The sequence below is a fragment of the Bradyrhizobium sp. HKCCYLRH1030 genome, assembly GCF_051168395.1.
Classification (GTDB): Bacteria; Pseudomonadota; Alphaproteobacteria; order Rhizobiales; family Xanthobacteraceae; genus Bradyrhizobium.
Genome location: NZ_JBNPUY010000001.1, coordinates 850,083 through 963,771, shown reverse-complemented (window position 1 = coordinate 963,771; position 113,689 = coordinate 850,083). Strand labels below are relative to the sequence as shown.

At 65.8% G+C, this 113,689-nt stretch carries 100 protein-coding genes and 3 pseudogenes (2 of these 103 only partly in view); 82 read left to right on the top strand and 21 right to left on the bottom strand.

The window, feature by feature from the left end; all coding sequences use genetic code 11:
* The 8 genes and pseudogenes from ACQR1E_RS04400 to ACQR1E_RS04365 all read left to right on the top strand — a co-directional run.
* Positions 1-1,357: the 3' portion of a CoA-acylating methylmalonate-semialdehyde dehydrogenase gene (locus ACQR1E_RS04400; RefSeq protein WP_434896725.1), read on the top strand. Its footprint begins 140 nt before the window's first position; the window shows 1,357 of its 1,497 coding nt (coding positions 141-1,497); its start codon lies off the left edge, out of view; the stop codon is at positions 1,355-1,357.
* A gap of 184 nt (positions 1,358-1,541) precedes the next feature.
* Complete coding sequence (locus tag ACQR1E_RS04395) at positions 1,542-2,687, top strand: acyl-CoA dehydrogenase family protein (protein WP_434862701.1); 1,146 nt, start codon at positions 1,542-1,544, stop codon at positions 2,685-2,687.
* Complete coding sequence (locus ACQR1E_RS04390) at positions 2,684-3,760, top strand: enoyl-CoA hydratase/isomerase family protein (RefSeq protein WP_315714437.1); 1,077 nt, start codon at positions 2,684-2,686, stop codon at positions 3,758-3,760. The genes ACQR1E_RS04395 and ACQR1E_RS04390 overlap by 4 nt, the downstream gene beginning before the upstream one ends.
* A 10-nt stretch (positions 3,761-3,770) precedes the next feature.
* Positions 3,771-4,679: pseudogene (mmsB, locus tag ACQR1E_RS04385) on the top strand (3-hydroxyisobutyrate dehydrogenase); the annotation flags it as partial.
* Positions 4,679-6,409 (top strand): AMP-binding protein, encoded by a 1,731-nt coding sequence (locus tag ACQR1E_RS04380; RefSeq protein ID WP_434896724.1) that lies wholly within the window; start codon positions 4,679-4,681, stop codon positions 6,407-6,409. The pseudogene mmsB and the gene ACQR1E_RS04380, both read left to right, overlap by 1 nt.
* 6 nt (positions 6,410-6,415) lie before the next feature.
* Complete coding sequence (locus tag ACQR1E_RS04375) at positions 6,416-6,892, top strand: MaoC family dehydratase (RefSeq protein ID WP_315827400.1); 477 nt, start codon at positions 6,416-6,418, stop codon at positions 6,890-6,892.
* Positions 6,893-7,024: 132 nt separating this feature from the next.
* Positions 7,025-7,942: an SDR family NAD(P)-dependent oxidoreductase gene (locus ACQR1E_RS04370; RefSeq protein ID WP_315749769.1), complete on the top strand. Its 918-nt coding sequence runs from the start codon at positions 7,025-7,027 to the stop codon at positions 7,940-7,942.
* A 96-nt stretch (positions 7,943-8,038) separates the two neighbouring features.
* Positions 8,039-9,283 carry an NAD(P)/FAD-dependent oxidoreductase gene (locus ACQR1E_RS04365; protein WP_315714432.1) on the top strand — a complete coding sequence of 415 codons (1,245 nt, stop codon included), beginning with the start codon at positions 8,039-8,041 and terminating at the stop codon, positions 9,281-9,283.
* Between the two features lie 427 nt (positions 9,284-9,710).
* On the opposite strand, the gene ACQR1E_RS04360 is transcribed toward ACQR1E_RS04365, so the two are convergent.
* The 3 genes from ACQR1E_RS04360 to ACQR1E_RS04350 all read right to left on the bottom strand — a co-directional run bounded on the left by ACQR1E_RS04360 (position 9,711) and on the right by ACQR1E_RS04350 (position 13,228).
* Positions 9,711-10,790: a D-TA family PLP-dependent enzyme gene (locus tag ACQR1E_RS04360; RefSeq protein WP_316164617.1), complete on the bottom strand. Its 1,080-nt coding sequence runs from the start codon at positions 10,788-10,790 to the stop codon at positions 9,711-9,713.
* A gap of 118 nt (positions 10,791-10,908) precedes the next feature.
* Complete coding sequence (locus tag ACQR1E_RS04355; RefSeq protein ID WP_316172000.1) at positions 10,909-12,720, bottom strand: ABC-F family ATP-binding cassette domain-containing protein; 1,812 nt, start codon at positions 12,718-12,720, stop codon at positions 10,909-10,911.
* 4 nt (positions 12,721-12,724) lie between these two features.
* On the bottom strand, positions 12,725-13,228 hold the full coding sequence (locus ACQR1E_RS04350; RefSeq protein WP_315714429.1) for a YaiI/YqxD family protein: 504 nt from the start codon (positions 13,226-13,228) through the stop codon (positions 12,725-12,727).
* Positions 13,229-13,353: 125 nt separating this feature from the next.
* On the opposite strand from ACQR1E_RS04350, the gene ACQR1E_RS04345 reads away from it, so the two are divergent.
* On the top strand, positions 13,354-14,154 hold the full coding sequence (locus ACQR1E_RS04345) for a hypothetical protein (RefSeq protein ID WP_315714428.1): 801 nt from the start codon (positions 13,354-13,356) through the stop codon (positions 14,152-14,154).
* 389 nt (positions 14,155-14,543) lie between these two features.
* On the opposite strand, the gene ACQR1E_RS04340 is transcribed toward ACQR1E_RS04345, so the two are convergent.
* Entirely contained in the window at positions 14,544-16,919 is a 2,376-nt protein-coding gene (locus ACQR1E_RS04340) for a xanthine dehydrogenase family protein molybdopterin-binding subunit (protein WP_434862989.1), read from the bottom strand.
* 200 nt (positions 16,920-17,119) lie between these two features.
* Between ACQR1E_RS04340 and ACQR1E_RS04335 the strand changes: the two genes are divergently transcribed.
* From ACQR1E_RS04335 to ACQR1E_RS04285, 11 genes are all read left to right on the top strand, one after another.
* Entirely contained in the window at positions 17,120-18,193 is a 1,074-nt protein-coding gene (locus tag ACQR1E_RS04335) for a Ppx/GppA phosphatase family protein (RefSeq protein WP_315714425.1), read from the top strand.
* Between the two features lie 108 nt (positions 18,194-18,301).
* Positions 18,302-18,997 (top strand): RlmE family RNA methyltransferase, encoded by a 696-nt coding sequence (locus ACQR1E_RS04330; protein WP_315714424.1) that lies wholly within the window; start codon positions 18,302-18,304, stop codon positions 18,995-18,997.
* Between the two features lie 102 nt (positions 18,998-19,099).
* Complete coding sequence (locus ACQR1E_RS04325; protein WP_315714423.1) at positions 19,100-19,378, top strand: DUF3551 domain-containing protein; 279 nt, start codon at positions 19,100-19,102, stop codon at positions 19,376-19,378.
* Positions 19,379-19,459: 81 nt separating this feature from the next.
* Positions 19,460-19,819: a hypothetical protein gene (locus ACQR1E_RS04320; protein WP_315714422.1), complete on the top strand. Its 360-nt coding sequence runs from the start codon at positions 19,460-19,462 to the stop codon at positions 19,817-19,819.
* A gap of 165 nt (positions 19,820-19,984) precedes the next feature.
* Positions 19,985-20,953, top strand: a complete 969-nt coding sequence (locus tag ACQR1E_RS04315) for a Bug family tripartite tricarboxylate transporter substrate binding protein (RefSeq protein ID WP_315714421.1) — start codon at positions 19,985-19,987, stop codon at positions 20,951-20,953.
* On the top strand, positions 20,950-21,444 hold the full coding sequence (locus ACQR1E_RS04310) for a tripartite tricarboxylate transporter TctB family protein (RefSeq protein WP_315714420.1): 495 nt from the start codon (positions 20,950-20,952) through the stop codon (positions 21,442-21,444). The genes ACQR1E_RS04315 and ACQR1E_RS04310 overlap by 4 nt, the downstream gene beginning before the upstream one ends.
* Entirely contained in the window at positions 21,444-22,943 is a 1,500-nt protein-coding gene (locus ACQR1E_RS04305; protein ID WP_315714419.1) for a tripartite tricarboxylate transporter permease, read from the top strand. The genes ACQR1E_RS04310 and ACQR1E_RS04305 overlap by 1 nt, the downstream gene beginning before the upstream one ends.
* 196 nt (positions 22,944-23,139) lie before the next feature.
* Entirely contained in the window at positions 23,140-24,615 is a 1,476-nt protein-coding gene (locus tag ACQR1E_RS04300; RefSeq protein ID WP_315749781.1) for an HlyD family secretion protein, read from the top strand.
* An 11-nt stretch (positions 24,616-24,626) separates the two neighbouring features.
* Entirely contained in the window at positions 24,627-25,829 is a 1,203-nt protein-coding gene (locus tag ACQR1E_RS04295) for a hypothetical protein (RefSeq protein ID WP_409999261.1), read from the top strand.
* Complete coding sequence (locus ACQR1E_RS04290) at positions 25,829-27,805, top strand: glycosyltransferase family 2 protein (protein WP_434896723.1); 1,977 nt, start codon at positions 25,829-25,831, stop codon at positions 27,803-27,805. Before ACQR1E_RS04295 ends, ACQR1E_RS04290 begins: the two co-directional genes overlap by 1 nt.
* A 324-nt stretch (positions 27,806-28,129) precedes the next feature.
* The gene (locus tag ACQR1E_RS04285; RefSeq protein WP_434896722.1) at positions 28,130-29,188 is read left to right on the top strand and encodes an acyltransferase family protein; all 1,059 of its coding nucleotides are present in this window, start codon (positions 28,130-28,132) and stop codon (positions 29,186-29,188) included.
* Here ACQR1E_RS04285 and ACQR1E_RS04280 read toward each other — a convergent pair.
* Positions 29,173-30,597 (bottom strand): O-antigen ligase domain-containing protein, encoded by a 1,425-nt coding sequence (locus tag ACQR1E_RS04280; RefSeq protein ID WP_434896721.1) that lies wholly within the window; start codon positions 30,595-30,597, stop codon positions 29,173-29,175. The two genes, ACQR1E_RS04285 and ACQR1E_RS04280, sit on opposite strands and share 16 nt — an antisense overlap.
* 113 nt (positions 30,598-30,710) lie before the next feature.
* Here ACQR1E_RS04280 and ACQR1E_RS04275 point away from each other — a divergent pair, with 113 nt between their 5' ends.
* A complete protein-coding gene (locus tag ACQR1E_RS04275; protein WP_316202145.1) occupies positions 30,711-31,904 on the top strand; it encodes a sialate O-acetylesterase in 1,194 nt (397 codons plus the stop codon).
* Between the two features lie 16 nt (positions 31,905-31,920).
* Here ACQR1E_RS04275 and ACQR1E_RS04270 read toward each other — a convergent pair whose 3' ends face one another.
* Entirely contained in the window at positions 31,921-33,408 is a 1,488-nt protein-coding gene (locus tag ACQR1E_RS04270) for an MDR family MFS transporter (protein WP_315749788.1), read from the bottom strand.
* A gap of 137 nt (positions 33,409-33,545) precedes the next feature.
* On the opposite strand from ACQR1E_RS04270, the gene ACQR1E_RS04265 reads away from it, so the two are divergent.
* The 7 genes from ACQR1E_RS04265 to ACQR1E_RS04235 all read left to right on the top strand — a co-directional run bounded on the left by ACQR1E_RS04265 (position 33,546) and on the right by ACQR1E_RS04235 (position 41,043).
* Positions 33,546-33,794: a hypothetical protein gene (locus tag ACQR1E_RS04265; RefSeq protein ID WP_434896720.1), complete on the top strand. Its 249-nt coding sequence runs from the start codon at positions 33,546-33,548 to the stop codon at positions 33,792-33,794.
* A gap of 261 nt (positions 33,795-34,055) precedes the next feature.
* Positions 34,056-35,543, top strand: coding sequence for an IMP dehydrogenase (gene guaB, locus ACQR1E_RS04260; protein ID WP_315827414.1), 1,488 nt, complete (start codon positions 34,056-34,058; stop codon positions 35,541-35,543).
* Positions 35,544-35,695: 152 nt separating this feature from the next.
* Positions 35,696-36,718, top strand: a complete 1,023-nt coding sequence (locus ACQR1E_RS04255; RefSeq protein WP_434896719.1) for an NADP-dependent oxidoreductase — start codon at positions 35,696-35,698, stop codon at positions 36,716-36,718.
* Positions 36,719-36,856: 138 nt separating this feature from the next.
* On the top strand, positions 36,857-37,198 hold the full coding sequence (locus ACQR1E_RS04250; RefSeq protein WP_316192687.1) for an MAPEG family protein: 342 nt from the start codon (positions 36,857-36,859) through the stop codon (positions 37,196-37,198).
* Positions 37,199-37,213: 15 nt separating this feature from the next.
* Positions 37,214-38,515 (top strand): RsmB/NOP family class I SAM-dependent RNA methyltransferase, encoded by a 1,302-nt coding sequence (locus ACQR1E_RS04245; protein WP_434896718.1) that lies wholly within the window; start codon positions 37,214-37,216, stop codon positions 38,513-38,515.
* A gap of 402 nt (positions 38,516-38,917) precedes the next feature.
* Positions 38,918-40,522: a glutamine-hydrolyzing GMP synthase gene (gene guaA, locus ACQR1E_RS04240; RefSeq protein WP_434896717.1), complete on the top strand. Its 1,605-nt coding sequence runs from the start codon at positions 38,918-38,920 to the stop codon at positions 40,520-40,522.
* 38 nt (positions 40,523-40,560) lie between these two features.
* The gene (locus ACQR1E_RS04235; RefSeq protein WP_434844404.1) at positions 40,561-41,043 is read left to right on the top strand and encodes a hypothetical protein; all 483 of its coding nucleotides are present in this window, start codon (positions 40,561-40,563) and stop codon (positions 41,041-41,043) included.
* Positions 41,044-41,257: 214 nt separating this feature from the next.
* On the opposite strand, the gene ACQR1E_RS04230 is transcribed toward ACQR1E_RS04235, so the two are convergent.
* On the bottom strand, positions 41,258-41,830 hold the full coding sequence (locus ACQR1E_RS04230; RefSeq protein WP_434888683.1) for a PadR family transcriptional regulator: 573 nt from the start codon (positions 41,828-41,830) through the stop codon (positions 41,258-41,260).
* 83 nt (positions 41,831-41,913) lie between these two features.
* On the opposite strand from ACQR1E_RS04230, the gene ACQR1E_RS04225 reads away from it, so the two are divergent.
* The 3 genes from ACQR1E_RS04225 to ACQR1E_RS04215 all read left to right on the top strand — a co-directional run bounded on the left by ACQR1E_RS04225 (position 41,914) and on the right by ACQR1E_RS04215 (position 43,457).
* The gene (locus tag ACQR1E_RS04225; RefSeq protein WP_434896716.1) at positions 41,914-42,339 is read left to right on the top strand and encodes a DUF6194 family protein; all 426 of its coding nucleotides are present in this window, start codon (positions 41,914-41,916) and stop codon (positions 42,337-42,339) included.
* 184 nt (positions 42,340-42,523) lie between these two features.
* A complete protein-coding gene (locus tag ACQR1E_RS04220; protein ID WP_434896715.1) occupies positions 42,524-42,742 on the top strand; it encodes a rubredoxin in 219 nt (72 codons plus the stop codon).
* 70 nt (positions 42,743-42,812) lie between these two features.
* Positions 42,813-43,457 (top strand): FMN-binding negative transcriptional regulator, encoded by a 645-nt coding sequence (locus tag ACQR1E_RS04215; protein WP_434896714.1) that lies wholly within the window; start codon positions 42,813-42,815, stop codon positions 43,455-43,457.
* Positions 43,458-43,578: 121 nt separating this feature from the next.
* Here ACQR1E_RS04215 and ACQR1E_RS04210 read toward each other — a convergent pair whose 3' ends face one another.
* Positions 43,579-45,111 (bottom strand): PLP-dependent aminotransferase family protein, encoded by a 1,533-nt coding sequence (locus tag ACQR1E_RS04210; RefSeq protein WP_434896713.1) that lies wholly within the window; start codon positions 45,109-45,111, stop codon positions 43,579-43,581.
* Between the two features lie 272 nt (positions 45,112-45,383).
* Positions 45,384-46,319 carry a LysR family transcriptional regulator gene (locus ACQR1E_RS04205; protein WP_315749806.1) on the bottom strand — a complete coding sequence of 312 codons (936 nt, stop codon included), beginning with the start codon at positions 46,317-46,319 and terminating at the stop codon, positions 45,384-45,386.
* 135 nt (positions 46,320-46,454) lie between these two features.
* Here ACQR1E_RS04205 and ACQR1E_RS04200 point away from each other — a divergent pair, with 135 nt between their 5' ends.
* The 8 genes and pseudogenes from ACQR1E_RS04200 (at position 46,455) to ACQR1E_RS04165 (ending at position 55,042) form a co-directional block, all read left to right on the top strand.
* Positions 46,455-47,765, top strand: a complete 1,311-nt coding sequence (locus tag ACQR1E_RS04200) for a cation:dicarboxylate symporter family transporter (protein ID WP_434896712.1) — start codon at positions 46,455-46,457, stop codon at positions 47,763-47,765.
* A gap of 5 nt (positions 47,766-47,770) precedes the next feature.
* Positions 47,771-48,802: a PdxA family dehydrogenase gene (locus ACQR1E_RS04195; protein WP_316194078.1), complete on the top strand. Its 1,032-nt coding sequence runs from the start codon at positions 47,771-47,773 to the stop codon at positions 48,800-48,802.
* A complete protein-coding gene (locus ACQR1E_RS04190) occupies positions 48,792-50,249 on the top strand; it encodes an MmgE/PrpD family protein (protein WP_434896711.1) in 1,458 nt (485 codons plus the stop codon). The genes ACQR1E_RS04195 and ACQR1E_RS04190 overlap by 11 nt, the downstream gene beginning before the upstream one ends.
* 17 nt (positions 50,250-50,266) lie before the next feature.
* Positions 50,267-51,703, top strand: coding sequence for an MmgE/PrpD family protein (locus tag ACQR1E_RS04185; protein WP_434896710.1), 1,437 nt, complete (start codon positions 50,267-50,269; stop codon positions 51,701-51,703).
* Between the two features lie 129 nt (positions 51,704-51,832).
* A pseudogene (locus ACQR1E_RS04180) lies at positions 51,833-51,985 on the top strand (MBL fold metallo-hydrolase); the annotation flags it as partial.
* Positions 51,982-52,851, top strand: a complete 870-nt coding sequence (locus ACQR1E_RS04175) for a transporter substrate-binding domain-containing protein (RefSeq protein ID WP_434896709.1) — start codon at positions 51,982-51,984, stop codon at positions 52,849-52,851. The pseudogene ACQR1E_RS04180 and the gene ACQR1E_RS04175, both read left to right, overlap by 4 nt.
* 265 nt (positions 52,852-53,116) lie before the next feature.
* Entirely contained in the window at positions 53,117-54,415 is a 1,299-nt protein-coding gene (locus ACQR1E_RS04170; protein ID WP_316202128.1) for an MFS transporter, read from the top strand.
* A gap of 93 nt (positions 54,416-54,508) precedes the next feature.
* Positions 54,509-55,042, top strand: coding sequence for a GlcG/HbpS family heme-binding protein (locus ACQR1E_RS04165; RefSeq protein ID WP_434896708.1), 534 nt, complete (start codon positions 54,509-54,511; stop codon positions 55,040-55,042).
* A gap of 66 nt (positions 55,043-55,108) precedes the next feature.
* Here ACQR1E_RS04165 and ACQR1E_RS04160 read toward each other — a convergent pair whose 3' ends face one another.
* Positions 55,109-56,080 (bottom strand): LysR substrate-binding domain-containing protein, encoded by a 972-nt coding sequence (locus ACQR1E_RS04160; RefSeq protein WP_315718515.1) that lies wholly within the window; start codon positions 56,078-56,080, stop codon positions 55,109-55,111.
* Positions 56,081-56,236: 156 nt separating this feature from the next.
* On the opposite strand from ACQR1E_RS04160, the gene ACQR1E_RS04155 reads away from it, so the two are divergent.
* The 11 genes from ACQR1E_RS04155 (at position 56,237) to ACQR1E_RS04105 (ending at position 69,932) form a co-directional block, all read left to right on the top strand.
* On the top strand, positions 56,237-57,691 hold the full coding sequence (locus tag ACQR1E_RS04155) for an aldehyde dehydrogenase family protein (RefSeq protein ID WP_434896707.1): 1,455 nt from the start codon (positions 56,237-56,239) through the stop codon (positions 57,689-57,691).
* Between the two features lie 30 nt (positions 57,692-57,721).
* The gene (locus tag ACQR1E_RS04150; RefSeq protein WP_434896706.1) at positions 57,722-59,512 is read left to right on the top strand and encodes a thiamine pyrophosphate-binding protein; all 1,791 of its coding nucleotides are present in this window, start codon (positions 57,722-57,724) and stop codon (positions 59,510-59,512) included.
* Positions 59,513-59,554: 42 nt separating this feature from the next.
* The gene (locus ACQR1E_RS04145) at positions 59,555-60,793 is read left to right on the top strand and encodes an ABC transporter substrate-binding protein (RefSeq protein WP_316170357.1); all 1,239 of its coding nucleotides are present in this window, start codon (positions 59,555-59,557) and stop codon (positions 60,791-60,793) included.
* 46 nt (positions 60,794-60,839) lie between these two features.
* Complete coding sequence (locus ACQR1E_RS04140; protein WP_434896705.1) at positions 60,840-61,709, top strand: branched-chain amino acid ABC transporter permease; 870 nt, start codon at positions 60,840-60,842, stop codon at positions 61,707-61,709.
* The gene (locus ACQR1E_RS04135; protein ID WP_434896704.1) at positions 61,706-64,285 is read left to right on the top strand and encodes a branched-chain amino acid ABC transporter ATP-binding protein/permease; all 2,580 of its coding nucleotides are present in this window, start codon (positions 61,706-61,708) and stop codon (positions 64,283-64,285) included. The genes ACQR1E_RS04140 and ACQR1E_RS04135 overlap by 4 nt, the downstream gene beginning before the upstream one ends.
* 70 nt (positions 64,286-64,355) lie before the next feature.
* Positions 64,356-64,778, top strand: coding sequence for a cupin domain-containing protein (locus ACQR1E_RS04130; protein WP_316173910.1), 423 nt, complete (start codon positions 64,356-64,358; stop codon positions 64,776-64,778).
* A 10-nt stretch (positions 64,779-64,788) separates the two neighbouring features.
* The gene (locus tag ACQR1E_RS04125; RefSeq protein ID WP_434896703.1) at positions 64,789-65,778 is read left to right on the top strand and encodes an NAD-dependent epimerase/dehydratase family protein; all 990 of its coding nucleotides are present in this window, start codon (positions 64,789-64,791) and stop codon (positions 65,776-65,778) included.
* Positions 65,775-66,485 carry an SDR family oxidoreductase gene (locus ACQR1E_RS04120; protein ID WP_434896702.1) on the top strand — a complete coding sequence of 237 codons (711 nt, stop codon included), beginning with the start codon at positions 65,775-65,777 and terminating at the stop codon, positions 66,483-66,485. The genes ACQR1E_RS04125 and ACQR1E_RS04120 overlap by 4 nt, the downstream gene beginning before the upstream one ends.
* Positions 66,486-66,487: 2 nt before the next feature.
* Complete coding sequence (locus tag ACQR1E_RS04115; protein ID WP_316225588.1) at positions 66,488-68,185, top strand: FAD-dependent oxidoreductase; 1,698 nt, start codon at positions 66,488-66,490, stop codon at positions 68,183-68,185.
* 831 nt (positions 68,186-69,016) lie between these two features.
* Positions 69,017-69,361: a hypothetical protein gene (locus tag ACQR1E_RS04110; protein ID WP_315718526.1), complete on the top strand. Its 345-nt coding sequence runs from the start codon at positions 69,017-69,019 to the stop codon at positions 69,359-69,361.
* 106 nt (positions 69,362-69,467) lie between these two features.
* Positions 69,468-69,932, top strand: coding sequence for an RbsD/FucU family protein (locus tag ACQR1E_RS04105; RefSeq protein WP_315718506.1), 465 nt, complete (start codon positions 69,468-69,470; stop codon positions 69,930-69,932).
* 266 nt (positions 69,933-70,198) lie between these two features.
* Here the strand turns inward: ACQR1E_RS04105 and ACQR1E_RS04100 are convergent, their stop codons facing one another.
* Both ACQR1E_RS04100 and ACQR1E_RS04095 read right to left on the bottom strand, forming a co-directional pair.
* Entirely contained in the window at positions 70,199-70,579 is a 381-nt protein-coding gene (locus ACQR1E_RS04100; RefSeq protein WP_315718505.1) for a hypothetical protein, read from the bottom strand.
* A 578-nt stretch (positions 70,580-71,157) separates the two neighbouring features.
* A complete protein-coding gene (locus ACQR1E_RS04095; protein WP_316194086.1) occupies positions 71,158-72,363 on the bottom strand; it encodes a M20/M25/M40 family metallo-hydrolase in 1,206 nt (401 codons plus the stop codon).
* Positions 72,364-72,506: 143 nt separating this feature from the next.
* On the opposite strand from ACQR1E_RS04095, the gene ACQR1E_RS04090 reads away from it, so the two are divergent.
* The 6 genes from ACQR1E_RS04090 to ACQR1E_RS04065 all read left to right on the top strand — a co-directional run bounded on the left by ACQR1E_RS04090 (position 72,507) and on the right by ACQR1E_RS04065 (position 77,135).
* Complete coding sequence (locus ACQR1E_RS04090) at positions 72,507-73,265, top strand: SDR family oxidoreductase (protein WP_315749833.1); 759 nt, start codon at positions 72,507-72,509, stop codon at positions 73,263-73,265.
* Positions 73,262-74,170, top strand: coding sequence for a sigma-70 family RNA polymerase sigma factor (locus tag ACQR1E_RS04085; protein ID WP_315827436.1), 909 nt, complete (start codon positions 73,262-73,264; stop codon positions 74,168-74,170). The genes ACQR1E_RS04090 and ACQR1E_RS04085 overlap by 4 nt, the downstream gene beginning before the upstream one ends.
* 81 nt (positions 74,171-74,251) lie before the next feature.
* Positions 74,252-74,818 (top strand): cytochrome b, encoded by a 567-nt coding sequence (locus ACQR1E_RS04080; protein ID WP_316164641.1) that lies wholly within the window; start codon positions 74,252-74,254, stop codon positions 74,816-74,818.
* A gap of 140 nt (positions 74,819-74,958) precedes the next feature.
* Positions 74,959-75,363, top strand: coding sequence for an OsmC family protein (locus ACQR1E_RS04075; RefSeq protein WP_315750037.1), 405 nt, complete (start codon positions 74,959-74,961; stop codon positions 75,361-75,363).
* Positions 75,360-76,061: a VIT1/CCC1 transporter family protein gene (locus tag ACQR1E_RS04070; RefSeq protein WP_315749836.1), complete on the top strand. Its 702-nt coding sequence runs from the start codon at positions 75,360-75,362 to the stop codon at positions 76,059-76,061. The genes ACQR1E_RS04075 and ACQR1E_RS04070 overlap by 4 nt, the downstream gene beginning before the upstream one ends.
* A 255-nt stretch (positions 76,062-76,316) precedes the next feature.
* Positions 76,317-77,135, top strand: coding sequence for an HlyD family efflux transporter periplasmic adaptor subunit (locus ACQR1E_RS04065; RefSeq protein WP_315749838.1), 819 nt, complete (start codon positions 76,317-76,319; stop codon positions 77,133-77,135).
* 926 nt (positions 77,136-78,061) lie between these two features.
* Here the strand turns inward: ACQR1E_RS04065 and ACQR1E_RS04060 are convergent.
* Both ACQR1E_RS04060 and ACQR1E_RS04055 read right to left on the bottom strand, forming a co-directional pair.
* Complete coding sequence (locus ACQR1E_RS04060; protein WP_316164642.1) at positions 78,062-79,642, bottom strand: endonuclease/exonuclease/phosphatase family protein; 1,581 nt, start codon at positions 79,640-79,642, stop codon at positions 78,062-78,064.
* 24 nt (positions 79,643-79,666) lie between these two features.
* Positions 79,667-80,404 carry a hypothetical protein gene (locus ACQR1E_RS04055; RefSeq protein ID WP_316194087.1) on the bottom strand — a complete coding sequence of 246 codons (738 nt, stop codon included), beginning with the start codon at positions 80,402-80,404 and terminating at the stop codon, positions 79,667-79,669.
* Positions 80,405-80,575: 171 nt separating this feature from the next.
* Between ACQR1E_RS04055 and ACQR1E_RS04050 the strand changes: the two genes are divergently transcribed.
* Positions 80,576-81,226 carry a hypothetical protein gene (locus ACQR1E_RS04050; protein WP_316164644.1) on the top strand — a complete coding sequence of 217 codons (651 nt, stop codon included), beginning with the start codon at positions 80,576-80,578 and terminating at the stop codon, positions 81,224-81,226.
* Between the two features lie 200 nt (positions 81,227-81,426).
* A pseudogene (locus ACQR1E_RS04045) lies at positions 81,427-81,797 on the top strand (hypothetical protein).
* A 737-nt stretch (positions 81,798-82,534) separates the two neighbouring features.
* Here the strand turns inward: ACQR1E_RS04045 and recQ are convergent.
* Positions 82,535-84,340 (bottom strand): DNA helicase RecQ, encoded by a 1,806-nt coding sequence (gene recQ / locus ACQR1E_RS04040; RefSeq protein WP_316194088.1) that lies wholly within the window; start codon positions 84,338-84,340, stop codon positions 82,535-82,537.
* Positions 84,341-84,803: 463 nt separating this feature from the next.
* On the opposite strand from recQ, the gene ACQR1E_RS04035 reads away from it, so the two are divergent.
* From ACQR1E_RS04035 to dhaK, 13 genes are all read left to right on the top strand, one after another.
* Positions 84,804-85,451: a 4'-phosphopantetheinyl transferase family protein gene (locus ACQR1E_RS04035; RefSeq protein ID WP_316194089.1), complete on the top strand. Its 648-nt coding sequence runs from the start codon at positions 84,804-84,806 to the stop codon at positions 85,449-85,451.
* A 332-nt stretch (positions 85,452-85,783) separates the two neighbouring features.
* Entirely contained in the window at positions 85,784-87,115 is a 1,332-nt protein-coding gene (locus ACQR1E_RS04030) for an ABC transporter substrate-binding protein (protein WP_315749849.1), read from the top strand.
* 124 nt (positions 87,116-87,239) lie between these two features.
* Positions 87,240-88,202: a carbohydrate ABC transporter permease gene (locus ACQR1E_RS04025; RefSeq protein WP_434896701.1), complete on the top strand. Its 963-nt coding sequence runs from the start codon at positions 87,240-87,242 to the stop codon at positions 88,200-88,202.
* On the top strand, positions 88,199-89,152 hold the full coding sequence (locus ACQR1E_RS04020) for a carbohydrate ABC transporter permease (protein WP_315712568.1): 954 nt from the start codon (positions 88,199-88,201) through the stop codon (positions 89,150-89,152). The genes ACQR1E_RS04025 and ACQR1E_RS04020 overlap by 4 nt, the downstream gene beginning before the upstream one ends.
* On the top strand, positions 89,149-89,367 hold the full coding sequence (locus ACQR1E_RS04015) for a hypothetical protein (protein WP_315827443.1): 219 nt from the start codon (positions 89,149-89,151) through the stop codon (positions 89,365-89,367). The genes ACQR1E_RS04020 and ACQR1E_RS04015 overlap by 4 nt, the downstream gene beginning before the upstream one ends.
* 4 nt (positions 89,368-89,371) lie before the next feature.
* The gene (locus ACQR1E_RS04010; protein WP_434896700.1) at positions 89,372-90,484 is read left to right on the top strand and encodes an ABC transporter ATP-binding protein; all 1,113 of its coding nucleotides are present in this window, start codon (positions 89,372-89,374) and stop codon (positions 90,482-90,484) included.
* Positions 90,477-91,487 (top strand): ABC transporter ATP-binding protein, encoded by a 1,011-nt coding sequence (locus ACQR1E_RS04005; protein ID WP_434896699.1) that lies wholly within the window; start codon positions 90,477-90,479, stop codon positions 91,485-91,487. Before ACQR1E_RS04010 ends, ACQR1E_RS04005 begins: the two co-directional genes overlap by 8 nt.
* Positions 91,488-91,490: 3 nt before the next feature.
* The gene (dhaL, locus tag ACQR1E_RS04000) at positions 91,491-92,102 is read left to right on the top strand and encodes a dihydroxyacetone kinase subunit DhaL (protein WP_315712561.1); all 612 of its coding nucleotides are present in this window, start codon (positions 91,491-91,493) and stop codon (positions 92,100-92,102) included.
* Complete coding sequence (gene dhaM, locus ACQR1E_RS03995) at positions 92,099-92,497, top strand: dihydroxyacetone kinase phosphoryl donor subunit DhaM (RefSeq protein WP_284416623.1); 399 nt, start codon at positions 92,099-92,101, stop codon at positions 92,495-92,497. The genes dhaL and dhaM overlap by 4 nt, the downstream gene beginning before the upstream one ends.
* A 12-nt stretch (positions 92,498-92,509) precedes the next feature.
* Entirely contained in the window at positions 92,510-92,812 is a 303-nt protein-coding gene (locus ACQR1E_RS03990) for an HPr family phosphocarrier protein (RefSeq protein ID WP_434896698.1), read from the top strand.
* 2 nt (positions 92,813-92,814) lie between these two features.
* Positions 92,815-94,434, top strand: coding sequence for a phosphoenolpyruvate--protein phosphotransferase (gene ptsP, locus ACQR1E_RS03985; RefSeq protein WP_434896697.1), 1,620 nt, complete (start codon positions 92,815-92,817; stop codon positions 94,432-94,434).
* The gene (locus ACQR1E_RS03980) at positions 94,431-94,883 is read left to right on the top strand and encodes a hypothetical protein (RefSeq protein WP_315712557.1); all 453 of its coding nucleotides are present in this window, start codon (positions 94,431-94,433) and stop codon (positions 94,881-94,883) included. The genes ptsP and ACQR1E_RS03980 overlap by 4 nt, the downstream gene beginning before the upstream one ends.
* On the top strand, positions 94,880-95,869 hold the full coding sequence (dhaK, locus tag ACQR1E_RS03975; protein WP_434896696.1) for a dihydroxyacetone kinase subunit DhaK: 990 nt from the start codon (positions 94,880-94,882) through the stop codon (positions 95,867-95,869). Before ACQR1E_RS03980 ends, dhaK begins: the two co-directional genes overlap by 4 nt.
* Positions 95,870-95,881: 12 nt before the next feature.
* Here the strand turns inward: dhaK and ACQR1E_RS03970 are convergent, their stop codons facing one another.
* Complete coding sequence (locus tag ACQR1E_RS03970) at positions 95,882-96,658, bottom strand: GntR family transcriptional regulator (protein WP_434896695.1); 777 nt, start codon at positions 96,656-96,658, stop codon at positions 95,882-95,884.
* A 66-nt stretch (positions 96,659-96,724) separates the two neighbouring features.
* Here ACQR1E_RS03970 and ACQR1E_RS03965 point away from each other — a divergent pair, with 66 nt between their 5' ends.
* The 6 genes from ACQR1E_RS03965 to ACQR1E_RS03940 are packed head-to-tail and all read left to right on the top strand — an operon-like array spanning position 96,725 to position 104,184.
* On the top strand, positions 96,725-98,044 hold the full coding sequence (locus ACQR1E_RS03965; protein ID WP_316173882.1) for a M20 family metallopeptidase: 1,320 nt from the start codon (positions 96,725-96,727) through the stop codon (positions 98,042-98,044).
* Complete coding sequence (locus tag ACQR1E_RS03960) at positions 98,044-99,594, top strand: ABC transporter substrate-binding protein (RefSeq protein WP_434896694.1); 1,551 nt, start codon at positions 98,044-98,046, stop codon at positions 99,592-99,594. Before ACQR1E_RS03965 ends, ACQR1E_RS03960 begins: the two co-directional genes overlap by 1 nt.
* A 16-nt stretch (positions 99,595-99,610) precedes the next feature.
* Complete coding sequence (locus ACQR1E_RS03955; protein ID WP_315712550.1) at positions 99,611-100,558, top strand: ABC transporter permease; 948 nt, start codon at positions 99,611-99,613, stop codon at positions 100,556-100,558.
* On the top strand, positions 100,551-101,381 hold the full coding sequence (locus ACQR1E_RS03950; protein WP_315712549.1) for an ABC transporter permease: 831 nt from the start codon (positions 100,551-100,553) through the stop codon (positions 101,379-101,381). The genes ACQR1E_RS03955 and ACQR1E_RS03950 overlap by 8 nt, the downstream gene beginning before the upstream one ends.
* On the top strand, positions 101,378-102,952 hold the full coding sequence (nikE, locus tag ACQR1E_RS03945; RefSeq protein WP_434896693.1) for a nickel ABC transporter ATP-binding protein NikE: 1,575 nt from the start codon (positions 101,378-101,380) through the stop codon (positions 102,950-102,952). The genes ACQR1E_RS03950 and nikE overlap by 4 nt, the downstream gene beginning before the upstream one ends.
* Before the next feature lie 17 nt (positions 102,953-102,969).
* Positions 102,970-104,184 carry a M20 family metallopeptidase gene (locus ACQR1E_RS03940; protein ID WP_315827452.1) on the top strand — a complete coding sequence of 405 codons (1,215 nt, stop codon included), beginning with the start codon at positions 102,970-102,972 and terminating at the stop codon, positions 104,182-104,184.
* 8 nt (positions 104,185-104,192) lie between these two features.
* Here the strand turns inward: ACQR1E_RS03940 and ACQR1E_RS03935 are convergent, their stop codons facing one another.
* The 4 genes from ACQR1E_RS03935 to ACQR1E_RS03920 all read right to left on the bottom strand — a co-directional run bounded on the left by ACQR1E_RS03935 (position 104,193) and on the right by ACQR1E_RS03920 (position 109,191).
* Positions 104,193-104,549, bottom strand: a complete 357-nt coding sequence (locus tag ACQR1E_RS03935) for a carboxymuconolactone decarboxylase family protein (RefSeq protein WP_315712545.1) — start codon at positions 104,547-104,549, stop codon at positions 104,193-104,195.
* A gap of 8 nt (positions 104,550-104,557) precedes the next feature.
* Positions 104,558-107,779 (bottom strand): efflux RND transporter permease subunit, encoded by a 3,222-nt coding sequence (locus tag ACQR1E_RS03930; protein ID WP_434896692.1) that lies wholly within the window; start codon positions 107,777-107,779, stop codon positions 104,558-104,560.
* Positions 107,776-108,765 carry an efflux RND transporter periplasmic adaptor subunit gene (locus ACQR1E_RS03925; protein ID WP_315712542.1) on the bottom strand — a complete coding sequence of 330 codons (990 nt, stop codon included), beginning with the start codon at positions 108,763-108,765 and terminating at the stop codon, positions 107,776-107,778. The genes ACQR1E_RS03930 and ACQR1E_RS03925 overlap by 4 nt, the downstream gene beginning before the upstream one ends.
* Positions 108,766-108,891: 126 nt before the next feature.
* Complete coding sequence (locus ACQR1E_RS03920; protein ID WP_315827472.1) at positions 108,892-109,191, bottom strand: ArsR/SmtB family transcription factor; 300 nt, start codon at positions 109,189-109,191, stop codon at positions 108,892-108,894.
* A gap of 120 nt (positions 109,192-109,311) precedes the next feature.
* On the opposite strand from ACQR1E_RS03920, the gene ACQR1E_RS03915 reads away from it, so the two are divergent.
* The 5 genes from ACQR1E_RS03915 (at position 109,312) to ACQR1E_RS03895 (ending at position 113,187) form a co-directional block, all read left to right on the top strand.
* Positions 109,312-110,598, top strand: a complete 1,287-nt coding sequence (locus ACQR1E_RS03915; RefSeq protein WP_434896691.1) for an NAD(P)/FAD-dependent oxidoreductase — start codon at positions 109,312-109,314, stop codon at positions 110,596-110,598.
* Entirely contained in the window at positions 110,595-111,035 is a 441-nt protein-coding gene (trxC, locus tag ACQR1E_RS03910) for a thioredoxin TrxC (RefSeq protein ID WP_315712540.1), read from the top strand. Before ACQR1E_RS03915 ends, trxC begins: the two co-directional genes overlap by 4 nt.
* 61 nt (positions 111,036-111,096) lie before the next feature.
* Complete coding sequence (locus ACQR1E_RS03905; RefSeq protein ID WP_315827454.1) at positions 111,097-111,300, top strand: YgaP family membrane protein; 204 nt, start codon at positions 111,097-111,099, stop codon at positions 111,298-111,300.
* A gap of 37 nt (positions 111,301-111,337) precedes the next feature.
* Positions 111,338-112,783, top strand: a complete 1,446-nt coding sequence (gene ccoG / locus ACQR1E_RS03900; protein ID WP_315712537.1) for a cytochrome c oxidase accessory protein CcoG — start codon at positions 111,338-111,340, stop codon at positions 112,781-112,783.
* A gap of 197 nt (positions 112,784-112,980) precedes the next feature.
* Positions 112,981-113,187, top strand: coding sequence for a hypothetical protein (locus ACQR1E_RS03895; protein ID WP_315712536.1), 207 nt, complete (start codon positions 112,981-112,983; stop codon positions 113,185-113,187).
* A gap of 22 nt (positions 113,188-113,209) precedes the next feature.
* On the opposite strand, the gene ACQR1E_RS03890 is transcribed toward ACQR1E_RS03895, so the two are convergent.
* Positions 113,210-113,689 carry the 3' portion of a TetR/AcrR family transcriptional regulator gene (locus ACQR1E_RS03890; RefSeq protein WP_315749866.1) on the bottom strand. 159 nt of this gene lie beyond the right edge of the window, so 480 of the gene's 639 nt are visible here — the last part of the coding sequence; its start codon lies beyond the right edge, outside the window; it ends in the stop codon at positions 113,210-113,212.

Below are 113,689 nucleotides of genomic sequence, written 5' to 3'. Positions count from 1 at the left end.
CGAGAACGCCAAGGCGGCGCAGCCGGCCTGGGCCGCCACCAATCCGCAGCGCCGCGCGCGCGTCATGATGAAGTTTCTGGAGCTCGCGCAGCGCGATTACGACCAGCTCGCCGAGCTGCTGGCCCGCGAGCACGGCAAGACCGTTCCAGATGCCAAGGGCGACATCCAGCGCGGCCTCGAGGTGGTTGAGTTCGCCTGCGGCATTCCGCATTTGATGAAGGGCGAGTACACCGAAGGTGCCGGTCCGGGCATCGACATCTATTCGATGCGCCAGCCGCTCGGTGTCGTTGCCGGCATCACGCCGTTCAATTTCCCGGCGATGATTCCGATGTGGAAGTTCGCTCCCGCCATCGCCTGCGGCAATGCCTTCATCCTGAAGCCGTCGGAGCGCGATCCGGGCGTGCCGATGAAGCTCGCCGAGCTGATGATCGAGGCCGGTCTGCCGCCGGGCATCCTCAACGTCGTCAACGGCGACAAGGAGGCGGTCGACGCCATCCTCGAGGATCCGGACATCATGGCGATCGGCTTCGTCGGCTCGTCGCCGATCGCGCAGTACATTTATGAGCGCGCCGCCGCCCACGGCAAGCGCTGCCAGTGTTTCGGCGGCGCCAAGAACCACGCCATCGTGATGCCCGACGCCGATCTCGACCAGGCCGTCGATGCGCTGATCGGCGCCGGCTACGGCTCGGCCGGCGAGCGCTGCATGGCGGTGTCGGTTGCGGTGCCCGTCGGCAAGACCACGGCCGACCGGCTGATGGAGAAGCTGATCCCGCGCGTGGAAAGCCTCAAGATCGGCACGTCAGTCGACCCATCGGCCGATTTCGGCCCGCTGGTCACCCGCGAGGCGGTCGAGCGCGTGAAGAACTACGTCGACATCGGCATCAAGGAGGGGGCGACGCTCGCCGTCGACGGTCGCGGCTTCAAGATGCAGGGCTATGAGAACGGCTTCTACATGGGAGGCTGTCTGTTCGACAACGTCACCAGGGACATGCGGATCTACAAGGAGGAGATCTTCGGGCCGGTGCTGTCGGTCGTTCGTGCCAAGGACTATGCCGAGGCGCTGGCGCTGCCGTCGGAGCATGATTACGGCAACGGTGTCGCGATCTTCACCCGCGACGGCGACGCCGCGCGCGACTTCGCGGCCAAGGTCAATGTCGGCATGGTCGGCATCAACGTGCCGATCCCGGTGCCGATCGCCTACTACACCTTCGGCGGCTGGAAGAAGTCCGGCTTCGGCGATCTCAACCAGCACGGCCCGGATTCGATCCGCTTCTACACCAAGACCAAGACGGTCACCTCGCGCTGGCCGTCCGGCGTCAAGGAAGGCGCGGAATTCTCGATCCCGTTGATGAAGTGATGAGATGAACTGACAACAGTGGGAGCCCGCTAGGGCTCCCACTCCGTCATTGCGAGGAGCGAAGCGGCGAAGCAACCCAGGCTGCCTCCGCGGAAAGACTCTGGATTGCTTCGCTTCGCTCGCAATGACGGAGTGTCAAGAGGCGCCACGGCCAACAAACAAGACCAGGAAACGCGGAGAACGGATGCAGTTCGCTCTCGACGAGGATCAGATCGCGGTGCGCGACATGGCGCGCGCCTTCGCGGCGGAGAAGATCGCGCCGCATGCGCTGCGCTGGGACGAGGAGAAGCATTTTCCCGTCGATGTGATGCGGGAGGCCGCAAGCCTCGGCATGGGCGGCATCTACATCCGCGACGATGTCGGCGGCTCGGGTCTCAGCCGGCTCGATGCGACGCTGATCTTCGAGGCGCTGGCGACGGGCTGCCCCACGGTGTCGGCCTTCATCTCGATCCACAACATGGCCTCGTGGATGATCGACACCTTCGGTACCGAGGCCCAACGCCAGGCTTACCTGCCGAAGCTCTGCGCCATGGACCTGATCGCGAGCTATTGCCTCACCGAGCCGGGCGCGGGCTCCGATGCGGCGGCGCTGCGCACGCGCGCGGCGCGCGAGGGCGACGACTACGTGCTCAACGGCCAGAAGCAGTTCATCTCCGGCGCGGGCGCCACGGATATCCTCGTTGCGATGGTTCGCACGGGAGCCGACGGTCCCGGCGGCATCTCGACCCTGGTGATCGATGCCAATACCCCCGGCGTGTCGTTCGGCGCCAATGAGCGCAAGATGGGCTGGAACGCGCAGCCGACGCGCGCGGTGATCTTCGAGAATGCGCGCGTTCCGGTGGCCAACCGGCTCGGCGAGGAGGGCATCGGCTTCAAGATCGCCATGGCCGGGCTCGACGGCGGCCGCCTCAACATTGCCGCGTGCTCGCTCGGCGGCGCGCAGGCCGCGCTCGACAAGACGCTGGCCTATACGAAAGAGCGCAAGGCGTTCGGCAAGCGGCTCGACGAATTCCAGGCGCTGCAGTTTCGCATCGCCGACATGGCGATCGAGCTGGAGGCGGCACGCACCTTCGTCTGGCGCGCGGCGGCTGCGCTCGACCGCAAGGATGCTGACGCGACCATGCTGTGCGCTATGGCCAAGCGCTTCGGGACCGATGTCGGCTTCGAGGTCGCCAACCAGGCGCTGCAGCTGCATGGCGGCTACGGCTATTTGAGCGAATACGGCATCGAGAAGATCGTGCGTGACCTGCGCGTGCACCAGATCCTCGAAGGCACCAACGAGATCATGCGCCTGATCGTGTCGCGCAAGCTGATCGAGGCGGCGCGATGACCGAGGCTATCGAAGGCGACCTGATCGTCCGCCGCGAAGGCTCGGCCGGCATCATCCGGCTGAACCGGCCGAAGGCGATCAACGCGATGACGCTGGAGATGTCGATGGGCATCGACGCCGCGCTGGATCGGTTCGAGGGCGATCCGGCCGTCGCAATTGTCGTGCTCGAAGGCGCGGGCGAGCGTGGACTTTGTGCAGGCGGCGATATCCGCGGGCTCTATGAGAGCTCGAAGACGAATGGCGATCTCGGCAAGGTGTTCTGGCGCCAGGAATACATCATGAACGCGCGCATCGCGGCGTTTCCAAAACCCTATGTCGCCTACATGGACGGGCTGGTGATGGGCGGCGGCGTCGGGCTGTCGGCGCATGGCCGCCACCGCATCGTGACCGAGAAGACCAAGCTCGCAATGCCAGAAGTCGGTCTCGGCTTCTTTCCCGACGTCGGCGGCACCTGGCTCTTGTCGCGCGCGCCCGGCGAACTCGGCGCCTATTTCGGCCTGACCGGGCAGACCATGAACGGGCCCGATGCGATCCATGCGCGCTTTGCCGATGCAGTGGTGCCGACCGAGAAATGGCCGGCGCTGCGCGAGGTCCTGACCAAAGTCAGGCCGGGGACGCTGTCGATCGAGATCGACCGGCTGATCGCAGGCTTCGCGACGTCGGAGACGTCCGGCCCGGTGGCGGCGCAGCAGGCCAAGATCGACGCCTGGTTCGCCCATGACAGCATGCACGACATCTTTGCCGCCTTGAAAGCGGACGGCTCGGAGCTCGCGTTGGCGACGCTGAAGACGCTGCAGGAGAAGTCGCCGCGCGGCATGGTCGTGACGCTCGAGCTGCTGCGATTGGCACGCGGTGCGGCGTCCCTGGAGGAATGCCTGGTGCGCGAGTATCGTGCGGCGCTCGAAGTGTTCCGCAGCGACGATTTCCGCGAGGGCGTGCGTGCGGCGATCATCGACAAGGACCGCAATCCCAGATGGTCGCCGCCTGATGTCGATCAGGTGACACCGGACATGCTGGCGCCATATCTTGCCGAGATTGGCGCCGACGAGCTGACCTTTCCGCAGAGCAGATAACAATCAGGTCGAGGGGAGAGAACGAACCATGGCAACGATCGCATTCATCGGCCTCGGCAACATGGGTGGACCAATGGCCGCCAACCTGGTCAAGGCCGGCCACAGGGTGGTCGCGTTCGATCTGGTCGAGGCCTCGCGCGCCCAGGCCAAGGCCGATGGCGCCGAAATCGCCGACAACGCCATCGCCGCGGCCAAAAGCGCCGATGCCGTCGTCACCATGCTGCCGGCCGGCAAGCATGTGCAGGCAGTCTGGAACGAGGTCGTGCCGGCGATGTCCAAGGGCGCGCTAATCATCGATTCCTCGACCATCGACGTCGAGAGCGCGCGCGCCGCGCATGCGCTGGCCACAAGGCACGGCATCGCCGCCGTGGACGCGCCGGTGTCCGGGGGCACCGGGGGCGCCAAGGCCGCAACGCTTACCTTCATGTGCGGCGGCGAGGAGAGCGCGTTCGCTGCGGCCAAGCCGATCCTTGAGAAGATGGGCAAGAAGATCGTCCATTGCGGCGGCGCCGGCGCGGGGCAGGCGGCCAAGATCTGCAACAACATGATCCTCGGCATTTCGATGATCGCGGTCAGCGAGGCGTTTGCGCTGGGTGAAAGGCTCGGCCTGTCGCATCAGGCGCTGTTCGACGTCGCATCGACCTCGTCGGGGCAGTGCTGGTCGCTGACATCCTATTGCCCGGTGCCGGGCCCGGTGCCGGCTTCGCCCGCCAACAACGACTACAAGCCCGGCTTTGCGACCGCGCTGATGCTGAAGGACCTCACGCTGTCGCAGGATGCCGCCAAGGCCGCCGGCGCGGCGACCCCGCTTGGCCAGCACGCGCAGGAGATCTACAAGGCGTTCGAGGCCGCCGGCCATGGCGGCGTCGATTTTTCCGGGATCATTCAGCACGTTCGCAAGCTCGCCGGGACCACCTGATGACGACATTCAAGGACGCACGCGCGTTTCTGCTGGCGCATCGCACCGACTACGATGCGGCCGTGAAGGGTTTCCGCTGGCCCGATGCCGTCCCGTTCAACTGGGCGCTCGACTGGTTCGATGCCGAACTCGCGTCCGATCCGGAGAGCCGCGACCGCACCGCGCTTTGGATCTTCGACGCCGCGCAGGACCGCCAGACCAAGCTGTCGTTTGCGGCGTTGTCGCGCCGCTCCAACCAGGTCGCGAATTTCCTGCGCGCGCAGGGCTTGAAGCGCGGCGACCATCTGCTGCTGCTGCTCGGCAACGTCGTGCCGCTGTGGGAGACGATGTTGGCGGCGATGAAGCTCGGCGTCGTCGTGATCCCCGCGACGACGCTGCTGACCACCGACGAGTTGCGCGATCGTCTGGAGCGCGGCCGCGCCAAGGCCGTGGTCGCGGCGCAGGATCAGGTTGCGAAGTTCGCCGATCTGGGCGCCGATGATCTCGTCCGCATCGTCGTCGGCGCGCCGGCGGCACCTGCCGGCTGGCTGCCGTTCGAGCAGGCGGCCGGCGTGGCCGAGGCGTTCACGCCGGATGGGCCGACGCAGCCGGATGATCCGATGCTGCTCTATTTCACCTCGGGCACCACGGCCAAGCCGAAGCTGGTGCGGCACAGCCATCGCAGTTATCCGGTCGGCCATCTCTCGACCATGTACTGGCTCGGCCTGCAGCCGGGCGACGTGCACCTCAACATCTCCTCGCCGGGCTGGGCCAAGCATGCCTGGAGCTGCTTCTTCTCGCCCTGGAATGCCGGCGCCACGGTATTCGTGGTCAATCAGCCGCGCTTCGACGCCAAGGGGCTGCTCGCGATCATCAAGCGCTGCGGCGTCACGACGCTGTGCGCGCCACCCACGGTGTGGCGGCTGTTCATCCAGGAGCATCTCGCCGACTTCAAGGTCTCGCTGCGCGAGGCCTGCGGCGCCGGCGAACCGCTCAATCCGGAGGTGATCGATCAGGTGCGTGCCGCCTGGGGGCTGACGATTCGCGACGGCTATGGCCAGACCGAAACCGCGGCGATCGTTGGCAACTCGCCGGGCCAGAAACTGAAGATCGGCTCGATGGGGCGGCCGCTGCCGGGCTATCGCGTCGAGGTCGCCGACATCGACGGCAATCTCTCCGGCGAAGGCGAGATCACGCTGGCGCTCACCGGCGAGCGTCCGGCCGGACTGATGCAGGGCTATCAGGGCGACGACGGTAAGCTGTCGGGCGCCGATGGCATGCGCTACCGCACCGGCGACGTCGTGTTCCAGGACGATGACGGCTATCTCACCTTCGTCGGCCGCTCCGACGACGTGTTCAAATCGTCCGACTACCGCATCTCGCCGTTCGAGCTGGAAAGCGTGCTGTTGGAGCATGAGGCCGTCGCCGAGGCTGCCGTTGTGCCGTCTCCGGATCCCATCCGTCTTGCTATACCGAAAGCCTATGTGTTGCTGACGGCGGGCGCGGAGCGCTCGCGCGCCACTGCGCTGTCGATCTTCACCCATTTGCAGGCGCGCCTGGCGCCATTCAAGCGCATCCGCCGGCTCGAGATCGTGAGCGAGCTGCCGAAGACGATCTCCGGAAAAATCCGCCGGGTGCAGCTGCGCCGGCTGGAGCACGAGGACAACCGCACGGACCATCTGCGCGGCACGGAATTCAAGGAAGAGGATTTCCCGGAGTTGAAAACGAGGCCATCCGGGCACGAGGTGTAGGAACGCATGAACAAGATCTGGAAGAAGCCGCCGATTTCGCTCGAAGCCTATCAGGCCATGGTCGGCCAGGAGATCGGCGTGTCGTCATGGCACGTGCTCGATCAGAAGCGCATCGACACCTATGCCGACGTGATCGAGGATCATCAGTTCATTCACGTCGACCCCGAGCAGGCCAAGGCGACGCCGTTCGGCACCACGATCGCGCACGGCTTCCTGACCATGTCGCTGCTGTCGGTCATGTCCTATGAGGTCATGCCGGCGATCGAGGGTACGGCGATGGGCGTGAACTACGGCTTCGACAAGCTGCGCTTCATCTCGCCGGTGAGATCGGGAAAACGCGTGCGCGGCCGCTTCGTCCTTGCCGAAGCCACTCTGCGCAAGCCGAAGGAGCTGCAGTCGCGCACCAACGTCACGGTCGAGATCGAGGGCGAGGACAAGCCCGCGCTGGTCGCCGACTGGATCGGACTCATCTATCTGAGCTAACTCACCTCGTCACAACCCACCCTTCGTCATCGCCGGGCTTGACCCGGCGATCCATCAAGTCCGAGAGTCTTTCGAAGTGGATGGATGCCCGGGTCGAGCCGGGGCATGACGAGCGACAAATAGGAACGACACATGGCAATCAGATTCGACGGACGCGTCGCCATCGTCACCGGCGCAGGCAATGGTTTGGGGCGCGCGCATGCGCTGGGGCTGGCGAGCCGCGGCGCCAAGGTCGTGGTCAATGATTTCGGCGGCGCGCGCGACGGCACCGGCGGCTCGATGACCGCGGCGGAGACGGTGGTCGAGGAGATCCGCAAGGCCGGCGGCACCGCGATGGCCGACGGCGCCGACGTCTCGAATTTCGAGCAGGTCACCGCGATGGTGGAGCGCGCCAGCAAGGAGTGGGGCAGCGTCGACATCATGTGCGCCAATGCCGGCATTCTGCGCGACAAGTCGTTCGGCAAGATGGAGGTTGCCGATTTCGCCAAGGTGCTGGATGTGCATCTGGTCGGCACTTTCTACTGCTGCAAGGCGGTGTGGAACGGCATGCGCGAGCGCAACTACGGCCGCATCGTCATGACGACATCATCCTCCGGTCTGTTCGGCAATTTCGGCCAGGCCAACTACGGCGCGGCCAAGACCGGCATGGTCGGCCTGATGAACGTGCTGGCGGAGGAGGGCCGCAAGACCAACATCCGTGTCAACATCATCTCGCCGACGGCCGCGACCCGCATGACCGAGGAGCTGCTGCCGCCGCAGGCTCTGGAGCTGATGAAGCCGGAATCGATCACGCCCGCGGTGGAATATCTGCTCAGCGAGGACGCGCCCACGCGCACCATCATGGGCGCGGGTGCGGGCTCGTTCGCGGTCATCAGGATCCTGGAGAGCGAGGGCATCAACCTGCCGCCGGAGGAGTGGACGCCGGACGCGATCGCCGCGCATTTTGCCGAGATCAGCGACATGTCGAAGGCGCGGGCGCTGCAGGGTGCGTTCGAGCAGACACAGAAATACGTCGGTCAGGCCGCAGCGCGGCTGGGGATCAAGCTGTAAGGCACCATACGCATCGCACCCTCCGCCGTCATGGCCGGGTCAAGCCCGGGCATGACGACCTGTTGTGTGGTGACGCCATGGCCCTAAACTCCAGTCATGACCTTATCCAAGCAAGTTGCCGTCATCGGAGCCGGGCCGGCCGGGCTGATGGCGGCCGAGGTGTTGGCTGAGGGCGGTGCCGCCGTCACCGTCTACGACGCGATGCCGTCGGTCGCGCGCAAATTCCTGATGGCAGGGCGCGGCGGCCTCAACCTCACCCATAGCGAAGAGCTGTCCGCCTTCCTGTCGCGCTATCGCGAGGCGGCGGCGTGGCTGGAGCCGGCCATCCGCGCGTTCCCGCCGCAGCGGCTGCGCGACTGGTGCGAGGCGCTCGGCGAGCCCACGTTCATCGGCTCCTCCGGCCGCGTGTTTCCGACCGCGATGAAGGCCTCGCCGCTGCTGCGCGCGTGGCTGCGCCGGCTGGCCACGCAGGGTGTGCGCTTCGAGCTGCGGCATCGCTGGACCGGCTGGGACGAGGCAGGGCGGCTGACATTCGAGACACCGGCAGGACTGCGCGCGATCACGGCCGATGCGACCGTGCTCGCGCTCGGCGGCGCCAGCTGGCCGCGGCTCGGCTCCGACGGGGGCTGGGCATCGCTTCTCGCCGCGAAGGGTGTCGCGATTGCGCCGCTGCGGCCGGCCAATTGCGGCTTCACTGTCGCCTGGTCGGACATCTTCCGCGGCCGCTTCGAAGGCCAGCCGCTCAAAGGCATCGCGCTGTCGTTTGCTGATCGCAGCGTCCGCGGCGAGGCTATCGTCACGCGCGACGGCATTGAAGGCGGCGCGGTCTATGCGCTGTCCGCCGAGTTGCGCGAGGCAATCGCTCTGGAAGGCGCGGCCATTCTTGACGTCGCGCTGCGACCCGATCTTGCGACCGCCGATCTGGTCAAGCGGCTGTCAGCGCCCCGCGGCAAGCAGTCGTTCTCGAATGTCCTGCGCAAGGCGCTGCAACTGTCCCCCGTCGCGATCGGCCTGCTGCAGGAGGCGGCAAAAGCGCAAGGCCTGTCGCTGTCATCGCTGTTGCCGGACCGTCTCGCTGCACTGATCAACGCCGTGCCGATCAAGCTGACGGGCACCGCCGGACTGGCGCGCGCGATCTCCAGCGCCGGCGGCATCGCGCGTGACGAACTCGACGCCGACTTCATGCTCAAACGCCTGCCCGGCGTGTTCGCCGCCGGCGAAATGCTCGACTGGGAAGCCCCGACCGGCGGCTACCTGCTGCAGGCGTCGTTTGCGACCGGGGTCGCCGCGGGGAAGGGCGTGTTGAAGTGGCGTGCGGGGGAAATGGCAGGCAATGTCTGACCAGCTTCCCGAGCCCTGGTCTTGGATGACGGACGATCAGCTCCGCGCCGCGTTCGAAGAAGAACTTGCGCGCGAAGTAGGTCCCAATCATGCGCTGGCTAATCGGTCCCTCAGGATCGTCGCCCGACGCGAGGACTGCGACGACGTTCTTGTAGCGCTCGGGGGAGGCTGCGTGGCTCAAGTCCATTTGACGTGGACACGGCGCCGCGAGCTTGATCCTCGCTGGCCCGAGGCCGTCATCTACGATTCCATGGAAGATTGGCGGAACAGTTGCAGTGAATAGCCGAGCGGGCGGCCACAAACACCGTCGTCATTCCGGGGCGCCCGGAGGGCGAGCCCGGAATCCATAACCACGATCGGGCGTATGGATTCCGGGCTCAGCCGCTAGTGCGGCTGCCCCGGAATGACGCTGCGAGAGAGTTTCGCCCTACCGCAGCTTGCCGCGGGCGGCGACCGGCAGCGTGCCCAGGATCTCCTCGCCGCGGACCATGACGACCTCGTCCATCATGTTGACGACGACGCAGACGTGGTTGGGGATGATGCGCACGACGTCGCCGACATTGGGACGGGTATTGCTGCGCGACAGGTCGAGGAAGCCGTGCTCCTCGGCGAAGCGCGCGATCTTCGCTTCCGGGTGCTCCAGGATCAGTCCGTGGCCGTCGAGGCCGCCGGTATCCGTCGTCAGCGTCTTAGAGCCGGCGTCGAGGATACCGCGCTCCGGTGCAGCGCGGCTGACGACGGTCGAATAGATGTGCAGCGCGCAGTCGTCCCAGGTCGCGACACCGGCGGCGACCTGCATGCGGTCGTTGTAGATGTAGGTGCCGGGCCGATGCTCGGTGGCGCCCTTGAGCTTGCCGAGATTCTTCAGGTTGGGCGAGCCGCCGGTCGAGACGATGGCCGCGTCCAGCCCGTCGGCGCGGACGCCGGCCAGCGCCTCGTCATAGAACCGCTGCGCCTCGTCCCAGCCGGTCTCGGTCGGATACAGCATGAAGCCGGCGAAGCGCAGGCCGTCTGACGCTGCGATCTGGCGCGCGAGCTGGATCGCTTCCGTCGGCGTCTCGACGCCGGCGCGCTTGCGCCCAGTGTCGCATTCGACCACGACCGAGAGCGTGCGGCCGGATTGCTTTGCCGCCTGCGGCAGGCCGGCGATCACGGTCGCGTTGTCGGCGGCGACCGTCATGTCGGCCTTGGCTTGCAGCGCGGCGAGGCGTGCCATCTTCTCCTCGCCGATCAGGTTGTAGCTGATCAGGATATTGTCGATGCCGGCACCCGCCATGATCTCAGCCTCGCCGATCTTCTGGCAGGTGATGCCTTGCGCGCCCGCCTCGATCTGCAGCTTCGCGAGCACCGGGCTCTTGTGCGTCTTGATGTGCGGCCGGTTGGCGACGCCCGCGGCCTCGCACTGGGCCTGAATGCGCGCGATGTTGCGCTCGACCCTGTCCATGTCGATGACGGCACAGGGCGTGCCGTACTCCCGGGCGATCCTGGCGGCGAGCGGGGTGGTCATGTCATTTACTCCATGTTGCCGTCATTGCGAGGAGCGAAGCGACGAAGCAATCCAGAGTCCGGCTGCAGCCCCGGATTGTTTCACGTCGCTCGCAATGACGAAGTGATTTCGATGAACGTTACGCGCCCTCGATCTCCTCGCGCAGCACTTCGAGCTCGAGCCAGCGGTCCTCGGCGGCGGTGAGCTCGGCTTGCGCAGTGGCGATCGCGAGGGAGGCGGCGTCGAATTTCTTGCGGTCTTTCGCATACAGCGCGGGGTCGGCGAGCACGGCCTGCTGCTTGGCGATCTCGGCTTGCAGCTTGGCGATCGTCTTCGGCAAGGTCTCCAGCGCGTGCTTCTCGTTGAAGGAGAGCTTGCGCTTCGGCGCGCTCGCAGGCGCCGTGGCCGCGTGCTTGGTTTCCTTCTTCTCCTCAGCCGCCTTGGCATGCTGGCGCTTCAGGTCGGCGCCGCGTTGCGCCAGCATGTCGCTGTAGCCGCCGGCGTATTCCTGCCATTTGCCGTTGCCCTCGGGGACGATCACCGAGGTGACCACGCGATCGAGGAAGTCGCGGTCGTGGCTGATCAGGATCACCGTGCCCTCGTAGTCGCCGAGCATGTCCTCGAGCACATCGAGTGTCTCCAGGTCGAGATCGTTGGTCGGCTCGTCCAGCACCAGCAGGTTCGATGGCTTGGCCAGCGCGCGCGCCAGCATCAGCCGGCCGCGCTCGCCGCCGGAGAGCACTTCGAGCGGCGTGCGCATCTGCTCGCGCGAGAACAGGAAGTCCTCCATGTAGCCGACGACGTGCTTCGGCTTGCCGGCCACCATGACGTGATCGCCGCGGCCGCCGGTCAGCGCTTCGGCGAGCGTCGTCCGGGGATCGAGGCTCTCGCGGTGCTGGTCGAGCGTCGCCGTCTCCAGATTGACGCCGAGCCGGATGCTGCCGCTGTCCGGCTCGCTGCCGCCGGTGAGCAGGTTGACCAGCGTGGTCTTGCCGGCGCCGTTCGGGCCGACGATGCCGATGCGGTCGCCGCGCTGGATGCGGATGGAGAAGTTGTCGACGATCTTGCGATCACCAAAGCTCTTCGAAGCGCCCTTCGCTTCGATCACCAGCTTGCCGGACTTGTCGGCCTCGGCCGCGGCGAGGTTGGCGGCGCCCGCCGTGCCGCGATAGTCGCGGCGCTGCTGGCGCAGCGCATGCAGGTTGGCGAGCCGCTTGACGTTGCGCTTGCGGCGGCCGGAGACGCCGTAGCGCAGCCAGTGCTCTTCGTTGACGATCTTGCGGTCGAGCTTGTGCTGCTCGCGCTCTTCTTCCGCCAGCACCTCGTCGCGCCACGCCTCGAACGCCGCAAAGCCGCGGTCGATCTGCCTGATCTGGCCGCGGTCGAGCCAGGCGGTCGCGCGCGACAGATTGGTGAGGAAACGGCGATCGTGACTGATCAGCACCAGCGCCGAGCTTCGGCCGTCGAGCTCGTTCTCCAGCCATTCGATCGTGGTCAGGTCGAGATGGTTGGTCGGCTCGTCCAAGAGCAGGATGTCGGGGTTGGGCGCGAGCACGCGCGCCAACGCCGCGCGGCGCGCCTCGCCGCCGGAAACATGCGCCGGATCTTCCTCGCCGGTGAGGCCGAGCTGCTCGACGAGATAGCGCGCCTGATAGTGATCGTCGCCGGGACCGAGCCCGGCCTCGACATAGGACAGCGTGGTGGCATGGCCGGAGAAGTCCGGCTCCTGCGGCAGGTAGCGCACGGTGGCGCCCGGCTGCACGAAGCGCGTGCCGCTGTCGCACTCGACGAGGCCGGCGGCGATCTTGAGCAGCGTCGATTTGCCGGAGCCGTTGCGGCCGATCAGGCAGACGCGTTCGCCCGGCGAGACCGACAGCTCGACGCCCTGCAGCAGGGCGGTGCCGCCGAAGGTCAGGCGGATGTCCTTGAGTTGGATGAGAGGCGGCGCCATGGGTCTAGCCTTGCTGCTGCATCCGCGCGGCGCGCTGGCGCTGCATGCGGCGGATGGTCTGATCGAGGGTGGAGAGGAAGGTGGAGCGGTCGCGCGGCGTGAACGAGCGCGGCCCGCCGGTGACCTCGCCGGACGAGCGCAGATCGGTCATGAGGTTGCGCACGGCGAGCGTCATGCCGATCGACTCCTCGGTGAACGCCTTGCCGTTCGGCGCGATCACCGCGCTGCCGGCCTTGACGCAGCGGCTCGCCAGCGGAATGTCCGCTGTGATGACGACGTCGTCGGCGCCGGCGCGCTCTGCGATCCAGTCGTCCGCGGCATCCATGCCGCTGCCCGCCGCCACGCGCGTGATCAGGGGATCCTCGGGCACGCGGATGAAGCCGCCCGCGACCACGATCACTGGCAGGCCGTGGCGGATCGCGACGCGATAGATCTCGTCCTTCACCGGACAGGCGTCGGCGTCGACATAGATCGTGACAGGGGCGAGCTCGGCGGTTTCGGTCGTCATCTGGCGTTCTGCTGGGGGTGGCCGGTTGGTACCCCATCGCCAGCCAAATTGCGAGCCAAACGCTGGCCTTGCCAGGACCTTTCCGGCCGTTACCATCGCCCGAAAAGGGTCAAAGGGAGGCAAGGATGGCAGACGGAATCGCGACCTATGCGGTCGAGGCGTTCAACACGGCCAAGCAGTCCGAGAACAAGATGCACGATGACAGCGTGGCGCGCCGGTTCGGCTTCGCGGGCGGCCTCGTGCCCGGCGTCGAAGTGCTGGCCTATATGCTGCATCAGCCGGTTGTGCGCTGGGGCCGGGCATTCCTGGAGCGCGGGCTGATCGAGGCGCGGTTCACCAAGCCGGTCTATGACGGCGAGATCGCCGAGGTCAGGGCGGAGGAGGTCGGCGACGGGCTCAGCCTGGAGGTCGTGAGTAAAGGTGAGATCTGCGCCACCGGTTCCGCGTCGCTGCCCGCGTCAGCGCCCGACATCGCTCTGGCCGAATATCGAGAGGTTCCAGCCGCGGCGGTGCGGCCGCTCGTCAGCGCGGAGTCGTTCGCTGTCGGCAGCTGGCTCGGCACGGCGGCACGCGCGTGGCCAGGGCAGGCGGCCACCGCCTATCTCTCTGAGATTCGCGAGCGCGATCCGATCTATGCAAACGAGCGGCTTGGTCACCCGGGCATGTTGCAGAGGGTGATGAACCGGCTGCTGGTCGACAATGTCGTCCTCGGCCCCTGGATTCACGTCGGCAGCCGAATGCAATTGCTGTCGGCGATTGCAGAAGCCGACGAGATCACGGCGCGTGGCCGGGTGGTCGCGAACTACGAGAAGAAGGGCCACCGCTTCGTCGAGATCGATGCGCTGGTGGTCGCCAATGGCGACCGCCCACTCGCGCATTGCCATCACGTGGCGATCTATCAGCCGCGCGCGCAGGCGGCCGCCTAGCGGACGGACTTGGCAAGAGGCACGCGGCATCCAAAAGACAGCTGTCATGCTCCGCCTGCGCGGACGATGACGGCGAAGTTCTGGGTACGCTGCTTGCCCCACACTCCCGTCATTGCGAGCGCAGCGAAGCAATCCAGAGTGTTGCCGTGGAGGCAGTCTGGATTGCTTCGCTACGCCGCTACGCTCGCAATGACGTGGAGAGGGCCCCACGGCCCGATCGACAGTCCGTAGCCCGGATGCGCGCACGCCGGCGCCCAGCGGGTGCAGGCGGGAGCGACATCCGGGCTCACCGACACAGCCCGTGAGACCCCGCATATCGCTGCGCTCATGCGGGCTACGGGCTTTTCGTTTGGCAATGAGATGTTTTCGCCTCATCGCGAGCGAAGCAGCTACGCCGCGGTCCTCGCCTTGCCGTCCTGGATCGCGCGCCAGAGCTTTTCGGTGGTCAGCGGCATGTCGAGATGCTTCACGCCGTAGTCGGACAGTGCGTCGATCACCGCGTTGATCACGGATGCCATCGAGCCGGCGCAGCCGGCTTCGCCGCAGCCCTTGGTGCCGAGCGGGTTGGACTTCGCCGGCACCGGATGGTTGTCGACCGTCATCATCGGCACGTCGGAGGCGCGCGGCAGCGCGTAGTCCATCAGAGATCCCGTGATCGGCTGACCGCTCTCGTCGTAGCGCAGATGCTCCATCAGCGCCTGGCCGATGCCCTGGGCGACGCCACCATGGAGCTGGCCGGCGACGATCATCGGGTTGATCACCGTGCCGAAATCGTTGATCGCGGTGTAGGCGACGATCTGCGCGACGCCGGTGTCCGGTTCGATCTCGACCTCGCAGACATGACAACCATTGGGGAACGTCGATTCCGTGACTGTCGAGTTGTGGTCGACGTCGAGCGAGGCCGGCACGCCGTCGGGCATCTTGCGCTCGCGCAGGCGGCGCGCCAGCTCCATGATGTCGATGCTGCGATCGGTGCCGGCGATGGTGAACTGGCCGCCCGCGAACTCGATGTCGGCTTCCGAGGCTTCGAGCAGATGCGCGGCGGCCTGCTTGCCCTTGGCAATCACGAGCTGTGAGGACTCGACGATGGCCTGGCCGGTCGCGGTGATCGAGCGCGAGCCGCCGGTGCCGTTGCCGAACCGCACGAGATCGGAATCGCTCTGCTCCAGCCTGATCTTCTCGAACGGCACGCCGAGTTGCGCCGACAAGACCTGCGAGAACGGAGTCGCGTGGCCTTGGCCGTAGTCCAGCGTGCCGGTCGTCAGGGTCACGCCGCCATCGGCGTCGAAGGTGATCTTGCCGAGCTCGCCCGAGGGCGGCGCGGTCACCTCGAGATACGAGCCGACCGCGATGCCGCGCAGCTTGCCGTTCTTGCGGCTCTCGCGCTTGCGCTTGGCGAAGCCGGCGTAGTCGGAGACCTGCAGTGCCTTCTCGAACACCGCGGCGAAGTCGCCGGAGTCGTAGGTGACGCCCGACGCGGCCGGGAACGGCATCTGGCTCGGCTTGATGAAGTTGCGCTTGCGGATGGTGAGACGGTCGATGCCCATCTCGCGCGCGGCGGTGTCGATCAAGCGCTCCATGAAGTAGTTGGCCTCGGGACGGCCGGCGCCGCGATATGCGCCCATCAGGGTGACGTTGGTCAGCACGGTCTTGATATCGACGCCCAGCAGCGGCGTCTTGTAGACGCTGGCGAGGTTCTTGCCGGTGTTGAGCGACAGCGGCAGCGGTGCGACGCCCATGATGTAGGCGCCGAGATTGCCGTAGCCGGACAGTCTCACAGCGAGGAACCGGCCGTCGGCGTCGAGCGCCAGCTCGCCATGGATGATCTGATCGCGGCCCTGGCTGTCGGACAGGAAGGCGGTGGTGCGCTCGTCGCGCCATTTCACGGGGCGGCCCAGCTCTTTGGCGGCGTGCAGGATGCAGACATATTCGGGATAGGAGACGTTCTTCATCCCGAAGGAGCCACCGACATTGGTGGTGAGGATGCGAACCTTGTCCGGCGCGACGTTCAGAATCTTCGCCAGCGTCGCCTTGTTGCCGGACACGCCCTGGGTCGGCACCTGCAAGGTGAAGCGCTCGGTCTTGCCGTCGAACGCCGCGAGCGCGACGCGCGGCTCCATCGACACCACGGCGACGCGGGTGTTGACGATGTCGAGCTTGGTGACGTGCGCGGCCTTGGCGAAGGCCTCTTCGATCTTGGCCGTGTCGCCGTAATGATAATCGAGCGCGACGTTGTTGGGGATATGGTCATAGAGCTGTGGCGCGCCGGGCTTGGCGGCTTCCTCGGCATTGGTGACCGCGGGCAGGGGCTCGATATCGAGCTCGACCGCCTCGGCCGCGTCGCGGGCCTGGGCCGCGGTCTCCGCCACCACGAACGCAATGGGGTCGCCGACGAAGCGGACCTTGTCGGTGGCGAGCGCCGGCCGGTTGGTCTGCAGCAGCGGCGAGCCGTCCCGGCCCTTCAGCGGCAGGCCGCAGGTGAACGGGCCATAGTTGGCTTCGGCGAGGTCGGCGCCGGTCCACACCCCGAGCACGCCGGGCATGGCCTTGGCGGCCGCGGTGTCGATCCTCTTGATGATGCCATGGGCGTGGCTGGAGCGCACGATCCAGGCATGGGCCTGGCCGGGCAGGTTGAAATCGTCGGTATATTTGCCGTGACCGCGCACCAGCGTGTCGTCCTCCTTGCGCCGGACCGGCTGCCCGACGCCGAATTTCTGCAGCGCGATCGCGTTTTCGAGGGAGGCCGGGGAGGTGTGATCTTGCATGGATGAGGACCCAAGGGGCTGAATTGGTCGCAAATGCGGGCTGTTCCCAGATAGTGCAGCGCCCGCGGCCGGACAACGGTTGATTAGGAATGGTGCATCACGCCTGATGGAGGGGCTGTTGCGCCGGCGCTATCCACTGATAATGTCTCACGAAAGAGAACTTCCATCTGGGCCGGTTCGGCCAGCGGAAAGACATTTGAATGATCAATGACACGCGGCTGCGGGAGAGTCCCGCGCCGCGCGGGAACTTGGAGCCCGGCTTGCGTCCGGGTCTGGACGTCGCGACGCCTTCCTGCGCCAGCAATGGCAGCAGCGTCTACGCGGCCCTGGACCTCGGAACCAACAATTGCCGGCTCCTGATCGCCTGTCCTTCGGGCGACAGTTTCCGCGTGGTCGACTCCTTCTCGCGCATTGTCCGGCTGGGCGAGGGCATCTCGACCACCGGCTGCATCAGCGACGCGGCGATGGATCGGGCCATCGCGGCGCTCAGCATCTGCCGGGACAAGATCCAGTCGAAGAAGGCCAGGCGCCTGCGGCTGATCGCGACCGAGGCCTGCCGCGCTGCGGCCAATGCCGAGGGGTTCCGCAGCCGGGTTGCGGCGGAGACCGGCATCGAGCTCGAGGTGATCGACCGCGAGACCGAGGCGGCGTTGGCCGTCAAGGGCTGCGCGCCGCTGCTCGATCCCGGCGGGCGAGGGGCGATCCTGTTCGACATCGGCGGCGGCTCCAGCGAGTTGGTCCGGATCGAGCGCGATGCGGGCGACCGCAACGCCGAGCCGCGGATCAAGGCATGGATGTCGATCCCGCTCGGGGTCGTGACGCTGGCCGAACGGTTCGGCGGCCGTGACGTGACGCCGGAGATCTATGCCGCCATGGTCGAGGCCGTGGCCGAGCATGTTGGCCCGTTCGCGGCCGAGAACGGCGGCGATCTCGCCGGCATGCATCTGCTTGGAACCTCCGGCACCGTGACGACGCTGGCGGGCATCCATCTCAACCTCGCGCGCTACGATCGGCGCCGGGTCGATGGCATCTGGATCAACGACGCCGACATCACGACGACGATCGGCAGGCTGCTGGCGATGAGCTACCAGGAGCGCGCCGAGAACAATTGCATCAGCATCGACCGCGCCGATCTCGTTCTGGCGGGCTGCGCCATTCTCGACGCCATCCGCCGGTCCTTTCCGCTGCCGCGCCTGCGCGTCGCCGATCGCGGCCTGCGCGAGGGCATGCTGGTCGAGATGATGCGCGAAGACGGCGCGCTGCGCACGGCGTAGCGACTTCACCCTCCCCTGGAGGGGGAGGGTGACCTTTGTAGTTCCGCCAGACCTCGAGCGTGGACGGATTTTCGCCTCCCGCGTCTGGTCACGACGACCGAGAAACACATGGCAAAAGACACCACCGGCCGCATGCATGTGCAGGTCAAGACCGGAGGCAAGCGCAAGCTGTCCTCGAAACTCTGGCTGGAGCGCCAGCTCAACGATCCCTATGTCGCGCAAGCCAAGCGCGACGGCTATCGCTCGCGCGCGGCCTACAAGCTGCTCGAGATCGACGACAAGCATCATCTGCTCAAGCCCGGCATGACGGTGCTCGATCTCGGCGCCGCGCCCGGCGGCTGGAGCCAGATCGCGGCGCGCCGGGTCGGGGCCGAAGCCGGGAAGGGCAGGGTGATCGCGATCGATCTGCTGGAGATGGGCGAGATCCCCGGCGTCACCTTCACCCAGCTCGACTTTCATGCCCAGGATGCGCCCGAAAAGCTCCGCGCGATGCTCGGCGGGCGTGCCGATGTGGTGATGTCGGACATGGCGGCCAACACCACCGGCCACCGCAAGACCGACCAGTTGCGCATTGTCGGTCTCGTCGAACTCGCCGCGCATTTCGCCAGCGAGGTGCTCAAGCCGGGCGGCAGCTTTCTCGCCAAGACGTTCCAGAGCGGCGCCGATGCCGACTTGATGGCGCAGCTCAAGCGCGATTACGCCAGCGTCCGTCACGTCAAGCCGGCGGCGAGCCGGCAGGATTCGTCGGAGCGCTACGTGCTGGCGATGGGGTTCCGCGGCGGAGAGCAGGCCGACCTGTTGTAATGGCGTCATTGCGGCCTTGACGCCCTGGCGATACAGAGCAGGGGCAATCACCGTCTCGGGAATCGGCCTGGGCCGGCGAGACGTCGATTCCGGAGGTCCTGCATGCGTGTCCTCAACTGGAGCGCCCTCGCGCTGGGTTTGGCGGTCGGGTCCGTCCTATCGGGCTCTGCTCACGCCCAAGCCTACGATCCGCGCTATCCCGTGTGCATGAAGGTCTATGAAGGCGGCCGGTTTGGCGGTGGCGAGTGGATCGACTGCAGCTATACGTCGCTGCCGCAATGTCGCGCGACGGCGTCGGGCCGTGCGGCGATGTGCGACCTCAATCCCTTCTACGCCCCGCCGTCGCCTCCGCCGCGCCGCGCGCATCGGCGGCATCGCTGAAACATTTCATGACGGAACGGCCGTTGCCGTGCCGCAATCGAACTGAAGATTCGAGACCCTCGTATCCATCGGGCTGCCGTGATGCCGCATCGTTTCATCGTCGCGATCGTGATGCTTCTGCTGCTGGTGCCCGCGATCGCGTCCGCGGCGCCGTCGCACAAGCGCAAGGCGCACCGTTGGCAGGGCTATGGCTTCCTGCCCGGCTACAAGCAGCCGCCCAACAACAGCCTGCCGCTCTATGCCGACAAGGAGGCCATGCGCAACGGGCCGCGCGGCAGCCGCCGCCATTGGTATATCGACGGTACGCCGAAATACATGCTCTACAACGGCGAGTGGCATTATTTCGGCCAGCCCGGCTTCTATCGCGGCCATTACAATGGCGGCAGCTTCGGCCCGTGCTGGACGCGGACGCCGGTGGGGATGGTCTGGACTTGCGGTTAGGCCGCTCCTCCCACAACCGTCTCGTTCTCCCAAGGCTGCTGCTGCAACGCGGGCGACGGCGCGAGCAATCCCGTCTGGACAGCGGCCGCATTTCCCGCTGAAATGCCGTTCCTCAGAGGCAAAAGAAACGCGAGCCGTTCGTTCGGCCGACCGTGGAGGACCGCTTTGAATTCGTTCTGTACGCGCCTGTTCGGCGCGGTCGTCGCTTTGACTGTGCTTGCCGGTACTCCAGCCTTCGCCCAGCAACTCGAGTTGAAGGTCATGGCGCCGGCCGCGCCCGGCGGCGGCTGGGACCAGACCGCGCGGGCAATGCAGCAGGCCTTCGTGGCGTCGGGTGTGGCACGCAGCGTCCAGGTGACCAACGTCGCCGGCGCCGGCGGCACCGTCGGCATCGCGCAGTTCGTCACCGGCGCCAAGGGCGACGGCAACCAGCTGATGGTCAACGGCTTCGTGATGGTCGGCGCGCTCGCCATGAACAAGTCGCCGGTGACGCTGGAGCAGGTGACGCCGATCGCGCGGCTGACCGAGGAGATCCAGGTCATCGTCGTGCCGGCCGCATCGCCGATCAAGACCGCGCAGGATCTCGCCGCGGCGCTGAAGGCCGACATCGCCAAGGTCACCTTCGCCGGCGGCTCGGCCGGCGGTGTCGATCACGTCATGGCCGCGCTGTTCGCCGGCGCCGTCGGGGCCGACGCCAAGAAGGTCAACTACATCCCGTTCTCAGGCGGCGGCGAGTCGCTGGCGGCGATTCTCGGCGGCAAGGTCACCGCCGGCATTTCCGGCCTGTCCGAGTATGACGGGCAGATCAAGAGCGGCAAGCTGCGCGCGATCGGCATATCCTCGGAGAAGCGCATTCCCGGCGTCGACATCCCGACCTTCAAGGAGCAGGGCATCGATCTCGTGCTCGCCAACTGGCGCTCGGTCGTCGCTGCGCCCGGCATTACGCCGGAGCAGAAAAAGACGCTCAGCGAGGCCGTCGAGAAGATGGTGAAGTCGGATTCCTGGAAGGAGATCCTGAAACAGAAGGGCTGGGATGACGCCTATCTTCCGGGTGACGCCTTCGCCGAGTTCCTGAAGAAGGAGAACGTGCGCGTCACCGACGTGCTGAAGTCGGTCGGCCTCGTCAAGTCATGACGACGGAGCGCGCCGGCACCGAGACACCCGCCTCGGGAGGCGTCGACAAGGCCGGCATCGTCATTGCGGCGCTCCTGGCGGCCGTCGCGCTCGTGCTGGTCTACGACGCCAATCAGATCCCGGCGACCACGATGTACGGCATGGGCCCGCAGGTCATGCCGGTCGTGATCGCGATCGGGCTCGGCATTCTTGCACTGGCCAATCTGATCGATGCCGTCAGAGGCAACCTGCCGCCGCGCGAGAGCTCCGATCCGGTCGCGGTGCTGCTCATTCTTGTCGGACTTGCGCTGCTGATCGCCATCATCGGCTTCGGCGGCGGCTTCATCCTGGCGACGACGGCGCTGTTCGTGACGACGTCGGCGGCGTTCGGCCGGCGCGCCTTTGTCACCGATTTCGTCATCGGCGCGGTGCTGACGACCACGATCTATCTCGCCTTCGACCGCCTCCTGACCTTGAGCCTTCCCGCCGGTCCGCTCGAAAGACTGCTCTGATGGACACCTTTGCCGCGCTCGCGCATGGGATGGCGATCGCCGTCCAGCCCATGAACCTGCTCTATGCGCTGGTCGGCGTGTTCCTCGGCACCGCCGTCGGGGTGCTGCCGGGCATCGGGCCGGCGCTCACGGTCGCCCTGCTGCTGCCGGTCACCTACAAGCTCGATCCCGGCGGTTCGCTGATCATGTTCGCCGGCATCTACTATGGCGGCATGTATGGCGGATCGACCACCGCGATCCTGATCAACACGCCTGGCGAGAGCGCCTCGATGGCGACCGCGCTCGAGGGCAACAAGATGGCCAAGGCCGGCCGCGGCGGCCCGGCGCTGGCGACCGCGGCGATCGGCTCCTTCGTCGCAGGCACCATCGCCACGATCGGTCTCGCCTTCCTGTCGCCTTACCTCGTCGACATCGCTGTGCGCTTCGGGCCGGAGGACTACTTCGCGCTGATGTGCGTCGCCTTCGTCACGGTGTCCGCGACCTTCGGCGATTCACCGATCCGCGGCCTCACCAGCCTGTTCATTGGTCTCACGCTCGGCCTCATCGGCATCGACAAGCTCACCGGGCAGGCGCGGCTCGCCTTCGGCGTGCCGGAGCTGCTCGATGGCGTCGAGGTGACGACCTTGGCGGTCGGCCTGTTCGCGGTCGGCGAGGCGCTCTACGTCGCCTCGCGCCGGCATCATACCGAGGAGAAGATCGAGGCCATCAAGGGCTCGTTGTGGATGACGCGCGAGGACTGGAAGCGGTCGTGGAAGCCGTGGCTGCGCGGCACCATGTTCGGCTTTCCAATCGGCGCGCTGCCGGCGGGCGGGGCGGAGATCCCGACGTTCCTGTCCTATTCTGCCGAGCGGCGCCTGACCAAATATCCCGACCAATTCGGCAAAGGCGCGATCGAAGGCGTCGCCGGCCCTGAGGCCGCCAACAACGCTTCTGCCGCGGGCACCTTGGTGCCGCTGCTGACGCTCGGCCTGCCGACGTCGGCGACCGCCGCGATGATGCTCGCCGGCTTCCAGCAGTATGGTCTCAACCCGGGCCCGCTGTTGTTCGCCGAGCGGCCCGACCTGGTCTGGGGCCTGATCGCGAGCCTGTTCATCGCCAACACGATGCTGCTCGTCCTCAACCTGCCGCTGGTCGGCCTGTGGGTGAAGCTGCTCGCGATCCCGACACCATGGCTCTACGCTGGCATCCTCGTGTTCGCGACCATGGGCACGATCGCGGCAAAACCGTCGGTCGTGGAACTGTCGATGCTGGCCGGCTTCGGCGTGCTCGGCTTCCTGATGCGCCGGTTCGATTTCCCGATTGCGCCCGTCGTGGTCGGGCTCATCCTCGGGCCGATCGCCGAGAGCCAGTTGCGGCGGGCGCTCGCGATCAGCCTTGGGGACCCCATGACCCTGCTGCAGTCGCCGATCTCTGCAACGCTTCTGGTCGTCGCGCTGATTGCTCTGATCGCGCCGTTCATCTTGAAGGGACTCGGACGCTTCAAGGCGAATGAGGATTGAGTGCGGCCGCAAGCGGAAACCGCGCCATCGCACTGCAACATAACGTGACCGGAGGTGAGCGCGGAGATCGGGCACAGCTTGAAACGATGTGCCCGCGATCTGGTTTGGGTTGAGCCATCGAGACCGGAGCCTGGAACTCCGGATCAGCCGAGGAAGCGTCTTTCGGGGCGTGTCACCCCAAACCGAAAGAGACCTGATGACCGATCGCTTCGATGACGGTTTCAAGCCAGCCCCCGCGCAACGTCCCGCCGCTCCGAAGACCGCAACCCAGCCACAGCGCCATCCCGTGATCCTCAGGGTGTCGGCGCTCGGCGTGGCCGGCATCCTCTCGGCGCTGATGCTGACCGCGGTGGTGCCGCCGATCGTGGCCGACCAGTCCGATCGCGCCGTGGTCGATGCGCCGGTGATGCTGCTGACGTCCCCGATCGCGGGCCAGGTCGATTCGCTCACGGCCAAGCCGGGTGGCGAGGTTCGGTCCGGCGACCGCCTCGCAGAGATCACCAATCCGCGGCTCGACCGCGCCACGCTCATCTCGCTGGAAGAAAAGGCGGGCGACGCGCGTCAGAAGCTCGACGCCACCCGCGCCAAGCATCAGTCCGACGTCGCTTATGTCAGCTCGCTCGATCGGGAGATCGCGAGCCAAGCCGGTCAGTTGAAGGCGCAGTTGCAGTCCCAGATCGAGGAGCTGCGTGCCCGCGTCGCGCAGTCGAACGCGCAGAGCAGCGAGAAGAAGGCCATCGTCGACCGCCAGAACCGCATGGTCGCGCGCGATGCCGCCAGCGTCGAGATGCTGAAGCCGACCGAGCAGCAATATGCGGCGGCGCTGCACGACACCGATGCGCAGACTGCCAAGCTGAACCAGAAGCTGACACAGCTGAAGGCGCTCGACGCCGGCGTCTATGTCGGCGAGGATCTGGTCGCGCTGAACATGCTCAGTCAGAAGCGCCGTGACATCGATCTCGATGCAAGGCGGATGGAGATCGAGGAGAAACAGCAGGCGGCCGTGCTCGATGATCTCGAGGGCCTGATCAAGTCGGAGCGCGCGCGGCTGGCGCGGCTCGCTGCCGCGGACGTGCTCTCGCCCGGTCCCGGCAAGGTGCTGGCGGTGGGCGCCGACACCGGACGCCACGTCAGCGCCGGCGATACGATCGCCTCGGTGGTCGATTGCGACAAGCGTTTTGTGGTCGCGATCTTCTCCTATCGCCAGGGCGAAGCGATGAAGCCGGGCACCAAGGTGCGCATCGATGGCGGCGGCTTCCATAGCGGCATCGTCAGCGCCGTGCTGCCGAAGACCAGCGACAAGGTCGACGAGCGCTTTGCCGTGCCATTTCCGCAGACCGAGCGGCGCGAGCTCTATGTCATGATCACACCTGATGCTGCCGACGAAAAACCGGCGGCGCAGCCGACCTCCGCGGCGACACCGGCCTGCACGGTGGGGCAGTGGGTCACCGTGACGCGCGACAATGGCATCGTGCCGTCGATGTCGGTGACATGGCGCCGGCTCGGCCACCTCGTTGCGTCGCTGACCGACCTGGACCCGTCTGAGCCGGACGAAGCGACGCGCCGTGCCGGTGTCACCAAGCTCGACTCCGCCTTGCGGTCGCACCCGGCGCAGCAGCCGGTATTGGACGAGCAGTGGCTTCCGACGGCGCGCGCGGTCTCGGCACAATGAGGCTTCTCTCCATGATGATGGCGGTGATCGCTCTGCTCGGCGGCGCATCGCCGATGCGGGCCGAGACTTCGCTCTGTGCGGGACTGGTGCAGGCCGTCGAGCCTGGCCTCGCCGGCCGTGACGCGGCGTTCATTCGCAGCTACGAGCCGGGTGCCGACGAGGAGGGGCTGCCGCTCGGCCTTTCGACGACGGCGTTCACCTATGACAACGCTCTGGCAGCGATCGCGCTGGTCGCATGCGGTCGCACCGACGAGGGCCGCGTGATCGGCAACGCGCTGGTGCATGCCGCCGCTCATGATCGCACCTTCGGCGATGGGCGCCTTCGCAATGCCTATCGCGCCGGTCCTGTCGGCCCCGGGGCGGCGCTGCTGCCGGGCTGGTGGGACGACCAGAAGAAGATCTGGGGCGAGGATGCCGCGCAGGACGGCACCGCGACCGGCAACGTCGCCTGGGCAGCGCTGGCGCTGCTGACGCTGCATCAGGCGACCGGCGAGGAGGACTACTTGTCCGGCGCGCGGCGCCTGATGGACTGGATCATTGCCAGCGCATCGAACGGAGCGGACGGCTTCAGCGGCGGTTATCACGGTTACGATCCGCAGCAGGTGCGCCTCAGCTGGATGTCGACCGAGCATAATGCCGATGTCTACGCCGTGGCCTCCTGGCTCCATCGTATCACATTGGAGCCGCGCTATCAGGATGCCGCGCAGACGGCGCGCCGCCTGCTCGATCGCACGTTCCGCGGCGATCGCTTCCTGCTCGGCACCAAGCCCGACGGCCACCTCGCCGACGACAATCTGCTCGCGCTCGACGTGCAGCTCTGGCCGTGGATGGCGGTGACGGATGCGCCCGACTGGCGCAGGGCGCTGCGCTTTGCCGAAACTCATCTTGCCGTCGACGGAGGCTTCGATTTCAACGGCGATCGCGACGGCGTCTGGGTCGAGGGCACCGCGCAGGCGGCGCTGGCCTATCGCATGGCCGGGGATGCCGCTGCCAGCGAGGAGCTGCTTGCAGGGTTGCGTGCCGACCGCACGGCAACGGGACTGCTGAACGCGACGCGCAACGCGCGCCTCACCACGGGTCTGTCGATCGACCCGACGGGCGCGACCACCATCCAGGACTTCTTCTACTACAAGCGCCCGCATCTCGGTGCTACCGCCTGGGCCGTGCTCGCCGAGACCGGCTGGAATCCTTTCACCGGCGCAAGGGTCCCCTGATGTTTCCGCTCCCCAGCAATGACGCCTCGGTGTTGACCACCGATCTCGGAGTCCTGCTCGGGCTCCTCGTGATGGCGCGTCTGCTCGATCCGACGCGCCGGCGCGACCGCCTGCTGTTCGGCGCTACCGCAGCGTCGTTCCTCCTGATCTACACGCTGTGGCGCTGGCACGACACGCTGCCGGTGTTCGACCTGACCCTGCAGGCGCTGTGGCCGCGGCTGTTCATCACGCTCGAGATCGTGGCGATCTCCTACACGCTGATGTCGATTCTGATCTTGACCCGCAGCGTCGACCGCTCGGGACAGGCCGACGCCGCGCAAGCTGCGTTGGCCGCACGGGGCGAGCAGCCGGCCGTGGACGTGTTCATCTGCACCTATGACGAGCCCATGGAGATAGTCGAGCGCTCGATCCTCGCCGCGCTCGCGCTCGACTATCCCAACAAGACCGTCTGGGTGCTCGACGACACCAGGCGCGATCGGCTCCGCGCCTTCTGCGACGAGGTCGGCGCGCGCCATCTGACGCGGCCCGACAACAAGGGCGCCAAGGCCGGCAATCTCAACAACGCGCTTGCGGCGACGGCGCAGCTATCGAACGCGCCGGTGATCCTGGTGCTCGATGCCGACTTCGCCCCGCGCCGCGACTTCCTCCAGCGGACGGTCGGCCTGCTGCTGTCCGAGCCCGATATCGCCGTCGTGCAGACGCCGCAATTCTACTACAACCCCGATCCGTTCCAGCACAATCTGCTGGCGTCAAGCCACTGGGTCGACGACCAGCGCTTCTTCTTCGACGTGTTCCAACCGGCGAAGGACGCCTGGGGCTGCGCGTTTTGTGTCGGCACCTCCTTCGTCGTCCGCCGCGAGCGGCTCATGGAGATCGGCGGCTTCCCGCACGCGGCGATCTCCGAGGATCTCAACCTCACCTACACGCTGCTCAAGCGCGGCCATCGCACGGTCTGGCTGAACGAACCGCTCAGCTTCGGCCTCTCGGCGGAAGGCGTGCCCGAATACATCACCCAGCGCGCCCGCTGGTGCCTCGGCACGATCCAGGTCGCGCTCTTGCGCGATGGTCCGCTGCGCAGCCGCGGCTACAGCTTCACCCAGCGCTGGCACTTCCTGCATGGCGTGCTCAACTGGGCCTGCAAGCCGTTCATGGTGCTGCTTCTGATCGCGCCGCCGATCTACTGGTTCGCCGGGCTGCCGGCGTTCGAGGCCGACTATCTGTCGTTCCTGCGCTACGGCGTGCCGGCGCTGCTCGGGACGATTATCTACATGGGCTGGATCTCGCGTTCCAAGACCCTGCCGCTGTTCATGGAAGCGACCCATGCAGTGACCTGCTTTGCCGTCACGGCCACCTTGCTCAGCGCGCTGGTCCGGCCGTTCGGCCGCCCCTTCAAGGTGACCGACAAGGGCGGCGACCGCTCCAAGCCGCGCGTCCACGGCAAGCTCGCCGCGATCTTCGGCGCGATCGCCGCGAGCTCGGCGGCGGCCATCGTCTGGGCGTTCGTGTCGCCGAATGCAGCCAGCGAGGTCTCGTCGATCGACTACTTCAATCTGTTATGGGCCGGCATCGCGATGCTGATCGCCTTCATCGCGTTTCTCGTCTGCTTCGAGCTGCCGCGCGGCGAGGACCTGTTTCCGAGCGACGAGGCGGGCTGGCTGGCGCAGAGCGGCGAGGTCGTGCCGTGCAAGATCGAGGCGCTGTCGCTGTCGTCGGCCCGCGTGGCCGGTCCACCGCATCATCACATGACCCGGCCGGGCACCCGATTGCCGCTGCATCTCGACGGCCTCGGATGGCTCGAGGCGTCGGTCGAGGCCGTCTCCAGGACGACCACGCATCTGCGCCTGCAGCCCGACGAAGCGCAACGGCGGCAATTGGTGGTCCGCCTGTTCAGCTCATCCCGCGGCGTCATCACCGATCGCGCCCGCCTGCGCGGTGCGCTGGCAGGGCTGGCGCGACGCGGTTTCGTCGGGCGGTGAGTTGCCGATCGTGCTGTCGGGTAGGCAGAGAGGCCGCCACAGGCGGCAGCGGGCCCCCCGTCGAACCGCGCACTTGGACGCGAGACGGTGGCACGGCGTTACCTCGAGCTCGCCTCGGAGAAGCATCACGGCAGCGCCATTGCCTCCAGCTCGTGCCATCCGGCAGAGGCTTATCGGTTGGTTAAGACTAACGCGAGAATACCTCCGATGTCCTGGCAGGCGCCGACGGCGCTGCAAAGCCGGCTGCGATATGACTTGGGGCGCTGACTTTGCAGCATCGCGGACCGGACGCGGGCTGCGCGACAGAGGCAGGACAAGTCGGGCATGGATGCTGGAACGCAGAGGGCAACGGCTGACACCGCGCGCACGGCGTGGATCGATTTCGCGCGCGGCCTCGGCGTCATCCTGGTGGTGTACGGTCATGTGCTTGGCGGTCTGGTGCGCCCCGGCATCTTCCCGGATGGAGCCGTCGCGCGCTGGATGGACTACACGCTCTATACGTTCCACATGCCGCTGTTCTTCTTCCTGGCCGGCTTGAACGTGCAGCACAGCTTGCGGCGCGGCGCGCGTCCCTTCCTCACCTCCAAGCTCTGGACCATCGCTTACCCCTACGTGCTGTGGTCGCTGATCCAGGGCGGGATCACGATGCTGCTGGCGCGGGATGCCAACATCCCGATACATCCCGGCGATCTCACCGCGATCTGGTATCGTCCAATCGCGCAATTCTGGTTCCTCTACGCGCTGATGATCTGCCACGTGATCGCGGTGCTGGTCCCGTCGCGGACGGTCTTGATTACGCTCGCGCTGGCCGGGCTCGGCGTGTTCCTCGCGCTGCCGATCCGGCCGGACCTCGCGCTCACGCTGCATCATCTGCCGTTCTACGTTGCGGGCGTCTACGGTGTCAGCGTCGTGGCGGAATGGCGGCCGTTCGGCTGGTCCGCGTTGGCCGTGATCGGGATCGCGTTTGCGGCCGCAGTGGCGCTGGGCGGCCAGCTGTCCGGCATGGACGCCAACGGGCTCGCCTCCCTGCCGGCCTGTGTGCTCGGGATCGCCGGCACGGTCGGGCTCTGCAAGCTGCTCGCGCCAACGAGCCATCGCTGGCTGGCGGCCGCAGGCGTCGCGTCGATGACGATCTATGTGCTGCACATCCTTGCCGGCTCGGGCATGCGGATCATCATGCTGAAGCTGCACATCCCGCCATCGCCATGGGTCTATCTGCTGGCCGGAACGGCGGCCGGCGTGGTGCTTCCTCTGATCGCGCATGCCATCCTGCGGCGGCTCAATCTGCTGGCCGTCTTCGGGCTCGCACCGCCGGCCTCCCGCAAGCCCCAGACTGCGGCGATCACGCCGCGCGCTGCAACGTCCGATCAGGCGCCGGCCTGATGCTGCCGAGCGGCGACGGTGCGCCGTGCTCCGTCGGCCATCTGGTCGAGCGGACAGGCCATCGCGACGAGCATCCAGAACAGCGCCGAGACCTCGCCGGAGGAGATGCTGGTCAGCGGCAGCTGAATCAAGAGCGCACTGATGGCGAGCGCCCCGAGCACGGCGCCCTCGCGCGTCGGTATCCGCCACGCGGCGCCGGTGGCGGCGAGCCCAACCCAGACATAGGCCGCGAGGCAGATCAGTCCGACCGGAATGCCCATCGTCACCCAGCTTGCGATGATCTGCCCGTCGATCGGCATCGCGCCGGCGACGCCGACGTCGGTGATGGTGAAGCCCGATCCCAGGACCATGCTGTTCGGCGCATTCCACAGCGTGACGAACTCATCCAGCCGCTCGCTGCCGCTGCTGTCCTGCGACACGCTGCCGAGCGATTCCAGACGGGAGGTGATGACCTCCGCGAACGGCGTGAACATGACGGTGACGATCACCGCGCCGACCAATCCGACCGTGATCGATACGGCCCGACGCCGCGTCGCGGGGAACAACATGCAGAACAGCACGCCCACCGCGAGCGTGATCCAGCTGGTGCGGTAGAGCGACAGCAACAGGCCGAGCGCCGCGGGCGCCATCGCCGCCATTGCCGGCCATCCCGGGCGCAGGAAGCCCACCAGCAGCAGGCCGGTGGCCGTGAAGGTCGCGTAGCTGGCCGGGCCGTTCATCGTGCTGAACACGCGCACCATGTAGGGCAGCGGATAGCCGGCCGAGGTGATGCTGGCATTCACCATCCAGAACCGATCCCATCCTTGCGGATCGACATATTGCCAGATGCCGTAAAGGCCTGTGACCGGCAGCACCAGCAGGAACACGCGCGTGATTGCATCGAGCAGGGCGCCGTCGGATCGCGCCCGCTGCTGCAGGGCGATCGCATAGAGTACGGGCGCGGCCCATTTCATTCCGCCATTGGCGGCGTTGAACCAGTCGTTCTGGAAGATCGACAGCGCGCCGCCATAGACGATGCAGGCGAGGACGATGAAGGGCGCCACGAGCCAGGGATTGCCCGGCCTGTCCTTGTCCGCGGGCGAAAGCACCAGACTCGGAACTGGCGCGATGATGAACAGCAGCGGGCCGCTCAGCATGACGCCGGACGAATCGAATCCTGCGGAGATGTCGACCAGGCGGCGCACGAAAGGAGCAAAGGCGAACATCAGGATCGCCGACTGCACGTGGGCCGCGGGGCTGCGACGCCACGCGAACCAGCCGGCCACCGCGCAGCCGAGGATGAAGGCTGGTCTGACGATGCCGCCGAGTGCCGGGGCGGCAAGCGCCGTCGCTGCCAGGAGAAGCGCGGACGGCCAACAGTTCATCGCCATCGCCGCGAGCGGCTGCGGATCGATTCGGCTCTCTTTCATGAAGTCGGACTATAATGGAAATCCGGTCTCCTCAGGCATGTTCGAGGCTGGGAGGCAGATGCCCGGCGCCTGAGGCGGCCGTCAGCCGAGGCGACGAAAGAAGTGATCCGAGCATGATGCGACGCGCAATCGTGGCCACGCTTGTCGCAGCGTGGTTGGCCGTCTCGTTGACCGCGACGGCAGGAGCTGCGGAGGTGCTGCCGGCCCGCGACGTCTGCCAGCCGACCACCTCGGCCAAATCGCGCGACGGCAATTGCGTTCCCTGCGCCGTCGGACCCATCTCGACCGCCCCTGGGTTCCTGGCGTTGCTGGAGCAGGTGCGCACGCGGCGCGCCGCCTTTGCCGACATCGACCGTCGTATCGATGGCGCGAGCGGCGACCCGGAGGTGCAGAGCCTGCTGCAGGGACGCAACCTGGCCCGTGCACTGTACGGTTCTGACGCGGATTTCATCGCGGGCGGCAACGCCTCGCGCTGCCTCCTGCCGGACAACGAGGCCGTGCGTGCCAGGGCCACGTCGATTGCCTGCGACGCGATTCCGCGCGAGGGGCTGGTGGTGCTTCTGACCGCGGGCCAGTCGAACATCTCCAACACCGGCGCGCCCGATCAGAGTGGCCGGCTCTATCAGCCTCACAACCGGTTCTACAATTTCGACCGCTTCGACGGCCGCTGCTACGTGGCGCGCAATCCATTGCTGGGAACGCCGGGCGAGGGCGAGAACGTCGCCACCCGGTTGGGCGACGAATTGATCGATCGCGGGCTGGCGAAGACGGTCGTGATCGCACCCGTTGCGATCGGCGGGACTTATCTCGAGGAGTGGCGCGCCCGCGGCGGCAAGTATTTCGAGGTGCTGCTCGCAACCGTCGCCGGCCTGCGCGACGTAGGTCTCGAACCGAGCGCGGTGCTCTGGCATCAGGGCGAGTACAACGCCTTCGCGTTCTCCACCAATGGTGCGGAGGACGGCGCGTCCCTGCACGTCACTGCGAAAATGAAGGAAGCGGGACGACTGTCCTACTTGCGCAATTATCTTGAGATCGTTGCCGGCCTGCGGGCGGCCGACCTGACGGCGCCGATCTTCGTCGCCACGGCGACGCTCTGCGGCAGTGTTCCCGACGAGATCATCCGTTCAGCCCAGGCCGCCGTGCCGAACCCGGCACTCGGCGTTTATCCTGGCCCGGATACCGACCAGATCGGGCTCAAGCTGCGCCACGATGGCTGCCACATGAGCCATGCCGGCACCGAGTTGCACGCGCGGATGTGGGCCGATCGCCTGGCCGACTACTGGAAGTCCGGGGCGAGGCGGCCTTGAGCCGGAAGCGGGACGATCAGCCGAGCTTCTGATCCCGCGCATCATGCGTGGTCTCGCTCGCCGATTTCCTGGCGGCCTTCTCCGCGCCCTTCTCGGCGCCCTTGCGGCTCGCGATCGCGGCCACCTTGCGGCCTGAGATCTCGCTGCCGGCGTCATCCGGCATCTGCCAGAACAGGATCGACGACAGCGCCGACGTGATCGCGACGACGATGAAGGCGGGCGCGAAGGACGCCGCGGTGAGCTGGCTCGCGCCGTGCATCCACATCGTGGTCTCCACCGAGAACGCGCCGACCGCGACGCCGGCGGAGATCGCGAGCTGCTGGTTGACGCTGGTGAGCGTCGTGGCGCGGCTCATCTGGGCAGTCTCGACCTCGGCATAGGCGACGGTGTTGATCGCGGTGAACTGCAGCGAGCGGAAGAAGCCGCCGACCACGAGAATGATCAGGATCAGCAGCAGCGGGGTCGCCGGCGTGAACAGCGCGCAGGCGGCGAGGAAGACCGAACTGACGACGGCATTGACGGTCATCAGATGGCGGAAGCCGAAGGCGCGGATGAGGCGCGCGGCCAGCGCCTTCATGCCCATTGCGCCGGCGGAGGAGCCGAAGGTGACGAGGCCGGACTGGAACGGCGACAGCCCGAAGCCGAGCTGCATCAGCAGCGGCAGCAGGAAGGGCAGGGCGCCGATGCCCAGGCGAAACATGAAGCCGCCGACGATCGAGGCACGCAGGGTCGGCAGCCGCAGCAGCGAGAAATCGAGCACAGGAGAGTTGGTGCGCCAGGAGTGGCGGACGTAGAGCGTCATCGAGATCGCGCCGATCGCAACGAGACTCGCGACCACCGGCCACGGCAGCAGGTTGAGACCGGCGACCGAGAGACCGAAGGCGAGGCCGGCGAGGCCGATGCCGGCCAGCACCATGCCATAGAGATCGAACGGCTCGGGATTGTCGCTCTTGATCGGATCGATGAAGCGCAGCGCCATGATGATGCCGACGATGCCGATCGGGATGTTGATCAGGAAGATCCAGTGCCAGGAGAAATAGGTGGTGATGAAGCCGCCGACCGGCGGCCCGATGACCGGACCGATCAGCGCGGGGATGGTGACCCAGGCCATGGCGCCGACGAGGGCGCTCTTGTCGACGGAACGCAAGAGAACGAGACGCCCGACCGGCGTCATCATCGCCCCGCCCATGCCCTGCAGGATGCGCGCGAACACGAAGTTCTCGACGGAGTTGGCGAGCGCGCAGCCGATCGAGCCGATCATGAACACGGCGACCGCGCTCGAGAACACCCGTCGCGCGCCGAAGCGGTCGGCGGTCCAGCCGCTCGCCGGGATGAATACCGCCAGCGACAGCAGATAGGAGGTGATGGCGAGCTTGAGCGTCAGCGGGCTGGTGCCGATGTCCCTGGCGATCGCCGGCAGCGAGGTCGCGATGACCGTGGAGTCCATGTTCTCCATGAACAGGGCGGTGGCGACGATCAGCGGAATGACGCGTTGCTTGTTCATCGGAGGTCGGCAGCGGGAGGAGGAGGGCGGGCGCCGGGGCTTTAACACCCTGCGACGAACGAGGCCATTGCGCTGCTGGCATGGCCCCCTAGATGCAGCGTGACGCTGCCGCGTCCCGTTTTGTTGGAGATGTGCCGATGATCTACCTGCTCGCCGCTTTGGTGCCGCCGCTGGGTCTGCTGCTCAACGGGCAGCCGTTCGCGGCGATCTTCAACCTGCTGCTGTGTCTGGTGTGCCTGATCCTCGGCCTGTTCTTCCACGTGCTGCTGCTGGTGCCCTCGGCGCACGCTTTGGTCGCCGTGCACATGCGGCGGGAGGACCGGCGACACCGCGAGGTGGTCGAGGCCATCCGCCGCTACGGGCCACCGCCGGGCGCATGGCGCTAGGCGCGGAACTTCTGCTCCGGAATGGGGGTCTTCGCGACCTTTTGTTGCGCGTTTCGGACCTGATCGGGGCCGGTCTGGGCCGTTCTTCGCAATCGCGGGAGGACAGCGGATCGGCCCTTTGATTCGTCACAGGCCCATGCTATCGACCCGCGTCAACCCCACCGATGGGCACCGATTCGACGGCGAGGCATGGTCTCGACGGCGGCGTCGCTCATCCGTACCCGCATCGCGGCCGTTTTGGCCGCAGACAAGGAGTTGACGATGGCGACCGTCCAGACACTTCGCGAAGCCTTCACCTTCGACGACGTGCTCTTGAAGCCGGGCCTGTCCGATGTGCTGCCCTCCGAGGTCGACATCCGCTCGCGCGTGACGCGCGAGATCCCGCTCAACATTCCGATCATGGCCTCCGCCATGGATACCGTCACCGAGGCGCGCATGGCGATCGCCATGGCGCAGGCCGGCGGTATCGGCGTCATCCACCGCAATTTCGATCCCGAGGGCCAGGCCGCCCAGGTGCGCCAGGTCAAGAAGTTCGAGTCGGGCATGGTGGTGAACCCGCTGACCATCGCGCCGGACGCCACGCTCGCCGACGCGCTGGCGCTGATGAAGGATTACGGCTTCTCCGGCATCCCGGTGGTCACCGGCGGCGGCAAGGGCATCCCGGGCAAGCTGGTCGGCATCCTCACCAATCGCGACGTGCGCTTCGCCACCGATCCGCGCCAGAAGATCTCCGAGCTGATGACGCATGAGAACCTCGTCACCGTGCGCGAGGGCGTCGGCCAGGACGAGGCCAAGAAGATCCTGCACAAGCACCGCATCGAGAAGCTGCTGGTCGTCGACGACCAGTATCGCTGCGTCGGCCTGATCACCGTCAAGGACATGGAGAAGGCGGTCGCCCATCCGCTCGCCTGCAAGGACGGCCAGGGCCGGCTGCGCGTGGCCGCGGCGACGACGGTCGGCGAGGGCGGCTTCGAGCGCACCGAAAAGCTGATCGAGGCCGGCGTCGACCTCGTCGTGGTCGACACCGCGCATGGTCATTCCTCGCGCGTGCTCGAGGCGGTCAACCGCATCAAGCGCATCTCCAACGCGGTGCAGGTGATCGCCGGCAACATCGCCACCCGCGACGGCGCGCAGGCGCTGATCGATGCCGGCGCAGACGCGGTCAAGGTCGGCATCGGCCCGGGCTCGATCTGCACCACGCGCATTGTCGCCGGCGTCGGCGTGCCGCAGCTCACCGCGATCATGGATGCGGTCGAGGCCGCCAAGAAGGCCGACGTACCGGTGATCGCCGATGGCGGCATCAAGTTCTCCGGCGACCTCGCCAAGGCGCTCGCCGCCGGTGCCGATGTCGCCATGGTCGGTTCGCTGCTCGCCGGCACCGACGAGACCCCGGGCGAAGTGTTCCTGTGGCAGGGCCGCTCCTACAAGGCCTATCGCGGCATGGGCTCGGTCGGCGCGATGGCGCGCGGCTCGGCCGACCGCTACTTCCAGCAGGACATCAAGGACACCTTGAAGCTCGTGCCGGAGGGCATCGAGGGCCAGGTGCCGTACAAGGGCCCGGTCGGCAACGTCATGCACCAGCTCGCCGGCGGCCTCCGTGCAGCCATGGGCTATGTCGGCGCCAAGGATCTCGGCGAATTTCACTCCAAGGCCGAGTTCGTCCGCATCACCGGCGCGGGCCTGCGCGAGAGCCACGTCCACGATGTGACGATCACGCGCGAAAGCCCGAACTATCCGGGCGGGGCGTAAGCCGCACGCCCGCTCTTTCCGTCATTGCGAGCGAAGCGAAGCAATCCAGGGCGGCGCGTGAAGCCCTGGATTGCTTCGTCGCTTCGCTCCTCGCAATGACGGTGCCCGTGGGGCTAGCATCGAACGTCACAACCAACAAAAGAGGAAACACCATGTCCCAAGCCAAGCGCATCGTTCTCGCCGCCCGTCCCGTCGGCGAGCCCAAGCCCACTGATTTCCGCCTCGAGGATTACGCCGTGCCGACGCCCGGCGCCGGCGAGGTGCTGCTGCGCACGATCTGGCTGTCGCTCGATCCGTACATGCGCGGGCGCATGAGCGACGGGCCGTCCTATGCCCAGCCGGTGCCGGTCGGCGGCGTCATGGAAGCGGGGACCGTCTGCGAAGTCGTGGCCTCCAACAATCCCGGCTTCAAGGCCGGCGATATCGTGCTGGCGCGCGCCGGCTGGCAGACGCACGCGATCTCCGACGGCAAGGGCCTCGCCAAGGTCGACCCGAAGCTGGCGCCGATCTCGACCGCGGTCGGCGTGCTCGGCATGCCCGGTATGACCGCCTACACCGGCCTGCTCGACATCGGCCAGCCCAAGCCGGGCGAGACGGTGGTGGTCGCCGCGGCCTCCGGCGCGGTCGGCTCGGCGGTGGGGCAGATCGCGAAAATCAAAGGCGCCCGCGCCATCGGCATCGCCGGCGGCAAGGACAAATGCGACTATGTGAAGAACGAGTTCGGCTTCGACGACTGCCTCGATCACCGCGATCCCGATCTCGCCGCGAAGCTGAAAGAGGCCTGCCCGAAGGGCATCGACGTCTATTTCGAGAATGTCGGCGGCCCGGTGTTCGAGGCGGTGTTCCCGCTGTTCAACGCCTTCGCCCGCATGCCGGTCTGCGGCCTGATCGCGCATTACAACGACACCCAGTCGGTGGCGCCGAAATGGGCCGGCGCGCTGATGCGCAATGTGCTGACCAAGCGGCTGACCATCCGCGGCTTCATCGTCAGCGATTTCGCCTCCCGCCATGGCGACTTCCTCAAGGACATGTCGGCCTGGGTCCGCGACGGCAAGGTCAAGTACAAGGAGTTCGTCACCGAGGGCCTGGAGAACGCGCCGTCCGCGTTCATGGGCCTGCTCAAGGGCGCCAATTTCGGCAAGCAGCTGGTGCGGGTCGGACCCGACAAGGCCTGAGCACACCTGATGTAATTCTTAAGCCTGTCTGGAAAAAAGCGGGAACCACGGGCGCTTATCGGGAGTCCTGAGGGAACCGGTTCATCCACGAGGGCCCGGCATCATGCCGGGCCTTCGACTTTCCCAAGGGGGATTTCCATGTCGCTGACCATGGTACTGCTGCCCGTCTTCGTGCAGGTCGGGCTCACCTTCGCGCTGCTGTTCTGGAACAGGACACGGGCACAAACCGCTGACGTCGCCGACGAATTCGGCCTGCCGACCCTGTTCTACGCGCTGATCGCGATTGCGCTGCCGCTGCGGCATGCCGATCTGGTCATCGTGCTGCTGTCCTGGGTGTTCGTGGTGACCCGCTTCGTCGATGCCGGCCTCGTCAGCGGCGCCAAGGACAGCCGCCAGCGCGGCCTCGCCTGGACCGCCTCGGCGCTGGTGCTGCTGGCGATGTGGCTGTATTTCGCCCTCAAGATCCTTCTCCTGATCTAGAACTGGACCTCCTGAATGACCCCCGCCGCCCGGCTGTCCGCCGCCATCGACATCATCGAGACCATCGAGGCCCAGAGGGCGCCGGCGGCCAAGGCCTTGAAGGACTGGGGCACCAGCCACCGCTTCGCCGGCTCCGGCGACCGGGCCGCCATCGCCGGCCTGGTCTGGGACGTGCTCCGCCGCCGCGCCTCCAGCGCCTATGTCATGGAGGACGACACGGCGCGGGCGCGGGTGCTCGGCATGCTCAAGCTCGAGCGCGGCCTCGATGTGCCGACCATCGCGGCGATGTGCGACGGCAGCCGCTTCGCGCCGCCGCCCTTGACCGCGCAGGAGGAGACGGCGCTGGCCTCGCGCACGACCGAGGGCGCGCCGCCGCCGGTCGCCGGCGACTATCCCGACTGGCTCGACCCTTATCTCACTGCGGTGTTCGGCGACGACCGCGTCGCCGAGGCCATGGCGATGGCCAGCCGCGCGCCGCTCGACCTCCGCGTCAACACGCTCAAGGCCAAGCGCGAGAAGGTGCAGGCCTCGCTGAAGCATCTTGGTGCGGTGCCGACGCCGTGGTCGCCGATCGGCCTGCGCATCACGCTCGGTGCCGACGCCCGCAATCCCGGAATCCATGCCGAGGAGGATTTCATCAAGGGCGGCATCGAGGTCCAGGACGAGGGCTCGCAGCTCGCGGCGCTGTTCACGGCCGCCAAGCCCGGCGAGCAGGTCATCGACCTCTGCGCCGGCGCCGGCGGCAAGACGCTGGCCCTGGCGGCGATGATGGGCGGCAAGGGCCGGCTGATCGCCACCGACCACGACAAGCGCCAGCTGGCGCCCATCCACGAGCGGCTGTCGCGCGCCGGCGTGCACAACGCCGATGTGCGCAGCCCGAAGGGTGACGCCGATCCGCTCGCCGACATCAAGGCCTCGGCCGATCTCGTCGTCATCGACGCCCCCTGCACGGGCACCGGCACCTGGCGCCGCAACCCCGACGCCAAATGGCGCATGCGCCCCGGCGCGCTGGAGATCCGGCTGAAGGACCAGGCCGAGGTGCTCGACCGCGCCGCCTCCCTGGTCAAGCCCGGCGGCCGCATCGCCTACATCACCTGCTCGGTGCTGCAGCCGGAGAATGGCGACCAGGTCCGCGCCTTCGTGGATCGGCACCCGGAGTTCGCCATCCAGCCCCCAGACCAGACCGCCACCGTCCTCTGGGACAAGGCCGAGGCCTTCGCCGAGGCCGCGCTGAAGTCGGAGGAGGGCTGGCTGATGACCCCGCGCCGGACGGGTACGGACGGGTTCTTCGTGTCGGTATTGAAGAAGCAGGCCTAAACTCCACCCACCGCCGTCATTGCGAGCGCAGCGAAGCAATCCAGGGTTGCGCGCGAGACTCTGGATTGCTTCGCTGCGCTCGCAATGACGGAGGAGGCAGCCGCGGCATCCTCCACCGTCGTCCTCTGCGAAAGCGGGGGACCCAGTAATCCACCCGCCGGTCGTGGCCGACCGAGACGCCGCGGCGTACTGGATACCCCGCCTTCGCGGGGCATGACGGCGTTGCCACAAGCACGCTGTCATTCCGGGACGCGCCCCTTGGCGCGGGCCCGGAATCCATACTCCCGGTCGTGGTTATGGATTCCGGGCTCGCGCTCCGCGCGCCCCGGAATGACGGGGAGGAAAGGGCGTCAACCCCGGCGAAGGGTTGCGGGACTCGTGCTCTCGGCGTAATTCCTTGCCATGACAGCCCAGCCCAACACCCCCGCCAGCGCCGCCACTGACACCTCCGTGGCCGCGCTCCACGACAAGATCCTGATCGTCGATTTCGGCAGCCAGGTCACGCAGCTGATCGCGCGCCGGGTGCGCGAGGACGGCGTGTATTGCGAGATCGTGCCGTTCCAGAAGGCGGAGGCCGCCTTCCGGCAGATGCAGCCCAAAGCCGTGATCCTCTCCGGCGGCCCCGAATCCGTCCACGAGGCCGGCTCCCCGCGCGCCCCGCAGCTGATCTTCGATAGCGGCGTCCCCGTGATGGGCATCTGCTACGGCCAGATGACGATGGCCGCCCAGCTCGGCGGCACCGTCGAGGGCGGCCACCACCGCGAGTTCGGCCGCGCCGACGTCGAGGTCAAGACATCGAGCCGCCTGTTCGACGGCGTCTGGCAGACCGGCGAGCAGCACCAGGTGTGGATGAGCCATGGCGACCGCATCACGCAGATGCCGCCCGGCTTCTCCGTCGCCGGCGTCTCGCCGAACGCTCCTTTCGCCGTGATCCAGGACGAGCAGCGCAAATATTACGGCCTGATGTTCCACCCCGAGGTGGTGCACACGCCCGACGGCGCCAAGCTGATCCGCAACTTCGTCCGCAACATCGCCGGTCTCGGCGGCGACTGGACCATGCACGCCTTCCGCGCCGAGGAGATCAAGAAGATCCGCGCGCAGGTGGGGAAAGGCAAGGTGATCTGCGGCCTCTCCGGCGGCGTTGATTCCGCTGTCGCCGCGGTGCTGATCCACGAGGCGATCGGCGACCAGCTCACCTGCGTGTTCGTCGATCACGGCCTGCTCAGGCTCAACGAGGCCGAGACCGTCGTCGACCTGTTCCGGCACCACTACAACATCCCGCTGGTGCATGTGGACGCCTCAAAGCTCTTCCTCGGCGAGCTCGCGGGGGTCACCGACCCGGAAGCGAAGCGCAAGACGATCGGACGCCTCTTCATCGACGTGTTCGAGGCCGAAGCCAAGAAGATCGGCGGCGCCGATTTCCTGGCGCAGGGCACGCTCTATCCCGACGTGATCGAGAGCGTCTCCTTCACCGGCGGCCCGTCGGTGACGATCAAGTCGCACCACAATGTCGGCGGCCTCCCGGCGCGCATGAACATGAAGCTGGTCGAGCCGTTGCGCGAGCTGTTCAAGGACGAGGTCCGCGTGCTCGGCCGCGAGCTCGGCCTTCCCGACGTGTTCGTCGGCCGCCACCCGTTCCCGGGCCCCGGCCTCGCCATCCGCTGCCCCGGCGAGATCACGGTCGACAAGCTCGACATCCTGCGCAAGGCCGACGCCATCTACATCGACGAGATCCGCAAGGCCGGCCTCTACGACACCATCTGGCAGGCCTTCGCCGTGCTGCTCCCCGTCAAGACCGTCGGCGTCATGGGCGATGGCCGCACCTACGACTACGTCGTCGGCCTGCGCGCCGTCACCTCCACCGACGGCATGACCGCAGACTTCTATCCGTTCGACATGAAGTTCCTGGGCAACACGGCGACGCGCATCATCAACGAGGTGAAGGGCGTGAACCGGGTGGTGTACGATGTGACGAGCAAGCCGCCTGGGACGATTGAGTGGGAGTAGGGTAGGCCGTCATGAGCGGGATATCGCGACGCCATCTGTTGGCCATCCTCAGTGGCGCCGTTATCCCGGCCCCGGCCTTCGCCGGCCGCGTGTTCGCCCCGGCCGAGCATTTCTTCTCGGTCGAATTTCCGACGCCGCCGGAGGAAAAGTCGAGCGGCCTGCTTGGACTTTCGTCGACGACGTTTCTCGCCAAGGACGGCAACAAGGCCTTCGCCGTTTTCCATGCGTCCTGGCCGATCCAAGGCAAGCCGGCCGTGATGATGCAGTCCATGCTCGACGGACTGGTGGAGCGCGTATCGGGCGAATTCCTCTCGATCGACAAGACCGAGTTCAAGTCGGCGAGCGGCGCCATGCTCCCCGCCAAGCGCTTCACCTTCAGCAGCGACAAGGTCTGGGGAGGCGGCCTGACGACGGTCTCCGGACCGCACACCTTCCTCGTGCAGGTCATGAAACGCAAACCGCTGGAGGGCTGGGATGCGGCAGACCGGAAGTTCATGGCGTCGTTCAAGGTGCTGATCTGACGGCGCTGCGGGGCGGGTGTTTAATTTTGTGCACTGTCACCGTAATGCGAATTGTCCTGCGGGCGACATGCTGCGCGGCGCTCATACCGTATCTCCAGTGTTTTGATATTTGGAGATAGAAGACGAAAGATCTTCGATTTGAAGCCCCAGCGTGAATGCATGCGGAGATATCGGGCTATAGCGTACAAATCAGATAGCTTCTCATGGCAGTTATTCAGTGGCTACGGGTCGTGCGGGCACGTTTTGGCGGCGCGGCGAGTGTATGCAGCGTGCCGCGGATTTCTTCCAATGATGTAGCCGTCGTCGCCAAATTTGCGCGCCAGAGATCAAGCAGGTTCTTTGTGCGGGGCGGCTTGACGCTCGGCTGGACCGAAGAGGCGATGAGCGCCAAACGTTCTGCGTTGTCCCTCAAGCGGTCGATGGTTTCAGAAATTAGGGACTTGGCTTCGGCTGCCGGTAGGCATCCGACGAACGCGATGCCCGCGCTCAACTCGATGAGGTCAAAGCTGGCCAAGGCCTGTCGCAACTGGTCGTGAAACTCGACTTCTCCGGCCTCGTTTATCGCGAAGGTCAGCTTTCCTGGGCCTCGGTTGCCCGGTTCGGGAGCGCCGCTTTCTAGCAGGCCCTCTTTTGTGAGCTGCTGCAGCGCGTGATAGATGGAGCCTGAATGCAGCTGGCTCCACGTTTGCACCTGCCATTCCTCCAACGTCTGCCGAATGGCGTAGCCGTGGCAACGCCCGAGTTCCCGGATCACTCCCAGCACCAGCAGTCTAACTACATTCATCATAAGCACCTTTCGCCTCCAGACTAGACAAATTTGACTTCCCGCGCTAGATAGGTAGCCAAACTTGGCTACCTGAGGAGATCGTTGTGGAAATTGCGCTCAAAGACATTTGCGACTGGATTCAAACGGAATTCGAAGACGTCGAGGTTCATGACACCACGCCTGACCTGTATTTCCTTGCGGACGGCAACACAAAATTCCCTTTCGCGACTATCGTGACCCGTGACGAAGATCACGATAGTTCCTCGCAACTGAACCGCGAGGGCAGATACCGCCTGAATTTTGCGACCGACAAGGAGACCTTTCAAAGTCTCTTTCCGGAAATCAGAGGTAAGGCTGATCTCCAAAAAGCGAGCTTTGACTATCAGGCGTCAGACACGTTCTTCCCTCATCCGGTTTATGGCGCGATGCGCTGGGTGAGCGTGATAAACCCAAACTCTGTGTGGCCGAAGTGCAAGACGCTATTGGCCCGAGCACGCAAAATTCGAGAGCTTCGGCCGAATAGCTGGTGACTGCAGCGCAGTGGTTCGGAGAGGGGCAATGGCGACGAGCAGCTCATCTTCAGGCAAAGCATCGAGTCTGCCGCATCAAGGACAATTCTGGTCCAGTGATAATGCCAAAAACTGGCACTGTTGAATGGGGCAGGCCTGACCTAAATCGCTCGTGAACCGCCTCCTGACACAAGGGCAAGCCATCATGAGCAAGGACAGCGCTCACCCGAACTCCGCAACGACCGCTGAAGCGCCCGTCTACAAGAGTTGGACATGCGTGCTCTGCGGACTCGTCTACAATGAACGCGACGGATGGCCCGACGACGGCATTCCACCCGGCACGCGTTGGCAGGACGTGTCCGAGGATTGGATCTGCCCCGACTGTGGTGCAGGCAAGAGCGACTTCGCGATGGTCGAGGTCTGAACAAATCCTGACAATGGCTGCGTGAGCGTCAACGGTGACGTGGCGTTCTCTTCCTGCCGAAGGAGTTGCAATGTACGTTCCCTCGCACTTCGACGAAGCCCGTCCTGAGATGCTCTATGATCTGATCGAAAAGAATCCGCTTGGCATTTTGATCACGCACGGCAAGAGCGGCTTGAACGCCAATCATATTCCGTTCGAGCTGAACAGAGCGCAGGGGCAGTGGGGAACGTTGCACTGCCACGTGGCGCGCGCGAACCCGGTGTGGCGGGATCTGGACACTGGCGCTGAGGTACTCGTGGTGTTCCGGGCGTCTGACGCCTATATCTCTCCTCAATGGTACCCGAGCAAGCAGGATTTCCATAAGCAGGTGCCGAGCTGGAACTATCTCGTCGCGCATGCGTACGGGCGCGTGACCATTCACGACGACGAACGTTACGTGCGCGGCAATGTCGCCCGTTTGACACGGAAGCATGAAGCGTCTCAACCGGTCCCATGGAAGATGACTGACGGTCCGAAGGACTATATCGACACGATGCTCAAGGCGATCGTCGGGCTGGAGATCGCAATCACGAACCTGGTCGGAAAATCCAAGCTGAGCCAGAACAAGGAGGTGCGAGACATACGCTCCGCAGGCGAGGCCTTGAAAGAACGAGGCGAGCATGTCATCGGAGACGCCATGCTGGCGGCCGCAGCCGTCAAGGCAAGCCAGGAGTAGAGACGCGGCAATCAGGTGATAAGAGCAACGCGCGAGCGATCCAGCTTTCGTATTTGTCAGCGTCCCCACGCGGTGCGAGGAGACGTCCGGCGCGCCGGTGTGAGCATGAGCGACTGTCTCCCTATCTGACCGCCTTCAGCGGCGCGGGCTTGGATGAGCGAGCCGTCCCCTTGGCTGCAACGCATGCATCGAGGACGCCTCTGAGGCGGACGACGGCGGACTGTAGCTCGGCAATCGAAAAGCCGCCGAACCCGAGCATGAGTCCGCCACGAGGCGGGGTCGCATGGTACATGGGCGAGATCGGTCGCACCACCAGCCCCGCTTTGTGCGCCTGCTCCGCGATCGTGACATCGTCGAGGCCGGGCGGAAGCCAGAGTAACAGGTGCATGCCCTGGTCGCTCGGCTGCAGCGTTGCCCAGGACGGTAGGTCCTTGACAAGGGCGGAGATCAGGGCGGCGCGTCGTTCTGCGTAAGCGCCGCGAATGCGCCGGATGTGGGCTTCGAAATGGCCTTCGCGCATGTACTGCGCGAGGACGTGCTGGTCGACCGCCGGCGAATGGCGATCGATGAGGGCGCGCGCACCAGCGAACGCGTCGACCAGGGGAGGGGGAACGATCGCATATCCGATCCTCATCGAGGAGAACAAGACCTTACTCATCGTCCCAAGGTACACGACGCGCGCGGGATCAAGTCCCTGCAACGATGGAAATGGATGTCCGGCGTAGCGAAGTTCGCTGTCGTAGTCGTCTTCGACGATCCAGGCATTGTTCTGCCGCGCCCACGACAGCAACGCGGTGCGTCTCACCATGCTCATGGGCATGCCCAACGGATACTGATGCGAAGGCGTGACGAAAGCGACCCGGGCGTTCGGGCACTGGACGAGACCGTCTTGGACGTCGATGCCCTGATCATCCACGGGAATCCGAAACGTCCGGACATTGAAGTTTTCGAGCACGGCGATGATGCCGGGGTAGGCCGGGTCTTCGGCCCACACGGCATCGCCGTCAGAGAGAAGGACGGTCGCCGATATGAAAAGCCCCTGTTGCGTGCCCGCCGTAACGATGACCTGATCGGGCTCGCATTTCACGCCCCGAGCCTTCCGTACATATTCGGCAATTGCGATCCGCAAAGCGGGTAATCCTTTCGGATCAATGTAGCCCGACGGGGCGGCTGCCCGCAGAGCCCGGACGCGATTGCCAAGCCGTCGCCATTGGTCGCCGGGGGCAACTGCACCCGCGGGATGAGCGATCGCAAACGGCGCCGGGTCTTGAGGCCGGAGAGTCCGCGCGACCTCAGCAAGACGGGCGACTTTCTCCGGCAACAGAGGACTGGGGTCTGCGCGTTCGATCAACGCCGGAGCGCGGGTCATCAAATCGGTGTCGGCATTGACGTTCGCGACGATCGTGCTGCCTCTGGCTCGGGCCTCGAGGTAGCCTTCTGCATGGAGCTGATGAAACGCCTCGATGACGGTTCCTCTCGCGAGCTGCAATGAATTGGCAAGGGCGCGAGTGGATGGCAGTCGCTCGCCAGGCTTCAGGATCCCCTTCGATATCGCCTCGCGAAGCGCTTGAGTCAGTTGGTATCCAACGCGGCCGGCAGTCCGGTCGAGCGAGCCCAGCGAGGGAATTGCGATGATGGTTCGGCGTCGTGCCATCGGTTCTCTGGTCCAACTGTTCTCCCGAATCTTGAACCAAACAATAGATCAGTTCCAGACGCCGGTGTCGGATTCGCTCCAATTGCGAGGGTTTGCGAAGGTTTGAACTGAGAAAGAACCCGATCAGGGTATCGGGCTACGAATTCGCATACCGGAACCTGCCGCTGGTAGCGGGTCGAAGAGGCGCTGGACATGCGGAGATGGAGCGCGACGCCGAAGCCCTGCCTGGGCTGACCAGCAACGCTGGCTATGCAGCCATCTTCGCCAATTGGCTAAGTCGCTGCCAACTTCCTTGCCGTGCTCCAAAGACTCTCAGCGGCATGGATCATCCGCGCCCGCGCACGGATGAGGCATATGCTGATCTTGATGTCCCAGTCCTTCGGGCCGGCTCTCACCAATCGGCCGCTCTGGAGATCGAGCTCGACCAGGCTGCGTGGAGCCCAGGTGATCCCGCGGCCTTCTCGGGCCATGTTGATGAGCAGCATCACCGGTGCCGAGAAGCTGGGGAGCAGCATGGCGCTCGGCTGCTTCGTCGCGAGGAAGGCGGTCACGATGCGGCCCACGCCGGAACCCGGATGATAGGCGAGATAGGGCAGCGGCTTGTCCGCAGAGCCAGGCAGCGCAAACCGCGGCATCGATTGCCGCCGGCGACCGCTGCGCGTGACGGCCTTGTAACCGGTCGCGCTGATCGGGACCAGGACGTCGTCGGCGAGATCGATGCGCTGAAAGCGATCGTTATTCAGACGGCTGGCGAGCGATGGATGGTAATGCGCCAGCATGAAATGCGCATGGGCCTCGAGCAGGAGCTTCTCACACCCGGCGAAGTTCGACGCCACGAGCTGAACGGCGGATCCGGATCGCGCGCGGTCGACCCGGCGGATCCAGTCCGGAAAGAACGTCTGCGACAGCGCGTGGGTGGCGACGAATTGAACGGTCTCGGCCTTGAGGCGCGCCGCTTCCAGGGCCTCCTCGCGGCCGTTTGACAGCCTGCGAATGACGTCCTCCGCCACCGGGCGAAAACTCTCCCCCGCCGGCGTCAGCTTCACGACATGGGTGCTGCGCTCGAACAGAGGCGCTCCAAGCCACGCTTCCAGCGACTTGATCCGCCGGCTCAAGGCCGGCTGCGTCACGTGCCGGCGCAGCGCTGCGCGGGAGAAGCCGCCGTCCTCCGCGATAGCGAGGAAATCCTCGATCCAGCTCAGGTCCATGATGCCAGCTTGTTATTGAATTATTCCAATACGGCATTAGCACCGCGGCACCGGCTGGTCCAATGTCAGGCCAAAAGAAGGGCCGCGGAGACGCTGTTTGCAGCGCCGAAGAGCACGAGGCGGGAGGACACGGAATTGACGATCACAACGACTCCTTTGTCCGAAGCGCTCCCGACGCAGGCTGCTGCGCCCCGTGCCGGCTCGCTTTGGCGGGAGCCTTATGTCCTGATCGTGGCGGGCGCCGTGCTGGGCGCACTCGTCGGCGCGCTGTTTCCGGCTGCAGCGCTCGAATTCAAGCCGCTCGCCGACGGCTTCATCTCGCTCATCAAGGTCACGATTGCGCCGCTGGTGTTCCTGGTCGTGGTGACCGGCATCGCGCAGGTCGGCGACATGAAGGCGGTCGGGCGCATCGGACTCAAGGCCTTCCTGTATTTCGAAATCGTCACGACGCTCTGCCTGCTGTTCAGCTTCATCGTGGTGCGATGGGTCCAGCCCGGCGCGGGTGTGGCGCACGCCACCCCGCAACAGGCCGAAGCCGTGGCCCGGTATGCGCAGACCCATGTCGGCTCGTTGTCGGCCTATATCCAGCACATGATCCCCGAAAGCTTCTTCGGCGCCTTTGCCAGCGGCGACGTGCTTCAGGTTCTCGTGCTCGCGCTGCTGTGCGGCATTGGCCTCCTGATGCTCGGCGAAAAGGCGCTGCCGTTGCGCTTGGGCATGGAGCGGTTGACCGAGCTCGTGTTCAGCGTGGTCCATGTCGTCGTCATGCTGGCGCCGATCGGGGCCTTCGGCGCCATGGCTTTCACGGTCGGCAAGTTCGGCGCCGCCACATTGTACGCCCTCGCGCTCCTGGTCGGGACGGCCTGGGCGATGATGGCGTTCTTCATCTTCGTCGTCCTGGGAATGATCTGCCGTCTGGTCGGCATCCGGCTGATGGACCTGCTCCGGCTGTTGCGCCCCGAGCTTCTCGTCGTGCTCGGAACGTCGTCGTCGGAGACGGCGATTCCCGGAATGATGGAGAAGCTGCCAAGGGCGGGGGTGGGACGCGCCGTGACCGGTCTCGTCATTCCGTCCGGCTACTCCTTCAATCTCGACGGCGTGGCGCTGACATTGCCGCTGAGCACGATCTTCGTGGCGCAGGTCTACGGCATCGAGCTGAGCACGGCACAGCAGTTGAGCCTGTTTGTCGTGATGCTGTTCACCAGCAAGGGCGCAGCCGGTGTCACGGGCGGAGCGTTCGCCGCGCTGGCGGCGACCGTCCTTGCGGCCGGGCTGCCTGTCGAAGGCCTCGCGCTATTGCTCGGAATCGACCGCTTCATGTCGCTGGCGCGCGCCATCACCAACACCATCGGCAACGCAGTGGCCGCGATCGTGGTCGCGAAATGGGATGGTGAATTCGACCGCGACGATTGGGGGCGGGTCGTCCAGATGAAAGCAGCGAAGTAGGATCCATGGTTCTCAGTGAAGACTTGCCGATCGTGGCGCTGGTTCCCGGTGATTGCACCGGTATCGGTCCTGAGCAGACGGCGCGAATCCTCTCCGATCACCGGCTGGCCGATGCGGCGCGCCTCGTCGTGGTGGGCGATGCCCGCGTGCTGGAGATGGGAATGGTGCATGCCGGCGTGAGCCTCGATATCGAGCGGATCGGCTCACCCAGGGAGGCTTCCTGGGTTTCCGGCAAGATCCAGCTGATCGATCTCGGCAACACCGACCCGTCGAGGCACCCGATCGGAAAGGCCAGCGCCGAGTCCGGGCGGCTCACCGGAGAGACGCTGTCGCGGGCGATCGATCTTGCCAAGGACGGCGCGATCGATGCCATCACCTTCGCGCCCTTGAACAAGCGGGCGATGTTCGACGGCGGCTGGAGGTACCCGGACGAGCACAAGATGTTCGCGGACCTGCTCGGGCACCGTACGTATTTTTCTGAAATGAACGTGTTGGATGGACAATGGATGTCGCGCGTCACCGGGCACCAGTCCCTGCGCGAGGCGCTGAACGACATCAGCCCGCCGCGGATCACCGATGCGGTGGTCCTCGTCGACAGGATGATGCGGAGATCCGGAGTCGCCGCGCCGCGGATCGCCGTGGCCGCACTGAATCCGCATGCCGGCGAGGGCGGCTTGTTCGGTCGCGACGAGATCGAGATGATCAAGCCGACGGTCGAGGCGATTGCGAAACAGGGCATTGTCTGCAGCGGTCCGTATCCGGCGGATACGGTTTACATTCGCGCGTTTGCCGGCGAGTTCGACAGCGTCGTCGCGATGTATCATGACCAGGGGCAGATCGCGACGAAGCTGCGCGGCTTCAATCGCGGAGTGACCGTCACGGCCGGCCTCGAGACCGTCTTCACCACGCCCTCGCACGGCACGGCGTTCGACATCGTCGGCAAGGGCGTCGCAGACACCGGCGCGCTCGAAAGCGCGGTCCGGCTCGCCGCGCAATTGGCCTCGTTCAAAGCCCGGGAGATGTCACATGCACACTGATCGCAGGACCCTGCTTCAGGCCGCCGCCGCTCTTCCCTTGTCCGCGGTCGGCGCGAATGCGGCATTTGCACAGGCTCAGGCACCGGCGGCGCCCGCCGCGGCGCCGCCCAAGGAGGTCACGCGTACGCTTGCGCGGTACATCGTCTCGGCGGGATATGATGATCTGCCGGTCAAGGTCCGCAAGGAAGGCGTGAGGACGCTGCTGAACTGGGTCGGCGTCGCGATCGGCGGGTCGCGACACGAAACGGTCGACATCGCGGTCGCGGCGTTGGCGCCGTTCTCCGGCCCGCAGCAGGCGTCGCTGTTCGGCCGGCGCGAGCGGTTCGACATCATGAACGCCGCCTTCATCAACGGCGTGTCCAGCCACATCTTCGATTTCGACGACACCCATCTGAAGACGATCATCCATCCGGCCGGCCCGGTGGTTTCGGCGATCATTGCGCTCTCGGAAATGCAGCCGGTGTCCGGAAAGGAGTTCTTGAATGCGCTCGTCCTCGGTGTCGAGACCGAGTGCAGGATCGGCAACGCCGTCTATCCGAACCACTACGATGTCGGCTGGCACATCACCGGGACTGCCGGGGTGTTCGGCGCGGCTGCGGCTGCCGGCAAGCTGTTGAAGCTCAACGAGCAGCAGATGACCTGGGCGCTGGGCCTCGCCGCGTCGCAGCCGGTCGGCCTGCGCGAATCGTTCGGGTCCATGAACAAGAGCTTCAACCCCGGCCGTGCGGCGTCAAACGGCATATTTGCCGCCCTTCTGGCGTCGAAGAATTTCACGTCGTCGGACGGGATGATCGAGGCGAAGCGCGGCTGGGCCAACACGATCAGCACGAAGCAGGACTATGGCGAGATCGTCGGAGATCTCGGCAAGCGTTACGAAGCCGCCCTCAACACCTACAAGCCGTTCGCTTGCGGCATCGTTCTGCATCCGGCGATCGACGCTGCGATTCAGCTGCGTAACGAGAACAGGCTGACGGCCGACCAGATCGACCATGTCGATCTCAAGGTCAACCCGCTCGTGCTCGAGCTGACCGGCAAGAAGACGCCGCAGCAGGGGCTCGAGGGCAAGTTCAGCATCTATCACGCGGTGGCCGTGGCGATCGTGGAAGGCGCGGGCGGAGAGAAGCAGTTCAGCGATCGCGCGGTAACCGATCCGACGGTGCTGTCGCTGCGTAGCAAGGTCATTCCGGTCATCACGCCCGAGATCAAGCCGGAGCAGGTCGAGATGACGATCGTGCTGAAGGATGGGCGGAAGATCAGCCGCCGCATCGAGCACGCCGCCGGCAGCGTGGAAGTGCCGATGACCGACCAGCAGCTCGAGGCGAAGTTCGTGGACCTCGCCGACGGCATCGTTCCGGCGGCGTCGATCCGGCGGATCATGGACGCCTGCTGGAATGTCGAGAGTGTGTCGAATGCTGCCGACATCGCGAAGATGTCGGCGTCGGCCTGACGATGGCGAGGAGGGCCATGTCGTCGCGCCGCCGTCTGCTGCAATCGGCGGGGGCGTTTGCTGCAATCTCGGCGATGCCGATCCGTTTCTCCCGGGCCGCCGGCCCGGGCGTGACCGAGCGCCTGGCGCGCTACATGGTTGCGGCGCGTGACCAGGAGCTGCCGGAGCAGGTGATGCTCGCATGCAAGCACCGCATTCTCGACACGCTCGGTGCCATGGTGTCCGGCGCTCGGATGCATCCGGGCGAGATGGCGCTGAGATACGTGCGCAGCCTCGGCGGCGCGCCGCAGGCGTCCGTCGTCGGCTCCGACGTCCGGACGACGGCCGTCAATGCGGCGATGGCCAACGCCATGTGCGCTCACGCCGACGAGACCGACGATTTCGAACCGGTCACCAAGGCGCATCCGGGGTGCGCGGTCATCCCTGCCGCGCTCGCTATGGCTGAACGGGAGCATCGCAATGGGCGCGACGTGATCCGCGCCGTTGTGCTCGGTTACGACCTGACCTGCCGGCTTCTGATGGCGCTCGGGCCGGACCTGGTGCGCGGCTCGCACCGCAGTGCCGAGGGCACGTCGTCGACATTCGGTGCGCGAGGCGCGGCGGCCTCGTTGGCGCGGCTGGACGAGCGGGGCATGCGTCACGCCATCTCCTATTCGGCGCAGCAGGTCTCGGGGCTGTGGAGCTGGGTCAAGGACACGGACCACATCGAGAAGGCATTCGATTTCGCCGGAATGGGCGCGCGCAACGGTGTCATGGCGGTCGACATGGTGATGGCCGGGCTCACCGGCGTCGATGACGTGCTCGATGGCACCCACAACCTGTTCATCGCGCTGTCGAGCGATCCGAAGCCGGAGGAGATGGTCAGGGATCTCGGCAGCCGCTTCTACGTCACGGAGACGGCCATCAAGACCTTTTCGGTCGGCTATCCGATCCAGTCGCCGCTGGATGCGCTGCTCACGCTGCGCCGACAGCACGGACTCACTCCAGACAACGTCCGCAGCATCCTGGTCAAGCTTCCGACCGACGCGATGGGAATCGTCGGCGACAGCGCCATGCCCGACGTGAACTGTCAGCATCTCGTCGCGCTTGCGTTGGTCAAGGGGGCGGTCTCGTTCGGAGACAGTCATGATGTCGCGCTGATGCGCGACCCGACGATCCTGGAGCAACGGGCGAAGGTGACGCTCGCAGGCGACAAGGGCTTGATGGATCCGGCTGCGCCACGCGGTGCGATCGTCGAGGTGACTCTGGTCGATGGCCGCAAGGTCGATCATTTCACCAGACACCCGCCGGGCACCAAGGAGAATCCGCTGGGCACGGAGGCCGTCAACGCCAAGACCAGGGATCTGATGACGCCCGTTCTGGGGCGTGAGAAGACGGAGAAGCTGATCGACATGGTTGGGCGGCTCGAAGAAATCGACGACATCGGCCGGTTGCGCGCACTATTCGCGGCGTGATCGGCTGTCATGGCGATGAGAGGCGACGGAACATCATCGTCTGATCCATTCCCGTGGCGGCGCGGCGGGCGGCTCGTCGGCTCGGTCTTCTCCGGTGCATTCTGCGGATTGACGAAAAAAGAAGACGAAGCGGGAGAGACGAGACATGAAGCAGAGGCGGATGCAGCGGCGGAGAAGGCGACCGTGATCGGATTCCACTTCGCGTTCCCGTCGGTCGGACACGTCGAGAAAGACGGCGCCGGCTATCGGCTGATCCCATCATCGTGGAATCCGACGCTATGAAGGACCGGCACATTGTCAGCACGGCGGTACCGATGTCGGATCGCGCCAGACCACGCATGAAATCGACCGGTCTGCTCGCATCGCTTTGCTTTGCCATCGCAAGTCTTTGCTTGGGCCTCTCGGCCATGATGGCGGGAGCAGCTGCGCAGGATGCGCGCGAGATCGCTCCGACCGGCGTGCTGCGCGTCGCTGTTGCGGTCGGGCCGGCCGCCTCCGCGTTCTGGACGACACGCGATCCGGCGACAGGCAAGCCTGTCGGCGTGACAGTCGAACTGGCCAAGGCGGCCGCAGGCAAGCTCAATGTGCCGCTTGAGCTCGTCGACTATCAGAGCTCGGACGAAATCGCGGCCGCCGGCAGCAAAGGGGCGTGGGATCTGTCCTTCATGCCGGCGGATCGCAAGCGGGAGCAGTTCGTCGATCAAGGACCTGCCTATGTCGCCTATATGAGCGGGTATCTCATTCGCGCAGGCTCAGACATCACCTCCGTTGCCGATATCGACCGTCCGGGAATCCGGGTTGGCTGCATCGAAGGCACTTCGACGTCCAGAACGGTCGAGGCGAGCATGAAAAGTGCCCGCGTGACGAAATTCATCAAGCCTGAAGAGGCCGCTGAGCTGATCGGCCAGGGTCGGCTCGACGTCCTCGCCATGGGCATGGAAGCCTTGGAGGAGCTGTCGCGGCGCCTGCCGGGCAGCCGGGTCTTGAACGAGGTCATCCAATCAACGGGCGTCGTCGTGGTCGTCCCAAAGGGTAACGTGACGGCGCGGGAGTGGGCGGCCCGATTTCTTGCAGATGCCAAGGCGAATGGCACGGTACGCCGAGCGCTCGATCAAGGTGGATTTGTCACCGCCAAGGTCGCCCCGTGATGCCGCGGTGAACTCCGGCCAAGCCATATCTTTGGCTTATGAGCGCCAACGCCAAATCGTATTTTGGCTGTGCTGGAATTCCGTCTATCTCCAATTGGTGGGCGATGAAGCTGTCGGCAATCATGATGGACACGACCGGCAGGCCCGCGCAGAAGGTGCGCCTGCATGGTCCAGGCGGCCACCCGATTGTACTGCACTCGCGCTTGTTCTCCCGGCCAACGAAGAAGCGCATCTGGTTCGAGTCCTGACCTGAAAGTGAACGATCATGAAACTGGGCTGGTATTCCGAACTCGACGAGGTCGAACGCCGGACGTATTGGGCTTGCTTCGCGGGCTTTGGTCTCGACTCGCTGGATTCGACGATCTATGCGCTGGTCATCCCGGCGCTGATTGCAACAATCGGACTGACGCGCCCTGAAGCCGGCTATCTCGCGACCGCAGCCCTCGTCGGTGCAGCCATCGGTGGCTGGGGCGGGGGGATCCTTGCCGATCGCATCGGCCGCATCAAGGTCCTGCAACTGACGATCCTCTGGGTTGCCCTGTTCACGCTCGCATCGGCTTTCGCGACCGGCTTCAACTACTTGCTGATCGTGCGTTTTCTCCAGGGCCTCGGCTACGGCGGTGAGGCGGCCGTGGGTGGCGTCCTGATCAGCGAGGTCGTCAGGCCCGCGCTTCGCGGCCGGGTGGCCGCGTCGGTGCAGAGCAGCTACGCGGTGGGTTATGCGATTTCCGTCGCGCTGCTCCCCGTCATTTCATCGCTGTTTCCTGAAGAGCTCGGCTGGCGCGTGTTCTTTGCGGTCGGCATCGCGCCGGCCTTTCTCGTGTTCTTCATCCGCCGCCTTGTGCCGGAGTCCGGGCTTTATCGTCAAAGCCGCGCGGACGAGACAGCCGGACTGCCCGCCTGGACGATCTTCACCAGGGCCCATGTGCGGCGTACCGTGGCGGCGGTCACGATGGCCACCGGCATTTTCGGCGGCGCCTATGTGATGATCACGTGGCTGCCGACCTATCTGCGCACCGTCCTCAACCTGACCGTGGGGAGCAGTGCAGGCTATCTTGCCATGAACATCCTGGGTTCGTTGGTCGGACCGTTGCTCTATGGCTGGCTTTCGGATCGCACGGGCCGGCGTCCCGCATTCATGATCTTCCTGCTATGCCAGGCCGCGAACGCGAGCATCTATCTACTAGCTCCGATCGGCGCCAACACGACGATCCTGCTCAGCTTCTTTCTGGGCGCGTTCCAAGGTGGGCTGGCATCGGGAATGTTGCCGACCTTTGCCGAATTGTTCCCGACCGAGATTCGTGCGAGCGGGCAGGGCTTCTGCCTCGGTGGCGGGCGCGGGTTCGGCTCGGTCGTGCCTGCGACCGTGGGCGTGCTTGCTGCGTCGCATCCTCTTGGCTTGTCGATGGGCCTTTGCGCGCTCGCCGCCTATGGACTTGCTTTCATCGCCGCGATGGCTTTGCCCGAGACGAGCGGCGCTGACCTGCAGCGCATGATTCCGTTGGAGACGCAAGCAGGGCAGCCGGGAGACCTCGGCAACCTCCAAGCGCGGCCGTCGGAATGAGGAGGCTGAGAACGACACGCCTCGTCGAGCGAAACAAGGCGCCCAGGCTGGCCGACGAGAGCACGGAGAAGGCAACAGGGTCGGGAGGAAGACATGCACTATCGGGCCATTTTGAGCGTCATCGCATGCGTCGCAGCTCTGCACTTATCGAACAGCCTCGCCCAGACATCGAACACCGACAATCCCAACGACGCGGTCGCGGATGCACTGAATCCGCCTCCTTATGGCGACCCGATCAGCCTGGAGATGGCCAAGAAGGTGGCTGCTGCGGCCGTTGCTGAGACGACGAAGCGCAATTGGAACGCATTCTGCATCGCCGTGGTCAATCCGAGCGGTGATCTGGTCTATTTCGAAAAGCAGGACAATTGCCAATATGCGTCGATCGGCCTGTCTCAGCGCAAGGCGCGCACGTCGGCACGTTATCGACGCCCCACGCTGGTGTTCGAGACGTTGCTGGGCAAAGGCGCGTATTTCGCCTATCTCGCCACGCTCGATGACATGATCGCATCGCGAGGCGGCAATCTGCTGGTCGTGGATGGCAAGATCATCGGTGCCGTCGGTGTGAGTGGTGGGTCGGGCGCCCAGGACAACGTCGTATCCCTGGCCGGGCAAGCGGCGCTGAAGTAGACGAGACCGGGCCGGAGGCGGGGCGTGATGCAGTCGCGACCGCCGGTCAGACGGTCGGCGCGTGCGCTAGGCCGCCGGCGGGATGGCGGAAGACATGGAGTCGTCGACCAAGCTGACGCCGCGCCATTGTCCGGATGTGACGAGCGTTCGCGCGGTATCCTGGAGCTCCTTGGCGACGGCGAGGGCTGCAGGCGCCAGCAGGTCCGGCTTGATCGAATAGACATAGTTGCGTCGCGTGATCCGGGCGTCCGAGATCGGCAGGGCGCGCCAGTCCTCGCTGCTTCGTCCTCCTGCCTGCAGCGCCGACATCGGCTTGATGGTGACCCCGATGCCCTCACCGACGCAGCTCATCACCAGCGAGAGCGAGTCGATCTCAGCGACCACATTCGGCGTGATGTTGCGCCGCTCGAACTCCGCAGCTACACGCCGGCGCAGGCCATGAGTTCCCGTCGGCAGGATCAGGGGCAGCTCTGCAACTTCTGCAACTGTGATGCTGCAACGGTGGCGCGGCACCAGCGGGCTGTCGGCAGGGAGAAGCACGAACAATTCCTCGTCGAGCAGCGGAATCGCGTCGAGCTTGGATGACACGTCGTTGTTGAACAGGATGGCCAGGTCGAGCTGGCCAAGCCGCATCATGTGGGCGATGTGGCCGCTCATTCCCTCGACGACGTTGAGCAGGATACCGGGATATTTGGCGCGGATGCACTTGGTGAGCGGCAGCCCGATCGCGAGCACGGTCGTCGCGGGCAAGCCGACCGATACCATGCCGCTGACCTCTGCCGAATCCTGGCGGGCGATCGACAGCGCATGGTCGAGCTGCCGCAGCATGAACCGGGCGTGATGGTAGAGCGCAAGGCCGTTCTCGGTCGGGATCACGCCGCGCGAGGAGCGCTGCAGCAAGGGCCTGCCCACTTCCTCCTCGAGCTTTGCGATCTGCTGGCTCAGTGCGGGCTGCGCAACGAACAGGCAGCGCGATGCCTTCGAGAGACTGCCGCTCTCGACGATCTGGGCGAAATAGCGCAACTGACGCAAATCCATGAGCGGGAACCGTACTGCTTGGGAAGAACGAGACCTTGCCGCCGGGCTATATGCTCAGCTTATGGCAACTAATCCAAAACAGTATTTTTGCTAATGTCAATTTCTCTCTAAGGACGACGGTAACAGGTGTGAAGACCCTTTGGGAGGAACCAGACGATGGCGGACGCTGCGGTTCAGGGACAGGCGTTGGCCGGTCTGCCATCGTGCCGCCTCTTGATCGCCGGGGAATGGGTGAATGGTCCGCACACCGTCGCCGTGCTCGACAAATATCACCTGCAGCCCGCCATGTCCGCGCATCTGCCGTCGCGCGAGCAGGTCCGCAGCTGCATTGTCGCCGCGGAGCGGGCGTTCGAAGCCAATGTACTGACGCCCTATGATCGCGGCCTCATCCTCGATCGCGCTGCGGTCGAGCTTGAGAAGCGTGCGCCGGAGCTGGTGGAGGTGCTGCGCCAGGAGGCGGGCTTTCCACGCCGCGATGCAATGGGCGAAGTCCAGCGTTGTGCGACGACGTTTCGGCTCTCCGCCGAAGAGGCGCGGCGGCTGGCCGGCGAGATGGTGCCGATGGAAGGGGCCGCAGGCCAGAAGGGCCGCATCGGCTTCACTATCCGCGTGCCGCTCGGCGTCGTGGCCGCGATTACGCCGTTCAATGCTCCGCTCAATACGGTGGCGCACAAGGTTGCGCCTGCACTGGCGGCTGGTAACGCCGTGGTGCTGAAACCATCGCTGCATACGCCGATGACGTCCTGCATCATGGCGGAGTGCCTGATCGCGGCAGGTCTGCCATCGGGCCTGATGTCGGTGCTGCATGGCGATGGTGAGGTCGCCGACTGGTTGATGGCCGAGGCGGCAGTGAAATTCTTCGCGTTCACCGGCAGCACGGACATCGGCCGCATCATCCAAAGCAAGGCGGGACTGCGCCGCACGCAGATGGAGCTCGGCTCGATCTCGCACTGCGTGATCTGCGAGGACGCCGATCTCGATATTGCGTTGCCGAAGGTCGTCAACGCCGGCTTCCGCAAGGCCGGCCAGGTCTGCACATCGATCCAGGTGCTGCTGGTGCAGCGTTCGCTGATCGGGCAGGTGGAGCAGAGACTTTCAGAGCTCGTTGCCGGGCTGCCCTACGGAGACCCCGGCGAGGACGACACCGTTGTTGGGCCGGTCGTCAGCGAGGCCGCCGCCCAGCGCATCGAGTCCTGGATCGCGCTGGCCGAGCAGAGCGGCGCGCGGCGTCTGGTCGGCGGCGCGCGGGTGGGCGCCGTGGTTCCTCCCACGCTGCTCACGAATGTCGACAAGGCGACCCCGCTCGGCTGCCAGGAAGTGTTCGGGCCTGTGATGTGCGTCGCGCCCTTCGATGTGCTGGACGAGGCGATCGCGCGCGTCAACGACACACCTTATGGACTTGCCACGGGCATCTTCACAAAACGCCTGGACGAGGCTCTGCAGGCCGCGCGGCAATTGCAAGTCGGTGGCGTTCACATCAACGAGACGCCGAGCTCCCGCGTGGACCTCATGCCGTATGGCGGCTCCAAGGATTCCGGTTTCGGCCGCGAAGGGCCGCATTACGCGATCCGCGAAATGAGCGAAGAGCGTATCGTGACGATCCTCGCATGACGCGGACCGTCACCTGACAAGGATCTGACCATGACCAAGATGAAGGGCGGCGAAGTCATCGCCGAATATCTCGTCAAGCAGAAGGTGCCCTTCGTAATCGGCATCTGCGGACACGGCAATGTCGGCATTCTTGATGCGCTGTATCAGGTGCGTGACCGCGTCAAGCTGGTGTCGCCCCGCCACGAGCAATGCGCCGGTCACATGGCCGACGCTTATTTCCGCGTCAAACACAGTCCGGTCGCGACCCTGACCTCGACCGGGCCGGGCTCGGCCAACATGGTGATGTCGCTCGCAACTGCGTTGTCGGACTCCTCGAGCTTCCTTGCGATCACCGCCAACGTGCCCACGTCGCAGGCCAACCGCGCGCCGTTTCAGGAACTATACGCGCACAACCAGGCCGATTTCGCCCAGGTGCTGCGCCCGGTGGTGAAGCGTTCCTTCCAGCCCAGTCGCGTCGACATGCTGCCGCTGGCGCTGCGCCAAGCCTTCGACACCATGGTCACGGGACGTCCCGGTCCGGTCAATCTCGATATTCCGTACAATGTTTTTCAGGAGGAGGCCGACGTCGAGCTGCCGGCGCTGTCGCATGTTCACGGCAGTCACCGGCCGAGTGCGAGCGAGGCCGACGTCACCAAGGCGCTCGATCTGATCGAAGCCGCCAGGCGGCCGGTGTTCTTCATCGGGCAGGGCACGACGCTCTCGGAGGCCGGTCCCGAGATCGGCGCGCTGCAGAGCCGCTACGGCATTCCAGTCATCACCTCGCCCAATGGCATGGGCTGCGTGCCGGCGGATGATCCACTGACGCTCGGCTTCATTGGCCGCAACGGCGCTTATCCCGCCAACCAGGCCGGCCGTCACGCCGATCTCGTGCTCTGCATCGGAACGCGTTTCGACGATCGCTCGTCCTCGAGCTGGCACCAGGGCTACTCGTGGAATTTTCCGTCGACCAGGCTGCTGCAGGTCGACATCGATCCGGCGGAGCTCGGCCGCAACTATCCGCCGACGCTCGGCATCATCGCCGACGCCAAGACCTTCGCCGGGCAACTGCTCGCGGCGCTGGAGCGTCGCCCCGCGATCCGTCGCGAAAATTTCGCGGCGTGGCGCGACGAGATCGCGACCTGGAAGGCGGAGTGGGAGGCGTTCGTGCGGCCGCACTTCAGCGCCGACACCACGCCGATCCGGCCGGAATATGTCGTCGGAGCCCTGCAGGACGTGCTGCCGGACGACGTCATCCTGTCGCTCGATTCCGGCGTGCATCACAACTGGTTCATGCAGTTCTGGCAGCCGAAGCGGCCGCAGAGCATGCTGAACAGCTGGGGCTTTTCGTCGATGGGGTTCGGCGCCTGCGGCGTGCTCGGCGCGCAGCTGGCCGCGCCCGACCGTCCCTGCGTCGCCGTCGTCGGCGACGGCGGCTTCATGATGGCGCCCTACGTCGTCGCCACGGCCGTCGAATATGACCTGCCGTGCGTCTGGATCGTCTGGAACAACTTCGCCTGGAGCGCGATCCGCGATTTGCAGTATGGCCTGTTCGAGGGCCGCGAGCTCGGCACCGCGTTCTATCGCGGCAATCAGGGGCCCGGCGGAGATCGCTACAACCCCGACTTTGCCGCCTGGGCGCGCGCCTGCGGCGCCGACGGCGTGACGGTGACCCGCAGCGCCGACCTGCGCGGTGCAGTCGAGACCGCGATCAAGAACCGCCGCCCCTGCGTGATCGATCTGCATGTCGACGCCGAGGTGCGGCCGCCATCGACGGGCACCTGGGAGCTGCCGCCGATCCCATTCAAGGAGCCGGTGTTCGGCAAGCCTTACAAACGCGACTGACGATACAAAACAAAGATAACAACATTGAGAGGGAGGAGCACCATGTTGAAGCGTGATCTGAACCGGCGATCTTTCATGCGCGCGTCGGCCGGCGTGGCTGCCGCATCCGTGCTCGGCGTCGGCGGTCCCGCGCGAGCCCAGTCCGATGGGCCCGTCCGCATCGGCATGATCTATGCCAAGCAGGGGCCGGGCGCCTCGATCGGTGAGTACCTGCAACGCGGCAGCGCGCTTGCGGTCGAGCAGGCCGGCGGCAAGGTGCTGGGCCGCCCGATCGAGCTGGTCTGGCTCGACGAGCCCAATCCCCAGGTGTCGCAGCAGAACATGCAGCGGCTTGTCGACGAGAGCAAGGTGGTCGCCGTGGTCGGCGGCAACTACTCGTCCTCGGCGCTCGCCATGATGAGCGTTGCCAATCGCGAGAAGGTGCCGCTGATCCTCACCGGCGCCGCGGCCAGCGAGATCACCGGCAAGAGCTGCAGCAAGTACACGTTCCGCACCCAGGCGACCGTGCCGGTTCAGATGGCCGGCCTGATGCCCTACGTCTCCAGCATCGGCAAGAAGGTCTATTTCATCACGGCGTCATATGCCTTCGGCCAGGACATCCTGCGCGCCTCGCGCGCGATGCTGAAGCAGGTCGGCGCCACCGAGGTCGGGGTCGATGAGGTGCCGATCAACACCGCGGACTACAGCTCCTACATCCTCAAGATCCGCCAGGCCAAGCCGGACGTGATCGTCGGCGGCCTGGTGGGCGGCGACTTCTCCAACTTCCTGAAGCAGTGGAACGAGATGGGGATGAAGGACAAGATCCCCTATGCGGCGGTCGCCGTCACGGACACCGACTTCTGGGACGTCGGGCCGCAGGCCTCGACCGGCATCTACATCAAGCCGTGGTACTACAACAATCCGAAGAATACCGCCGCCGAGCAGAAGCTGATCGAGGATTTCAAGAAGAAGTACAATCAGCCGCCATCGGACAAGACGTGGTCGGGCTGGATCGGCATGCGGGCGCTGTTGGAATCGATCGAGGCGGCGAAGTCGACCGAGGCCGCTCAGCTCGTGGCGCATCTCGAGCAGTGGAAGAACACCGAAGGCGAGTTTCCGTTCTTCTTCCGCGACTGGGATCACCAGCTGGTGCGCCCGGCCGTCATCGTCCAGATCAAGAAGCAGATCACCGACAAGTTCGACTATTTCGACGTGCTGAAGAACACCTCGGCGACCGCCGAGGAGACGGCGAAGGCGTTCGGTACCAAGGAGGATATCGGCTGCAGCATGCCCTCGCTCTGAGGCGGCGGCGACCCTTGTTCCTGCAGCGTACTGACAGGCTCGAACGATGCTCGACACTCTCGTCTCCCAGGCGGCCAATGGACTCGTGCTCGGCTTCATCTACGTGCTGATCGCCGTAGGTCTGTCGATCACCTTCGGCCTGCTCGGCGTCATCAACTTCGCGCATGGCGCCTTCTTCGCGCTGGGGGCCTACGTGGCCTGGCAGCTGTTCCAGCTGTTCGGATGGAGCGCCGTGATCCTGGCGCCGCTGGTGGTCGGGCTGATCGGCATGGCTGTGGAGGTGACGATCATCCGCCGCCTCTACGGCAAGGAGCCGTTGCTCAGCCTGATCGTGACCTTTGCGCTGGCGCTCCTGATCGAAGCGGTGATCCGCTACGCCTGGGGCGCCGACGGCAAGCCGTTCAATCCCCCGCCGGCCTTTGCAGGGATCGTTGAAGTTGGTCCTCTCCTGATCACCAAATATCGCGTGGCCGTGCTCGGCGCGACCACGGCGACCTTGCTCGGCCTATGGGGCTTCCTGGCGTTCACACCCTATGGCCGGATCCTGCGTGCCGGCAGCCGGGACCCGGAGATGGTGGAATTGCTCGGCATCAATCTGCCGCGGGTGCTCACCGCGGTGTTCGGGCTCGGCTGCATGCTGGCGGCGATCGCCGGCGTGCTGGCCGCGCCGCTGTGGACGGTGTCGCCGTCAATGGCTGCCAATGCGGTGATGCCAGCGTTCGTGATCGTTGCCATCGGCGGCCTCGGCTCCTTTCGGGGCGCAGTGGTCGCCGGACTCGCGGTAGGGATCGTCACCTCGCTGACCATTCAGTTCTGGCCAGAGGCGGCTGCCGCATCGATGTATGCCTTGATGTTCGCGATCATGCTGCTGCGGCCGCGCGGGCTATTCGGCGAGCGCTGGGAGCGTTTCGAATGACGACGGCCAAGTCCGTGCTGCAGCGGCTCGCAAGTCACCCGGTGCTCGTGGCGGCCGCGATACTGGCGCTCGCCTCCGGCATCGCGCTCGCTGTGGGCATGCCGATCCATCGCGTGACCCAGATCGCGATCTACACGCTCTACGGCGCGGAGGTGAACTTCCTGATCGGCTATCTCGGCCTGGTGCCGTTCGGCGCGTCCTTCTTCTTCGGCTGCGCGAGCTATGCGCTGGCAATCGGCCTGGGCTTCATGCCGGCCGCCAATGAAATCACCGGTCTGGCGATCGCGGTGGCATTTTCGCTGCTGCTGGCGCTGATCGTCGGCGCCATCATCCTTCGCCGGCGCGGACTCTACTTTTCGCTGCTGACGCTGGCGTGCTCCCAGATCGCGTTCGAGATTGCGTTCAAATGGACCTCGGTGACCGGAGGCGAGAACGGCCTGCAGAACGTCGCGCGTCCCCTGTTTCGCTCCGCGCTTGCCTTCCACGGCTTCACGCTCGTCGTGGTGATCGGATCATTGTGGATGCTGTGGCGGCTGGCGCATGCGCCGTTCGGCCGACTGATGCAGGCGTTGCGCGACAACGAGCAGCGGGTCGCAAGCCTGGGTTTCGACACCTACCGCACCAAGCTGATTGCGCTCGTCATTGCCGGCGGCGGCATCGGCGTCGCCGGCGGCTTGATGGCGCTGCTGCTGCAGGGCGTCTACGCCAACAATCTGAACTGGGAGCATGCCGGTGATCCCGTGCTGATGGCGGCGCTGGGCGGCGTGCATCATTTCCTGGGGCCGTTGTGGGGCGCCATCGTCTTCATCGTCTTGGAGGACCGGCTCAGCGCCATCACGGAGAATTGGTGGCTGGTCTTCGCCCCCATCATCATCGCCTTCGCGCTGCTGTCAGATGAGGGCATTCACGGCATCTTCCAGCGTATCGCCGGCCGCAGCCGCTGGACCCTGACGCGCAATGTCATTCCACCGCGGCCGCGCGACATTGCTCCCTATGCGCCGGATCGCGCACGCCAGGCGGCGGCGACGGCCTCAGAGGTGCCAATTCTTGCGATCCGCAACCTGTCCAAGCATTTCGGCTCGATCGTGACACAGCACGACGTGTCCTTCGAGATGAGCCGCACCGGACTGCACAGCCTGATCGGCCCCAACGGCGCCGGCAAGACCACGTTGTTCAATCTGCTGACCGGTGTGCTCCGGGCCAACGCCGGCACGATCCTGTTCGAGGGCAAGCCCATCGATCAGCTGTCGCCGTACAAGCGCGCGCGGCTCGGCATCGCCCGCTCGTTCCAGATCCTGAGCGTCTTTCCCAATCTCACTGCGTTCGAGAACGTGCGTATCGCGGTCCAGGCTGCCAACCGGCAATGGACGGGTCTTTGGCGCGATGCCTATGACGATGCGGCTGCAAACGCAAAGGTGTGGTCGCTGCTCGATGCCGTAGGCCTCGCCGATCGCGCCGCCGAGCTTTGCTCCGCGCTGGCGCATGGTGAGAAGCGGCTGCTCGAGATCGCGGTGTCGCTCGCGATCGATGCCAAGCTCCTGCTGCTCGACGAGCCGCTGGCTGGTCTGGCGGAGTCGGACCGCAAGATCGTAGGCGAGCTGATCATGCGGCTGGCGAAGTCCCACGCCGTGCTGTTGATCGAGCATGACATCGACCGTGTGCTGGCCATGTCCGACCGCATCACGGTGTTGCATCAGGGCCGGCTGATCGCCGACGGCAAGCCGGTGGAAGTGGCTGCCCATCCCGAAGTCGTCACGGCCTATCTCGGCACCGCCCATGGCCAGATCGCGGCGGCTCCGTCGCGGGCGACCAATGTGACGCCGCTTCCCGGCAGCGCCGCCGCCGAGCCGCTGCTCAGGCTCGAGGGCGTGCGCGCCGGCTACGGCGGTGGCACCGTGCTCGACGGGCTCGACCTGGCCGTGCGGCCTGGCGAAGTGGTGGCGCTGCTAGGGCGCAACGGCGTCGGCAAGACCACCGCGCTGCGGGCCATCACAGGCACGGTGCCGGCGAGCGGCGGTCGCATCATTTTCGACGGCAGGGAGCTCAACCGGCTGCGTCCGGACGAAATCAACCGGCTCGGCATCTCGCTGGTGCCGGAAGGACGCCGGCTGTTTCCGAACCTGACCGTGCAGGAGAATCTCAAGCTCGCGACCCGCGCCGGCGGCGCGTCCATCGACGACGTGTTCGATCTGTTCCCGAAGCTGCGCAGCCTGCACAAGGCGCGTGCCGAAAATCTCTCCGGCGGCGAGCGGCAGATGGTGGCGATCGCGCGCGCGTTGATGGTGCCGAGCCGCCTGATCCTGCTCGACGAGCCGTTCGAGGGCTTGGCGCCCGCCGTGGTGCAAGAGGTCCGCGACGCCGTGTCCAAATTGAGGTCGCGCGCGAGCCTCGTCATCGTGGAGCATCATGCCGAGAGCGTGCTGGCGATGGCGGACCGCGCCTATGTGCTGGTGAATGGGCGCGTGGCCCATGTCGGCGATGCTGCCGCGCTCGCGGCCGATCACGAGCTGCAAGGGCGTTTGCTTGGCATCACTCAGACCGCTGATGCAGTGCAACGGGCGGCAAACGGGTCATGAGCAGCTGCGAGTTCGTGACCATCGGCACCGGCTGGCCGGCCCAATCTGAACCTTCCTGAGGAGATGAGACATGACCATCGTCGTTCCCGGACCGAACGCCTACGCGAATGCGGCGACAGAGAAGAAGGCGGTGACGCGCAATCTCGCCGAGATTTTCTGGACCCAGTATCCGGGCCACTATAACCAGGCGCTGTCGAAGGCGATCGTGACGCCGGACACCACCGGCAGCCGCTTCTTCGACCATCGCATCTCGTCCTACGAGCCCGGCGCGCATGTCGAGAGCCATTCTCACAAGGTGCAGGAGCAGATCTATCACGTGCTGTCGGGCGAGGGCATCCTGATCCTCGACGGCGAGCGCCGGCTGGTCCGTGCCAATGACGTCACCTACATTCCGCCGGGCGTGGTGCACGAATTCCACTGCACCGGCAACGACCCGCTGGTGTTCCTGGTGATCACCAGCCCGCCGACCGACGAAGAGCCAGCGCCGCGGTGAGGGGCGGGGCATGACCACGACCAAGTCCATCCTGGTCACCGGAGCCTGCGGCTGGCTCGGCTCGGCGATCGTGCAGGCGCTGCTCGCGCGCGGCGATCGCGTCGTGGCCGTCGACCTGATGGTCTCGCCGGCCATGGCCGCACTCGCCTCGCAACAACAGCTGCTCGTCAACGCGGCGATCGATCTCGGCGAGTGGCATGAAGTGCTGCGGGCGTTCCAGACATTTCGCCCCGACGCGGTCATCCATGCCGCCGCCGTGGTCGGCGTGGTCCAGGCTGCCGACATCCCGTTGAAGGCGCTGCGGGTCAATGTCGAGGGCGCGATCAACCTGTTCGAGGCGATGCGGCTCTCCGGCGTCCGGCGCGTCGTGCAGATCTCGACCGAGGAGACCTATGGCGACTTCCAGTCGGCCATCATCGACGAGGATCACCCGCAGAAGCCGGCCAGCGTCTACGGCGTGACCAAGCTCGCAGCCGAGCACTATGGTCGCGTCTATTCGCGCGATCACGGGCTCGAATGCATCAATGTGCGGACCTGCTGGGTATACGGACCGCATCTGCCGCGCCTGCGCATGCCGCGCACCTTCATCGAGGCCGCGTTGCGCGGCGAGCCATTCCATCAGGAGGACGGCGGCAATCTCGCAGTTGATCAGGTGTATATCGATGACACCGTGGCTGGCGTGCTGCTCGCGCTCGACAAGCCGCATCACAGCTTTGACGCCTACAATGTCGCGACCGGTGTGGCACCGACGCTGCGCGACACGGCCGACGCCGTCAATCGCGCCATTCCCGGTGCGAGAATCACGGTCGGCGACACCGGTCCCTATCATCATGGCGGCCGCGTGCTGAGCGCCGTCAAGGGCGCGCTCGATATCGGCCGCGCCAAAGCGGAGCTCGGCTACCAGCCGCGCTACGATCTGCAAAAAGGCATCGAGGCGACGATCGAAGCGACGCGGGCCGCGATGGCGAAGACACCATCTCCATCAAGGAATCGAAAATGACCACTTCTTCTCCGATCGTTCTCATCTTCGGCGGCTCCCGCGGCATCGGCGCCGCCTGCGCGCGGGCGTTTGCCGTCGCCGGCTGGCAGGTGGCCTCGACCTACGCCACCAGCCCGTCGGACGGAGGGCCCGGCAGGCAATACAAGGTCGACATCCGCGATGCCGCGTCGGTCGCGCAGGTCTTCGCGCAAGTTGCCGCCGACTTCGGTGCTGCGCCGCAGGCCGTCATTGCCAACGCCGGCATCAACGTGCCGGCAGGTCCGCTGGCGAGCTTCAAGCCGGAGGACTTCCGGCTGCTGATGGAGGTCAACGTCGTAGGCGCCTTCAACGTGCTGGCGGAAGCGGCGCGGCGCGTGCGCGACGCCGGCGCCATCGTCGCCATCACGACGTCGCTGGTCCGCCACGCGGTGCCGGGCACCGGGCCCTATGCGGCGACCAAGGCGGCGGTCGAAAGCCTGGTGCGGTCGATGGCGAAGGAGCTCTCGGCGCGCGGCGTTCGCGTCAATGCGGTGGCGCCCGGTCCCGTCGACACCGAACTTTTCAATGCCGGCAAGACCGAGGAGGCCAAGCAGCGCATGGCGGCGTTGAGCCCGTTCAATCGCATCGGCAAGCCGGGCGAGATTGCGGAGGTGGTGCGCTTCCTGGCCTCCGGCGAGGCCTCCTGGATCCAGGGACAGATCGTGCAGCCCAATGGCGGCATGGTGTGAGCATGACGGCGGCGGTGCACGCCGGCGAGACGTTCGATGTCGTGGTCGTCGGAGCCGGCGCGGGCGGCATGACGGCGGCGACGATCGCGGCTGCTGACGGCTGCTCGGTGCTGCTGCTGGAGCAGGCTGAAGTCATCGGCGGCACCACCGCCATCTCCGGCGGCATGGTCTGGATTCCTGCCAATCACAAGGCGGCCGCGGAGGGGCGGGCGGATACGCTGGAGGCGGCGCGCACGTATTTGGACCGGACCGTGCCGGGGCAGGACCGCACGAGGCTCGAGACGTTCCTTGCATTCGGCGACGAAGCCTTGCGCGATCTCGAGGCCCGCACTGCGCTGCGGCTGCAGCCGGTGCCGACCTATCCGGATTATTATCCCGACCTGCCCGGTGCCACCGCGGGAGGCAGGGTGCTGGAGCCGCTGCCATTCGATGCGCGCGGCCTCGGCGACGCCTTTGCGCTGCTGCGCGATCCGCTGCCGGAGTTCATGCTGTTCGGCGGCATGATGATCGGCCGCCAGGATATCCCGCATCTGCGCCGTGCCGGCCGATCGTTGCGCTCGGCCCTGCATGCGGCCAGGTTGATCATGCGCTATGGCCTGCAGCGGCTCACGGCGCGGCGCGGCACGACGCTTTATCTCGGCAACGCGCTGGCGGCGCGGCTGCTGCGCTCGGCACTCGATCGTGGCGTCGTGATACGCACCGGCACCTCCGCCCAGCAGCTTGAAGCCGACGCGCAGGGCAGGGTCTCGAGGCTCGAAATTGTCGATCGCTCCGGCCGCTCCTGGATCACCGCAAGGCGCGGCGTGGTGCTCGCGACCGGCGGGCTGTCGCATGATGCCGAGCTGCGCCGCTGCTATGTGCCTGAGGCCGCCGGCCTGCTGTCGGCCACCGTCGACCCCGGCGCCGCACCACGCGGTGCGCGGCTGGCCATGGCCCTGGGCGCGTGCCTGTCGGCGCCGACGAAAGAGGGCGCGTTCTGGGTGCCGGCTTCGACATTCACACGGGCCGACGGCAGAAGCGGCATCTTCCCGCACACGGTCACCGATCGCGCCAAGCCCGGCCTGATCGCGGTCGATGGCACCGGCCGCCGCTTCGTCAACGAGGCGGTGTCCTACCACGAGTTCGTGCGCGCGCAGCTCAGGCACGCGACGGCTATTCCTGCCTGGCTGATCTGCGATCGCCGCTTCCTGTGGAGATACGGCCTCGGCAAGATCAAGCCGTTCACGCGCAGTGTCGCGCGTGATGTCGCCGCGGGCTATCTCAAGCGTGCCGACAGCCTGGACGCGCTCGCGGAGACGATCGGCGTCCCGGCGCAGGCGCTGACTGCAACCGTCGCGGAGTTCAATGCCGATGCGGTGCGCGGCGAGGATCCCGCCTTCGGCCGCGGCGGCGACATCTATCAGCGCGCGCTCGGCGACGTCGATCAACATCCAAATCCCTGCGTCGCGCCGATCCTGGAGCCGCCTTTCCATGCCGTCGCGGTTTATCCGGCCGATCTCGGCATGTCTGCGGGCCTCGTCACCGATGCGCGCGGGCGGGTGTTGCGCGCGGATGGCTCACCCATTCCTGGCCTGTTCGCCTGCGGCAACGACATGGCCTCGATCATGGAAGGGGCCTATCCCGGGCCCGGCATCACGTTGGGTCCGGCGCTGGTCTTCGGCTGGCTCGCGGGCAGGAACGTCGCCGGCGCGAACGTTTGAGGGCTCTCATGCTCGTGAGCTCGCTCCAGGCATGGCTCGATGTGACCTCTCGGAGCCTGGAGGCATGAGAACGACTTGGTCACACTTCGCGGCTTGTGAAAGTCGGCCACGGGTTGTTGCCTGAAGTGGGGACGCGGCAGTGGTCAGGAGGACCGTTGTCGTTGTCCAGGGTAGGGTGGCCTTCCCCACCCGCCGCCCGGCCGACGGACGCAAATGGCTCGCTAGTGGAGTCGCGCCGCTTCGGATCCCCGCCGGCTCGCTACTATATCGCGTGCAACACAGGATCAACTTGGGAAGTTTGCAATTGACGAACGGCTCGGGCCGCCGCGAGTAGCGGACGGTGCTCGTGTTTGGGCAACTCGAGATGATATGGTTGCGCGTCCCCGTAACGAGGCGCCTTGAGCATCACGCGCCTCTGCGGCCTTTTCCTGATATCGCCTGGCCGACGCGCTGCTTTCGTAGTTGAATTGTCGTTTCCGCTCAGCTCTCATTGATGAGCTGCTGGCACCAAGGTCAGAAGTTGCTCATTGCCGTGTAGGCAATAGCAGCCGATGGTTGCCGAACGGGCGCTCGGCATGAGCCGCCCATCTGCCGTGTGGAAATTCCGGTTACGACAATCCGGAGTTGCCGGCTTTGTTCCGGGCCTGCGGCCGCGGCCCTGGAGGAGCGTCCGCGTGCATCGGGACCTGTTGTGCGCGGTGAAGTCAGGCCGTGGATGGTTGCCGGTGGGATGGCGGCGTCGTACGCTCGCGCGCCACGTGACAGGTGGCATGATCGGGGACCGGGTCGTTTCAGGATGAGGCGCTGATGGCGCGGAGGGCAGCTCGCGTGATGGATGAGGACGACCCGAGCGGAGAGATCTCCCGGATCGAGGCGCGGATCGACGAGCTTGCCGAGATGGCGGAGCGGTGCCGAAAGATCATCCTGGCCTCGAAAATCGCGATAGCGGGCGGCGCCGCATTGCTGCTCGGCGCGGTGCTGGGCCTGCTCGGATCCGATGCGGTCGCGCTCCTCGGCGCCATTGCGGCGCTGCTCGGCGGCATCGTGTCGCTCGGATCGAATGTCAGCACGTTGCGACAGACAATGGCGGCGATGGCCGCCGCTGAAAGGCTGCGCTCGGACCTGATCGGCAGCATCGATCTTCGCCTGGTCGGCGAGAGGCGAGGGAGCGTGTAGTTCGCGATGGGATGATGGCGTGACGCGCTCCAGGTGTTGGCAGCAGTTGCCCTTGGCCGATGGCCCGGCGACCTGGTCCGTTCGATGAAAATGACAGGGAGACCACATGCTCAAGGGGATCGATCCACTGCTCAATGCCGACGTGCTCCATGCGCTCCGCGCGATGGGGCATGGCGACCGTCTCGTGATCTGCGACACCAATTTTCCGGCGGATGCGATCGCGCGGCAGACAGTGTTCGGCGGGCTGCTGCGCATCGATAATGTCAGCGCGGCGCGCGCGGTCCAGGCCGTGCTGTCGGTGCTGCCGCTCGACAGCTTCATCGACGATGCCGCCGTGCGGATGGAGGTCGTGGGCAGTCCTGCGGAGGTGACGCCGGTGCAGCAGGAGGTGCAGGCGGTGATCGACCGCGCCGAGGGCAGGTCGTGGCCGCTGGTCGGCGTCGAGCGCTTCGCATTCTATGAGATGGCCAGATCAGCCTATTGCGTGATCGCCACCGGCGAGCGCCGGTTCTACGGCTGCTTCATCTTCAGCAAGGGCGTCATCCCGCCGGATGGCGCATCGGGATCATGATGCCGGCTGGCGCGCCGCATTTGGGCAGCGGTGCGCATGCCGGCAAGGGTATCGCGATCGGTCATCCGCCTCGCGTTCGACGCGTAGCGCCCGCCGCGGCTCAATGGGCTTCGGGGAAGCGACCCTGCGAGAGATCGGTCCCGCATGTCGCTGCGCTCATGGCAGGTTACGGGACTGATCGCGACGGCAGAGAAGCGAGTCCAGCGCCGGGCGAGCGCCGCGAGACCTCGCCCGATGCCGCGTCGAGGTTTCAATTGGACGCGGTCTCAGCGGCAATTCCAGGTCGTGCCCTGCGCGCAGACCGCGTTCGGGCTGTCGCCGCCATAGACCTGATAGGGGTATTCGCCCTTGCGGTAATAGCCATAGGCGTGGGGGTTCACGCCGTAGTAGGACGGAGCCGCGTAATAGGCCGGGCCGTCATAGACCGGGCCATCGTAATAATCGTAGGCGTCGCGGCTTGCGGCGATCGCAAGACCGGTGCCGATGGCACCCGCCGCGAGCGCCGCGCCGATCGCAGCGCCGCCGCCGCCGCCGTGCCAGCGCCCATTTCGCGCGTCGGCACTGGTCGGGGTGAAGGCGCCGATCGCGAGTGCAGTCAATGAAGCAATTGCGGCCGTGCGGCCGAGCAGAGCTAGTTTGGTCGACATGTCAGGCCTCCAGTGAAGTGCGCCGTGATTGGCTGATGTCTCCGGTGTCCGGCTCTGCCGAGAACTGTGACGAACGTCAGAGCCGAACAATGCCGGCAAACGGATGATCGATTGCGGTTCTGGACCTGACCTCGCCGAGGAGCTGGCGAGGGTCCAACGCGAATGGCAGGTCCATCGCACTAGAACCGCCGTCCCGCTTTGGAGTTCCGGCCCCGCCCGAACTTCCATGCGATCGGACAGGGGCCGCTGGGCACGCAGAGGAGGAATGGCTCGTGCTTTGCCGACCCGGCAGCCCGGTGCCGGAGCCAACTCATCACTGTGACGGTGGATTCCAATCACTGAAGACGTTTGAAGGGCGTCGATGAGACTGGCCGCCGTGACCCGACGAGCTCGCGCCATCCCGAGCTGCACGACGGGCAATCTCTGCCTGGGTGCCATCCGCCGCGGGAGCGCGACGTCATGGCCTCGCTGTTCGACCTGTTCGGAACATGCGCGTTTGCTGGCGAGCCCGTCATCACGACGTTGCGCGGGAGCAAGGAGGTTGCAGCCATCCAAGTGCGTGTCCGGATGGCGTCGTCTCACCCCATCGTCGCCAGCCTGACCGCCAGCGCACACGCCCGATCGTATTCGTCCAGGTTGATCCATTCGTCAATCGTGTGCGGCTCGTTCTGGCCGGTGCCGAAGGTCACGGTGGGGATGCCGTGGCGGACCATCCAGTTGGCGTCGAGGCCGCCATTGCCGGCGCGCAGGGTCGGCGCGGCGCCGATGTCGGAAACGGCAGCCATGGCGCGCTTGACGACGGGAAGGGTCTCCTTCATCCGGAACGGATGATAGTCGGTCTCGGCCTTGAACTTGACGCGGCCGGACTTGCCTTCGCTGTTGGTGACCTGCTTGGCCGCCTTCTCGAAGGCCGCCTTGTAGGCCTTGGTGATCTCGCGGATGAATTTGGCATCGTGGCTGCGGCATTCGCCGCGGACGTGGACGTAGTCGGTGACGACGTTGGTGGCGTCGCCCGCGGGGCGGCCTTCGCCGCCGGTGACCGGACCGACATTGCTGGTGCCAAGCCTCGCGTCCTTGCCCTTGCCCTTCACCACCTTGCCGAACCAGCCGCCGGCTTTCACCTCGGCGAGCGCGAGGGCCAGGATCATGGTGGCGCTGATGCCGCGCTCAGGCGCGACGCCGGCATGCGAGGCGCGGCCGAAGATCTCGACCTCCCAGCGGTCGGCGCCGACAGCGCCGATCGTGACGGCGGAGGCCGAGCTGCCGTCGAAGTTGAACGCCATCTCGGGCGCGCCGAGGTCGTCGGTGTTGACGTGCCGCGCGCCATAGAGCCCGCTCTCCTCGCGCACGCAGAACAGCAGCGTGATCGGCGGATGATCGAGCTTCTGCCGGATCAGCTCGGCCGCGAGCGTGACGAGAATGCCGCAGCCGCAGCGATTGTCGCCGCCGAGCGCGGTCTTGGCCTGGTTGACGATCTTGCGACCGGAGATCTTCGGCTGCGCGCCGGCGCACAGCGGCACCGTGTCCATGTGGGTCATGAACATGATCCGCGGCTGATTGTGCTGGCTGCCGCGGCCGGGCAGCTCGACGATCAGGTTGCCGGTCTCGGTCGGCAGCGGAATGCGCGTATTGGCATCGTCGAGCCGCATCGCCTTGGCCGGCACGCCGGCCTGCTTCAGCGCGGCCATGATCTCGCGCCCGATCGCCTTTTCCTGTCCGGTCACGCCCTGGACGGCGAGAAAACGCATCAGACGATCGGTGGCGGCGGTGGTGTCGACGGACATGAAGCGATTCCCGTGATGAACGATGTGCCCGGAGCATCCAGCCGGGCGGCCGGTTGCGCAAGGGGGCTCGCATTGGTTTCGCCGCCTGACTCTTTTCCGATGCCTCGATCGTTTTCATGTCATCTGGACATTGGAGCATCATCATGAGCCTGAAAGACAAGACGATCGTCGTGACCGGCGGAAGCCGCGGCCTTGGCCTGGGAGTCGTGGAGGCCCTCGTCGATCGCGGCGCCAAGGTGACCGTCGTCGCGCGCGGAACCGAGGCGCTGAACGCGATTGCTGCGCGCCTGGGTGTGGCCACGATCGCGGCCGACGTCACCGACGAGGCCGCTGCGCATCGCATCGTCGGCGATATCAGCCCCGACATCCTGATCTTGAACGCCGGCACAACGCCGCACATGGACCGGCTGGATCGGCTGACCTGGAGGGATTTCTCGGTTGCCTGGGAAACGGACGTCAAGGCGGGCTTGTACTGGATCCAGGCGGCGCTCAAGCTCCCCCTGAAACCAGGAAGCCGCGTCCTGGTCGGATCGAGCGGCGCGGCGGTGGGCGGTTCGCAGATGTCAGGCGGCTACGGCGGCGCCAAGCGCATGCTCTGGTTCATGGCGAAATACGCCAACGGCGTGTCGCAGGACGACAGGCTCGGCATCCGCTTCCAGGCGATCGTGCCGCGTATGATGATCCTCGGCACGGGAGTGGGGGATACGGCCGCGGGTGCTTATGCCGGGTCCATGGGCATTGCGCCGGAAGCGTTCGTTGCCCGCTTCGGCGCGCCGATGCCGCCACGGGCGTTCGGCGATCGTGTGGTCGCAGTGCTGGAGGACCCGCGGTTCGTCGACGGCGTCGTGTTCGGTCTCAACGGAGATTCCGGCGTGACGGTGATGGAAGGAGCGGCAGCTTGAGCGACGGCGGACATGCTTCGCGCGGCGCGCGCAGCGCCGAGCTCGTGGCCCTCGCAGAGCAGCTGCGGCCCGAGCTGCATCGTTATTGCGCGCGCCTGATGGGCTCTGTGATCGACGGCGAGGACGTCGTGCAGGACACCCTGACAAAAGCGCTCGTCGCGGTGGACGAGATGCGCGACGTCGCGATGCTGCGCGCCTGGCTGTTCCGGGTCGCGCATAACCGGGCGCTGGACCTGCTGCGCAGCCGTGCGATCCGGGCCGCCGAACCGATGGAGGCGGCTGACGGTGTCGCCGACGACACCGTGCCGGATGCCGTGGAGGCGATGATGCGCGACGAGGCGATCCGGACCGCGGTGTCGCGCTTCACGGAGCTTCCGATCCCTCAGCGGAGTGTCCTCGTTCTGAAGGATGTGCTCGATGAGTCGCTCGCCGACATCGCGGCGCTGCTCGACCTGACGGTGGACTCGGTGAAGGCGCATCTCGCCCGCGCCCGGGCGCGGCTCTCCGAGATCAACGCTGTGGCCGAGGCGCGGCCGGCGGCGAGACCCGCCTCCGATGCGGCGACACGCTATGTGAGCCTGTTCAACCGGCGTGATTGGGACGGCCTGCGCGCGCTGCTGGCACACGACGTCAAACTGCACCAGTCCACTCATCCCGTCCGTGTCGGCCCGGCCGATGTCGGGATGTTCTTCAGCATTTACGCCGGGATGGACGGCGTCTGGCTGGCGCCGGCCTGGCTCGAGGGCCGGGAAGTGATCGCCGTGTTCGAACGCCAGGGCGATCCGCGGCCCAGCTACGTCATGTGGCTGAGCTGGCGCGACGGCAAGATCAGCTTCATCCGCGACTACCGCTACGTCCGCTATGTCATCGCCGATGCAGAGCTGGCACTCGCCCCGCCGTCCTGAGCACCCGGACCGGCAAGGGCTTGATCCACATCAACGAGGGACGGTCGCGCCAGGAGCATCTTTTGACCAAAGAGGTCTGAGATGCAGCTCTTCAACTCGACGAGGGACTACGGGGCGATTCCGCAGACGCTGCATTGGCTGACGGTCGTTCTCGTGGCCGTCGCCTGGGCGCTTGGGGTCTTCGGTGACGTGCTGCCCAAGGGCGCGCCGCGCGAGTCCGGCCTGCTCGTCCATGTCACGGCTGGGATCGCGATCCTCATGCTTCTGGCGGTGCGCCTGGCTTGGCGGCTGGCCGATCCTTCTCCGCCGCCCGAAGCGACCGAATTCGCCACATGGATGGGAAAGTGGCAGTATCCGGCCGCGCGTTTCGCGCACTACGTTCTCTATGCGCTGCTCTTTGCCGTGCCCGTCGTTGGCATCGTGTTGCAGTTTGCGCGCGGTGATTCCTTGCCGCTGTTTGGCATTGCCGAGATCGCGTCGCCCTGGCCCAAGGACCGCGCGTTTGCTCACAACGTCAAGGAAGTGCATGAAATTCTCGCCCACGCCCTCGTCATCGTGGCTGCAATGCATGCGGCCGCCGCGCTGATCCATCACTGGATCTTCCGGGACCGGACGCTGCTTCGCATGCTGCCTCACTCGGACGACTAGGGAAGCGACACGCCTGTCGGAAACCATGGATTGCGCCGGTCGCTTCCGCCGCCGTAACCGAACGGTCGCGATCCGATCGATCACTCCGCTCATGGTTCGGATTGCCAACCCCAAGGACACGCGGCCCGGAGACTCCCCCAATGCTAGAGTATCGCGTCAACGCCCGACGGATCGATGCGCATGAAAGCGTGGCTGACTGCAAGGATGCGACCGTGGTGCTCGACACCGATGTCCAGGGACGGCGGGATGCGTTCAACCCGGCCGAGCTTCTTCTCGCCGCGGTTGCCGCCTGCATGATCAAGGGAATCGAACGCGTGACGCCGATGCTCAAGTTCCATATTCGTGGCGTCGAGGTGCGACTGATCGGCTTCCGTCAGGACAGCCCGCCGATGATGGCGTCGATCGATTACGAGCTGATCGTCGACACCGACGAAGACGACCGCCGGCTCGAGCTGCTTCATCAGAATGTCAGGAAGTATGGAACGATTTCCAACACCGTGGCGGCCGCCACGAAGTTGCAAGGCGTGATCAGGAGAAAGACATGAGCCGCCTTCACGTCCACCCCGAAAGCCATCTGGTGGCGCGGATCGGATGGCTCAGAGCGGCCGTTCTGGGAGCCAATGACGGCATCATTTCGACTGCGAGCCTGATCGTCGGTGTTGCTGCGGCAGCAGCGACACGAAACGACGTCCTGATCGCAGGCGTGGCGGGATTGGTCGCCGGAGCGATGTCGATGGCCGCCGGTGAATATGTCTCCGTCAGCTCGCAGTCGGATACGGAGCAGGCCGACCTGGCCCGGGAACGCAAGGAGCTGAGCGACAACCCCGCATTCGAACGCGACGAGCTTGCCGAAATCTACGTCAAGCGAGGTCTGGATCAATCCCTTGCGCGGCAGGTGGCCGAGCAGTTGATGGCGAAAGACGCACTGACGGCTCATGCCCGCGACGAATTGGGAATCTCGGAGATCACCGCAGCGCGGCCGATCCAGGCTGCCCTGACCTCGGCCATGATGTTTTCGGTGGGGGGCGCCATGCCCTTGCTGATGGTCGTCGTGTCGCCCGCCAATTTGCTGGTCCCGATCGTCTCCGCGGCTTCTCTCGCCTTTCTCGCGGTGCTGGGAGCGATCGGCGCAAAGGCAGGCGGGGCCAACATTCCGCGCGCCACCTTTCGCGTGACGTTCTGGGGGGCCTTCGCCCTGGGTCTCACCGCAGGCATCGGAAGGCTGTTTGGGGCCGTTGTTTGAAGCGCTGGCAAAGCTTGCGCGACGGTCAACGGCGTTACCCCCGTCTCGTGTCGAGGCTGCGGCGGTGTCGCGGTGTCGTCGACACGGGCATTATTTCGAGAAATTGAAGACCCAATTCGGTCCAGGCGCCATTATCAACCGGCCCGCGAGCCGCCACATCTCGCGTCACGGGCATTCGATGGGTGCGACCCTGACGTCAACAGGATGCCGCCGAGGCGGCAACGCGCCCCATGCCGTGGTCGTGAGGAGCGAGTGGTGGACGGACAGCAAGCGCCGGGTGGATCCCGGCCGGTCATTCTGCATCAGGAGCGTCCCCCAGCGGAGCCGCGCGCCGGGGCGTCCGCAGGACGTGCGCTGTGGTTGCTCGCCGCGCTCAGCCTGATGTTCGGAATGCTGGTCGCGGTGCCGTGGATGGTCGAGTATGTGACCGTGGGCCAATATCTGGTTCACACCGATGACGCCTATGTCAGTATGAACGAGATCCCGGTCAGGTCGGCGGTGTCCGGCCTGGTCAGGGACCTGCTCGTGACCGACAATCAGGAGATCGCTGCGGGACAGGTTCTCGCGCGGATCGAGCACCGGGACGAGCGCGCTTCGACGGTCGCGCTGAACGACGTCATCGCTCCCGTCGCCGGCGTCGTGGCTGCAAGCGGTCTCCATGTCGGCGACGCCGTGACGACAGATCGGTCGTTGATGGCGGTGGTCACGCCAGGCGAGCCCCACGTCATCGCAGCTCTCGCGGTTTCCGAGATCACCTATGTCGCGATCGGACAGGCGGTCACGATCGACGTGCCGGGCCTGCCCGTCCGGCTCTATGGACATGTCGCGGATGCTGAGTGGATCGGCGCGGCGTCCGGCTCGCCAACCGGCGAAGCGCGGATCGCGCTGAAGATCAGCCTGCTGAAGGCGGCCATGCCCGCCGGATTGCGATCGGGCATGGCTGTCGGCGCGACGATCCTGACCGGCCTGACCGGGACGGAGCGGATGGTCTCGCAGATCCTGCGGGAGAGGGCGCAGAGGACCTGCCACTGCGAGCAGGATCTCCAGCCCGCGTCGGTGCAGCGGCGCATCTGACCACGGCCATCCCTGCGCGACGGGCAATCCGTGCATGCCTCTCATGCCTGAACTGCCCGTCGTGCCAGTTTGTCGCGGACTCATCACTTGCACCGTCGGGCAAATCACCTCCACATTTCCTGTTATCCCGGCTCGCTGAAGAGGGACGTTTCGCGATCGTCACGAGCGTCGAGCCGGAAGATGCGATGGGCGCGTTGCTCCGCAGCCGGGTGTCACAGCCCGCGCCGACGAACGGAGCGATGCGACGGCGAAGTGGTGTGGTCCAGGCATCGCGGTGCTGATGCCAAGCCGGCGGTGATGATGATCCGCCGGCGACGGGGGCAAGACAGCCGATCCCCGGGGAGAGCGCCTATAAGTCGTCAAACCGTCGCGCAGGGAAGGCCGGATATTGGGCTGAACCCTTGGTTCTGCCGCGTGCTTTTTGCTGCACGCGGACCGCGGGTATCAGCTGATACCCGATCTTCCCTGCGCCTCTTCTTCGGAGGAAGAGGTTCACTCAAGATGACAACTCGGGCGGATGCCGCCGCGAGATGGCTCAGCCTTGCCTGCTGTTTGAAACGTACAACACGCGGTCGTGCGATGTCCCGCACCAAGTGGGCAGTCGCAAGGTGATCTGCGGCCCTATCTCGACGTGATCGAGAGCGTCTTCTTCACCGGCGGCCTGTCGGTGACGATCAAGTCGTAACACAAGGTCGGCGGCCTGCCGGCGCGCATGAACATGAAGCTGGCCGAACCCTTATGCTCAGCGGTCGGCGAGAGGTTGGTGATGCTAATGGCCTACCGTTTACCAGGTCGAGTGCCAAGACGCCTCAACTTGGCATCCCCGCCGACAAGCGCTGCGCAGACGGCCAAGTCGGCATTGTCGACGATGAGTGACCCATTCTGTGACTCCGAGCCTCTGCCGCGCTTCTTGAACGCCCGGAGCTCTAGTGCCTTGGGCTGGCGAACAAAGTCGCCTCCAGTCCGATGTGGTTCGAAAGGTAGTCCTGCGGGCCGGGGGTGACGACCCAGCGAATGCGTGACTTGAAAGCACGCCGGCGCACACGTGAGACGTCGAGATTGAAGCCGTGAAATGCAGTCGCACGTTCCATGAACAGGTAGTCGATCCTCGATCCGGTGGGATTCGCGTCGTCTGGCTGCATGTCGTCGCAGTAGTAATCGACATCATCCGACATCGTCGGCGTGGCAACGGCCGGATCGTAGGCTTGCCGATATGCCTCGCTGGCGCGATAGACCTTACAGTTGGTATTGAAGTCGTTGTAGATCGGCTCGTCGCCCTCGCCGTGACGGTCGGTCAAACCGTCGCTTTTCATCGTATCGTACGGGACGCTCCACAGGTCATAGAAGCCGGCCTGCTCCATCGCCGCGACCAGGTTGTGGTATTCGTCGGTATCAGCACCGATGTTGAAATCTCCGGCGACAATGGCCACGTTGGATGGAAGGTGCGTCGCCTTGATGAAGGCAATCAACTCATCAATCTGCGTGCGCCTGACGTCGATCTTCTCCGCGTCAGTTGGGCCGGGCGGCAGAAGGCCGCCATCGCCGGCATAAACATGCGTCGAATAGAGCTCGATCGCACCGAAGCCGACCGGGATACGCGTGAGTTGCACCCCTTTGTTCGCCCATTTGTCAGAATCGAACATGTAGCCCATCTCGCATCCGCCGGGCATCACTCGCGACACGCCGTCCGCGGCATAGACATGCCCGCCGCCATTCTCGATCGTCCGCGTTGGGCTGAGGACGAGGATCCCGCTCTGCAGTTGCTTGTAGGCGAGGGAGCCGGTCGGTCCGTCGACATGCTGCGCGGTGCCATGTGCCAGGATCGTATCCCGCGTATCCTGGTCCCAAGCCTCGACCAGCGATACGAGGTCGTAGGCGAACACCCTCCGGCCGATTTCGTCGGCGCGCTCGGGGATGACCGGCTTCTCCATGACACTCACTTCGAACACGCCAAGCACCGGCGCGACCAACTGCATCAGCACCTCGAATACGACCTCCTCGGGGATCGAGAAGAGGCTTATCAGCCAGTCGAGGTCGGAACTGAGATTTTCGATGATGTATCCGCCGAGCGAGAGGCCGTTGCCCACCAGCTTGCAGGCATCGTTCAGCGGGTTGGCGGAAACGCCGCAGACTTCCACGATCGGCGGGAAGATGCGGTCGCAGACATCTCCGATGTCGGCCCCGATCATCTCCAGTGCCTTGCCGATGAACTCAGCCGATGAGACCCCAAGACAAGCCGCGAAGTGGCCCACCCCTCCGGCAGCGGCGACGATCTCCTTCAGCCCGATCTTCGCGCGCAGGCACCAGATGTTGTAGTGGAGGAATGAAATTCGTGTCGTGGAGGGGCCTGAGAGGCGCCAAGCCGCCTCGGCGAACGAAGCCGTCGGCAGGGTCGTTCCCGGTGCCGCTCCGGGGTAGCGCAGCCTGGACAACAGGCTGTGCATCGACTGCGGCGGGTAAAGTGCGTCGGCCTGCTGCGCGAGCTGATTGAACGACGTGGTGGGCATGCGCGCGTCCTCCTGACTGGTGAATCAGCTTGCCTGGAAGCGATAGGCGAGCGTCGGCCACGACAGCCAGCGTTCCGGCGCCCGTCTGACTTCCTGCTCGATCTTCTGGTTCACCCAGGCAGCGAGATCCTCCGGCTGCTTGCCGGCGGTGGGCAGTGTCGCCACCACTTCCACGCGGCTGTCCCTGGGCGCTATCAGCGCCAGCGTGTAGCCGTTGCGGATCGCAAGCCTCAGAATGGCGGCCGGAGTCTTGGTGGGGCGCCCGAAGAATGGGCTGCGGATGAACTCGGTGCCCGGATGAATATTGTCCATCATCGCGAACACGTTGCGGCCTTCGCGCATGTACGCGGCGAGCGCCGCCGCACCGCCTTCGGCCCGGAAGTTCAGTGTGGTGCCTGCGTCCTTCAACTCGGAGAGCCAGGGAGCATCATTCGATACCAGAACGACCACATGCTTTTTTTCCGCAGTGCCGAGCAGGCTCGCGAGCTCCGGGAAGTACCATCCGACAATCAGCAGCTTCCCCGATGCCGGCAGGTTCAGATCGATCTGCCGCGTCTTCCATGCACTTAGATTGCTCATGGCCTCGAGCCAAGCCCGCTGATGAGCCGAGCTGAAATCGGCGCGGGCTCGAACGTGGGGCGTGGGGAGCAGCTTGCCTGCCCAGGCGAAGGCATGGTCCGCGCAGGCCGGAACCGACCTCTCGACTGCGTCGACCTTCAATCCGTGAATGCCGCTCAGGACGGTGTGCAGATCATTGGGCATTTCAAGACCCCGCCAGTTCCCATGTTCTGAGCGCGGCCTGGCGCGCGCCAGAACATCCTACTTCGTAGTTAACGGTCGCAGGCGCCAGCCGATGGAGCGTTGACGTGAATCAAACTGCGGCGGCCGAGTTGACGATATTTTAAGTTACATCTTCAGCGGGAGGCGGCGAACATGACGAGCGACATCAAACTCACCGACACGTCGGTCATCCTGGAAGGATCAACGACTGTGCTGCAGAGCGGCAATGTCAGGGTTCCCGTCGACGCGCAGGGCTATCCCGGCATGCTCAGAATCGAGTTTGACGGCGCGGAGGCCCACGCGGGACGTCTCTTGCTAGCCCCGGCTTGGTTGGGGCGAGCGATAATGGCATGCAACGTCGAGACCGTGCAGCTCCAGAGCCCGAAAGTGCCTCCGGCGGCGCGCGCGGCGCTCTCTCACTCCCAGGCTGACGAACTTGTTCTCAACGATGGCAAGCATTACGCCGGGGGCGTTTCGATTTACGGTGCAGCGAAACTCGAAGATGTGACCGTTAAAGGCGCCGCGCGGTTCGAGAAAACCGTTACCGCTCCAGACGGAATTGTCGCGGGTGGCGTTACGATCGCAGTCCCCGCACCGCCCGCATTGCAACCGGGTCTATCAGTTGCGAGCTCCCGCACCAGCATGGAGATCAGCTCGTCGACCATTCGTGTGACAACGAGCCATGTCGGGATGATGGGGCATCAACCCGCGCCGGACGTCCTTGACCTGGTCGCGGAGATCCGCAGCCTTCGCGACCGGGTGGCCGCGCTGGAGAAGAAAGCCGGGGTTCCCGTGCCGGCCTAGTTTCGAGAGGCTCCTCGGCTTGGTCGCGCCGTAACAAAGCCAGATGCCATGCGTTGGTGTGATCCAAGGCCTGTAATATCTCAGATGATCGCGAGCTTCATCAAGGTCGATGCCTCACGGCCGCAAACCATCTCTTGGATTGTCCAACCAATGGCCGTACGTTGGTGGGCGGGGACGGAATTAGGAGAACAGTTGGTCTGATGGATGAGGACGACCCGAGCGATCAATCTCCCTCATCGAGGCGCGGATCGAACAGCTGGCCGACGCGGCCGAGCGGTGTCGAAAGATCATCATGGCCTCGAAGATCGTGATATCCGGCTGCGCCGCGTTGCTGCTCGGGGCGGTGCTGGGCCTGCTGGGGTCCAATGCGGTCGTCGTCCTCGGGACGATTGCCGCGGTGCTCGGCGGCATCGTTTCGCTCGGATCGAACGTCAGCACCTTGCGACAGACCATGGCGGCGACGGCCGCCGCTGAAACGTTGCGCTCGGACCTGATTGGCAGCATCGATCTTCCGGCCCCGCCCGAACTTCCATGCGGTCGGACCAGTGCCGCCGGGCACGCGGAGAAGTAGAATGGCTCGTGCTTTGCCGACCCGGCAGCTCGGTGCCGGAGCCAAGCTCATCACTGTGACGGTGCATTCCAATCACTGAAGACGTTTGAAGGCGTCGATGGGACCGGCTGCTGTGACCCGACGAACTCGCGCCATCCCGAGCTGCACGACGGGCAATCTGTGCATGGCGCGTATGCGCCAACTGCCCGTCGTGCCAGTTTGTCGCAAACTCATCACTTGCACCGTCGGGCAAATCACATCCACATTTCCTGTTATCCCGGCTCGCTGAAGAGGGACGTTTCGCGATCGTCACGAGCGTCGAGCCGGGGAGGCGACGGGCGCGTTGCTCCGCAGCCGGGTGTCAAAGCCCGCGCCGACGAACGGAGCGATGCGACGGCGAAGTGGTGTGGTCCTGGCATCGCGGTGCTGATGCCAAACCGGCGGTGATGATGATCCGCCGGCGACGGGGGCAAGACAGCCGATCCCCGGGGAGAGCGCCTATAAGTCGTCAAACCGTCGCGCAGGGAAGGCCGGATATTGGGCTGAACCTGTGGTTCTGCCGCGTGCTTTTTGCTGCACGCGGACCGCGGGTATCAGTCGATACCCGGTCTTCCCTGCGCCTCTTCTTCGAGGAGAAGGGGACTTCAGTTGCATAACCCGGGCGTCATCAGCGGCGGGATCGCGAGGCCATGTGTGAGCCATGTGTGCCGTCTGATCGTCGAGCGAAGGAGCCGCGGTGCTGCTGGACGATGGCCGGCTCAGGCGCCCGCATCATGCGCATTGATCACCGCCACGAAGGCCTCGCCGTAGCGCGCGAGCTTGACCGTGCCGGCACCGGGGATGCTCGCAAGCTCCGCGACGGAGCGCGGATGGCGGGCCGCCATTTCGGCCAGCGTCTTGTCGTGGAAGATGACATAGGGCGGGACGTTCTGCGCCTTGGCGAGCTCCATCCGGCGTACGCGCAGCTTCTCAAACAGGTCGCGGTCGAGGTCGGGAAATGCCGCCGTGGTCTGCCGCTCCCGGGATTTGCGGTCGCGCCGCGACTTCTTCAGCACGCGCAGGCTGAGCTGCGGCTTGTCGCGCAGGAACTGGCGACCCTCGGGCGAGATCGACAGGCCGCCATGGCCGGCGACGTCGACGCTGATCAGACCATGCGCGACGAGCTGGCGGACGATCGAGCGCCAGGCGTTGCGGTCGTGCTCCTTGCCGATGCCGAAGGTCGAGAGCTTGTCGTGGCCGAGCCGTTCGATGCGCTCGTCGGTCTCGCCGAGCAACACCGCGATGACGTGGGCCTGGCCGAAGCGCTCGCCGGTGCGGTGGATGCAGGACAGCAGCTTCTGCGCGGCGATGGTGCCGTCGAAGGTCTCCGGCGGGTCAAGACAGATGTCGCAATTGCCGCACGGCGCGCAATCGTCGCCGAAATAGCGCAGCAGCACCTGGCGGCGGCACTGGCAGGTCTCGGCGAAGCCGAGCAGCGCATCGAGCTTGCGGCGCTCGGTGCGCTTGCGCGCATCGGGCGCGTCGGACTCATCGATGAAGCGGCGGCGCAGCGCGATGTCCTCCGCCCCGTACAGCATCAGAGTCTCGGAGGGCAGTCCGTCGCGCCCGGCGCGGCCGGTCTCCTGGTAGTAGGCCTCGATGCTGGAGGGCAGATCGGCATGAACAACGAACCGCACGTCGGGCTTGTCGATGCCCATGCCGAAGGCGATCGTGGCGACCATGATCAGGCCCTGCTCGAGCTGGAAGCGGCGCTGGTTCTTCTCCCGCGCCTTCATCTCCATGCCGGCATGATAGGGCAGCGCCGGGAAGCCGTGATCGCTGAGCGAGGCGGCGACTTCCTCGGTCTTGCGCTTGGACAGGCAATAGACGATGCCGCTCTCGCCCTCGCGCGATTTCAGGAAGGCCAGCATCTGCTGCATCGTGCTGGTTTTCTCCGCTGCGCCATAGCGGATGTTCGGCCGGTCGAAGCCGGCGATGAAGCTGTTGCCGTCGCCGATCGAAAGATGCTCGACGATCTCCGCGCGCGTCGGCGCATCGGCCGTGGCGGTGAGTGCGATGCGCGGGATGGTCGGGAACAGCCCGGCGAGGCAGTCGAGGGCGCGGTATTCGGGACGGAAATCATGGCCCCATTGCGAGACGCAATGCGCCTCGTCGATCGCGATCAGCGACAACCGTGCGGTCTTGAGCCGCTCGAGGTTCTCCGCCTTGAGCAGCGTCTCGGGTGCCATGTAGAGGAGATCGAGCTGGCCGCGTTCGATGTCCTGCCACAGCAGGTCCTTCTCGGCGCCCCAGAGCCGCGAGTTCAGCGCCGCGGCCTTCACGCCGGCCTGCCGCAGCGCCGCGACCTGGTCCTCCATCAGCGCGATCAGCGGCGAGATGATCAGCCCGAGGCCGGGACGCGCCAGCGCCGGGATCTGGTAGCACAGCGACTTGCCGCCGCCGGTCGGCATCAGCACGAAGGCATTGTGGCCGGCGATCACGTGCTCGACGATGTCACGCTGCCGGCCGCGGAAACTGTCGTAGCCGAACACGGTCTTGAGGATCGAGAGCGGATCGGCGGCCATGGGAATGCACTTCTTCGGCAGACAGAGGGACTGGATAAGTCCCGTTGCGGGACGCCGCCGTCAAGCGAAAGCTGGCCGCTGACGCGCATGTCAGCGGCGCGGAGAAGCATGGTGCGGGGGACAGCGGCAGGGGCGCGTTGGACAAGCCGGCGAGTTATGGCAGAATCGACGTGCATCGCATTATGTTCTGATCCTGATCCAACCATGGGCTCCCGGGGGGAGGCCGGGTGCATTGGCACCTCGCCGGGCGCAAGTGCTGGTCGATGCCGATCCGCAGTGGTCGGTGGTGCAGCTCGCCGAGCGGCAGCGTGCGCTCGCCATGCAAAGCTCTGGCGCGTGGCGCCGCGAGATCGCGGGACATGTTGAATCGTTGGAATTCGCTTCGACGTCGCCGTGTCGTATACGGTGGCGGCCGGTCGAGGCCGGTCCGCAAAGAGACGCGCGCGCAGAGTTGGTGATGTGAGTGCTTGCAAAGCTGTTTGAAGGCCCGGTCGTGGTGGCGGCGTCCAGCCTCTCGCTGGCGGAGGATGAGCTGTTTCCCGAAGAGCGCGCGCATATCCAGGCCGCGGTCGCCAAGCGGCGGGCCGAGTTCGCGACCGCGCGGATCCTGGCGCGCAGGGCGCTGGCGTCGCTGGGAGCTTCGCCGGTCGCGCTCGTCCCGACGCCGGATCGCGCGCCGGTGTGGCCGCCGGGCTATGCGGGAAGCATCTCCCATTGTGCCGATCATTGCGCCGTGGCCGTGGCCCGAAGCAGGGATGTCCCGTCGCTTGGACTGGATGTCGAGGACCTGCGCGAGCTCGATCCGTCGATGCGCGATCTTGTGCTCACGCCGGCCGAGCGGCAATGGCTTCGTGGCCAGCCCGACGCGTTGCAGCCGATGCTGCCGATCGTGATCTTCAGCGCCAAGGAAGCCTACTACAAATGCCAGTATCCGCTCACGCGCGGCTTCCTGGATTTCCAGGATGTCGAGCTCGCGATCGCATGGGCGGCGGGCACGTTCGAGGTGCGTGTCATGAGAGAGGACTGGCCGGCCGCCGTTGCTCGCCTTGCCGGACGCTTCCTCATCGCTGACGGCCGGGTCAGTTGCGGCGTGACGTTGGCGAAGGGCTGATCACGCGGATGCAGCCTGGAGTTGGGCCGCGCCTGCGTCCTGGCGGCGGCGCCGGAGAGCCGCGCCATCGCCATTCCCGGCAAACCTCCGGACGACGAGCAGCTTACCGCAGTCGCTAAACATGATGCGCTGCAAACGTCGCGAAAACGCGCTTGACATGTTTAGTCATTCGCAATCTACTAAACAAAATACTTAACTCGGACGGATGATCCGAGGGCCAGGGGAAACGCTTGCGGCTCGCGCTGTCGTTGTGACGGCGCCGCTCGCCGCGGGCCATGCATCGCCGTCACCCACGCGAAGCGGGGACGGCGCCAACAGGGAGGGAGTGCCAGATGAAGTTGCTGCAGACATTTGCACTGGCGGCGACGGTCGCCGCCGCGACCGTGCTCGGCGCGTCCGCGCCGGCACGCGCCGAAGGAAAGACGATTACCTTGTGCTGGGCCGCCTGGGATCCGGCCAATGCGCTGGTCGAGCTGTCCAAGGACTTCACCGCCAAGACCGGCGTCAACATGAAGTTCGAGTTCGTGCCGTGGCCGAACTTCGCCGACCGCATGCTCAACGAGCTCAATTCCAAGGGCAAGCTGTGCGACCTGATGATCGGCGATTCCCAATGGATCGGCGGCGCGGCCGAGAATGGCCAATACGTCAAGCTCAACGAGTTCTTCGACAAGGAAGGCATCAAGATCTCTGATTTCATGCCGGCCACCGTCGCCGGCTACGCCGAATGGCCGAAGGGCTCGCCGAACTACTGGGCGCTCCCGGCGATGGGCGACGCCAATGGCTGGACCTATCGCAAGGACTGGTTCGCGCGGCCGGAGATTCGCGAGGAATTCAAGAAGAAATTCGGCCGCGAGCTCGAGGTGCCGAAGACGCAGGAAGAGCTGAAGGACATTGCCGAGTTCTTCCAGAAGCGGGTGATCGACGGCAAGACCGTCTACGGCGCGGCCATCTTCACCGAGCGTGGCTCGGAAGGCATCACCATGGGTGTCACCAACGCGCTCTATCCGTTCGGCTTCAAGTACCAGAACCCGAAGAAGCCGTATGACATGCAGGGCTTCGTCAACTCGGACGATGCGGTGAAGGGCCTCGAATTCTACAAGGCGCTGTACAAATGCTGCACGCCGCCCGGCTATTCCAACGGCTACATGCAGGAAGGACTCGATGCCTTCAAGTCCGGCCAGGTCGCGCTGCAGATGAACTGGTTCGCCTTCTTCCCGGGCCTCTATAAGGATCCCAATGTCGGCGGCGACAAGATCGGCTTCTTCGTCAACCCCGCGCAGAAGGAGAAGGGCTCGCAGCTCGGCGGGCAGGGCATCTCGGTGGTGGCGTATTCGCCTAACCGCGCCGAAGCGCTCGAATATATCAAGTGGTTCGCCGCGCTCGACACCCAGAAGAAGTGGTGGGCGCTCGGCGGCTACAGCTGCCACAAGGGCGTGCTCAACGATCCCAACTTCAAGAACACCGCGCCGTTCGCCGCCGACTTCCTGGTGGCGATGGACCAGGTGGTCGACTTCTGGGCCGAGCCGTCCTACGCCCAGCTTCTGCTCGCGATGCAGAAGCGCGTCCACGACTATGTCGTCGCCGACCAGGGGACCGCGAAAGGCGCGCTCGACGGGCTGATCGCCGACTGGACCAAGGTGTTCAAGGAGGACGGCAAGCTGTGATGGAGGCGGCACCTCCCGCGCAAGCGAGATCCGCCACGACAATCCCTCCGGCGAGCTTCGGCTTGCCGGGCGGACCAGCCAGTCTCACCGCCAGCCCGAAGCCGCCAGTGAAGCAGCCCCTCGCATGACCGACCAAACCGGACTGAGCAGCCTCGTCGACCGCGCCGCCCTGGTGACGCCGCCCGCCGTGGCGGGGCGCGTGCGCGGCCTGTCCGAGCGCGCCATCGCCTGGCTGTTCATCATGCCGACCATGCTGCTGCTGCTCGCGATCAACATTTTCCCGTTGATCTGGACCATCCGGCTGTCCTTCACCAATTATCGCGCGAACCGTCCGAACGCCACCGTGCTCGATGTCGGACTCGCCAACTACCAGTCGATCCTGACCGATCCGGACGTCTGGGCGGCGATGACGGTGACCGCGCGCTTCGTGTTCTGGACCATCCTGATCCAGACCGTGCTGGGCTTCACGCTAGCGTGGCTGATCGACAAGAAATTCCGCGGCCACGGCCTGTGGACCACCTTGATCCTGCTGCCGATGATGCTGTCGCCGGCTGTGGTCGGCAACTTCTGGACGTTCCTCTACCAGCCGCAGATCGGGCTCTTCAACTACGTCATCTCCGCCGCGACGGGCGCGCCCGCATCGTCTTTCCAGATGCTGGCGCAAGTGCCGCTCGCGCCCTGGGCGATCGTCATCGTCGACACCTGGATGTGGACGCCTTACGTGATGCTGATCTGCCTTGCAGGTCTCCGCTCGATTCCCGACTACATCTATGAGGCGGCCGAGGTCGATCGCGCCTCGCCGTGGCGGCAGTTCTGGTCGATCACTTTGCCGATGGCGCTGCCGTTCATCATGCTGGCGGTGCTGTTCCGCGGCATCGAAAACTTCAAGATGTTCGACATGGTCAACCTCCTGACCGGCGGCGGTCCAGGCTCGACGACCGAGGTCGCCTCGATCACCCTGAAGCGCGAAGCCTTCGAGAAGTGGCGGACCGGCTATTCCTCGGCCTTCGCCATCATCCTGTTCGTCACCGTGTTCGGCCTCGCCAACATCTACGTCAAGGCGCTCAACCGGGTGAAAAGCCGATGACCGGTCTCGCAACCGCCCATTCCGTCGTCGATCCGTCGCCGCTGACCAAGCGGATCGCGGCAACCGTGGTGATCGCCTATGCGCTGATCACTCTGGTGCCGCTGCTGTGGATCTTCATGACCGGCTTCAAGTCGCCGTCGGACGCGATCGCCTATCCGCCGAAGCTCGTCGCCGAGCCGAGCCTGGAGGGCTATTGCAACCTGTTCACGACCCGGACCCGGCAGGCGCCGGAGTACATGGCCAAGCTGCCACCGGCTGCCAGTCTGTGCGACCGCATCTCGCGCGGCCGCAACATGGTGGTCGCGGGTCCATCGAACTACATCCCACGCTACGTGAATTCGCTGGTGATCGCGTTCGGCTCGACGGCGCTGTCGGTCGTGCTCGGCACGCTGGCGGCCTACGCGTTCTCGCGCTTCAAGGTGCCGTTGAAGGATGATCTGCTGTTCTTCATCCTGTCGACCCGGATGATGCCGCCGATCGCGGTCGCGATCCCGATCTACCTGATGTATCGCGAGCTCGGCCTGTCCGACACGCGGCTCGGCATGATCCTGCTCTATACGTCCGTCAACATCTCGCTCGCGGTCTGGCTGCTCAAGGGATTCATGGACGAGATCCCGCGCGAATACGAGGAGGCGGCGATGGTCGACGGCTACACCCGCCTGCAAGCCTTCTTCAAGGTCGTGTTGCCGCAGGCCACCACCGGCATCGTCGCCACCGCGATCTTCTGCCTGATCTTCGCCTGGAACGAATATGCCTTCGCGGTGCTTCTGACCTCGGGCACGGCGCAGACCGCGCCGCCCTTCATCCCGATCATCATCGGCGAGGGCGGCCAGGATTGGCCGGCGGTCGCGGCGGGCACCACGCTGTTCCTGATCCCGATCGTCGTGTTCACGGTGCTGCTGAGAAAACACCTGTTGCGCGGCATCACCTTCGGAGCGGTGCGCAAATGAGCGAGATGGCGCAAGATCAGCCGGCCGATGCGGCGCACTCGCGCTGGCCACGGGCGCTGCGGCGCGGCCCGATGGAGACGCTGGCGACGATCCTCATTGCGGCCGGCGTGCTGATGCTGCTGCAGCCGTTCGCGCTGGTGCTCTACACCTATTCCTTCATCACCACGCTCGCTGGCGTCGTGATGTTCACCATCGTCTCCAAGTTTCCGGACTGACGCCATGGCCGAGATCCGGATCGAGAATCTGTTCAAGGAGTTCGGCGGCTTTGCCGCCGTGCGCGGCACAAGCTTCACGATCGCCGACGGCGAGTTCTTCTGCCTGCTCGGTCCGTCCGGCTGCGGCAAGACCACGACGCTGCGCATGATTGCAGGCCTGGAGCTGCCGACCTCGGGGACGATCAGGCTCGGCGGCGAGGACGTCACCTTCCGCCGCGCGCGCGAGCGCGACATCGCCATGGTGTTCCAGCTGTTCGCGCTCTACCCGCACATGAACGTGCGCCGGAACATCGCTTTTCCCCTGGTCTCGATGGGGGTGCCCAGGGCGGAGATCCGGCGGCGGGTCGAGGAAGCCGCGCGCATCCTGCGCATCGACCATCTGATCGACCGACCGGTGAGCGGGTTGTCGAGCGGCGATCGCCAGCGCGTCGCGCTCGGCCGCGCCATCGTCCGGGAGCCGAAAGCGTTCTTGATGGATGAGCCGCTCGGCGCGCTCGATGCGGAGTTCCGTCACATCATGTGCGGCGAGCTGCGCGCCCTGCACGACCGGCTCAAGGCCACCACCGTGTTCGTGACTCACGATCAGCTCGAGGCGATGTCGATGGCCGACACGATCGCGGTGATGAATCGCGGCGTCGTGGAGCAGCTCGGAACGCCCCAGGAGATCTACGACCGTCCCGCCACCATGTTCGTCGCAGACTTCATCGGCTCGCCGGCGATGAACTTCATCCGCTTCGCGGGCAGGCTTGGCGCCGGCACGAGCTGCGTGCGGATCGACGGCGCCGAGATCGGCGTGCCCGAGCTGCGCGAGGATGCCGGGAGCGACGAGTTGGTTCTCGGCGTGCGGCCCGAGCAGGTGGCGCTCAGCGCCGAAGGCGGGCTGCGCGGCGAGGTGTTCGGCGCCGAATATCTCGGCACCACCCAGATCATCACCGTCACGACGTCTCATGGCATCGTCAAGGCGCGCGCGCCCGCGGCGGTCCGGGTGCAGCGTGCGGAGCCGGTCGGGCTCAGCTTCCGCGCCGATCGGCTGTCGCTGTTCGACGCCGCCACGGGCCGTGCGGTCCGCACGGCGCTGTATGAGCAGCCGGTGAGAGGAGGGCGCCATCATGGCTGAGACGCGGCTCAACGCCGTCAGCAAGTCGTTCGGTCCCAAGCCGGCGGTACGGGATCTGTCGCTGACCATCCGCGACGGCGAGCTCGTCGTGCTGCTCGGGCCGACCGGTGCCGGCAAGACCACGACATTGCGGCTCGTGGCCGGCCTCGAGATGCCGGATCGCGGCAGCATCACCATCGGTGGTGTCGACCAGACGAGGGCGACGCCGGCCGCGCGTGACGTCACGTTCGTGTTCCAGCAATATTCTCTCTATCCGCATCTGTCGGTGTACGACAATCTGGCTTTTCCACTGCGCTCGCCTGTGCGCAAGATTGCGGAGTTTGAGATCAGGCGCATCGTCGGTGACGTCGCGGCGATGCTGCGGATCGAGGACAAGCTCGGCAACCGCGCTACTCAGCTCTCCGGCGGCCAGATGCAGCGCGTGGCGATCGGCCGCGCGCTGGTGCGCAGACCTGCGATCGCGTTGCTAGACGAGCCGCTGTCCTCGCTCGACGCCAAACTGCGTTCCGAGCTGCGCATCGAGCTCAAGCGTATCCAGCAGGATCTCGGCGCCACCATGCTCTACGTCACCCACGACCAGATCGAGGCGATGACGCTCGCCAACCGCATCGGCGTGATCGAGCAGGGCCGGCTGGTGCAGGTCGGCAGCCCGCGGGAGGTCTATGAGGATCCGGCCAATACCTATGTGGCGACCCGGCTCGGCAGTCCCGGCATCAATCTGCTGCCGCGCGGGCTGTTTCCGGATCTTGCGGTGCCGGGCGACGTCGAGACGATCGGCGCGCGCACCGAGCACATGACGGTCCGGCGCGCCGAGAGCCGTGCGGACGCACGGGTGAAATGGATCGAGCATCTCGGCGATCAGAATCATCTGCATATCACGCTGCAGGACCAGACCATCGTCAGCCTGGTGGAGCCGGATACGGAATTGAAAGTCGGCGACTCCGTCGCTATCGAGTTCACCCGGCCGCTGCTGTTCGACCGGGCGGGCCAGCGGGTGAGATAGACAATGGACCAGGCGTTCAAGCGCAAGGTGATCGTGGCGATGGCCGATGTCATCATCGCCCATGCCGAGGAACTGACCGCGCTCGACTCGGCGATCGGCGACGGCGATCATGGCCTCAACATGAAGCGCGGCTTCGAGGCCGTGCTCGCCGAAGTGGACAATATCTCCGCCAAGCCTCTTCCCGAGGCGCTGAAGGCGGTCGGCATGGCGCTGGTCATGAAGGTCGGCGGTGCGTCCGGTCCGCTCTATGGCACGCTGGCGATGGGACTTGGCAAGGCGCTGCCATCAGAGCCCTCTGCCGCCGAAGCGGCGGCGGCGCTCGGTCGCGCCATCGCGGACGTCAAAGCGCGTGGCAAGTCGGAAGCAGGTCAGAAAACCATGCTCGACGTCTTGATCCCTGTGCAGGTCGCTTTTGCGGCCGGTGGCGACGATCTCGCCGCTCGGCTGCCCGCGATCGCTGCCGAAGCCGCCGACGCGACGGTGCCGATGCTGGCGATCCGCGGCCGCGCTTCGTTTCTCGGCGAGCGCTCGATCGGGCACATGGATCCCGGCGCGCGCTCGTCCAGCCTGCTGGTGCAGGCGATCTGCGGCGTATTCAACGAGGCCTGGACATGAGTGAGCAGAAGAATGTCGGCATCGTCATCGTGTCGCATTCCGCCAAGGTGGCGGAAGGCGCGGCCGACATGGTCCGGCAGATGGTCGGCGACAGCGTGCCGCTCGCGGCGGTCGGCGGCAATGCCGATGGCGGGCTTGGCACCGATGTCGGCGCCATCATGGGCGCGATCGACAAGGCGTGGTCGGAGTCGGGCGTTGCGATCCTGGTCGATCTCGGCGGCGCCGAGACCAACAGCGAGATGGCGGTGGAGATGATGCCGGAGGAGCGGCGCGAGCGCATCGTGATCTGCAACGCGCCGCTGGTCGAAGGCGCCGTGATGGCGGCGACGGAAGCCTCCGGCGGCTCGCCGCTCGATGCGGTGCGCGCGACCGCCGAAGAGCTGATGGGCGGATGAGCAGGAACGGCAATGGCTGACGGTGGAGAGATCGGCATGCAGGAAGCGAAGGCGCATGCGCTGCTGACCAACGAGGTCGGGCTGCATGCGCGACCCTCGGTCAAGCTGACGCAGCTCGCCAAGCGCTTTGCGTCGAGCATCGAAGTCGCGATCGCGGCCGACGGGCCCTGGACCGACGCCAAGAGCCCGGTGAAGATCATGCGCGTCAAGGCGGCCAAGGGTGAGACGCTGTTCCTGCGCGCCAACGGAACTGATGCCAAGGCGGCCATCGCGGCGCTTGTCGATCTGGTCGACCGCAAGTTCGACGAGGAGTGACGATGGAGCGGCGCATTTTCGGGCGTGGAGCGTCGGACGGGTTGGCCATCGGGCCCGCCGCGATCCTGCATGCGCTGGAGGGCGCCAGCCGGAGCAAAGGGGCGATCGCGGAGGAGCATGAAGCGCTCGCCACAGCGGTCGCACATGCACGCGAGGCCGTGGCCGAACTGATCGGCAGGCTCGAGGGAGACGCGGCCGAGCTGATCGGCTTTCAGCTCGCGCTGCTCGAAGACGACGCGCTGACAGAAGCGGCTTACGTCCAGATCGAGGGCGGCGTCGCTGCGGATGCGGCCTGGCGCGCGACGATGGCGGAGGAGATCGCGGGATACGAGTCCGCTGAGGACGAGTATTTTCGTGCTCGCGCCAGCGACCTCGGCGACATCCGGGACCGCGTGCTGCGGCACCTGTTTGGCCTGCCGCAGAACGGCGAAGTGCAGAAAGGGGCGATCGTCGTCGCGCATGATCTGGCGCCATCGGCTTTTCTCGCCATCGACTGGACCAGCGGCGGCGGCATTGCGCTCGGCGAGGGCAGCCCGACCAGTCACGTCGCGATGCTGGCGCGCGGCCGCGGCGTGCCGATGGTGGTCGGGCTCGGTCACGATTGGGACAAGCTGACAGGGGATTTGCTGGTCGATGGCGGTCGCGGTGTCGTCATTGCCGATCCCAGTGCGCAGCGTATCGCCGCCGCCCGGGCGGAGGATGCGACCGCGTCGCGCCGCAAGGCGGACGCGATCGCGCGCCAGCACGAACCGGCACTGACGCGCGACGGCACCCGCGTCTCGGTGCTCGTCAACATCTCCGGCCCTGCCGACATGACGCTGCTTCCGGCCGCAGCCTGCGACGGCATCGGTCTGGCACGCACCGAGTTTCTCACCGGCAACCTGCTTCACGACGAGGAGGCACAATATCACGCCTATGCCGAGCTCGTGCGCTGGGCCGAAGGCCGGCCGGTCACGATCCGCACGCTCGATGCCGGCGGCGACAAGCCGATTCCGGGCTACACGATCGATGGCGAGAGCAACCCGTTTCTCGGCCTTCGTGGCCTCCGTCTGTCCTTGCGTCACCCCGAGATCTTCCGCGTTCAACTGCGCGCGCTGGCGCGCGCCGCTGCGCTCGGACCGCTCAAGGTGATGCTGCCGATGGTGACCAATGCAGCGGAGCTGGACGTGGCGCGTCGCCATCTCCGCGCCGTGCTCGCCGACTTGGCCGCCGGCAACGTCGCTTTCGCCGCGCCGGCCTTCGGAATGATGGTGGAGGTGCCGGCTGCTGCGTTGGCAGCGCATGACTTCGCTGCGGACTTCTTCTCGATCGGCACCAATGACCTGACCCAATACGCGACCGCTGCTTCGCGTGACGGCGCCGAGGTCGCCGACTATGCCGACGTGCTGCATCCCGGGGTGTTGGCGATGATTGCCCATGTGGTGCGCGCTGGTCGCGCGCGGGGCGTGGAAGTCTCGATCTGCGGCGACGCCGCCGGTGATGTCAGAGCCATGCCGGCGCTGCTTGAGCTCGGTGTGCGCGCGCTGTCGGTCGCGCCGGGCCTGCTGCCGCTGGTGAAGGCGGCGATCCGCGAGCTTGACCTCGCCAAGGGCACGGAAAAGACCGCGGAAGAGGGCGCATGAGTGACCAGGATGCATCGGGGGCCGCGAGTCCGCTCGCCGAATACAAGGCGATCCTGCGCGCGGTGATCGACAGCCGTCCCTCCGGTACACGGCAGCGGCTGGCGGAGGCGATCGGCAAGAATCGCAGCTTCATCTCGCAGATCGTCAATCCGGCCTATGCGACGCCGATCCCGCTGCAGCATCTCGAGACCATCTTCCACATCTGTCACTTCTCGCCGCATGAGCAGCAGGCTTTTCTGACCGCCTACCGCGCCGCCCATCCGGGCCGGCTGGACGAGGTCGAGGCGCAGCGGCCGATGCGGCGCCTCGTGGTCGAGCTGCCGGACTTCGGCGACCCCGCGCTCAACGCCCATGCCGACCGCATCATCACCGGCGTCGCGCGCGGCATCACCGCGCTGATCTCAGCCAACGAAAACAACGATGACGCCGAACCGGGAGGGAAGCCATGAAGAAGCTGATCAATGCCGTTTCCGACGTGCTGACCGAGAGCCTGCAGGGTTTTGCCGCCGTGCATGGCGACATCGTCACGCTGGGCGAGGACAACAAGTTCGTTCGCCGCAAGAGCCTCAAACCGGGCAAGGTCGCGCTGATCTCCGGCGGCGGCTCCGGCCATGAGCCGCTCCATGCCGGCTTCGTCGGGCCGGGCATGCTCGATGCCGCCTGTCCGGGCCAGGTGTTCACCTCCCCGACGCCTGACCAGATGCTCGCGGCCGCGCAGGCCGTGGACACCGGCGCGGGCGCGCTGTTCATCGTCAAGAACTACGAAGGCGACGTGATGAATTACGCGATGGCCGCGGAGATGATGGAGGGCAAGGTCGCGACCGTCATTACCGACGACGACGTCGCGGTCGAGACCTCGACCTATTCGACCGGCCGCCGCGGCGTTGCCGGCACGCTGATCGTGGAGAAGATGCTGGGTGCTGCGGCCGAGCAGGGCCGCGATCTCGACGCGCTGAAGGCGCTTGGTGACGACGTCAACAGGCGCACCCGCTCGATGGGCGTGGCGCTGACCTCATGCACGGTGCCGGCCGCGGGCAAGCCGACCTTCACGCTCGGCGAGGACGAGATGGAGATGGGGGTCGGCATCCATGGCGAGCCCGGCAGGCGCCGGGTCAAGCTGGCGTCCGCGGACGCCATCGCCGAGGAGATGATGGGCGCGATCCTGGCCGATCTTGCAGCGAAGCCCGGGACTCCGTGCCTGCTGCTGGTCAACGGCTTCGGGGCTACGCCAGCGATGGAGTTGTACGTGATGGCCAATGCGGCGCGGCGCATCTTGGAAGGGCGCGGGCTCGCCATCGCGCGCGGGCTGGTCGGCTCCTACGTCACCTCGCTCGACATGGCCGGCTGCTCGCTCACCGTGACCGCGCTCGATGATGCGTCGCTGGGACTGTGGGACGCGCCGGTGCACACCGCGGCGCTGCGCTGGGGCTGCTGAAGCAATGCGTGCTCAGCGGATCTCGTTCGAGTAGTAGTGTTGCGCCGTCGTGGCGCGGTGCTGGCTGAGGATCGCCAGCGCGCCGGTCTGGTCGAAGGCCTCCTCGTCGATCACGAGCACGGCGCTCGGAGAGGGCAGGCCGAGCAGCTTGCGGTCCTCCTTGGTGGCGACCTCGGCCGTCACCTTCTCGCGCACCGCAGCGATCCGGATGCCATAGGCCTCGAGCAGATGGCGGTAGATCAGGGCAGGGACCTTCTTCGGCTCGGCCGGAAATCCCGCCACGCGGCTCGCGACCATCGAGATCCGCGAATGCAGCACCGGCGCGCCAGCGACGCGGCGGATGCGATGAAGATGCAGCAGCGGCCCGCGCTCGGCCATCGCGAACAGCGCCGCTTCGTCTGGCTCGGCGGCGCGTGTCGTCACCGACAGCACCTCGGCCTCCGAGTGCAGCAGGCCGCCGTCCGCGCCGAGCAGGCGGAAGTACTGGAAGAAGAAGCTGAGCCCATGCTGCGACGCGCGGCCCGTCACCACCGTGCCGGTCTTGCGCCGGCGCATCAGCATGCCGCCCGCGGTGAGATCGGCCAGCGCGCGGCGGATGGTGCCGACGGCGACGCCATATTGATTGGCGAGCGCGACCTCGCCGGGCAGCACCGTCCCCGGCGGCATGTCGCCGATCAGGATCGCCTCGGCGATCTGGCGCTTGACATGCTCGTAGAGCGGCACCGGAAGCGCGCCTGGACCCGCCCCCACCCCGTCTGCCGCTTTGCTGGCCACAGCTGCCTTTTTCATGGAATTGACAAACGCCGCGTTGTGAATTTTATTTCTATATAGAATATAGGATAGAGCTGGCCGCAAATGATTTCTGAGGGCATTCCAGCGGACCGGGGCGCGCGCAGCCTGGCCAGCGCTTTTGCCGCGATCGACGCCATGGCCGAGACGGCGGTCGAGGACCTGCGGAAGATGGTGGCGGTCGACACCAGCTTTCCTCCGGGGGCCGGCTACGATGCATTTGCCGACGTGATGGAGCAGCTCGCTGCCCCGCTGGCACTGGATAGCGAGCGCGTGATCGTTCCGGAGGACCTATGGCGCGCACCGGGGGCGCGCGGATCGCGGACGAATCTGATCGCACGGCGCCGCGCCGGCAGACCGGTGCTCGGGCTCTATTTCCATGTGGACACGGTACCGGCGGCGCCCGGCTGGGCCACCGATCCGCTGCAGCTGAGCCGCGACGGTGACCGTCTGATCGGACTCGGCGCGGCCGACATGAAGGGATCGATTGCGGCGGCGCTGCTCGCACTCCGCGGCGCGCAGCAGACCGGATTGCCGCTGGCCTATGATCCGATGTTGCTGCTGTGCACGGACGAGGAGGCAGGGCTTTATCCCGGCGTGCGTTACCTTGCCGAGCAGGGCCGTCTCGAAGGGCATATTCTGAATTTCAACGGCAGTGCCATGCCGCGGATCTGGGCCGGCTGCTTCGGCCTGTTCACGCTCACGGTGCGGGTTCACGGCAAGGCAGCGCATGCCGGCGAGCAGCGCCGCGCCGGCGCCAACGCGATCGAGGCGGCGCTGCCGATCCTCAATGCGCTCGCGGCCCTCGAGCCGGTCATCGCGCAGCGGACGTCGGCGTTGCCGCCACCGCCGCAGGCGGCTGGACCGCTCGCCGCGAGCCTCGACATCTCAGCCATTCATGGCGGCCAATGCGGCGGACAGATCCCCTCGCTGGTCGAGATTCTCCTGTGCCGCCGATACACGCCCGAGGAGGACTTCGCCGCTGCACGCCGCGAGATCGAAGCGGCCGTCCGGCAGGCGGCCGGCACCCTCGACGTCGAGATCATCCTCACCGGCCATCTGATGCCGACATCCGATCCCGGCGGGCCGCATTGGTCGCGCTGGCAGCAGGCGCTGTCGGCCGGTTTCGGCTATGCCGCGGAAGACTTCGCTCGCTGGGGGGCGGCCGGCTGCTCCGATTTCGGCTGGGTGCAGCAGGCCACGGGCGTGCAGGAGGTGCTGCTCACGGGCCTCGGCAGGCCCGATAGCCGCATTCATGCGCCGGGCGAATCCACGACGCTCGCCGACATCGTCGCATTGGCGAAATCGGTGCTCGCCTATCTCGCAGCCGAGTTCCGTCCCGAACTCTGTCCCGAAGCCATCACGCCTGAAAAGGACTTCGCCTGATGCCGTCCGTGACCCGTCGTCATTTCCTTGCCGGCTCCGCGCTCGTGCTTGGTGCTCTGCCGCAAGTCTCTCTCTCGGCCGAGGCGCCGAAGCGCGGCGGCGTGTTGCGGATCTCGGTCGACCAGGGCGCGGCGGTCATTCATCCGCTGCTCGCGCGTGTCAATCCGGAATACCTCATCACCGAGCTGCTCTATTCCAACTTGACCCGGTTGAAGCCGGACATGTCGGTCGAGCCGGACCTCGCCTTGTCGTGGCAGGCCGGCGCGGGGCTCACCGAGTGGACGTTCAGGCTGCGGCCCAATCTCAGCTTCCACGACGGCTCGCCGCTGACGGCGGAGGATGTCGTCGCGACCTTCAAGGCGATCCTCGATCCGAAGACCGCATCACCGGCGCGCACCAATGTCGGCCCGATCAAGGATGTCGCTGCCGTCGATGCGTCGACCGTGCGGTTCACGTTGTCGGTTGCCTTTGCCGATTTTCCGGTCGCGCTCGCCTACAACAATGCGCGCATCGTGCCTGCGAAAGTCGTTGCTGCCGATCTCGCCAGCCTCGCCACAAAGGCGAATGGTTCAGGGCCGTTCAAGCTCGTGTCCTATGAGCCGGACCGCAAGATCGTCGTCGAGCGCAACCCGGCGTATTACGATCCGGCGCGGCCTTTGCTCGATCGCGTCGAGGTTCTCGTCTATCCCGACCGCACCGCCGAAGCATCTGCTCTGATTTCGGGCGACATCGATCTCATGTTGTCGACCACGCCCGGCGAATATGAGCGGCTCGGCAAGGCCAGCGGCGTCAAGGCGGTGCGGGTCCCCTCGGGGCAGTTTCTGAACGTCAACATGGGCTGCGATCAGAAGCCGTTCAACGACGTTCGCGTGCGCCAGGCGCTGGCGCTGACCATCGATCGCGAGGCCATGGCCGGCTTCGTGGCCGGCGGCTACGGCACGCCTGGCAACGACACGCCGCTGAGCCCCGCCTACCGGTTCTATCAGGACAGCAAGCTGAAGAAGCCCGACATCGCGAAAGCCAGGCAATTGCTCGCCGATGCCGGCTATCCCTCCGGCATCGACTTGACGATGGTGGCATCCGACAAGCCGGACACGCGCACGCAGCTTGGCGTTGCGATCCGTGAGATGGCGGCACCCGCCGGCTTCCGCATCAACGTTCAGACGATGCCGCACGCGACCTATCTCGACCAGGTCTGGAAGAAGGGCAATTTCTACGTTGGCTTCTACAACATGCAATCGACCGCCGACGCGATCTTCAAGCTGCTCTACACCTCGGATGCCGCCTGGAACGAGACACGCTGGAACAATGCGCGCTTCGACGAGATCGTCAATGCGGCGCGTAGCGAGACCGACGATGCCAATCGCGCCGCGCTCTATGCGCGGGCCCAGACGATGATGAGCGAGGAGGTGCCGTCGGTCATTCCGGTCTTCTTCGACATCCTGGCGGCGCAGCGCGCCTATGTGGAAGGATACCAGCTGCATCCGCGCGGATCGGTGTTCCGGCTCGATCTCGTCTCGCTCGGCGCAGGCGCGCCCAGGCGCGGCTGAGGCGGGGATCCGAGCGGTGTCATTCGCCTGGCTGCTGCGGCGGCTGCTCCTGATGGTCTATACGGTCGTCGTCGTCAGTGTGCTGGTGTTCGCCATCACACAGGCGCTACCGGCTGACGCAGCGCAGACGCTGCTTGGCGAGAACGCTTCGCCGGAGGCGCTGGCCGCAATTCGCAGCCGGCTCGGGCTCGACGACCCGGTCTGGCTGCAATTCACGCATTGGGTCGCGCACGCGGCCATCGGCAATTTCGGTGTCTCCATGCGCACCGGCCTGCCGGTCGCGCCGGAGATGCTGACGGCGCTGTCGCGCTCGCTGCTGCTGGCAGCGGGCGCACTCGTCGTCACCCTCCTGATCGCGGTCCCGCTCGGAATCTTCGCGGCGCTCCGCAAGGGGCGGCCGGCGGATACGGCCACCAGCGTGGTCGCCTATCTCGGGGTCTCCCTGCCGGAGTTCGTCACGGCAACCGTGCTCGCGCTGCTGCTGACCGACATTCTGCCATGGCTGCCGGCGACCGGCTACGTGTCGCCGCTGGAGGATGCCGGGCCGGCGCTGCGCCATCTGATCCTTCCGGTCCTGACCGTCTCGGTCATTCTCGTCGCGCATGTGATGCGCATGATGCGTTCGGAGACGCTGGACGTGCTGCAGTCCGACTACGTCCGCGCGGCGCGGCTGAAAGGCCTGCCCGAGCGGACGGTGCTGGTGCGGCATGTGATGCGCAACGCGCTGCTGCCGGTCATCACCATCGTCGCGCTCGACGTCGGCTATCTCCTGGGCGGCATCATCGTCATCGAGGAGATTTTCGCCATTCCCGGCATCGGCCGGGCATTGATGATCGCCATCACCACCCGCGATCTGCCGTCGATCCAGGCCGGCGCGATGATCATGGCGGTCACCTATGCGATCACCAACACGCTGGCGGATGTCGTCTACGCGCTGCTCGACAGGCGGATCAGCTATGACTGAGCTGCTCGGCAGGATGATCCGCAAGCCGCAGGGGGCGATCAGCGTGATGCTGCTCGTTGCCCTCGCCATCGTCTGCATCCTCGGCCCGTGGCTCGCGCCCTATGGGCCGGAGAAGATGGATTTTCTCGGCCGTTTCCGCCCGCCGGGATGGCAGAACTGGCTGGGCGCCGATCAGTTCGGCCGCGACGTGCTGAGCCGGCTGCTGTCCGGCGCGCGCGCCACCGTTCCGATGGCGCTCGCGGCGACGCTCGCCGGCAGCGCGATGGGCGCCGTGATCGGCGTCGCATCGGCCTATCTCGGTGGCAAGGCCGACGAATTCATCATGCGCACCAACGATGCTGTGATGGCCATTCCCGGTCTCCTCATGGCGCTGCTGCTGGTCAGCACGCTCGGAAATGGGGCTGTCAACGCGGTGATCGCGATTGCCTTTGCGTTCGCGCCGGGCATGGCACGGGTCACGCGCTCCGTGGCGCTTGCTGTGCGCAGTCAGGACTACGTCAAGGCCGCCATCGCGCGCGGCGAAGCGGCATCGCAGATCATTTTCCGCGAGATGCTTCCGAACGTGATGGGCCCGATCATCATCGAGGCCACCATCCGGGTGTCATTTGCGGTGATGCTGTTCGCGACGCTCAGCTTCCTCGGCCTGGGTGCACAGCCGCCGGCATCGGAATGGGGCCTGATGGTGGCCGATGCGCGCCAATACATGCACCGGGCGCCATGGATCCTCATCGCGCCCTCGGCCGCGATCGCGCTGTCGGCGATCGCCTTCAATCTCGTCGGCGATGCCCTGCGCGACGCGCTGAATCCGAGGGACGATCGATGAAGCCGGCGCTCGCCATCACTGGTTACGGGCTGGACTACGTCACCCCGGCGGGCGCTGTGGAGGTGCTGCGTGACGTGTCGCTCGAGATCGCGCCCGGCGAGGTGCTCGGCCTCGTCGGCGAATCCGGCTCCGGTAAGAGCTCGCTGGCTTGGGCGTTGATGCGGCATCTGCCGGCCAATGCCCGCGAGGTCTCGGGCTCCCTGTGTCTGGGTGACCTCGACCTGCGGTCCCTCAGCCTGAAGCGACTGACCGCGGTCCGTGGCCGCCGCATCGGCATGGTGTTCCAGGATCCGTCGACCGCGCTCAATCCGACATTGACCATCGGCCGCCAGATCACCGAGGCGCTGATGCGTCATCGCGATCTGAATGCGCGGGCCGCCAGGAACCTCGCGATCGAATTGCTCGGCCATGTCGAGCTGCGCGACCCCGTGGCGGTGCTGCGGCGCTATCCGCACGAGATCTCCGGCGGCGAGAAGCAGCGGGTAGTCATCGCGACGGCCTTCGGGTGCCGGCCCGATGTCATCCTGTTCGATGAGCCTACGACGGCGCTCGACGTCATCACCGGTGCCCGCATCATCGAGCTGTTTGCGCGGTTGCGTGCGGAGACGGGCGTCGCTGCGCTCTACATCTCGCACGATCTCGCGATGATGACCCGGGTCGCCGATCGTGTCGCGGTGATCCGGCACGGCCGCATCGTCGAGCAGGTGCCCGCGTCTGACATCTTCAGGACGCCGCAGCACGCCTACACCAAGGCTCTCATCGCCGCCGTGCCGCGTCCGGAGCGGCGGCTCGTGAACGATCAGCCGGGCGCGGCCCTGGTGCTGGACGCACGCGGCATCGAAGTCCATTACGGCATGGGCGGGCTGTTCCGTGCGGCTCCGCCACCGGCGACCAGGGCCGTCGATGTCCGCGTCCGTGCCGGCGAAATCGTCGGCCTCGTCGGTGAATCCGGCTCGGGGAAGTCATCCGTCGCTCGCGCCCTCACCGGGCTTGCCCGCTTCGACGGCACGATCAGCTTCGACGGCCGAACGTTGCGCAGGGCCGGTGACATGAACCGTGCCTATCGGCGCGATGTCCAGATCGTGTTCCAGCACCCGGATTCCTCGCTCAATCCGCGCCACCGGATCGGTGAGATCCTGTCGCGCCCCTTGAAGCTCTATGGCGGCGACGTCGCCGCCGTGCCGCGCCTGCTCGAACAGGTCCGGCTGCCGGCGTCGTATGCCATGCGCTGGCCGCACCAGCTCTCGGGTGGCGAGAAGCAGCGCGTCGCGATCGCGCGTGCTTTTGCGGCGCGGCCGCGCCTGGTGATCTGCGACGAGATCACGGCGCCGCTCGACGTCTCGGTCCAGGCCCAGATCATCGAGCTGCTGCTGGCTTTGCGCGCCGAGACGGGTGCGGCCTATCTCTTCATCACCCACGATCTCAACCTGATCAGGCAGATCGCGCACCGCATCGTCGTGATGCGCCACGGCCGGCTGGTCGACAGCCGTGCCGTCGATGCCTTCGGCGCAGACGACGTTCACCCTTACACCCGCGAGCTGATGGCGGCCTCGCCAGCGCCCGTTGGCTGACCGCAAGGATTGCCCCCATGGATCGCAACGACCTGCTCGCCCGCATCGACATTCCAGCTTCGCTCGCGCTGCTGTCGCGCATGGTTCAGCACAAGAGCTATTCGAAGACCGAGGGCGAGAAGCAGCTCGCGACCTTCATGGCTGAACAGATGAGCGCGATCGGCCTGGATGCCGCCGTCGCCCCGTTCGGGGCCGAGGGCCGTGTCAACGCGGTCGGCCGCTGGCACGGCACCGGCGGCGGCAAGAGCCTGCTCTTCAACGGCCATGTCGATACAAATCCGGTGACCGAGGGCTGGACCCTCGATCCCTGGGCGGGGAAGGTGGACGACGACTTCGTCTACGGAATCGGCGTGTCAAACATGAAGGCCGGCGACGCCGCCTATTTCTGCGCGGTCAAGACGCTGATCGAGGCCGGCGTCAGGCTGAGGGGTGATGTCGTTCTGACCTATGTGGTCGGCGAGCTGCAAGGCGGAGTCGGCACCTATTCGTTGCTGGAGCAGGGGCTGCGCGCGGACTATTTCATCAATTCCGAGCCAACCGACCTCAAGGCGATGACGATGCATGCCGCGGCATTCATGTTCATCATCGAGCTCGTCGGCAACACGCGGCATCTGTCGAAGCGCGAGGAGGCGGTGGACGCCATCACCGCCGCCTGCGATCTCATTCCGCGCCTCAATGCGATGCGGTTCTCCGGCGCGCGTTCGCCGGCACATGAGGCCATCAACCGCGTTCATGTCGGCGTCGTGCACGGCGCGCTCGGTCGTGAGTTGCACGAATGGCGAACGCCGCAGGTCGCGGATTTCGTCCGCATCAAGGGCTCCGGTCGTTACGCTCCTGGGCAGACCGAGCAGGGCGCGCTCGCGGACATGCGGCGCGAGCTCGATGCGCTGGAGGGGCGTTTTCCCGGCCTGAAGGCCCATCTGATGTCGGAGGACCGCGCCGGCGTGCCGACCATGCCGCCGTTCGAGGTCGCGCCGGACAGCCCGATCGTCCGTGCCGTCAACAATGCCTATCGTGTCGTGCGCGGCGCCGCCCAGCCGACAGGCCCGGTGACGCCGAGCTGCTTCTATGGCACCGATGCCGGCCATCTTTATACCTATGGCGGCATGGAGGGCATCGTCTGCGGACCGGGCGGCCGCTACAACACGATGCCGGACGAGCGCGTCGACATTCCCGACTATCTCGACATGATCCGCATCTACATGCTGGCCATTCTCGATATCTGCGGCTGAACCCGCGCTCAGGCGGCGGCTGCCTGTTGCTGGAATTGCTCGAACGCCGCAATCGCATCGGCGGCATACATCAACGACGGTCCGCCGCCCATGTAGATCGCCATGCCGAGCGTCTCCTCGACCTCCTGCCGGCTTGCACCGAGACGGACGAGCGCCTCCGCGTGAAAGCCGATGCAGCCGTCGCACCGAACGGCAACCCCGATCGCCAGCGCGATCAGCTCCTTGGTCTTCTTGTCGAGCGCGCCATCAGCGGCGGCGGCCCTCGCCAGTGCAGAGAAGCCCTGCATGACGTCCGGAATGTCCTTGCGCAGCGTCTTCAGGTTACCCGAGATGTCCTTGCAGATCTCGCTGTACAGCTTGGTCATGATAGCTCCTACGACATCTTCGTGGTGGGTTTGCCGGGCTCGCGCAGTGCGATGTAGATCGCGGGGATCACGAGTACGGTGAGCAGGGTGGAGGAGGCCAGGCCGAACAGCAGCGAGATCGCCAGCCCCTGGAAGATCGGGTCGAGCAGGATCGTCGCAGCACCGATCATCGCCGCGAGCGCCGTCAGCAGGATCGGCTTGAAGCGCACGGCGCCGGCCTCCAACACGACGTCGCGCAGGGTCTTGCCCTCGCCGCCACTGTGCCGGATGAAGTCGACCAGCAGTATCGAGTTGCGGACGATGATGCCGGCCAGAGCAATGAAGCCGATCATCGACGTCGCCGTGAACGGCGCGCCCAGCAACCAGTGGCCGAGCAGGATGCCGATCAGGGTCAGCGGGATCGGCGTCAGGATCACCAGCGGCAGCCGGAAGCTCTTGAACTGCGCCACGACCAGAACGTAGATGCCGAGGATGGCCGCGCCGAATGCGGCGCCCATGTCGCGGAAGGTCACGTAGGTGATCTCCCATTCGCCATCCCACAGCAGCGTCGGACGGGACTCGTCCTTGGGCTGGCCGTGGAAGCCGATCACGGGCTTCGGCAGCTTGCCCCAGTCATGGGCGTCGATCCGGTCGGCGACCGCGAGCATGCCGTAGAGCGGGGCCTCGAAGCGGCCGGCGAGTTCTGCCATCACCATGTCGGCAAAGCGGCCGTCGCGGCGGAAGATCATCGGCGACCCCTCTTCCATGGTGGCCTTCACGACTTGGCCGAGTTCGACGACGGTCTTGCTGCCGGGCACCGTGTTGGCGGGCACCGGCGTCGAGGCCAGGGCCTGGCTCCAGCTCTTGTCGTGCTTCGGCAGACGCACGGCGATCTCGATCGGATTGCGGTCTTCGCCGCGATGCGAGTAGCCGACCGAGACGCCGCCGAACAGCGTCTGGATCGTGTCGTAGACGTCGCGCTGCTCGACACCGAAGAACTCGAGACTGTCCTGGTCGATCGACAGTCGCAGACGCGGCCGTCGCTGACCGATGGAATCGTCGATGTCGACGATGAAGGGAACGTCGGCGAAGACCTTCTTGAGTTCGGTGGTGACGGCGCGCCGGGTCGCCGCGTCCGGACCGTAGATCTCCGCCAGCAGGGTGGCGAGCACCGGAGGCCCGGGCGGCACTTCGACCACCTTGATGCTGGTGCCGGCCGGCACAGGGATGCTCTTCAGCCGCTGGCGCAGCTCGAGCGCGATGTCGTGGCTCGCGCGCTTGCGGTCGCCGCGCGCGGCGAGATTGACCTGGAGCTCGCCGAGCTCGGGCCGCTCCCGCAGATAGTAGTGCCTCACGAGACCGTTGAAGTTGAACGGCGCTGCCGTGCCTGCATAGCTCTGCACGGTCGTGATCTCCGGCAGCCCATGCGCAATGTCGGTGGCCGCGAACAGCGTGCGCTCGGTATCCTCCAGGCTCGCGCCTTCGGGCAGATCGACCATCACCGCGATCTCCGACTTGTTGTCGAACGGCAGCAGCTTGACGGTGACGGACTTGGTGGCGAACAGCGTCATCGACAGCAAGGTGGCGATGCCGACGCCGAGCAGGAAGATCCAGGCGGAGCGCTTGCTGGCGACGATCGGGCGCGCGACGCTGCGGTAGATGCGTCCGAGACGGCCTTCGCCATGCGCGTCGTGAGAGTCCGCCGAGGCGCTGGTGGACCTCGGCGCCAGCCGCAGCATCAGCCACGGCGCCACCACCATGGCGACGAAAAACGAGAACAGCATCGCCGCCGAGGCGTTGGCCGGGATCGGCGCCATGTAGGGGCCCATCAGTCCCGACACGAACAGCATCGGCAGCAGGGCGGCGACCACGGTCAAGGTCGCGACAACGGTGGGGTTGCCGACTTCGGCGACCGCCTCGATGGTGGCCTGCAGGCGCGGCCGGCCGTCATGCATGCCCCAATGGCGCGCGATATTCTCGACCACGACGATGGCGTCGTCGACCAGGATGCCGATCGAGAAGATCAGGGCAAACAGGCTGACCCGGTTGATCGTGTAGCCCATCAGATTGGCGGCGAACATCGTCAGCAGGATCGTGGTCGGAATCACCACGAAGGTGACGAGGGCTTCGCGCCAGCCAATGGCGACCGCAATCAGCACGACGATCGAGATCGTGGCGAGGCCGAGATGGAACAGCAGCTCGTTGGCCTTCTCGTTGGCGGTCTCGCCGTAGTCGCGCGTCACCGTGACTGCGACGTCGCTCGGAATGAGACTGGCCTTCAGCCCTTCGAGGCGCTGCGCGATGTCGTGAGACACCACCACGGCATTGGCGCCGGCGCGCTTGGCGAGCGCGAGGCTCACCGCCGGCACCCGGTGCCAGTCGCCCTTGTCGGTGCGGGCGTCATCCCAGACGCGATGCTCTGCGAGGTTGGGGCCGATGACGACGGTGGCGACGTCGCGCACATAGACGGGACGGCCGTCGCGCGTCGAGATCAGCAGCAGGCCGATGTCCGGGATGCCCGTGAGCGTCTGGCCCGCGGCGACGTTGCGCACGATACCGCCGTCGCGAACGTCTCCGGCCAGGAAAGAGCGGTTCGCGTCCTTCACCTTGGCGACGAGCTGCTGCAGAGTCACGCCGAACAGCGACAGCTTTTCCGGATCGGGCTCGACCCGGATCTGCTGGGCGCCGCCGCCGGAGATATAGGTCAGGCCGATATTGTCGACCTTGGTCAGCTCCGCACGCAGCTTGTCGGCGAGCTCGTAGAGGTCCTTGTCGGACCAGCGCCCGGCGGCTTCCGGCTTCGGCGACAGCGTCAGCACGGTGACGGCGACGTCGTTGATGCCGCGGCCGACGATCAGCGGCTCGGGAATGCCGACGGGGATGCGGTCGAGGTTGGCGCGTAGCTTCTCGTGGACGCGCAGGATCGCGTCCTCGAACTTGGTCCCCACCAGGAACCGCGCGGTGACCATGACACGGTCGTCCTCGGTCTGGCTGTAGACGTGTTCGACGCCATCGATCGCCTTGACGATGGTCTCCAGCGGCTTGGTCACGAGCTCGACGCCGTCGGGCGCACGCAGGCCGTCGGCGCTGACGCGGATGTCGACCATCGGCACGCTGATCTGCGGCTCTTCCTCGCGCGGGATCACGACGACGGCGATGAGGCCGACCACGAGCGCCGCGAGTAGAAACAGCGGCGTCAGCGGCGAGGCGATGGTCGCCTGGGTAAGCTTGCCTGAGAGTCCGAGTTTCACGGCTGCACCAACTGGTCGCCGGCGCGCAGGCCGGACAGGATTTCAAGTCCATCGGGGAGATCGGCGCTCGGCAGAGCGCGGCCGCGCTGCACCGGAACGCTCACCTTCTGCGTCCCTTGCTGCAACTGGACATAATCGATGCCGAACCGCGTTGTGACGTAGCGCTGCGGGATCACGTAGGCATCGCGTTGGCCGCCGGAGATCCAGACCCGGAGCCGGTCGCCGACGAAATACTGGCCGAGACCGGAGACGATCGCGTCGGCCACGACACGGCCTTCCTCGATCTGCGGATAGACCAGGTCGATCACCCCCCATTTGTCGGCGCTGTCGCCGAACTCGGCACCGTCGACCCGGACCTTGTCGCCGGCCTTGAGAAAGAGAGCGTGGCGCTCGGGCACGCGCAGTCGCAGCTTGAAGTTCTGCTGCGCCACCGTGACCACGGGATCTCCGGGCAGAACCACAGATCCGACGGCAACCAACTTCTTCAACACGCGGCCGTCATCGGGAGCCAGCACCTGGCCCTCAGTCATCTGCTGGTTGACCACGGCACGCTCGGCGGTCTTAGCCCGCAGCCCGTTCTCGGCGACGTTCAGCGCCGTGCGCGTCTCGTCGAGCTTGATGCGGGGCAGGGTGCCGCGCTCGACGAGGCCCTCGGTGCGGGTGAAGTCGATCTGCGCCTGGTTCGCTTGCGCCTGCAGCGCTTCGATCTGGGCGTCGAGCGATTTGATCTGCAGGGCCAGTTTGTCGTCGCCGATCAAGGCGATGGGCTGGCCGCGCCTGACTGGGTCGCCTTCGCGCACCGAAAGCTGCACGATGGTGCCGCCGATGCGGCCGCGGGCAGGGACCACGCTGATGCTCTCCACCGTCGCGAACACCGCCTTCTCGTCGGCGACCTGCCGCGGCGCCACCGTCAGCGTCTCCGCAAGGGCCGGTGCTGCCTGCCACGCCATCGCGGCGATCAAGCTCAGGACCGATAATCTGCGCATCAGCCTATTCCTGTCTGGTTTGATTCGATTTGTGAGGTTCGGGCGAGCCGTCCGCAGCCGGCTGCAGACATCTCACCTGGATGGGAGTTCCCGTTTGATATCGGTCAAGATGCCGGTCCGGCATCCTCATAGTCTCGGTGACGGTCTCGGCCCGCAGTACACCTGATAGAGCGTCTTGAGGACCTCGCGGGCCGGATCGCTTGTGATCGAATAGTAGATCGTCTGCCCCTCGCGCCTGGCGGTGACCAGGCCGTCCTTGCGCAGGAGCGCCAGGTGCTGCGACACGGTCGAATCGCGCAGGCCGAGAAACTCGGCGAGTTCTCCGACCGACCGCTCGTCGTCGACCAGCTGGCAGATGATCAGGAGGCGATGGCGGTTCGACAGCGCCTTCAGCAGGTCGCTGGCCTGGTCCGCCGCCGCTTCCATGATGTCAGCGTTAATTTTCATAGTTGCGTATATACAGATATTCGAATATATAGTCAAGGCCGGCGGCGGCGCCGCGGTGACATGAAGCAAGAATGAATCAAGTGCGGATGGAGGATCCCAATGGCGGAAATCGTGGTGATCGGGGCGGGGCTGAGCGGCTCGCTGATGGCTTATGAAATGTTGCCGCAACTGAGGAAGGAGGATCGCGTGACCGTCGTCTCGCAGGGCCCCTCCTATCATTTCGTGCCATCCAACCCCTGGGTGGCCGTGGGCTGGCGCAAGCGCGACGAGATCGAGATCGATCTGGTCGACGTCATGCAGCGCAAGGGCATCCGGCTGCTGACGCAGGGCGCCAAGCGCGTGCATCCGGCCGAGAACCAGGTCGAGCTGACGGACGGCGGCATGGTGGCATACGATTATCTCGTCGTCGCCACCGGTCCCGAACTCGCCTTCGACGAAATCCCGGGGCTTGGACCCGATGGGCATACGCAATCCGTGTGCCACGTCGACCACGCCGCTCATGCCAAGGCGGCCTTTGACAGGCTCGCCGAGAAACCCGGGCCGGTGATCGTCGGTGCGGTACAGGGCGCTTCATGCTTCGGCCCCGCTTACGAATTCCTGTTCATCCTGGAAACCGAGCTGCGCCGGCGCAAGATGCGCGATCAGGTGCCGATGACCTTCGTGACGTCCGAGCCCTATATCGGCCATCTCGGCCTCGACGGCGTCGGCGACACCAAGGGTCTGCTGGAAAGCGAGATGCGCGAAAAGCACATCAAGTGGATCACCAGCGCGCGTGTCACCAAGGTCGAGGATGGCCGCATGTTCGTGGAGGAGGTCGCCGACGACGGCACCGTCCGCAAGACGCACGAGCTACCGTTTGCCTATTCGATGATGCTGCCCGCCTTTCGCGGCGTGGGGGCCGTCCGCGGCATCGACAAGCTCACCAATCCCCGCGGCTTCGTTGTCGTGGACAAGCATCAGCGTAATCCGACCTTCCCCAACGTGTTTGCCATCGGCGTCTGCGTTGCGATTCCGCCGATCGGGCCGACTCCGGTGCCGGTCGGCGTGCCCAAGACCGGCTTCATGATCGAATCGATGGTGACGGCGACGGCCTTGAACATCGGGGCGCTGCTGCGCGGCCAGGAGCCCAAAGCCGAGCCGACCTGGAACGCGATCTGTCTTGCCGATTTCGGCGATTCCGGCGTCGCCTTCCTGGCCCAGCCGCAGATCCCGCCGCGCAACGTCAACTGGTCGTCGAAGGGAGAGTGGGTGCACTATGCCAAGGTCGCCTTCGAGAAGTACTTCCTGCGCAAGATGAGGCGCGGGACGCCCGAGCCGTTCTACGAAAAGTTCCTGCTCGACCGGCTCAACATCGCCAAGATCAAGGAAGTCAGGACCGGCACATGAGCAACGGTTTGCAGATCGTGTGCGGCCATTGCGGGCAGATCAACCGTCTGCCCGCGGACCGGGCGCCGACGCAGGGGAAATGCGGCAAGTGTCATACGCCGCTGTTCAGCGGCCATCCGATCGAGGTCGACCAGGCCGCGTTCGAACGCCATGTCGCGCATAGCAGTCTGCCGCTGCTCGTCGACGTCTGGGCGCCATGGTGCGGCCCGTGCCGCGCGATGGCGCCGATGTTCGCGCGCGCTGCGCAAGAGCTGGAGCCGCGTGTGCAGCTTCTGAAGCTGAACTCGGACGAGGCGCCGGAGGTGTCGGCGCGGCTCGGCATCTCCGGAATTCCGACCATGCTGCTGCTGCAGCAGGGGCGGGAGCTGGCGCGAATCTCGGGTGCGATGGACTCGCAACGAATCGTCGCCTGGACACTGTCCGGCCTGCGGCAGTAGCCGTACGGCCGGGCCGGCACTTGCTTGATTACGCTCAAATGCAACCATGAAGGAGTATGTCATGAACGTCGACAAAGCAGTTCTCACCTTCGCGGGCGTCGTCGTCCTGCTCAGCCTGACGCTGGGCTGGTACGTCAGTCCCTACTGGTTCTTGCTGGCGGCCTTTGCGGGCGTGAACATGATCCAGGCCTCGTTCACGGGCTTCTGCCCGGCGGCGATCGTCTTCAAGAAGCTGGGGCTCAAAAGCGGCAACGCGTTCTCCTGAATCGGTCGGAAGGACGGCAAGATGAAGCGGGGATATCATGGCTGACTCGGACGAAACCTATATCGTCGGGCCGCTCTACAAGGCGCGCGACAAGGTCTATCCGGCGGCCGTGCACGGCCGCTTCCGGCGCATCAAGTGGACGATCCTGTGCATCACGCTCGGCATCTACTACCTGCTGCCCTTCGTCCGCTGGGATCGCGGACCCGGCATGCCGAACCAGGCGGTGCTGGTCGATTTCCCGCATCGCCGGTTCTACTTCTTCTTCATCGAGCTGTGGCCGCAGGAGGTCTACTACTTCACCGGCCTGCTCATCATCGCGGCGGTCGCCCTGTTCCTGATGAACGCGGTCGCCGGCCGGCTGTGGTGCGGCTATCTCTGTCCGCAGACGGTGTGGACCGACCTGTTCTACGCCGTCGAGCGCTGGGCCGAGGGCGACCGCCGTGAGCGCATGCTCAGCGACAAGCGCGGCTGGACCTTCACCCACATCCGCCAGGCCGCGCTGAAGCATTTCCTCTGGATCATGATCGGCTGGTGGACCGGTGGCGCCTGGGTGCTGTATTTCGACGATGCGCCGACCCTGGTGAAGGACCTCGCCACCTTCCAGGCGCCGTTCACCGCCTATCTCTGGATCGGCATCCTGACGGCGACGACTTATGTGTTCGCCGGCCACGCTCGCGAGCAGGTCTGCATCTACATGTGCCCGTGGCCGCGCATCCAGGCGGCGCTGACCGACGAGTGGGCGCTCAACGTCACCTACAAGGGCGACCGCGGCGAGCCGCGCATGTCGGTCAAGAAGGCGGAAGCTGCACGGCTGCAGGGCGCACCCGCCGGGGATTGCATCGACTGCCATCAATGCGTCAACGTCTGCCCGACCGGCGTCGACATCCGCCACGGCATCCAGCTCGGCTGCATCCAGTGCAGCCTGTGCATCGATGCCTGCGACAGCGTGATGACCCAGATCGGCCGTCCGACGGGCCTCATCGGTTACGACACCGACATCAACGTCCAGCGCCGCAAGGAAGGCAAGCCCGAGATCTACCGGATCATCCGACCGCGCACGATCATCTATGCGACCTTCATCGCGATCGTCGGCGGGATCATGCTGTACTCGCTGGTGACGCGCGGCACGATGGGCATCAACGTGCTGCATGAACGTAACCCGCTGTTCGTGCAGTTGTCGGATGGCGGCGTCCGCAACGACTACACGGTTCGTCTGCTCAACAAGCGCGGGCCGCGCGACTTCGTGCTGGACGTCGTGGGGCTTCCGAACGCCAAGGTGACGGTGGCCGGCGAAACGCGCGAGCAGGACGGTCGTATGGTGATCGACGTCGGCCAGGATCAGACCCGCGAGATCCGCATGTCGATCGAGGCCAAGGGGGCCGACCTTCCCTCGGCGCCGGTGGACATCGAGATCAAGATCACGGATCCGGCGACCGGGACGTCGGTCAGCAAGCGCGATCACTTCGTTCCGGGGACACGATAGAGCAGCGTCGTTCGATCGCCGACTGTAAGGCGTCGGCGACATTCTGTCGGCTCATCGGGATTGATCGAGGGAGGAGCAGGTCGCTCCTCCCTCGATTGCTGAGTCCGGTTGTTCCAAATCAATGCCGGTTCGAAGCCGCAGGCAGAGCATTCTCGCGTCAAGGGATCGGAAGCTTTCCTACTGACGGAGAAAGACAGATGTTCAAGGTCGCAATTCTCATCTGGGTCATGCTGGGCACCGTGCTTGCAGGCAGCGCGGTGACGGCATTGTTGACGGTGCAGGGGCTGGTTGCGAGTCCAATGAAGGACCTGCCGTTGGCGGCGCTGGTCGGATTCGTCGTCGCGATGCCGCTGTCCTATCTCGTCGCCGCGAAGATCAAGGGCGGGCGCGGCCGGACGGCGTGACGGTCATCGACGACGGGCCGGATCATCGTGCTGGTCCGGCCTGATCGTCGCGCAGGAGCCGAGGGAGCGCCAGTCTGGCGCCGTCCATGAAGAGGTCGATCGCATCACGCACGGTCTGCTCGAGATCTGATGGAACCGGTGTCTCGTAGATGAACTTTCGGATCGCGAGATAGAAGATGCGTCCGTGCAGTCCCCAGAACATCTCCGTCTCGCGGCTGCCGAGAGGGCAGGTGGCGGCGTCTGGCAGCTGCAGTTCATGCCGAAGCTCGATCGCGGCAGGCTCGATGATCTCGTGCCGGACGAGGTCGAGATAGCGGCCGGTGATGCCGAACGACTTCATGCCGGAGAACACGAAGATCCGCACCCAGTTGTATTCGAACACGCGTGCCACGTAGTCGAGATAGAAGCCGGTCAGTCGCGCCTTGAGTGGAAGGCTGCGATCGCGGATCAGCGGGCCCCAGTCCTGCGACCAGCGGCTGAGATAGACCTCCTGATAGACGCG

Bases quoted from the DNA above. Each gene is read 5' to 3' on its own strand.
- guaB (WP_315827414.1), top strand. From the start codon at position 34,056: ATGGCGACCGTCCAGACACTTCGCGAAGCCTTCACCTTCGACGACGTG.
- ACQR1E_RS04205 (WP_315749806.1), bottom strand. From the start codon at position 46,319: ATGGACCTGAGCTGGATCGAGGATTTCCTCGCTATCGCGGAGGACGGC.
- ACQR1E_RS03925 (WP_315712542.1), bottom strand. From the start codon at position 108,765: ATGCGCAGATTATCGGTCCTGAGCTTGATCGCCGCGATGGCGTGGCAG.
- ACQR1E_RS04125 (WP_434896703.1), top strand. From the start codon at position 64,789: ATGACCACGACCAAGTCCATCCTGGTCACCGGAGCCTGCGGCTGGCTC.
- ACQR1E_RS04030 (WP_315749849.1), top strand. From the start codon at position 85,784: ATGAAGTTGCTGCAGACATTTGCACTGGCGGCGACGGTCGCCGCCGCG.
- ACQR1E_RS04335 (WP_315714425.1), top strand. From the start codon at position 17,120: ATGATCAATGACACGCGGCTGCGGGAGAGTCCCGCGCCGCGCGGGAAC.
- dhaM (WP_284416623.1), top strand. From the start codon at position 92,099: ATGAGTGAGCAGAAGAATGTCGGCATCGTCATCGTGTCGCATTCCGCC.
- ACQR1E_RS04010 (WP_434896700.1), top strand. From the start codon at position 89,372: ATGGCCGAGATCCGGATCGAGAATCTGTTCAAGGAGTTCGGCGGCTTT.
- ACQR1E_RS04355 (WP_316172000.1), bottom strand. From the start codon at position 12,720: ATGGCGCCGCCTCTCATCCAACTCAAGGACATCCGCCTGACCTTCGGC.
- ACQR1E_RS03980 (WP_315712557.1), top strand. From the start codon at position 94,431: ATGAGTGACCAGGATGCATCGGGGGCCGCGAGTCCGCTCGCCGAATAC.
- ACQR1E_RS04320 (WP_315714422.1), top strand. From the start codon at position 19,460: ATGCCGCATCGTTTCATCGTCGCGATCGTGATGCTTCTGCTGCTGGTG.
- ACQR1E_RS04290 (WP_434896723.1), top strand. From the start codon at position 25,829: ATGTTTCCGCTCCCCAGCAATGACGCCTCGGTGTTGACCACCGATCTC.
- nikE (WP_434896693.1), top strand. From the start codon at position 101,378: ATGAAGCCGGCGCTCGCCATCACTGGTTACGGGCTGGACTACGTCACC.
- recQ (WP_316194088.1), bottom strand. From the start codon at position 84,340: ATGGCCGCCGATCCGCTCTCGATCCTCAAGACCGTGTTCGGCTACGAC.
- ACQR1E_RS04220 (WP_434896715.1), top strand. From the start codon at position 42,524: ATGAGCAAGGACAGCGCTCACCCGAACTCCGCAACGACCGCTGAAGCG.
- ACQR1E_RS04055 (WP_316194087.1), bottom strand. From the start codon at position 80,404: ATGCCCAATGATCTGCACACCGTCCTGAGCGGCATTCACGGATTGAAG.
- ACQR1E_RS04300 (WP_315749781.1), top strand. From the start codon at position 23,140: ATGACCGATCGCTTCGATGACGGTTTCAAGCCAGCCCCCGCGCAACGT.
- ptsP (WP_434896697.1), top strand. From the start codon at position 92,815: ATGGAGCGGCGCATTTTCGGGCGTGGAGCGTCGGACGGGTTGGCCATC.
- ACQR1E_RS04020 (WP_315712568.1), top strand. From the start codon at position 88,199: ATGACCGGTCTCGCAACCGCCCATTCCGTCGTCGATCCGTCGCCGCTG.
- ACQR1E_RS04090 (WP_315749833.1), top strand. From the start codon at position 72,507: ATGAGCCTGAAAGACAAGACGATCGTCGTGACCGGCGGAAGCCGCGGC.
- ACQR1E_RS04195 (WP_316194078.1), top strand. From the start codon at position 47,771: ATGGTTCTCAGTGAAGACTTGCCGATCGTGGCGCTGGTTCCCGGTGAT.
- ACQR1E_RS04050 (WP_316164644.1), top strand. From the start codon at position 80,576: ATGACGAGCGACATCAAACTCACCGACACGTCGGTCATCCTGGAAGGA.
- ACQR1E_RS04380 (WP_434896724.1), top strand. From the start codon at position 4,679: ATGACGACATTCAAGGACGCACGCGCGTTTCTGCTGGCGCATCGCACC.
- ACQR1E_RS04100 (WP_315718505.1), bottom strand. From the start codon at position 70,579: ATGTCGACCAAACTAGCTCTGCTCGGCCGCACGGCCGCAATTGCTTCA.
- ACQR1E_RS04135 (WP_434896704.1), top strand. From the start codon at position 61,706: ATGACGACGGCCAAGTCCGTGCTGCAGCGGCTCGCAAGTCACCCGGTG.
- guaA (WP_434896717.1), top strand. From the start codon at position 38,918: ATGACAGCCCAGCCCAACACCCCCGCCAGCGCCGCCACTGACACCTCC.
- ACQR1E_RS04310 (WP_315714420.1), top strand. From the start codon at position 20,950: ATGACGACGGAGCGCGCCGGCACCGAGACACCCGCCTCGGGAGGCGTC.
- ACQR1E_RS04105 (WP_315718506.1), top strand. From the start codon at position 69,468: ATGCTCAAGGGGATCGATCCACTGCTCAATGCCGACGTGCTCCATGCG.
- ACQR1E_RS04245 (WP_434896718.1), top strand. From the start codon at position 37,214: ATGACCCCCGCCGCCCGGCTGTCCGCCGCCATCGACATCATCGAGACC.
- ACQR1E_RS04305 (WP_315714419.1), top strand. From the start codon at position 21,444: ATGGACACCTTTGCCGCGCTCGCGCATGGGATGGCGATCGCCGTCCAG.
- ACQR1E_RS03935 (WP_315712545.1), bottom strand. From the start codon at position 104,549: ATGACCAAGCTGTACAGCGAGATCTGCAAGGACATCTCGGGTAACCTG.
- ACQR1E_RS04350 (WP_315714429.1), bottom strand. From the start codon at position 13,228: ATGACGACCGAAACCGCCGAGCTCGCCCCTGTCACGATCTATGTCGAC.
- ACQR1E_RS04340 (WP_434862989.1), bottom strand. From the start codon at position 16,919: ATGCAAGATCACACCTCCCCGGCCTCCCTCGAAAACGCGATCGCGCTG.
- ACQR1E_RS04275 (WP_316202145.1), top strand. From the start codon at position 30,711: ATGATGCGACGCGCAATCGTGGCCACGCTTGTCGCAGCGTGGTTGGCC.
- dhaL (WP_315712561.1), top strand. From the start codon at position 91,491: ATGGACCAGGCGTTCAAGCGCAAGGTGATCGTGGCGATGGCCGATGTC.
- ACQR1E_RS04345 (WP_315714428.1), top strand. From the start codon at position 13,354: ATGGCAGACGGAATCGCGACCTATGCGGTCGAGGCGTTCAACACGGCC.
- ACQR1E_RS04060 (WP_316164642.1), bottom strand. From the start codon at position 79,642: ATGCCCACCACGTCGTTCAATCAGCTCGCGCAGCAGGCCGACGCACTT.
- ACQR1E_RS04115 (WP_316225588.1), top strand. From the start codon at position 66,488: ATGACGGCGGCGGTGCACGCCGGCGAGACGTTCGATGTCGTGGTCGTC.
- ACQR1E_RS04080 (WP_316164641.1), top strand. From the start codon at position 74,252: ATGCAGCTCTTCAACTCGACGAGGGACTACGGGGCGATTCCGCAGACG.
- ACQR1E_RS03905 (WP_315827454.1), top strand. From the start codon at position 111,097: ATGAACGTCGACAAAGCAGTTCTCACCTTCGCGGGCGTCGTCGTCCTG.
- ACQR1E_RS04070 (WP_315749836.1), top strand. From the start codon at position 75,360: ATGAGCCGCCTTCACGTCCACCCCGAAAGCCATCTGGTGGCGCGGATC.
- ACQR1E_RS04160 (WP_315718515.1), bottom strand. From the start codon at position 56,080: ATGGATTTGCGTCAGTTGCGCTATTTCGCCCAGATCGTCGAGAGCGGC.
- ACQR1E_RS04330 (WP_315714424.1), top strand. From the start codon at position 18,302: ATGGCAAAAGACACCACCGGCCGCATGCATGTGCAGGTCAAGACCGGA.
- ACQR1E_RS04120 (WP_434896702.1), top strand. From the start codon at position 65,775: ATGACCACTTCTTCTCCGATCGTTCTCATCTTCGGCGGCTCCCGCGGC.
- ACQR1E_RS04185 (WP_434896710.1), top strand. From the start codon at position 50,267: ATGTCGTCGCGCCGCCGTCTGCTGCAATCGGCGGGGGCGTTTGCTGCA.
- ACQR1E_RS04265 (WP_434896720.1), top strand. From the start codon at position 33,546: ATGATCTACCTGCTCGCCGCTTTGGTGCCGCCGCTGGGTCTGCTGCTC.
- ACQR1E_RS04215 (WP_434896714.1), top strand. From the start codon at position 42,813: ATGTACGTTCCCTCGCACTTCGACGAAGCCCGTCCTGAGATGCTCTAT.
- ACQR1E_RS04370 (WP_315749769.1), top strand. From the start codon at position 7,025: ATGGCAATCAGATTCGACGGACGCGTCGCCATCGTCACCGGCGCAGGC.
- ACQR1E_RS04390 (WP_315714437.1), top strand. From the start codon at position 2,684: ATGACCGAGGCTATCGAAGGCGACCTGATCGTCCGCCGCGAAGGCTCG.
- ACQR1E_RS04280 (WP_434896721.1), bottom strand. From the start codon at position 30,597: ATGAAAGAGAGCCGAATCGATCCGCAGCCGCTCGCGGCGATGGCGATG.
- ACQR1E_RS04075 (WP_315750037.1), top strand. From the start codon at position 74,959: ATGCTAGAGTATCGCGTCAACGCCCGACGGATCGATGCGCATGAAAGC.
- ACQR1E_RS03920 (WP_315827472.1), bottom strand. From the start codon at position 109,191: ATGGAAGCGGCGGCGGACCAGGCCAGCGACCTGCTGAAGGCGCTGTCG.
- ACQR1E_RS03990 (WP_434896698.1), top strand. From the start codon at position 92,510: ATGGCTGACGGTGGAGAGATCGGCATGCAGGAAGCGAAGGCGCATGCG.
- trxC (WP_315712540.1), top strand. From the start codon at position 110,595: ATGAGCAACGGTTTGCAGATCGTGTGCGGCCATTGCGGGCAGATCAAC.
- ACQR1E_RS04325 (WP_315714423.1), top strand. From the start codon at position 19,100: ATGCGTGTCCTCAACTGGAGCGCCCTCGCGCTGGGTTTGGCGGTCGGG.
- ACQR1E_RS04250 (WP_316192687.1), top strand. From the start codon at position 36,857: ATGTCGCTGACCATGGTACTGCTGCCCGTCTTCGTGCAGGTCGGGCTC.
- ACQR1E_RS04145 (WP_316170357.1), top strand. From the start codon at position 59,555: ATGTTGAAGCGTGATCTGAACCGGCGATCTTTCATGCGCGCGTCGGCC.
- ACQR1E_RS04095 (WP_316194086.1), bottom strand. From the start codon at position 72,363: ATGTCCGTCGACACCACCGCCGCCACCGATCGTCTGATGCGTTTTCTC.
- ACQR1E_RS04015 (WP_315827443.1), top strand. From the start codon at position 89,149: ATGAGCGAGATGGCGCAAGATCAGCCGGCCGATGCGGCGCACTCGCGC.
- ACQR1E_RS04210 (WP_434896713.1), bottom strand. From the start codon at position 45,111: ATGGCACGACGCCGAACCATCATCGCAATTCCCTCGCTGGGCTCGCTC.
- ccoG (WP_315712537.1), top strand. From the start codon at position 111,338: ATGGCTGACTCGGACGAAACCTATATCGTCGGGCCGCTCTACAAGGCG.
- ACQR1E_RS04375 (WP_315827400.1), top strand. From the start codon at position 6,416: ATGAACAAGATCTGGAAGAAGCCGCCGATTTCGCTCGAAGCCTATCAG.
- ACQR1E_RS03940 (WP_315827452.1), top strand. From the start codon at position 102,970: ATGGATCGCAACGACCTGCTCGCCCGCATCGACATTCCAGCTTCGCTC.
- ACQR1E_RS03965 (WP_316173882.1), top strand. From the start codon at position 96,725: ATGATTTCTGAGGGCATTCCAGCGGACCGGGGCGCGCGCAGCCTGGCC.
- ACQR1E_RS04365 (WP_315714432.1), top strand. From the start codon at position 8,039: ATGACCTTATCCAAGCAAGTTGCCGTCATCGGAGCCGGGCCGGCCGGG.
- ACQR1E_RS03895 (WP_315712536.1), top strand. From the start codon at position 112,981: ATGTTCAAGGTCGCAATTCTCATCTGGGTCATGCTGGGCACCGTGCTT.
- ACQR1E_RS04150 (WP_434896706.1), top strand. From the start codon at position 57,722: ATGACCAAGATGAAGGGCGGCGAAGTCATCGCCGAATATCTCGTCAAG.
- ACQR1E_RS03970 (WP_434896695.1), bottom strand. From the start codon at position 96,658: ATGAAAAAGGCAGCTGTGGCCAGCAAAGCGGCAGACGGGGTGGGGGCG.
- ACQR1E_RS04175 (WP_434896709.1), top strand. From the start codon at position 51,982: ATGAAGGACCGGCACATTGTCAGCACGGCGGTACCGATGTCGGATCGC.
- ACQR1E_RS03915 (WP_434896691.1), top strand. From the start codon at position 109,312: ATGGCGGAAATCGTGGTGATCGGGGCGGGGCTGAGCGGCTCGCTGATG.
- dhaK (WP_434896696.1), top strand. From the start codon at position 94,880: ATGAAGAAGCTGATCAATGCCGTTTCCGACGTGCTGACCGAGAGCCTG.
- ACQR1E_RS04395 (WP_434862701.1), top strand. From the start codon at position 1,542: ATGCAGTTCGCTCTCGACGAGGATCAGATCGCGGTGCGCGACATGGCG.
- ACQR1E_RS04190 (WP_434896711.1), top strand. From the start codon at position 48,792: ATGCACACTGATCGCAGGACCCTGCTTCAGGCCGCCGCCGCTCTTCCC.
- ACQR1E_RS04165 (WP_434896708.1), top strand. From the start codon at position 54,509: ATGCACTATCGGGCCATTTTGAGCGTCATCGCATGCGTCGCAGCTCTG.
- ACQR1E_RS04360 (WP_316164617.1), bottom strand. From the start codon at position 10,790: ATGACCACCCCGCTCGCCGCCAGGATCGCCCGGGAGTACGGCACGCCC.
- ACQR1E_RS03960 (WP_434896694.1), top strand. From the start codon at position 98,044: ATGCCGTCCGTGACCCGTCGTCATTTCCTTGCCGGCTCCGCGCTCGTG.
- ACQR1E_RS04255 (WP_434896719.1), top strand. From the start codon at position 35,696: ATGTCCCAAGCCAAGCGCATCGTTCTCGCCGCCCGTCCCGTCGGCGAG.
- ACQR1E_RS04155 (WP_434896707.1), top strand. From the start codon at position 56,237: ATGGCGGACGCTGCGGTTCAGGGACAGGCGTTGGCCGGTCTGCCATCG.
- ACQR1E_RS04110 (WP_315718526.1), top strand. From the start codon at position 69,017: ATGGATGAGGACGACCCGAGCGGAGAGATCTCCCGGATCGAGGCGCGG.
- ACQR1E_RS04130 (WP_316173910.1), top strand. From the start codon at position 64,356: ATGACCATCGTCGTTCCCGGACCGAACGCCTACGCGAATGCGGCGACA.
- ACQR1E_RS04295 (WP_409999261.1), top strand. From the start codon at position 24,627: ATGATGATGGCGGTGATCGCTCTGCTCGGCGGCGCATCGCCGATGCGG.
- ACQR1E_RS03950 (WP_315712549.1), top strand. From the start codon at position 100,551: ATGACTGAGCTGCTCGGCAGGATGATCCGCAAGCCGCAGGGGGCGATC.
- ACQR1E_RS04230 (WP_434888683.1), bottom strand. From the start codon at position 41,830: ATGATGAATGTAGTTAGACTGCTGGTGCTGGGAGTGATCCGGGAACTC.
- ACQR1E_RS04140 (WP_434896705.1), top strand. From the start codon at position 60,840: ATGCTCGACACTCTCGTCTCCCAGGCGGCCAATGGACTCGTGCTCGGC.
- ACQR1E_RS04025 (WP_434896701.1), top strand. From the start codon at position 87,240: ATGACCGACCAAACCGGACTGAGCAGCCTCGTCGACCGCGCCGCCCTG.
- ACQR1E_RS04285 (WP_434896722.1), top strand. From the start codon at position 28,130: ATGGATGCTGGAACGCAGAGGGCAACGGCTGACACCGCGCGCACGGCG.
- ACQR1E_RS04170 (WP_316202128.1), top strand. From the start codon at position 53,117: ATGAAACTGGGCTGGTATTCCGAACTCGACGAGGTCGAACGCCGGACG.
- ACQR1E_RS04005 (WP_434896699.1), top strand. From the start codon at position 90,477: ATGGCTGAGACGCGGCTCAACGCCGTCAGCAAGTCGTTCGGTCCCAAG.
- ACQR1E_RS04270 (WP_315749788.1), bottom strand. From the start codon at position 33,408: ATGAACAAGCAACGCGTCATTCCGCTGATCGTCGCCACCGCCCTGTTC.